The sequence below is a fragment of the Flavobacterium lacustre genome, from assembly GCF_027474525.2.
In the GTDB taxonomy this organism is placed as follows: Bacteria; Bacteroidota; Bacteroidia; order Flavobacteriales; family Flavobacteriaceae; genus Flavobacterium; species Flavobacterium lacustre.
Map to the genome: position 1 here is coordinate 3171033 of NZ_CP114882.2, position 115343 is coordinate 3286375.

General features: G+C 35.0%; 100 protein-coding genes and 1 tRNA gene (1 of these 101 only partly in view). 53 read left to right on the top strand and 48 right to left on the bottom strand.

Annotated elements, in window-relative coordinates:
- Positions 1–89: 89 nt before the first annotated feature.
- Positions 90–1316 carry a glycogen synthase gene (glgA, locus tag O6P34_RS13685; RefSeq protein WP_269685072.1) on the top strand — a complete coding sequence of 409 codons (1227 nt, stop codon included), beginning with the start codon at positions 90–92 and terminating at the stop codon, positions 1314–1316.
- A gap of 132 nt (positions 1317–1448) precedes the next feature.
- On the top strand, positions 1449–2696 hold the full coding sequence (gene pepT / locus O6P34_RS13690; protein ID WP_269685073.1) for a peptidase T: 1248 nt from the start codon (positions 1449–1451) through the stop codon (positions 2694–2696).
- Between the two features lie 72 nt (positions 2697–2768).
- Here pepT and yajC read toward each other — a convergent pair whose 3' ends face one another.
- From yajC to O6P34_RS13705, 3 genes are all read right to left on the bottom strand, one after another.
- Positions 2769–3041 carry a preprotein translocase subunit YajC gene (yajC, locus tag O6P34_RS13695; protein WP_269685074.1) on the bottom strand — a complete coding sequence of 91 codons (273 nt, stop codon included), beginning with the start codon at positions 3039–3041 and terminating at the stop codon, positions 2769–2771.
- 34 nt (positions 3042–3075) lie between these two features.
- Positions 3076–3987 carry a transcription antitermination factor NusB gene (nusB, locus tag O6P34_RS13700; RefSeq protein WP_269685075.1) on the bottom strand — a complete coding sequence of 304 codons (912 nt, stop codon included), beginning with the start codon at positions 3985–3987 and terminating at the stop codon, positions 3076–3078.
- 202 nt (positions 3988–4189) lie between these two features.
- A complete protein-coding gene (locus tag O6P34_RS13705) occupies positions 4190–5296 on the bottom strand; it encodes a Glu/Leu/Phe/Val family dehydrogenase (RefSeq protein WP_269685076.1) in 1107 nt (368 codons plus the stop codon).
- A 202-nt stretch (positions 5297–5498) separates the two neighbouring features.
- On the opposite strand from O6P34_RS13705, the gene O6P34_RS13710 reads away from it, so the two are divergent.
- From O6P34_RS13710 to O6P34_RS13740, 7 genes are all read left to right on the top strand, one after another.
- A complete protein-coding gene (locus O6P34_RS13710; RefSeq protein ID WP_269685077.1) occupies positions 5499–7277 on the top strand; it encodes an ABC transporter ATP-binding protein in 1779 nt (592 codons plus the stop codon).
- 69 nt (positions 7278–7346) lie between these two features.
- Positions 7347–7727: a PUR family DNA/RNA-binding protein gene (locus O6P34_RS13715; RefSeq protein WP_269686761.1), complete on the top strand. Its 381-nt coding sequence runs from the start codon at positions 7347–7349 to the stop codon at positions 7725–7727.
- A 107-nt stretch (positions 7728–7834) separates the two neighbouring features.
- Entirely contained in the window at positions 7835–8362 is a 528-nt protein-coding gene (locus O6P34_RS13720) for a hypothetical protein (protein ID WP_269685078.1), read from the top strand.
- A gap of 21 nt (positions 8363–8383) precedes the next feature.
- Entirely contained in the window at positions 8384–9208 is an 825-nt protein-coding gene (locus O6P34_RS13725; RefSeq protein WP_269685079.1) for an alpha/beta hydrolase, read from the top strand.
- Positions 9209–9314: 106 nt separating this feature from the next.
- Positions 9315–10112 carry a cation efflux transmembrane domain-containing protein gene (locus O6P34_RS13730; RefSeq protein ID WP_269685080.1) on the top strand — a complete coding sequence of 266 codons (798 nt, stop codon included), beginning with the start codon at positions 9315–9317 and terminating at the stop codon, positions 10110–10112.
- A 60-nt stretch (positions 10113–10172) separates the two neighbouring features.
- Positions 10173–10997 carry a sulfurtransferase gene (locus O6P34_RS13735; RefSeq protein ID WP_269685081.1) on the top strand — a complete coding sequence of 275 codons (825 nt, stop codon included), beginning with the start codon at positions 10173–10175 and terminating at the stop codon, positions 10995–10997.
- A 144-nt stretch (positions 10998–11141) separates the two neighbouring features.
- Positions 11142–11690, top strand: a complete 549-nt coding sequence (locus O6P34_RS13740; protein WP_269685082.1) for an RBBP9/YdeN family alpha/beta hydrolase — start codon at positions 11142–11144, stop codon at positions 11688–11690.
- A gap of 2 nt (positions 11691–11692) precedes the next feature.
- On the opposite strand, the gene O6P34_RS13745 is transcribed toward O6P34_RS13740, so the two are convergent.
- The gene (locus tag O6P34_RS13745; RefSeq protein WP_269685083.1) at positions 11693–12028 is read right to left on the bottom strand and encodes a tRNA-binding protein; all 336 of its coding nucleotides are present in this window, start codon (positions 12026–12028) and stop codon (positions 11693–11695) included.
- Between the two features lie 135 nt (positions 12029–12163).
- Here O6P34_RS13745 and O6P34_RS13750 point away from each other — a divergent pair, with 135 nt between their 5' ends.
- Positions 12164–12718, top strand: a complete 555-nt coding sequence (locus O6P34_RS13750) for a thioredoxin family protein (protein ID WP_269685084.1) — start codon at positions 12164–12166, stop codon at positions 12716–12718.
- A gap of 150 nt (positions 12719–12868) precedes the next feature.
- Here O6P34_RS13750 and O6P34_RS13755 read toward each other — a convergent pair whose 3' ends face one another.
- From O6P34_RS13755 to O6P34_RS13785, 7 genes are all read right to left on the bottom strand, one after another.
- A complete protein-coding gene (locus O6P34_RS13755) occupies positions 12869–13801 on the bottom strand; it encodes a peptidylprolyl isomerase (RefSeq protein ID WP_269685085.1) in 933 nt (310 codons plus the stop codon).
- Between the two features lie 254 nt (positions 13802–14055).
- Positions 14056–16188 carry a M3 family metallopeptidase gene (locus tag O6P34_RS13760; RefSeq protein WP_269685086.1) on the bottom strand — a complete coding sequence of 711 codons (2133 nt, stop codon included), beginning with the start codon at positions 16186–16188 and terminating at the stop codon, positions 14056–14058.
- A gap of 262 nt (positions 16189–16450) precedes the next feature.
- Positions 16451–17110: an NAD(P)H-binding protein gene (locus tag O6P34_RS13765; protein WP_269685087.1), complete on the bottom strand. Its 660-nt coding sequence runs from the start codon at positions 17108–17110 to the stop codon at positions 16451–16453.
- A gap of 3 nt (positions 17111–17113) precedes the next feature.
- Positions 17114–17581, bottom strand: coding sequence for a DUF1456 family protein (locus O6P34_RS13770; protein ID WP_269685088.1), 468 nt, complete (start codon positions 17579–17581; stop codon positions 17114–17116).
- 55 nt (positions 17582–17636) lie between these two features.
- Positions 17637–18668 carry an aminotransferase class I/II-fold pyridoxal phosphate-dependent enzyme gene (locus tag O6P34_RS13775; RefSeq protein ID WP_269685089.1) on the bottom strand — a complete coding sequence of 344 codons (1032 nt, stop codon included), beginning with the start codon at positions 18666–18668 and terminating at the stop codon, positions 17637–17639.
- Between the two features lie 6 nt (positions 18669–18674).
- The gene (locus O6P34_RS13780) at positions 18675–19685 is read right to left on the bottom strand and encodes a dipeptide epimerase (RefSeq protein WP_269685090.1); all 1011 of its coding nucleotides are present in this window, start codon (positions 19683–19685) and stop codon (positions 18675–18677) included.
- A gap of 52 nt (positions 19686–19737) precedes the next feature.
- Positions 19738–20550, bottom strand: a complete 813-nt coding sequence (locus O6P34_RS13785) for an alpha/beta hydrolase (RefSeq protein WP_269685091.1) — start codon at positions 20548–20550, stop codon at positions 19738–19740.
- 58 nt (positions 20551–20608) lie between these two features.
- Between O6P34_RS13785 and O6P34_RS13790 the strand changes: the two genes are divergently transcribed.
- On the top strand, positions 20609–21010 hold the full coding sequence (locus O6P34_RS13790; RefSeq protein WP_269685092.1) for an excinuclease ABC subunit B: 402 nt from the start codon (positions 20609–20611) through the stop codon (positions 21008–21010).
- Here the strand turns inward: O6P34_RS13790 and O6P34_RS13795 are convergent.
- The 9 genes from O6P34_RS13795 to trmD form a co-directional block, all read right to left on the bottom strand.
- Complete coding sequence (locus O6P34_RS13795; RefSeq protein ID WP_269685093.1) at positions 21007–22233, bottom strand: hypothetical protein; 1227 nt, start codon at positions 22231–22233, stop codon at positions 21007–21009. The genes O6P34_RS13790 and O6P34_RS13795 overlap by 4 nt on opposite strands.
- Positions 22234–22524: 291 nt before the next feature.
- Positions 22525–24516 (bottom strand): excinuclease ABC subunit UvrB, encoded by a 1992-nt coding sequence (gene uvrB / locus O6P34_RS13800; protein WP_269685094.1) that lies wholly within the window; start codon positions 24514–24516, stop codon positions 22525–22527.
- Positions 24517–24578: 62 nt separating this feature from the next.
- Positions 24579–25523: a 23S rRNA (adenine(1618)-N(6))-methyltransferase RlmF gene (gene rlmF / locus O6P34_RS13805; RefSeq protein ID WP_269686762.1), complete on the bottom strand. Its 945-nt coding sequence runs from the start codon at positions 25521–25523 to the stop codon at positions 24579–24581.
- Between the two features lie 96 nt (positions 25524–25619).
- A complete protein-coding gene (locus tag O6P34_RS13810) occupies positions 25620–26282 on the bottom strand; it encodes a thiamine diphosphokinase (protein ID WP_269685095.1) in 663 nt (220 codons plus the stop codon).
- 234 nt (positions 26283–26516) lie between these two features.
- Positions 26517–27338: a DUF4249 domain-containing protein gene (locus tag O6P34_RS13815; protein WP_269685096.1), complete on the bottom strand. Its 822-nt coding sequence runs from the start codon at positions 27336–27338 to the stop codon at positions 26517–26519.
- 5 nt (positions 27339–27343) lie between these two features.
- Positions 27344–29725 (bottom strand): TonB-dependent receptor, encoded by a 2382-nt coding sequence (locus O6P34_RS13820; protein WP_269685097.1) that lies wholly within the window; start codon positions 29723–29725, stop codon positions 27344–27346.
- A gap of 146 nt (positions 29726–29871) precedes the next feature.
- Positions 29872–32094, bottom strand: coding sequence for an NADP-dependent isocitrate dehydrogenase (locus O6P34_RS13825; RefSeq protein WP_269685098.1), 2223 nt, complete (start codon positions 32092–32094; stop codon positions 29872–29874).
- 294 nt (positions 32095–32388) lie between these two features.
- A complete protein-coding gene (gene rplS / locus O6P34_RS13830; RefSeq protein ID WP_269685099.1) occupies positions 32389–32739 on the bottom strand; it encodes a 50S ribosomal protein L19 in 351 nt (116 codons plus the stop codon).
- A 111-nt stretch (positions 32740–32850) separates the two neighbouring features.
- On the bottom strand, positions 32851–33537 hold the full coding sequence (gene trmD / locus O6P34_RS13835) for a tRNA (guanosine(37)-N1)-methyltransferase TrmD (protein ID WP_269685100.1): 687 nt from the start codon (positions 33535–33537) through the stop codon (positions 32851–32853).
- A 279-nt stretch (positions 33538–33816) separates the two neighbouring features.
- On the opposite strand from trmD, the gene O6P34_RS13840 reads away from it, so the two are divergent.
- From O6P34_RS13840 to O6P34_RS13875, 8 genes are all read left to right on the top strand, one after another.
- On the top strand, positions 33817–34629 hold the full coding sequence (locus O6P34_RS13840; protein ID WP_269685101.1) for an NIPSNAP family protein: 813 nt from the start codon (positions 33817–33819) through the stop codon (positions 34627–34629).
- Between the two features lie 255 nt (positions 34630–34884).
- Entirely contained in the window at positions 34885–37392 is a 2508-nt protein-coding gene (gene nirB, locus O6P34_RS13845) for a nitrite reductase large subunit NirB (protein WP_269685102.1), read from the top strand.
- A gap of 118 nt (positions 37393–37510) precedes the next feature.
- Positions 37511–37888 (top strand): nitrite reductase small subunit NirD, encoded by a 378-nt coding sequence (gene nirD / locus O6P34_RS13850; RefSeq protein ID WP_269685103.1) that lies wholly within the window; start codon positions 37511–37513, stop codon positions 37886–37888.
- Between the two features lie 29 nt (positions 37889–37917).
- On the top strand, positions 37918–38505 hold the full coding sequence (locus tag O6P34_RS13855) for a DUF4202 domain-containing protein (protein ID WP_269685104.1): 588 nt from the start codon (positions 37918–37920) through the stop codon (positions 38503–38505).
- A gap of 12 nt (positions 38506–38517) precedes the next feature.
- Positions 38518–40323 (top strand): ATP-binding protein, encoded by a 1806-nt coding sequence (locus O6P34_RS13860; RefSeq protein ID WP_269685105.1) that lies wholly within the window; start codon positions 38518–38520, stop codon positions 40321–40323.
- 128 nt (positions 40324–40451) lie between these two features.
- Positions 40452–41111 carry a response regulator transcription factor gene (locus tag O6P34_RS13865; RefSeq protein ID WP_269685106.1) on the top strand — a complete coding sequence of 220 codons (660 nt, stop codon included), beginning with the start codon at positions 40452–40454 and terminating at the stop codon, positions 41109–41111.
- Positions 41112–41262: 151 nt separating this feature from the next.
- Positions 41263–42753: an MFS transporter gene (locus O6P34_RS13870; RefSeq protein ID WP_269685107.1), complete on the top strand. Its 1491-nt coding sequence runs from the start codon at positions 41263–41265 to the stop codon at positions 42751–42753.
- 142 nt (positions 42754–42895) lie between these two features.
- The gene (locus tag O6P34_RS13875; protein WP_269685108.1) at positions 42896–43357 is read left to right on the top strand and encodes a DUF4265 domain-containing protein; all 462 of its coding nucleotides are present in this window, start codon (positions 42896–42898) and stop codon (positions 43355–43357) included.
- A gap of 112 nt (positions 43358–43469) precedes the next feature.
- Here the strand turns inward: O6P34_RS13875 and O6P34_RS13880 are convergent, their stop codons facing one another.
- From O6P34_RS13880 to O6P34_RS13900, 5 genes are all read right to left on the bottom strand, one after another.
- Complete coding sequence (locus O6P34_RS13880) at positions 43470–44276, bottom strand: ABC transporter ATP-binding protein (RefSeq protein WP_269685109.1); 807 nt, start codon at positions 44274–44276, stop codon at positions 43470–43472.
- 190 nt (positions 44277–44466) lie between these two features.
- On the bottom strand, positions 44467–45354 hold the full coding sequence (gene ntrB, locus O6P34_RS13885; protein ID WP_269685110.1) for a nitrate ABC transporter permease: 888 nt from the start codon (positions 45352–45354) through the stop codon (positions 44467–44469).
- An 89-nt stretch (positions 45355–45443) separates the two neighbouring features.
- Positions 45444–46673 carry a CmpA/NrtA family ABC transporter substrate-binding protein gene (locus tag O6P34_RS13890; protein WP_269685111.1) on the bottom strand — a complete coding sequence of 410 codons (1230 nt, stop codon included), beginning with the start codon at positions 46671–46673 and terminating at the stop codon, positions 45444–45446.
- Between the two features lie 28 nt (positions 46674–46701).
- Positions 46702–48153, bottom strand: a complete 1452-nt coding sequence (locus O6P34_RS13895; protein ID WP_269685112.1) for an alginate export family protein — start codon at positions 48151–48153, stop codon at positions 46702–46704.
- Positions 48154–48473: 320 nt separating this feature from the next.
- Complete coding sequence (locus O6P34_RS13900; protein ID WP_269685113.1) at positions 48474–49172, bottom strand: Crp/Fnr family transcriptional regulator; 699 nt, start codon at positions 49170–49172, stop codon at positions 48474–48476.
- 178 nt (positions 49173–49350) lie between these two features.
- Here O6P34_RS13900 and O6P34_RS13905 point away from each other — a divergent pair, with 178 nt between their 5' ends.
- From O6P34_RS13905 to katG, 4 genes are all read left to right on the top strand, one after another.
- Positions 49351–52863, top strand: a complete 3513-nt coding sequence (locus O6P34_RS13905) for a nitrate reductase (protein WP_269685114.1) — start codon at positions 49351–49353, stop codon at positions 52861–52863.
- A 77-nt stretch (positions 52864–52940) separates the two neighbouring features.
- A complete protein-coding gene (locus tag O6P34_RS13910; protein ID WP_269685115.1) occupies positions 52941–54380 on the top strand; it encodes a rubredoxin in 1440 nt (479 codons plus the stop codon).
- Between the two features lie 109 nt (positions 54381–54489).
- Positions 54490–55041, top strand: a complete 552-nt coding sequence (locus tag O6P34_RS13915; protein WP_269685116.1) for an acyl-CoA thioesterase — start codon at positions 54490–54492, stop codon at positions 55039–55041.
- A 791-nt stretch (positions 55042–55832) separates the two neighbouring features.
- Positions 55833–58049, top strand: coding sequence for a catalase/peroxidase HPI (gene katG / locus O6P34_RS13920; RefSeq protein ID WP_269685117.1), 2217 nt, complete (start codon positions 55833–55835; stop codon positions 58047–58049).
- Between the two features lie 62 nt (positions 58050–58111).
- Here the strand turns inward: katG and moaA are convergent, their stop codons facing one another.
- The 10 genes from moaA to rocD form a co-directional block, all read right to left on the bottom strand.
- Positions 58112–59119 carry a GTP 3',8-cyclase MoaA gene (gene moaA, locus O6P34_RS13925; RefSeq protein WP_269685118.1) on the bottom strand — a complete coding sequence of 336 codons (1008 nt, stop codon included), beginning with the start codon at positions 59117–59119 and terminating at the stop codon, positions 58112–58114.
- Positions 59106–60020 (bottom strand): bifunctional molybdenum cofactor biosynthesis protein MoaC/MoaB, encoded by a 915-nt coding sequence (gene moaCB / locus O6P34_RS13930; RefSeq protein WP_269685119.1) that lies wholly within the window; start codon positions 60018–60020, stop codon positions 59106–59108. Before moaCB ends, moaA begins: the two co-directional genes overlap by 14 nt.
- Before the next feature lie 125 nt (positions 60021–60145).
- A complete protein-coding gene (locus O6P34_RS13935) occupies positions 60146–60583 on the bottom strand; it encodes a molybdenum cofactor biosynthesis protein MoaE (RefSeq protein WP_269685120.1) in 438 nt (145 codons plus the stop codon).
- A 47-nt stretch (positions 60584–60630) separates the two neighbouring features.
- Positions 60631–61716, bottom strand: a complete 1086-nt coding sequence (gene moeB / locus O6P34_RS13940; RefSeq protein ID WP_269685121.1) for a HesA/MoeB/ThiF family protein — start codon at positions 61714–61716, stop codon at positions 60631–60633.
- Between the two features lie 34 nt (positions 61717–61750).
- Entirely contained in the window at positions 61751–61987 is a 237-nt protein-coding gene (locus O6P34_RS13945) for a MoaD/ThiS family protein (protein WP_269685122.1), read from the bottom strand.
- The gene (gene cobA / locus O6P34_RS13950) at positions 61984–62781 is read right to left on the bottom strand and encodes a uroporphyrinogen-III C-methyltransferase (RefSeq protein WP_269685123.1); all 798 of its coding nucleotides are present in this window, start codon (positions 62779–62781) and stop codon (positions 61984–61986) included. The genes O6P34_RS13945 and cobA overlap by 4 nt, the downstream gene beginning before the upstream one ends.
- A 5-nt stretch (positions 62782–62786) precedes the next feature.
- Positions 62787–63350 (bottom strand): molybdenum cofactor guanylyltransferase, encoded by a 564-nt coding sequence (locus O6P34_RS13955; protein WP_269685124.1) that lies wholly within the window; start codon positions 63348–63350, stop codon positions 62787–62789.
- A gap of 17 nt (positions 63351–63367) precedes the next feature.
- Complete coding sequence (locus O6P34_RS13960; RefSeq protein WP_349293438.1) at positions 63368–64117, bottom strand: sulfite exporter TauE/SafE family protein; 750 nt, start codon at positions 64115–64117, stop codon at positions 63368–63370.
- A gap of 3 nt (positions 64118–64120) precedes the next feature.
- The gene (locus O6P34_RS13965; protein ID WP_269685126.1) at positions 64121–65293 is read right to left on the bottom strand and encodes a molybdopterin molybdotransferase MoeA; all 1173 of its coding nucleotides are present in this window, start codon (positions 65291–65293) and stop codon (positions 64121–64123) included.
- A gap of 235 nt (positions 65294–65528) precedes the next feature.
- Positions 65529–66812, bottom strand: a complete 1284-nt coding sequence (gene rocD, locus O6P34_RS13970; protein ID WP_269685127.1) for an ornithine--oxo-acid transaminase — start codon at positions 66810–66812, stop codon at positions 65529–65531.
- A gap of 242 nt (positions 66813–67054) precedes the next feature.
- On the opposite strand from rocD, the gene O6P34_RS13975 reads away from it, so the two are divergent.
- The 5 genes from O6P34_RS13975 to O6P34_RS13995 all read left to right on the top strand — a co-directional run bounded on the left by O6P34_RS13975 (position 67055) and on the right by O6P34_RS13995 (position 72542).
- A complete protein-coding gene (locus tag O6P34_RS13975) occupies positions 67055–67507 on the top strand; it encodes an Lrp/AsnC family transcriptional regulator (RefSeq protein ID WP_269685128.1) in 453 nt (150 codons plus the stop codon).
- Between the two features lie 37 nt (positions 67508–67544).
- Positions 67545–68408 carry a cyanophycinase gene (locus O6P34_RS13980; protein ID WP_269685129.1) on the top strand — a complete coding sequence of 288 codons (864 nt, stop codon included), beginning with the start codon at positions 67545–67547 and terminating at the stop codon, positions 68406–68408.
- 2 nt (positions 68409–68410) lie between these two features.
- A complete protein-coding gene (locus O6P34_RS13985; RefSeq protein ID WP_269685130.1) occupies positions 68411–70612 on the top strand; it encodes a penicillin acylase family protein in 2202 nt (733 codons plus the stop codon).
- A gap of 116 nt (positions 70613–70728) precedes the next feature.
- Positions 70729–71502, top strand: a complete 774-nt coding sequence (locus tag O6P34_RS13990) for a dienelactone hydrolase family protein (RefSeq protein WP_269685131.1) — start codon at positions 70729–70731, stop codon at positions 71500–71502.
- A gap of 29 nt (positions 71503–71531) precedes the next feature.
- Entirely contained in the window at positions 71532–72542 is a 1011-nt protein-coding gene (locus O6P34_RS13995; RefSeq protein ID WP_269685132.1) for a M28 family peptidase, read from the top strand.
- A gap of 456 nt (positions 72543–72998) precedes the next feature.
- Here O6P34_RS13995 and O6P34_RS14000 read toward each other — a convergent pair.
- Positions 72999–73072 (bottom strand) — tRNA-His (locus tag O6P34_RS14000).
- A gap of 31 nt (positions 73073–73103) precedes the next feature.
- Between O6P34_RS14000 and O6P34_RS14005 the strand changes: the two genes are divergently transcribed.
- The 3 genes from O6P34_RS14005 to O6P34_RS14015 all read left to right on the top strand — a co-directional run bounded on the left by O6P34_RS14005 (position 73104) and on the right by O6P34_RS14015 (position 76981).
- Complete coding sequence (locus tag O6P34_RS14005) at positions 73104–74447, top strand: tyrosine-type recombinase/integrase (protein ID WP_269685133.1); 1344 nt, start codon at positions 73104–73106, stop codon at positions 74445–74447.
- Positions 74448–74582: 135 nt separating this feature from the next.
- Positions 74583–75959 (top strand): hypothetical protein, encoded by a 1377-nt coding sequence (locus tag O6P34_RS14010; protein ID WP_269685134.1) that lies wholly within the window; start codon positions 74583–74585, stop codon positions 75957–75959.
- Positions 75960–76348: 389 nt separating this feature from the next.
- Positions 76349–76981 (top strand): hypothetical protein, encoded by a 633-nt coding sequence (locus O6P34_RS14015; protein WP_269685135.1) that lies wholly within the window; start codon positions 76349–76351, stop codon positions 76979–76981.
- A 167-nt stretch (positions 76982–77148) separates the two neighbouring features.
- Here the strand turns inward: O6P34_RS14015 and O6P34_RS14020 are convergent, their stop codons facing one another.
- On the bottom strand, positions 77149–77394 hold the full coding sequence (locus O6P34_RS14020) for a helix-turn-helix domain-containing protein (RefSeq protein WP_269685136.1): 246 nt from the start codon (positions 77392–77394) through the stop codon (positions 77149–77151).
- 194 nt (positions 77395–77588) lie between these two features.
- Here O6P34_RS14020 and O6P34_RS14025 point away from each other — a divergent pair, with 194 nt between their 5' ends.
- From O6P34_RS14025 to O6P34_RS14040, 4 genes are all read left to right on the top strand, one after another.
- A complete protein-coding gene (locus tag O6P34_RS14025; RefSeq protein ID WP_269685137.1) occupies positions 77589–78974 on the top strand; it encodes a LamG-like jellyroll fold domain-containing protein in 1386 nt (461 codons plus the stop codon).
- Between the two features lie 4 nt (positions 78975–78978).
- On the top strand, positions 78979–79689 hold the full coding sequence (locus tag O6P34_RS14030) for a hypothetical protein (protein ID WP_269685138.1): 711 nt from the start codon (positions 78979–78981) through the stop codon (positions 79687–79689).
- A gap of 457 nt (positions 79690–80146) precedes the next feature.
- Positions 80147–80656: a hypothetical protein gene (locus O6P34_RS14035; RefSeq protein ID WP_269685139.1), complete on the top strand. Its 510-nt coding sequence runs from the start codon at positions 80147–80149 to the stop codon at positions 80654–80656.
- 47 nt (positions 80657–80703) lie between these two features.
- Positions 80704–81102, top strand: coding sequence for a hypothetical protein (locus O6P34_RS14040; RefSeq protein WP_269685140.1), 399 nt, complete (start codon positions 80704–80706; stop codon positions 81100–81102).
- Positions 81103–82211: 1109 nt separating this feature from the next.
- Here the strand turns inward: O6P34_RS14040 and bshB1 are convergent.
- The 3 genes from bshB1 to O6P34_RS14055 are packed head-to-tail and all read right to left on the bottom strand — an operon-like array spanning position 82212 to position 84483.
- Complete coding sequence (gene bshB1 / locus O6P34_RS14045) at positions 82212–82928, bottom strand: bacillithiol biosynthesis deacetylase BshB1 (protein WP_269685141.1); 717 nt, start codon at positions 82926–82928, stop codon at positions 82212–82214.
- Between the two features lie 59 nt (positions 82929–82987).
- A complete protein-coding gene (locus tag O6P34_RS14050; RefSeq protein WP_269685142.1) occupies positions 82988–84046 on the bottom strand; it encodes a chorismate-binding protein in 1059 nt (352 codons plus the stop codon).
- On the bottom strand, positions 84046–84483 hold the full coding sequence (locus O6P34_RS14055; RefSeq protein WP_269685143.1) for a PaaI family thioesterase: 438 nt from the start codon (positions 84481–84483) through the stop codon (positions 84046–84048). Before O6P34_RS14055 ends, O6P34_RS14050 begins: the two co-directional genes overlap by 1 nt.
- 138 nt (positions 84484–84621) lie before the next feature.
- Between O6P34_RS14055 and O6P34_RS14060 the strand changes: the two genes are divergently transcribed.
- The 11 genes from O6P34_RS14060 (at position 84622) to O6P34_RS14110 (ending at position 102550) form a co-directional block, all read left to right on the top strand.
- A complete protein-coding gene (locus O6P34_RS14060) occupies positions 84622–86148 on the top strand; it encodes a hypothetical protein (protein WP_269685144.1) in 1527 nt (508 codons plus the stop codon).
- Between the two features lie 86 nt (positions 86149–86234).
- Positions 86235–89906, top strand: a complete 3672-nt coding sequence (gene purL / locus O6P34_RS14065; protein WP_269685145.1) for a phosphoribosylformylglycinamidine synthase — start codon at positions 86235–86237, stop codon at positions 89904–89906.
- A gap of 148 nt (positions 89907–90054) precedes the next feature.
- A complete protein-coding gene (locus O6P34_RS14070) occupies positions 90055–92337 on the top strand; it encodes a GH92 family glycosyl hydrolase (protein WP_269685146.1) in 2283 nt (760 codons plus the stop codon).
- A gap of 20 nt (positions 92338–92357) precedes the next feature.
- Positions 92358–92783, top strand: coding sequence for a hypothetical protein (locus tag O6P34_RS14075; RefSeq protein ID WP_269685147.1), 426 nt, complete (start codon positions 92358–92360; stop codon positions 92781–92783).
- A 177-nt stretch (positions 92784–92960) separates the two neighbouring features.
- Positions 92961–94736, top strand: coding sequence for an AMP-dependent synthetase/ligase (locus tag O6P34_RS14080; RefSeq protein WP_269685148.1), 1776 nt, complete (start codon positions 92961–92963; stop codon positions 94734–94736).
- Between the two features lie 15 nt (positions 94737–94751).
- Complete coding sequence (locus O6P34_RS14085) at positions 94752–95804, top strand: proline iminopeptidase-family hydrolase (protein WP_269685149.1); 1053 nt, start codon at positions 94752–94754, stop codon at positions 95802–95804.
- Between the two features lie 468 nt (positions 95805–96272).
- Positions 96273–96764: a MarR family winged helix-turn-helix transcriptional regulator gene (locus O6P34_RS14090; protein WP_269685150.1), complete on the top strand. Its 492-nt coding sequence runs from the start codon at positions 96273–96275 to the stop codon at positions 96762–96764.
- Between the two features lie 63 nt (positions 96765–96827).
- The gene (locus O6P34_RS14095; protein WP_269685151.1) at positions 96828–99218 is read left to right on the top strand and encodes a 3-hydroxyacyl-CoA dehydrogenase/enoyl-CoA hydratase family protein; all 2391 of its coding nucleotides are present in this window, start codon (positions 96828–96830) and stop codon (positions 99216–99218) included.
- Positions 99219–99223: 5 nt separating this feature from the next.
- On the top strand, positions 99224–100405 hold the full coding sequence (locus O6P34_RS14100; RefSeq protein WP_269685152.1) for an acetyl-CoA C-acyltransferase: 1182 nt from the start codon (positions 99224–99226) through the stop codon (positions 100403–100405).
- A 151-nt stretch (positions 100406–100556) separates the two neighbouring features.
- Positions 100557–100727, top strand: coding sequence for a four helix bundle protein (locus tag O6P34_RS14105; RefSeq protein ID WP_269685153.1), 171 nt, complete (start codon positions 100557–100559; stop codon positions 100725–100727).
- 32 nt (positions 100728–100759) lie between these two features.
- Positions 100760–102550, top strand: coding sequence for an acyl-CoA dehydrogenase FadE (locus O6P34_RS14110; protein ID WP_269685154.1), 1791 nt, complete (start codon positions 100760–100762; stop codon positions 102548–102550).
- Between the two features lie 347 nt (positions 102551–102897).
- Here the strand turns inward: O6P34_RS14110 and O6P34_RS14115 are convergent, their stop codons facing one another.
- Positions 102898–103419 carry a DUF4251 domain-containing protein gene (locus O6P34_RS14115; RefSeq protein ID WP_269685155.1) on the bottom strand — a complete coding sequence of 174 codons (522 nt, stop codon included), beginning with the start codon at positions 103417–103419 and terminating at the stop codon, positions 102898–102900.
- 380 nt (positions 103420–103799) lie between these two features.
- Between O6P34_RS14115 and O6P34_RS14120 the strand changes: the two genes are divergently transcribed.
- Together O6P34_RS14120 and O6P34_RS14125 are read left to right on the top strand one after the other, a co-directional pair.
- Entirely contained in the window at positions 103800–104321 is a 522-nt protein-coding gene (locus O6P34_RS14120) for a superoxide dismutase family protein (protein ID WP_269685156.1), read from the top strand.
- A 115-nt stretch (positions 104322–104436) separates the two neighbouring features.
- Positions 104437–105639 carry an LETM1-related biofilm-associated protein gene (locus O6P34_RS14125; protein ID WP_269685157.1) on the top strand — a complete coding sequence of 401 codons (1203 nt, stop codon included), beginning with the start codon at positions 104437–104439 and terminating at the stop codon, positions 105637–105639.
- A 66-nt stretch (positions 105640–105705) separates the two neighbouring features.
- On the opposite strand, the gene can is transcribed toward O6P34_RS14125, so the two are convergent.
- From can to O6P34_RS14145, 4 genes are all read right to left on the bottom strand, one after another.
- Positions 105706–106341 (bottom strand): carbonate dehydratase, encoded by a 636-nt coding sequence (can, locus tag O6P34_RS14130; RefSeq protein WP_269685158.1) that lies wholly within the window; start codon positions 106339–106341, stop codon positions 105706–105708.
- Between the two features lie 89 nt (positions 106342–106430).
- A complete protein-coding gene (locus O6P34_RS14135) occupies positions 106431–108086 on the bottom strand; it encodes a SulP family inorganic anion transporter (protein WP_269685159.1) in 1656 nt (551 codons plus the stop codon).
- Positions 108087–108175: 89 nt separating this feature from the next.
- A complete protein-coding gene (locus O6P34_RS14140) occupies positions 108176–108421 on the bottom strand; it encodes a hypothetical protein (RefSeq protein WP_269685160.1) in 246 nt (81 codons plus the stop codon).
- Positions 108422–108589: 168 nt separating this feature from the next.
- Positions 108590–109063 (bottom strand): Dps family protein, encoded by a 474-nt coding sequence (locus O6P34_RS14145; RefSeq protein ID WP_269685161.1) that lies wholly within the window; start codon positions 109061–109063, stop codon positions 108590–108592.
- 96 nt (positions 109064–109159) lie between these two features.
- Here O6P34_RS14145 and O6P34_RS14150 point away from each other — a divergent pair, with 96 nt between their 5' ends.
- The gene (locus O6P34_RS14150; RefSeq protein ID WP_269685162.1) at positions 109160–110101 is read left to right on the top strand and encodes a LysR substrate-binding domain-containing protein; all 942 of its coding nucleotides are present in this window, start codon (positions 109160–109162) and stop codon (positions 110099–110101) included.
- Positions 110102–110134: 33 nt separating this feature from the next.
- Here O6P34_RS14150 and O6P34_RS14155 read toward each other — a convergent pair whose 3' ends face one another.
- Entirely contained in the window at positions 110135–110335 is a 201-nt protein-coding gene (locus O6P34_RS14155) for a hypothetical protein (RefSeq protein WP_269685163.1), read from the bottom strand.
- A gap of 147 nt (positions 110336–110482) precedes the next feature.
- Complete coding sequence (gene mnmC2 / locus O6P34_RS14160; RefSeq protein WP_269685164.1) at positions 110483–111145, bottom strand: tRNA (5-methylaminomethyl-2-thiouridine)(34)-methyltransferase MnmC2; 663 nt, start codon at positions 111143–111145, stop codon at positions 110483–110485.
- Between the two features lie 301 nt (positions 111146–111446).
- Between mnmC2 and O6P34_RS14165 the strand changes: the two genes are divergently transcribed.
- On the top strand, positions 111447–112514 hold the full coding sequence (locus tag O6P34_RS14165) for a branched-chain amino acid aminotransferase (protein ID WP_269685165.1): 1068 nt from the start codon (positions 111447–111449) through the stop codon (positions 112512–112514).
- An 84-nt stretch (positions 112515–112598) separates the two neighbouring features.
- Here O6P34_RS14165 and O6P34_RS14170 read toward each other — a convergent pair whose 3' ends face one another.
- Positions 112599–112988, bottom strand: coding sequence for a nucleoside triphosphate pyrophosphohydrolase family protein (locus O6P34_RS14170; protein ID WP_269685166.1), 390 nt, complete (start codon positions 112986–112988; stop codon positions 112599–112601).
- A gap of 553 nt (positions 112989–113541) precedes the next feature.
- On the opposite strand from O6P34_RS14170, the gene O6P34_RS14180 reads away from it, so the two are divergent.
- The 3 genes from O6P34_RS14180 to O6P34_RS14190 form a co-directional block, all read left to right on the top strand.
- Positions 113542–114648, top strand: coding sequence for an SRPBCC family protein (locus tag O6P34_RS14180; RefSeq protein WP_269685168.1), 1107 nt, complete (start codon positions 113542–113544; stop codon positions 114646–114648).
- Between the two features lie 64 nt (positions 114649–114712).
- Entirely contained in the window at positions 114713–115258 is a 546-nt protein-coding gene (locus O6P34_RS14185) for an RNA polymerase sigma factor (protein WP_269685169.1), read from the top strand.
- A gap of 34 nt (positions 115259–115292) precedes the next feature.
- On the top strand, positions 115293–115343 hold the 5' portion of the coding sequence (locus O6P34_RS14190; RefSeq protein ID WP_269685170.1) for a hypothetical protein. Its footprint extends 363 nt past the window's final position; the window shows 51 of its 414 coding nt (coding positions 1–51); it begins with the start codon at positions 115293–115295; its stop codon lies off the right edge, out of view.

Consider the following 115343-nt stretch of genomic DNA (forward strand, 5'->3'; position numbering starts at 1 on the left):
TTCTGTTGCTACAAAAAGTCCAATTATAGCAGGACTTTTTCAACCAAAATCGATACAAAATAACCCGTTACTAAAAACACATTCCTAAGATGAAAATAGCTCTTTTTTCCAATGAATTTCCTCCAAATATTTACGGAGGTGCCGGTGTACACATTGATTTCCTTAGTCAGGAATTATCCAAATTAGGAGACGTTGAAGTACGCTGCTTTGGAGACCAAAATGAAGATACCGCTACAATGCATGTAAAAGGCATCAATTCCTGTCTCAACACTATGGAAGACAAAGAAAATACTCACATCAAAATGTTTCATAATCTGAGTCGAAATGTAGAAATGGCACAAGCCACTCCGCAGGCTGACATCATACATTGCCATACTTGGTACACGCATTTAGCCGGAGTTTTCAGCAGAGAATTGTTGCAGGTTCCGCTTATTCTTACCACACACAGTTTAGAAACACATCGCCCTTGGAAAGTGGAGCAATTAGGAAATGGTTATTTTCTTTCCCGCTGGATTGAGGACAAAGCCTACAAATCGGCTGACGGTGTAATCGCCGTGAGCGAACAAATGAAACGAGATGTAATTGAAGCTTATGATGTTGCGCCTGAAAAAGTGACTGTGATTCATAACGGAATTGATCCTGAGTTTTACAAACCTACTTTTGACACGGCATTATTAACTGAATATGGTATCAATCCTGACATTCCGTTTGTTCTATTTGTGGGTCGCATTACTCGGCAAAAAGGGATTTCCCAACTTATAGCTGCCGCTAAATATTTTAATACCAACTGCCAAATCGTACTTTGTGCCGGCGCACCGGATACACCGGAAATTGCAGCCGAAACCGAAGCCTTAATCGCCGAATTAAAAGCGCAACGTGACGGAGTTATCTTGATTTCGGAAATGCTTCCGCGCGAAAAAATAAAAATATTGTACAGTCATGCCCGCGTCTTTGCATGTCCTTCATTGTATGAGCCGTTTGGTATTATTAATTTAGAAGCAATGGCTTGCGAAACGCCTGTTGTGGGAAGTTTAGTAGGCGGAATTCCAGAAATTATTGTTGAAGGCAGCACCGGTTATTTAATTCCGCTGCAAAGTGTTTCAAGAACCGATTTCAATCCAGCCGATCCAGAATCTTTCCAGAAAAATTTCGCTGCCAAAATAAATGTACTTTTAGAAGACGAAACTTTGGCAACCCAAATGGGAAAAGAAGGTCGAATTCGCGTATTGAAACAATTCAGTTGGGAATCTATTGCCAAAATTACTTTTGACTATTACCAAGAAGTAATTGCCCGATTTGAAAAAGAAAAAGCATAACATTCAATAAATAAATCACTTATAATTACAATAAACTACCCAAGCTTTCGAGTTGGGTAGTTTTTTTTTAATACCCAAAGCAACGCATCAAGCAACCTCAAAAATTGTTTATCTTTGTTTAAAAATAAAAAAATGCAACATATTATAGACCGATTCATCAGTTATGTAACTATTGATACGGAATCCGATTCGAATTCTGAAACTACTCCAAGTACAGCAAAACAATGGAATCTGGCTAACTTACTGGTTGAAGAGTTAAAATCCATAGGAATGCAGGATGTGACCATTGATGACAAAGCCTATATTATGGCAACTTTACCCAGCAATGTGGCTCATGAAGTTCCTACCATTGGTTTTATTTCGCATTTTGACACTTCGCCTGATTTTAGCGGAGCTAATGTAAAACCACAGATTATTCCGAATTATGATGGTAAAGACATCGTTTTGAACGCAGCACAAAACATCATTTTATCGCCTTCCTACTTTAAAGATTTGTTGCAATATAAAGGACAAACCTTGATTACAACCGACGGAACAACCTTACTTGGTGCGGATGATAAAGCCGGAATCACCGAAATTGTTACCGCCATGGAATTCCTGATTAATAATCCCGATATCAAACACGGAAAAATCAGAATCGGATTTACACCTGATGAAGAAATTGGTCGTGGTGCCCATCATTTTGATGTAGAAAAATTTGGTGCTGATTGGGCTTATACGATGGACGGCAGTCAAGTAGGCGAATTAGAATATGAAAATTTTAATGCAGCTGGAGCCAAAATTATTTTCAAAGGAAAAAGTGTTCATCCAGGCTACGCCAAAGGAAAAATGATCAATTCAATGTTGATTGCCAATACCTTTATAAATGAATTGCCTAAAAATGAAACTCCGGAAACCACAAGCCGTTATGAGGGATTTTTTCATGTTCATCATCTGACAGGAAGTATTGAAGAAACGGTTTTGGAGCTGATTATCAGAGATCACAGCAAAAGGGAATTTGAAAAACGCAAAGAGTTAATTGAAAAAATCACCCGAAAAATCAATAAGAAATTTGCGAAACAATTTGGTGGAGACATCGCAACAACCGAAATAAAAGATCAATATTACAATATGAAAGAAATGGTTTTACCGGTAAAACATATTGTAGATATTGCCGAAAAAGCAATGAAAGAACTGGGAATTAAACCTTTAATCAAACCCATTCGTGGCGGAACAGACGGTTCGCAATTGTCCTATAAAGGATTGCCGTGTCCCAATATATTTGCCGGCGGTCACAATTTTCATGGAAAATATGAATATGTTCCTGTAGAAAGCATTCAAAAAGCAGTTGAAGTCATTGTGAAAATTGCGCAATTGACTGCGATTCCTCATTCGAAATAAAAACGAATATTACCTATAACAAAAAAAATGCCCTGAAACTCAGGGCATTTTTTATCGGTTGTAAAACCGGTATTATTTTTTAGCCAAAGCTGCACTCATTTCCATAGAAATAGCAGAACGCTCCATTTTTAATTTTCCTGACATTGTTTCAACAACAACGGTTGTTTCAGCTAGTTCGGCAACTTTAGCGTGAAGACCACTTTTGGTTATGATTTTATCTCCTACTTTTAAGCTGCTTTCAAATTCTTTTTCAGATTTTGCTCTTTTTTGTTGTGGTCTAATCATGAAGAAATAGATTACCACAAACATTAATAAAAACGGTGCAAATTGAGTTAATTGTTCCATAATTTAAATTCTTATTGTTTTTGTTTATTAATTATTACATCAAACCGCGACCCGCTTTAATCATTTTTTTGTTGGCCTCCAGTTCTTTTACTAAATTGTCTAAAATTCCGTTTATAAAAATACTACTTTTTGGTGTAGAATATTCTTTGGCTACTTCTAAATATTCGTTCAAAGTAACTTTAACTGGAATTGAAGGGAATTTCAAGAATTCACAAATAGCCATTTTCAAAATGATAGTATCTATTTCTGCGATTCTTTCACTATCCCAATTGGGTGTTTTGTCATCGTATTCTTTAGCTAATTCCCGTTCGTTCAAAACTGTTTTTCTAAACAAATCTTTCACGAAGTCTTTGTCCTCATTGTCTTTGTACAACTTTGGCACTCTGAAATTATCATTTTCTCCGGATTTAATAGCTTTCAATTGCTTGATAATATGTGTATTCACAACCGGAATGTCATCTATCCAAGTCAATTTATTGTCTTCTAAATACTCGTATAATTTTTCGTTAGGAACGATTACTTCTGTAAAAAGATCTACAATAAACTGTCTGTCTTCTTCAAATTGATTCACCGAATTACTCATATAATCCGCGTAAACCTTACTCTCTTTTACAGCATTAAGTAACAGAATAATGTAATCATCGTTTAAAGTCCAATTGTCTATTTTACGGGTTTCTAAAGCAATGTTTAACGAATTATTTTCGGCAAGAATCTGGAAAATACTGTTTTTAATAAACTTTTCGTTGGGTTTGCGCTCTTGAGGAGTTGCAAGGTGTTTTTGACTTGATAAATGAAGGAATATAGTTTCCTTTTTGCAAATTTCAATCAGGGAAGAAACCATGATAAGGTATAAATCCAGAATATTATCAATACTGTAAAAAAGAAATTTTTCTTCTTTTTCCATATTGTCTGAACCGCTTTGATGCATTGCATAAATGGACTGCATGACTTTGACGCGTATGTGTCTTCTATTTACCACCTTGTAAGAACTTTTAAAAATTAGTTTGCAAAAATAAGGATTTCATCCTTTAAAATAAAACTTTAAATACTTTTAATTTTAAATTAATAAGAGGTTGCGGGCTACTGTTCTGATAAATAAATACCAACAACTGCAGCGAGCAACCTCAAATCTAAATACTACAAGCGTATTATTTCTTTTTATTCTCTATTTTTCTAAGGTCAATACGATTTTGAGCAATCGTCAATGCTGCCTGATGCGTTGTTATTCCATTGGCCACTGCAAAATCAATGATTTCTAAAGTCGTATTGTAAATATTCTCGGTTCTGCGCATGATTTCGGCTTTGTCATAATGGGCTAATTCCGCGTAAACATTGATAATTCCACCTGCATTTATCAAGAAATCCGGTGCGTAAAGTATGCCTCTTTCCTGCAAAATTGCTCCATGAATATTTTCATTTGCCAATTGATTATTCGCTGCTCCCGCAATTACTTTAGCTTTGATTTTATGTACCGTTGCATCATTTATAGTTGCTCCCATAGCACAAGGTGCGTAAATATCAACATCGGCACTGTACAAATCCTCTCCAGTAAATATTTTTGCATGGTACTTGGCTCCTACTTCATACAATCGTTCTTCATTAATATCTGTGATGGTTACAATTGCGCCTTCTTTCGCTAAATAATCAACCAACGTTTCTCCTACATGTCCAATTCCTTGAACCATTACTTTTTTACCAGCAAGAACCTCCGAACCAAACTGATGTTTAGCCGCAGCCTTCATTCCCATATAAACGCCATAAGCGGTAACAGGCGAAGGATTTCCGGAACCACCTCTTTCTTCAGAAATTCCGGTTACATATGGAGTAACATCACGAACAATATCCATGTCTTTGGTTTCCATTCCCACATCTTCGGCTGTGATGTATCTTCCGCTTAAGGAATGAACAAATTCTCCAAATTTACGCATCAATTCAGGTGTTTTCTGAGTTTTGGCATCACCAATAATAACCGCTTTTCCTCCACCAATATTCAATCCGGTGATGGCCGCTTTGTATGTCATTCCTCTAGAAAGACGCAAAACATCATTTAGCGCTTCCCATTCATTCGCATAATTATACATTCTGGTTCCGCCCAAAGCAGGTCCCATAACCGAATTATGAATACCAATAATTGCTTTTAAACCTGTATCTTTGTCGTTGCAAAATACAATTTGTTCGTGATCGTCAAATGATAACTGACCAAAAACGGGATCCATTTTTTGAAGTTCTTTTCCTGTCGTGAAAGCTGCATTCATAGTATTCTTATTTTTAGTGATAAATTATGAATTTGTCAAAAAGACAAGCCAAAAATAAACAAAAAATACGAATATCGTTATATTTTAAAATAAAATTAAGTATTCAACAAAATTAAGAACTATTTTAAAGAATTATTAATCTATTAAAAAACAACAATAATCTTATAAAAAGGATTATTTCTATACCGAATATCATAAAAAAATGAAAGAATTACGTTATTTAGACAAATACTTTATCAAATACAAATACAGTTTTTTACTGGGAATTGTTACTACCATCATTGCACAAATTTTTTCTTTGTTTACACCCAAATTAATCAGCGAATCCTTGGGCGCAATCGAACGATTTGACAAACTTTCTAGCAAAGAAAAATCATCAGAAATTGTACTCTCTTTTTTTAAAAACGAACTGATAGAGAATATTTTACTGATAGTAGGAACAACTATTGTTGCCGGATTTTTGACCTTTTTGATGCGCCAAACCTTAATTGTAATGTCGCGTCACATTGAATTTGATTTAAAAAACGAAGTGTTTCGTCAATATGAAAATCTGTCTCAAAATTTCTATAAACAAAACAGAACCGGTGATTTAATGAACCGTATCAGCGAGGATGTCTCCAAAGTAAGAATGTATGTGGGACCGGCGGTAATGTACACTATTAATACATTTATTCGGTTTGCCATAGTAATTGGTTACATGTATAATGTGTCGCCACGACTTACTTTTTACACGATTCTGCCATTGCCGATTTTATCTTATGCTATTTTCAAACTGAGTTCTGAAATCAATATTCGAAGCACCGTTTTTCAACAATATTTATCGAAAGTATCCAGCTTTTCACAAGAAATATTTTCTGGAATTCGAGTAATAAAAGCGTACTCATTAGAAAATCAACATCAAAATAACATGATTGATTTAGCCAATGAAAGCAAAAGCAAAAGCTTGAATTTAGCCAAAGTACAATCCTTATTCGGTCCTTTGATGCTTGCATTAATCGGAATCAGCAACTTAATAGTTATTTATTTTGGTGGATTGATGTATATGGACGGAACCATCAAAAGCATAGGAACTATTGCCGAATTTATCTTATATGTAAACATGTTGACTTGGCCGGTAGCTTCTTTGGGCTGGGTTTCTTCGATGGTACAAGAGGCCGAAGCTTCACAAAAACGTCTCAACGAATTCCTGAAAATAGAACCCGAAATCGTAAATAAAAATACGGAACATTCGGTTATTGAAGGTGCAATTGCTTTCAAAAATGTTAGTTATACTTATGAAGATACAAACATAAAAGCACTTCAAGATATTTCCTTTACCGTAAAAAAAGGAGAAACATTGGCCATTTTAGGAAAAACAGGCTCCGGAAAATCAACGATTTTGTCTTTGATTTCAAGACTTTATGATGTTTCAGAAGGACAGATTACTGTTGACGGCACACTGATAAAGGATTTAAACGTGTATGATTTGCGAAACAGTATTGGTATTGTGCCTCAAGATGCTTTCTTATTCTCGGACAGCATTAAAAACAACATCAAATTCGGAAAAGAAAATGCCACTAATGCAGAAGTGGAAGCTGCTGCAAAAAGCGCCGTAGTTCACGATAACATTATTGGATTCAACAAAAAATACGAAACAATTTTAGGAGAAAGAGGTATTACACTTTCGGGTGGTCAAAAACAACGCGTTTCTATTGCCAGAGCCATAATCAAAGATCCTGAGATTTTACTTTTTGACGATTGTTTATCGGCAGTTGATACGGAAACTGAAGAAGCAATTTTGAATAATTTGAATGAAATTTGCAAAAATAAAACTACTATCATTGTCAGTCACCGAATTTCATCTGCAAAAAATGCAGATAGAATCCTTATTATCGAAAACGGAAGAATTATTCAACAAGGTTCTCATAATCAATTGATAAATGAAGAAGGCTACTATGCGTCATTATATTTGAAGCAACTTTCGGAAAAAGAATTGCTATAATTGTTGTTTAATCCATATATTTTTATGATTTTTGATTGCTATTAAACAAAAAAATTGACAGAAAGGATTATGAGAGAAAATGATATGTTAGAAAAAGAAGAGATATTTTCTAAAGTTTTACGAGCTGGAAGAAGAACCTATTTCTTTGATGTGAGAGCTACCAAAGCTGACGATTACTATATTACGATTACCGAAAGTAAAAAATTTACTGAAGAAGACGGGTCGTTCCATTTCAAAAAACACAAAATTTATTTATACAAAGAAGATTTTGCTGCTTTCGCAGAAATTCTTGGAGAAATGACTTCTTACGTTTTGAACCACAAAGGCGAAGAAGTAATCTCTGAAAGACACCAAAAAGATTTCAAAAAAGAATACGCAACAGAGAAATCTGATGAAGAAATTATACCGCAAACCTCTAGTTTTACAGATATCGAATTTGATGATATTTAAACTTTAAATTAGATTTTGCAACAATTTAAAAGTCCGAAAGCCAAGTGGTTTTTGGACTTTTTTCGTATATTTAAAAAATTATATTAACCTATTTTGCCCTTATAAATATGAAGAAAACAATAGCGCTTTTGAGCACGATTTTAGCTGTAATTACAAATTCGGTCGTAGCACAAACCACACTTAAAGAACATAAAGCCGGACATGTTTTTTACGTTAGTTTACCCGATTACATGAGTAAAACAGTCGAATTAAACAGTGCCGCAGCAATACAATATAAAAGTGCCGTGAAAGATGTTTATGGTTTTATCATAGAAGATAACAAAGAGGAACTAGCCATGGCGGAATTCAACTACACTTCTATTGCGGAATTCTATGAGGACTTTATCAAAGATTTTGTTATTGATCAAGACAAAAGAGCCGTTTCAAAACCCATTTATAAACAGATTGGGAATACTAATTTTGTTGAATCGGATGTAACTTATTTTGATAAAGAAGCTGAAATTGATATTTATTATTTAGTTGGGATTGTAGAAACCAAAGAAGCATATTACAAAGTATTATCGTGGTCCAGCGCTGCAAACAAAGAACAATTCAAAGCTGATTTTCAAAAAATTATTTACAGTCTAAAAGATTAAATACAAATGAAATATTTCAAAATGAAAAAACTTTTCCTTTCTCTTTTCTTAGTTTGTTTCGGAATATTGGCTTCCGCTCAAAAAGTAGAATATACTTCAAAATTTAACATTCCGTATTATGCCGATGCCGTAAATAAAACGGATGCCTATATAAAAGAGCGTTGTGTTTTAGACATTTATTACCCAAAAAATAGTCCCGGTTTTGCAACCGTTGTTTGGTTTCATGGTGGCGGATTAACTGCTGGAGAAAAAGAACTTCCTGAAGCGCTCAAAAATCAGGGAATTGCGGTTATTTCGGTAAATTATCGTTTAGGTCCAAAAGTCATCGCACCCAAATATATTGAAGATGCCGCTGCTGCCGTAGCTTGGACTTTCAAGAACATTGAAAACTTTCAAGGGAACGCTTCATTAATTTTCGTTTCAGGGCATTCTGCAGGTGGTTATTTGGCCAGCATGATTGGCCTAGATAAAAAATGGTTAAACGCCGAAGGTATTGATGCTAATAAAATAGCCGGATTAATTCCTTTTAGCGGTCAGGCCATCACTCACTTTTTAGTTCGAAAAGAAAAAGGTATTCCTGATACGCAACCTACAATAGATGAATATGCACCGCTTTTTCATGTTCGCGCAGATGCTCCTCCTTTACTATTGATAACCGGTGATCGGGAATTAGAAATGCTGGGACGTTATGAAGAAAACGCCTATTTGATGCGCATGATGAAAATTGCAGGACATAAAGAAACCAAATTATATGAATTAGACGGTTTTGGACATAATATGACAGCACCAGCTTTCCCTTTGTTGCTAAATGAAGTGCAAAGAATTGCTAAAGAGAAAAAGAATTAATTTTCAAATTCAAACCCATTAAAGTTAAAGCCTGAAAACGAAATCGTTTCGGGCTTTTTTGTATATTTAATTCTTTGAAAAATAATGAATTATACCTTTAACCACAATGAATAAAACAACTTTTCAAATTTCTAAAATGGATTGTCCTGCCGAAGAAAACATTATAAAAATGAAGCTCAACGGGTTTACGGAAATTGCAGCCTTAGCGTTTGATATTCCAAATCGACTTGTTGTAATATACCATTCAGGAAATCATGATGAGATTCTTAAAGCGTTGGATAGTTTAGATTTTGACACTACATTTATTGCTACAGAAACTTCAAACGATGTTAATTTCAATACGAATTCAAAACAGCAAAAAAGGGTATTGCAACAGGTTTTATTCATCAATTTTTTCTTTTTTGTATTGGAACTATTAACGGGATTTTTATCCCATTCCATGGGACTTTTAGCCGACGGCCTTGATATGTTAGCAGACAGCATCGTTTACGCATTGGCCCTATTTGCGGTTGGCGGAACGGTGATGCGAAAAAACCAAATTGCAAGAGCCAGTGGTTATCTACAATTGACATTAGCGGTACTCGGTTTTATTGAAGTAATACGGCGTTTTATGGGTTTTGGAGACCTCCCAAAATTTCAAACTATGATTATTATTTCGATATTTGCATTGATTGGTAATGCTGCCTGTTTGTATTTATTACAAAAAAGCAAGAGTGACGAAAATCATATAAAAGCAAGCATGATTTTTACGTCTAATGATGTTATAGTAAATCTTGGCGTAATCCTGGCCGGAACGCTCGTTTACTTGACTCACAGTAAAATTCCGGATTTAATTGTGGGAATACTTGTTTTTATATTGGTAGGAAAAGGGGCTTTCCGAATTTTTAAACTCAGTCATAATTAATATTTCAGCCTGTTTACCAATACATAATTTTAAAACCAAAACATCAAAATTTAAAATCAAATGACAGAACCAATCGTAAGCACAGCCTGGCTTCATGCTAATTTTGAAAACCCGGAATTAATACTACTTGAGGCTGTTTTAAAAGACAATCAGTCAAATTTAAAATCCGATTTAGAAAATTTTCAGATTAAAAGCGCTCGTCTTTTCGATATAAAAAGCACGTTTAGCGACAATAGTAATCCGTTGCCCAACACACTTCCTAGCACTGAACAATTTGAAACCGAGGTAAAAAAATTGGGAATTAACAAGAACAGTACAATTGTTATTTATGATAAATTAGGCATTTACTCCAGTCCCAGAGCATGGTGGTTGTTTAAAATAATGGGACATAAAAGCGTTTTTGTTTTAGATGGAGGATTTCCAGCGTGGATAGCAGAAGGATATGCAATAGAAGAAATACCAACGAATCAAAACTATGAAACTGGAGATTTTGAAGCAAAATTCGTAACTGAATTAGTTAAAACCAAAGAACAAATAGTCGAAAATATAGCAACCAAAGAAGCCGTATTGATTGATGCTCGTGCAGAAAACAGATTCAAAGGAATTGGTGATGAACCTAGAGCCGGATTAAGAAGCGGACATATTCCCGGTTCCATAAATATCCCTTATACCAAACTAATCCGAGATGGAAAATTTTTATCCAAAGCCGAATTAATTGAAATTTTACCTGTAAGCGATAAACCATTACTATTCACCTGTGGCTCTGGAGTTACCGCCTGTATTGATTTAATTGCCTATGAATTGATTTGTAAAAATCCAAAATCAGTGTATGATGGTTCTTGGACAGAATGGGGACAACTCGAACATCTTCCAATAGAAAAATAGGTTTCAACTCCTTTTGAGGCCAATTGTCGATTGAAATTATACCTGTAAAAAGTTTAATTTTATTAAAGTAAAGTATTTTACAGAAATTCAAAATCCGCTATATTTACATTCTATTAAAGCTATCGAATTGACAAATTCATACAGATGAAACCCAAATTATTAATACTTCCCGGACTTGGAGATTCGGGTGAAAACCATTGGCAGAGTTATTGGTTAAGAAAATTTGAAAACTCCATTAAACTTGTTCAAGACAATTGGGACCAGCCCAAACGAGAAGAATGGCTGGAGAAACTCAACGAAGCTATTCTGAAACTAGATGGTCCAACCATTTTAGTAGCCCACAGTTTAGCAGTTTCGATGGTTTTGCATTGGATGTCTGCTCACACCAATTCAAATATCATTGGAGCATTATTTGTTGCTCCTGCAGATGTTGATTCACCGGAACATGCCCCAGAAGTAATTTGGAATTTTGCACCGATACCAACAATTCCATTAAATTTTCCTTCGATAGTGATTAGCAGCGAAAATGACCCTTATATTTCATTAGAAAGAGCTGAATATCTGGCTCAAAAATGGGGTAGTGATTTTATCAATATTGGTCAAAAAGGGCATATCAATTCCGAATCGAATTTAGAATATTGGGAAGAAGGTCAATTGATTTTACAACAATTAATAGACATGATTAACCGCTAAATTTAGCCTATCCGCAATCCCTTTTCTATTTTAAAATCCGGCGAAAGCAAAATAACATCCCCGGCTTCTCCCACAGCGCCAAGAACAAGACATTCACTCCAGAATTTTCCGATTTGTTTTTTGGGAAAATTAACTACAGCTACAATTTGTCGGTTGACCAAATCTTCTTTTTGATAGCGCATGGTGATTTGTGCAGATGATTTTCTGATTCCGATTTCAGTACCAAAATCAATGATGAGTTGATAGGCAGGTTTTCGGGCTTCGGGAAAATCATTGACTTCGAGAATGGTCCCTACTCTCATTTCTACTTTTTCAAATTCCGGCCAAGTAAGTTCCATAATTTTGTTTAGTATTGAAGTTGCGAATTATTTCAAAGACTAATTTAGGATTTCCTCCTTAAAAAACAATCCTTTTTCATAACTTTAAAAAGTAAACTTAAAACAAGTCGAAAGACTCCCAATACAACTATCAAAATGGCACGAACTCCCTCCAACATGATTCCGCTTGGAACCTCTGCTCCAGAATTTTATTTGAAAGACACCAATTCTGATGCATGGTTTTCTTTTTCAGATTTAAAAGGAGAAAAAGGAACTTTAGTAGTATTTATATGCAATCACTGTCCGTTTGTCCTTCATGTAATAGAAGAAATTGTAATGATTGCCAATGATTATCGCGTGCAAGGAATTGGCATTATAGCCATTTCAAGCAATGATGTAAAAAAATATCCGCAAGATGCTCCAGAGCTGATGACGGAATTCGCTTTTGAAAACAAAATGGAGTTTCCTTATTTATATGATGAAACACAAGAAGTTGCCAAAGTTTATAATGCAGCATGTACGCCTGATTTTTTTCTGTTTGACAACCAAGACAAACTGGTTTATCGCGGACAACTTGACGATAGCCGTCCCAGAAACGGAATTCCGTTAAGCGGAAATGATTTGCGAGGTGCGATTGACGGCGTGGTTTACAATCGAAGCATCAATCCGAACCAGAAGCCCAGTTTGGGTTGCTCTATCAAATGGAAATAGCTTTTGTTTTTAAGAATTACAATTCCAAATAGTTGTGCTTGTTGACTTTTGAAACTGCTTATTATAAAAAAAATCCCAAAACTCTCGTTTTGGGATTTCTATTTTTAATTCGTTTTTGCAATCTAAAAACCGATTGCTAAAAATGAAATACTATTTCACGTCCATTAATTCTACGTCAAAAATCAAAGTAGCATTTGGTGGAATTACTCCTCCAGCTCCACGAGAACCGTATCCTAAATGTGATGGAATCACGAAACGTGCTTTGTCACCAACTTGCAACAAGGCAATTCCTTCGTCCCAACCTTCGATTACCTGACCTTGACCTAATCTAAATTCGATTGGTTTTTTTCTTGGGTAAGAAGAATCAAAAACTTTTCCGTTCTCTAATGAACCTTCATAATGAACTGAAACCGTTTTTCCGCTGGCTGCTTTCTTTCCTTCACCTCTTTGGATGAATTGGTAACGCAAACCGCTTTCTGTTTTTTGAAAACCTGCAGCTAATTTTTCCATTGCTGCTTCGGCTGCTTCGCGTTCCGCTATTTCACGTTTAGCACGAGAACCTTCAAAAGTTCTGAAAGCTTCAACAGCATTCCATTTTTGAGCTTCTTCTCCAACTCTAACAATTTCTAAAGTCTCTAAAACATCCCCTTGAGCAACAGCATCAACAACATCCTGACCTTCTACAACATGTCCGAAAACAGTATGTTTATTATCTAACCAAGAAGTTGGAACGTGTGTAATATAAAATTGAGAACCATTTGATCCAGGTCCTGAATTAGCCATAGCCAAAATACCTGGTTTATCGTGTTTTAAACTTGGGTGAAATTCATCATCAAATTTATATCCAGGATCACCAGTTCCAGTTCCTAGAGGACATCCTCCTTGAATCATGAAATCAGGAATTACACGGTGAAATTTTAATCCATCATAAAATTTAGTTCCTTGTGGTTTTACTTTATTCTCAAGGTTTCCTTCGGCTAATGCCACAAAGTTCCCAACCGTTCCCGGTGTTAACTCATGCTCTAATTTTACTAAAATCGATCCTTTTGCCGTATTGAATTTAGCGTATATTCCGTTTTCCATTATTGTTTAATTTTTATTGAAGTGCAAAATTACGAAATTAATTTTAAAATGGTTATTGAGAGAATCGTTGATTTGGTTATTTCAAAAATTAGACCTAAAAAGTTTGTAAAGAATGAATCTAATTGAAAAAACACCATTAATCACGAAGCAATCCGAAACTCATTAAAAACAGAAAATCGTAACAGATTGCTGGGAATAGCACAAAAAAAATGACATCCATTACGAATGTCATTTTTTGATACTGAAGTGATTTATTATTCTTTTGCAGACAAACCTGAATTTCTCAAATACGGTTCAATTTGCATGTCATGTCCGATGAAATCTTTGAAGGCTTTGTTTAAATCTAAACTATTCCCTACCGATAAAATGTATTTTCTAAAACGTTCGCAATTGGCTCTGGTCATACCACCATTAGCCTGCATCCAATCGAAAGCATTGTAATCTAATGTTTTGGACCAAGTATAAGCGTAATACCCGGCAGAATATCCACCACTCCAAATGTGAGCAAAATAAGGCGTATGGTATCGGGTAGGAACTTCGTTAACCAACAAGCCATATTTTTGAAGCGCTTCTTTTTCGAATTCTAAAGTTGGTTTAAAATCAGATTCCTTTTCTACACTGTGCCAAGCCATATCTAAAGTTGCAGCCGCTAATAATTCGGTCACCTGATAGCCTTTATTAAAGGTTTCCGCCTTTTTTATTTTATCAATCAACTCTTGCGGAATTACTTGTTTGGTTTGGTAATGAATCGCATAATTTTTTAAAACTGTTGGATCTAAAGCTGCATGTTCATTGATTTGCGAAGGGAATTCAACATAATCTCTCGGTACCGAAGTCCCTGAAAGCGTCGTGTATTGTTGGTTCGCAAACAAACCGTGTAACGTATGTCCGAATTCATGAAAAAGTGTAATCACATCATCAAAACTGATTAATGAGGGGTTTCCGTTTACTGGTTTCGAGAAATTATATACGTTGACAATGACTGGTTTTTGTTTTAAATAATGTGATTGACTCACAAAATTACTCATCCAGGCACCGCCACTTTTATTATCTCTGGTGTAAAAATCTAAGTAATAAATCGCAATTGATTTTCCATTATTATCAAATACTTCATAGACTTTTACATCCGGATGATACACTGGTAAATCTTCACGAACTTTGAATGTGATACCATACATTTCTTTGGCAGCAAAAAATACTCCATTTTCTAAAACTGATGTAATTTCAAAATAAGGTTTTATTTGACTTTCGTCTAAATCATATTTTGCTTTACGCACCTGCTCTGAGTAAAAATTCCAATCCCAAGGTTCGAGTTGAAAACCTCCGTTTTGTGCATTTATTAAATCTTGAATTTCTTTGGCTTCCACTTTTGCTTTGGCTACTGCTGGAGCTGCAATTTTGGCTAATAAATCCATTGCAGGAGCTGGAGATTGTGCCATTTGGTCTTGTAATTTCCATTCTGCAAAACTCTTTTTCCCCATCAAATTCGCTTTTTGCAAACGTAATTTCGCCATTTTCTCTAACACTTCTCTTGTGTCACCATCATCATTTTTTTCAGCACGATACCAAGAGGATTTGTATATTTTTTCTCTCGCAGCTCTATTTTTTAAATTTTGCAACAACGGTTGTTGCGTCGTATTTAATAAGCCTATCAGATATTTTCCGTCTTTCCCTGCTTCGGTTGCTTTTGCTTTTGCAGCAGCAATTTCATCGGCACTCAAACCGTCTAAATCCGTTGCATTATCAAATAAAACCGCGCCATTTTTGCGGGCGATTAATAATTTATTTCCAAAGAGCGTTCCCAAACTGGCCAACTCTTCATTGATTTTTTTCATTTTTTCTTTATCCGCAGGCGATAAATTAGCTCCGGCTAATTCAAACTGTTGCAAATAATACTGTGTTAATTTTTGATCTTCGCCTTTCAATGCATTTAGATTTAATGCCTTGAAACGCTTGTATAATTGGCTGTTCAAATATATCTTATCATTATGTGCAGAGAAAACAGGTGCGTATTCTTCGTCAATAGCCTGCAATTTTGGATTGGTATTAGAACCCGTTAAATTATAAAAAATCCCTGTGGCTCTGGCCAAATCTACTCCACTGGTTTCTAATGCCAGTACCGTATTTTGAAACGTTGGTTTAGCTGGATTGTTGGCTATTTTTTCTATTTCTTTATCATGAACTTTTAAAGCAAAATCAAAAGCCGGTTTAAAATGCTCGTCTTTGATTAAATTAAATGGTGGTGCTTGGTACTGTAAAGTACTTTTTTGCAAAAGAGGATTTGTCATTTTAACAGCGTTAGTTTGTGCATTTATGACTTGAGTTTTTGTAGCAGCACCAAAAAAAAGCATGGTGCTCGCCAGAAGCATTTTTGGAAAAATTTGCATATTGAGGGTTTTAATTTGTATACTATAAAAGTACATGAAAAAACAATAAGACAAAACGTATTTGTAAAAAATAAATTACACACAACATTCTTACTATCAATTAAATAAAAACAAATATTATTTAATTTTAAAAGAATTCTCTATGATTGTAAAGTCAAAAAACAACTGTAAAGAGTATTTTTTTATTATGATTTTGAGAATTGAATCACACTTGTTTGAGGGCTAAAAAGTTACCCTCAAACAAAATTATACGTATGATTTTCTAGACATTTCCAATTTTCTGAATAGCATCAGATTCGATTATTTGGAAACCTTTGCAGTTGTTTTGTGCAATTGTAAAAAGGGCTTTGGCAACCATTTCACTTTCAATTGGTTTGTATTTTTTCAAGCTTCCAACAAATAAAAAAGAAGTCATTTTCATGAAAAAAGTACCTATTTTTTCTCCTAATCTAAATTCTGTGCGATTTCCTAAAAGCAACGACGGTTGTAATACAGTCACACTTTCGAACGTACATTGTTTTAGAAATGCTTCAATTTCTCCTTTTGTTTTTAAATAAAAATTAGCCGAATTGGCATCTGCGCCAAGGGAAGAAACAATCAGAAATTGTTTGATTTTATGGTGCAAAGCTATCGTTGCAAATTGTTTTGGATATTCAAAATCAACTTTTTTAAAGGCCGGTTTACTTCCTGCTTTTTTTATGGTTGTCCCAATGGTGCAAAAGAAATCGTCTCCTTTTACAAAATCTTGATAGGTTTCCGGTTTATCAAAATCAATGATGTATTGTATTAATTTCGGGTGTTGAATTCCGGCGTCTCTTTTAACGAAAGTGATTACTTTTTCGTACTCTTGACTTCCTAATAGAAGTTGCAACAATTGAGCACCAATAAGTCCTGTACTACCAATAATCAAAGCGGTTTTCAAAACTTAGGATTTTTTCTTATTCCCGTTGCTGTATCTCACTTTCTCCACCACTTGAATTTTTGGAGTTGATTTACCAGCTGCTTTTTTGAACGGCTTTTTAGCAGCAGAATTTGATTTTGATGGCTTTTGATCTCCTCTTGCTTTTTCATCGTCTTTTGGTGATGCTTTGAACTCCGCTCTTCCTGCGAATCCTTCTTTTACGGGAATTTCTGCTTTGTGTTTCGCCAAAACATCATTTGGATTTTTTGGATTTTCTTTCGTTCCGCGCAAGTGAATCACTAATCCATTTAAGAAATTACGCAATACCTGATCGCCACATTCCATGTAATTTTCATGGTCTTCGGCACGGAAAAAAGCACCTAATTCTGATTTTGAAATTCTAAAATCAACCAATTCTAATATTTCAACTATTTGATCGTCACGCAGCATTAAAGCAACGCGAAGTTTTTTCAGGATATCGTTATTTGTCATGTTTTAATTTTTTACAAAGGTACATTTAAAAAGCAATTGGGCCGTCATTTTAGATTTAGAATTGGTTTTGGTTCAAAAGGGCTATTATTTTGTCTAAATCTTCTTTCTGATGATTTGCCGTAATCACAATCCGATTTAAAACTTTGGAATCTGTTGGATATTTAAAATAGGTAACAATAATGTTATTGGCCTTAAAAACTTCATTGATTCCTTCTATTTCAGGATAAATCACAGGATAATTTGGATTGAAAACTACTGTTTCACTTGTGATTAAATGCGCTTTAATATAGTTTAAATTAGCTTTTAACTTTTGATGCTGAATGCTGTAAATAGGCGCTGCATCAGCCATAGTTTGTACAAAAGCGGCATTCATTCCTGCACTGGAAACAACAGTATCTACTTCCATCATTTGAGAAATAAACTCTGAATCACTTGCAATTACACCGCCCGTCAAACCAAAAGCTTTTCCTAAAGAAGCTACCATAATTTTTCTCTTGATGTTTGAAAGTTGAATACTTGAAAACAATCCGCAACCGTTTATTCCAAGAATTCCGAGAGAATGCGATTCGTCAATAACCAACGTAATTTCTTTATTGGAAGGAATTAATTCCAAAAAAGATAAGTCAATCGGCTGGATTTGAAAAGAGGGAACGCTGTCCGTTAAAATTGTAATTTTTTCAATAACCGAATCTAATAATCGCGGATTTAATTGGTTTCCGATGAAAAAAGGCAAACTATTTGGCGCAGTAATTGCCGGATGCACATTTGGAAAATGAAAAAAACTATTGGTTTGCTGAACCAATTTATCCATCACTAATTTTCCTGCCAACATACCCGAAGAAACCGTTAAAACTGCTTCTACCTTAAGATAATTAGCCAGAAATGTTTCTCCATTTTCATATGCATTGAGTTTAACATTAGCACTTCTGGAACTTCCGTAAGCGGTTCCCCATTGCATAATATTCTTGATGAGCAGTTGTTGAAACGCTGTATTTACAGGCAATCCTAAATAAGATGTTCCGCCAAAATACAGATACTCTTCAGCATCAACAGCAATAATTCGATCCGGAAATTGGTTAACTTTCATTTAGAATTAAAGTAAAGTTACACCCGTACCATTCAAATCTGAATAGTTGATTTTTCCATATTTTATGGTTACTCCTGTCGCTATATCTTTATCTAAAAGTAAAGCACCATCCATATCAACATAATCCAATTGAGGCAATAAATGGGCGATTGCTGAGATTCCCACAGTTGATTCCGTCATGCAGCCCACCATTGTTTTCAGTCCTAATTTTTGGGCTTCGGCAATCATTCTTCTTGCGGGAGTTAGTCCGCCACATTTTACCAATTTTACATTTACACCGTGAAAATGATTGTGACATTTAGCAACATCTTCTTCGATGATACAACTTTCGTCCGCAATGATAGGCAAAACCGAATGTTTAAACACTTCTTTATGTGCTTCCCAGTTGTCTGCTTTCATAGGTTGTTCCAAAAATTCGACTCCTAATTTTTTCAATTCAATCGCGTTTTTTATTGTTTCTTCAACACCCCAACCACAATTTGCATCAATTCTAAAAATAGCATCCGTGTGTTTTCTAAGTTCAGTTACAATGGCAATATCGTCCGGTGTTCCTAATTTAATTTTATAAATAGGCCAAGGCAATTCCTGCATTTTCGAAACCATTTTTTCGATAGAAGCGATACCAATTGTATAGTCCGTCAACGGATTTCGTTCTGTAGTATAGTTCCACAATTCGTACAATTTTTTGCCTTTTTTACGCGCATACAAATCATTGTAAGCCATATCCAAAGCACATAAAGCGAACATATCTCCCTGTAAATACGGATGCACTTTTGCCCAAAACTCTTCTGGTGTTTCGTTTGAAGTCGCTTCGATAACAGAACGGATTTTTTCTAAATCTCCCATCATCACAGGAACTGTTGTCTTGTAATACGGATTCGAAGTTGCTTCTCCAAATCCAGAAAAACCATCACTTTTTAACTCGACAATCAATGAGGGTTGTTCCTCTATTGATTCTCTTGAAATGGTAAATGTATGTTTCAATTTTAGGTTGTATGCTCTTAAAATAAGTTCCATAATCCAGTTTATTTCGGGTTGAATTTAATGTCAATATTCTTTATTTCTTGTACTAATATCCCAGCCACAAAAGCGCTTCAACAAATCCGTCCCGCCAAAGTTTCTCGTTGTGCTGCCCGCCGTTTATAATTTTTTTCTCATTCAAATTTAAACAATAACATCTTTTTGTGTTTACCAAATGCTCCATTTTGTTTAAATCGCGAACCATATCGTCATCGCCTTCTTTATCGCCGCAAAGAAAATAGATTTTCGATTTCAATTTTTTGGTACTTTCCGCTAATTCAAAAATTTCCTTTCGATTAATCCAGAAAGAAGGCGAAAAAACACCAGCTTTTCCAAATGTTTCCGGATATTTCAAAAGGGCATAAAAAGACGTTAATCCGCCAAGAGAACTTCCCATAATAATGGTATTTTTCTTATTGGGTTTCGTTCGGTATGTTTTATCAATTTGGGGTTTTAATGTTTTTACGATAAATTCTAAATAATTATCCGCTTTGCCTCCACCGTATTTTTCATTTTTAAAAGGCGTTAACTCTTCTAAACGTTTGTCATTGCCATGTTCGATTGCTACAACAATTACCTGCGCCTTTAGACTGTCTAACTTTTCATCCACATTCCATTCGCCGGAATATGCTGTTTTTGCATCAAATACATTTTGGGCATCATGCATATAAATCACGGAGAATTTATTTTTTGAATTTTCGTAATTCATAGGTACATAGACCCAGATTTTCTTGGTTGTCTGGAGTTCGGGAGCGGCAATAGAAAACGTAGAAACTTGTTGTGAAGCGGTACTTTGCTGTGCTTTACCATTAACTATTATCAGAAAAAATAAAGATAGAAATAGTATAAATTGTCGAATCATCCGTTGGTTTTTGTATTTTAATTCTAAAAATAATATTTTAGCTAAAAATAATCATTTGATGAATACTTTCGAAGAAAAAAGAAGTTTACTTTTAGAGATGATTGCCTTCTCCACAGTCGATGGACAGTTACATAAAAGGGAATATGAGTTTTTGGCAATTGTAGCTCAAGAACTAAATATTGAAGGTGCCGTTTTTAATGATTTATTCCATCAGGAACTACCAATACTCTCTATAAAATCTGAATTTCAAAGAATTCAACAATTTTATCGTTTGGCCTTATTGATGCATTCTGACGGAGTTTTACATCTTAAAGAAGCGGTTGCGATTAAGCAAATTGCAATTGATATGGGATTAAATCCATTAGCAACTAAACGCGTTCTAAAGTTGATGAAGGAATCACCAAGCGTCATTATTGATGCCGAAATTTTATTGAATGTTTTTCAGGAGCAGCACAATTAGTTTTTGAACGACATTTTTACACCAAAACCAGTCTGTAAATCCGGTGCATTATCGACTTTTATATCTTCTCTCGCATATATAAAATAAGAAAATTGCTTCACCGAATATGTGAAGATAAAATTCCAACCTTCCAGATTTTCATACAGATGAGACATTGCATGTTGCCAATGCGTTTTCACTCTTTCGCCAGTTAAAATTATATGGTCAAAATCATTCTTATTGTTGTAGGGAGTTTGAAAAGTGTAATTGATACCGTAAGAAATATAATTATTGCTTTTGAGTTTCCTTTTATAATCAAGCAACCCTTCAAAACTATACAGAACCTCTTGATTGCTTATATTTACTCTGTCGCCAAATTGTATAACTCTTTGTCGTAAAGCGCCGGCACTTAGACCAACTGTAAAAATATTTGTGTCCCTGACTACTATTTTTTTTATCAATGAAGAAGAAATTCCCACGTCTGCCACCGGATTGTACTTGGAAACATTAATTCCTAAATGCGTTCCAAAATTCAAATAGATTTTATGCTTTTTGTTCATCCCTAATTTTGGATAATAGAAATAATTCACTTCAAATCCCTGAATCCCAAAATCGCCATTCTTCATTGTTAGGCTATTGCCATTTTCATCTCTATAAAAAATATCCGCTTTGTTAAATCCGTAATGTCGTCTGGAAAACGGGTCATCACCACCGGCAATATTGCTGTGAAACCATTCTATTGATTCATCAGAAGTAAAAAATGAAAATGGATATTTCCCTTTATCCAGCGAATGCATCCGCAGGCCAAAATTAAGTTCATGACTTACAGACAAAGGCAAACTGAACGTAAATCGGTACGATCTTATAACTCCATCAGCCTTAAATTCTCTGATTTTAGCAGGAATTTCGTTGAGATTAAACACAAATTCTCTATCATGCCAAGAGAAATTTTCTGCAATTTTTTGATCGGCAGGATTTGTTAATTCATATGATTTCACATAAGGCAACATGACATTTCCACTCGAAATTTCGAACGAAAACGAGTATTTCTCTGGAGCTTTAATTTTGAAATTATGGTTTATTCTCGAAATATACATTCCAAGCGGATGTGTCGACAGAAGATTGGGTTTTATGATATCTGAGGTGTTTTCTATTTCATTTCTTATAAAATCCTCTGTTGTGGATTGCGCTGAAGCAAATGAAATAAATACTAATAAGACGAAAAAAATAAAAAAGTTTTTCATTTAACGTCATTTTAAAAGGTGAGTCAAGAAAACAATTCTCCTCAAATTTAAATAATTTCACAGGAATTAAAAAGTATTTTAATACAAAAAAAGGAATATTAAAAATTTTAATTATTTGAAAAACAGATAATTAACAAAAAATTACATTTTATTATTTAGACATACTGTATTAAAAAACAGAGCTTATGAGGCATACAATTGTATCGTTCCGATTTTAAAAAAAAATAAAAAAATGATGGATTAACAAATTGGAGATTTGTCAGTTGTTAAATATTTTTTGGGCAGTAAAAATTAAGTGAGCTGACCTTGTAATCTTTTTATGTCATCACGCAATTTAGCTGCTTGCATAAAGTCTAAATCTTTAGCCGCTTTTTCCATAGATTTGCGTTTTTCCCGTATGATTTTCTCCAATTCCGGTTTTGACATATAAGTGGTTTCCGGTTCAGCTGCGGCATTTAATGTGTGGCCTAATTCATATTCCACCAATGGATTTTTGGTAAAAGCGCTGTCGATTTTTTTATTTAATGCCTGCGGAACTTGATTGTATTTCGTGTTGTAATTGATTTGTTTGGTTCTGCGATAATTCGTGTCATCAATGGTTTTTTGCATACTATTGGTGATTTTATCTGCATACATAATCGCTTTTCCATTTAGGTTTCTCGCAGCACGCCCAATTGTTTGCGTAAGCGAACGGTGGCTTCGTAAAAATCCTTCTTTGTCAGCATCTAAAATCGCTACCAAGGAAACTTCCGGTAAATCTAATCCTTCACGCAATAAATTCACCCCAATCAAAACATCAAATAATCCCTTTCGCAAATCCTGCATAATTTCTATTCGTTCCAAAGTATCCACATCAGAATGAATGTAGCGGCAACGAATGGAAACTTTTGTCAAATATTTGGCTAATTCTTCGGCCATTCTTTTGGTCAAAGTGGTGACCAAAACCCGTTCGTCTAATTCACAACGCACTTGAATTTCTTCAATCAAATCGTCAATTTGATTTAAACTTGGTCGGATTTCAATTATTGGATCTAATAATCCTGTTGGCCGAATAACTTGTTCCACATAAACACCATCTGTTTTCTGCAATTCGTAATCGGCTGGAGTTGCCGAAACATAAATTACTTGGTTTTGCATTGCTTCGAATTCCTCGAATTTCAATGGTCGGTTGTCCATTGCTGCCGGAAGTCGGAAACCATATTCCACCAAATTTTCTTTTCGGCTTCGGTCGCCTCCGTACATGGCGTGAACCTGCGAAAGTGTTACGTGACTTTCATCAACCACCATCAAAAAGTCCTTTGGAAAATAATCCAATAAACAAAAAGGTCTTGTTCCGGCTTGTCTTCCGTCAAGGTAACGCGAATAATTTTCGATACCAGAGCAATAGCCTAATTCGCGTATCATTTCTAAATCGAAATTCGTGCGCTCTTCTAAACGTTTTGCTTCCAGATGTTTTCCTATTTCCTTGAAATAATCAACTTGTTTCACTAAATCCTGTTGAATTTCCCATATGGCACCTTGTAAAACATCTGGCGAAGTCACAAACATATTGGCCGGATAAATAGTCAGTTTTTCGAATTTTTCGATGACTTGAGCGTTTTTAACATCAAAACTTTCAATTTCTTCGATTTCATCTCCAAAGAAATGAATTCTAAAAGCATCATCCGCATAACTGGGATAAACTTCTACAATATCACCTTTTATTCTAAAATTTCCTGCGTTAAAATCAGCTTCGGTACGCGCATATAAACTTTGGACCAAACTGTGCAAAAATTTGGTTCGGGAAATCACTTGATTTTTCTCGATTGCAATCACGTTTTTCTGAAATTCAACCGGATTTCCGATACCATACAAACAGGAAACAGAAGCCACAACCAATATATCTCTACGTCCCGAAAGCAAAGAAGACGTGGTGCTCAATCGCATTTTTTCCAGTTCTTCATTGATGGATAAATCCTTCTCAATAAAAACACCAGTTACGGGCATAAATGCTTCGGGCTGATAATAATCGTAGTAAGAAACAAAATATTCTACGGCATTATTCGGAAAAAACTGTTTGAATTCAGAGTATAATTGTGCTGCAAGGGTTTTATTGTGTGCCAAAACCAATGTAGGTCTTTGCACTTCCTGAATCACATTTGCTACAGTAAATGTTTTTCCGGAACCGGTAACCCCTAATAAAGTTTGGAATTTTTCTCCATCAATAATCCCTTGAGCTAATTTTTCAATCGCTTGAGGTTGGTCGCCTTTCGGCTGGTAATCGGATACTACTTGGAAATTCATTTATTTGGATTGCTGATTGGCAAAGATACAAAGGAATTTACTAAAAAAAAGTGTTGAAAAACTTAAAACTTCCATGCTTTTTGTTGCTCCTGACTTAAGAAAGTCCAGGCTACAATTCGGCTTGATTTTTGGCCTTGAGCCATATCGATAGTTTTTATGTCAACGGCACTCACTTTGTTTAACGTCTTGTAAAGGCTGGAAAGATTCTCTTTTTTAGAAACTAAAGTTGTAAACCATAAACACTGCATCGGGTATTTAGCGCTTTCGTAAATCATTTGGGTTACAAAGCCAATTTCACCACCTTCACACCATAATTCTGCGTTTTGTCCTCCAAAATTCAATACTGGATTTTTGGTTCTGGTGTTTTCTAAATTATTAATTTTTCGGATGGACGCTTTTGTAGCTTCTTCCTTAGAATTATGAAACGGCGGATTGCAAATTGTGAACGTAAATTTATCTTCGGGAGTAAAAATATTTTTAAAGATAAAGCGACTTTCCGTTTGCGATTGCAAGCTGATTGCATCGATTAAATTAGGATTGTTCTGGATGATTTTTTTGCAATTCTGAATTGCTTTTTCATCAATATCAGTTCCTACAAAACTCCAACCATAAGCGGCATTCCCAATTATTGGATAAATACAATTGGCTCCAATACCAATATCCAATCCTTGAACTGTTTCGCCTTCGGGAATAATTCCGTTGTTGCTTGAAGCCAATAAATCAGCCAAATAATGAATATAATCTGCTCGTCCGGGAATTGGCGGACAAAGATAATTAGCCGGAATATCCCATTTTTGTATTCCAAAATGGGTGTTTAATAATGCTTTATTCAGTGCTTTTACTGCTTCGGGATTACTGAAGTCAATTGTTTTTATAGCGTGCTCGTTGATAGAAACAAATTTTTCTAGTTCAGGAGATATCGTTATTAATTGATCAAAATCATACCCAAATCTATCGAGATTTCGAGGATGTAAATTGGTCTTTTCAGTAATCGTTTTGGGTTTTATTTCTTTCATTTCGGCGCAAAGATAGTCAATCTCTTTTTGTCTAAATATAAAGTTGAATTTAATCCCAGAAAGAGTTGATAAATTCAGGTTTCAGCACTAATCCATACATTCCATCAGCAACAAATCCCCTTGATCATGCTCGATGGTTACGATACCGTCATTGGTAACATGATTGCTGCTTCCGGTTCTGTAACCGATGGTTAGAGTATCGTCCTTTAGCGGATAAAATAAATTACTGGAATGAATTCCGGTTACATGACCAATGGGAATTAATGAAATTGGTGTGTTTGCAGTGTACCATTTTTCGAACTTTTTTGGCAATAAAAACACTTTTGAATGGTCGTCGAGGATTACGATTTTTAATGTATTTCGGTATCTGGTAATATTGGTTAAATTCGTGATGGTGTGATCGGCTCTTTTTCCGGTGGCCCAAATTACATTTACGGCTGGAATTTTTCGTTCGATTAAATAATCGAATGCTTTTTCTAAATCGGTTTTATTTTGATCCGGTGTGTGAACAATTTCTATTGGATATTGTGTGGTTTGGTAAATTTCGGGGTCAAAACCTCTATCGAAATCTCCCAAAAGCACATCGACTTTTATGTCTAATTCCATGACTCTTTCGATGGCGGAATCTAACACTACTACTAATGGCGACCATTCTAATAATTGCCCTAATAATTCAGGTTGGCATGAGGCTCCGTTAGCAATGATTAAAGCGGGTTCTTGGTCGTCGCGAACAATATGGTGTGAAGACATTGTGATTTTTGATTTTATTTGAGATTTGTCGTAAAGGTATGAAAATCTGAAATAGGTTATGAGCAGATTTTGTTTGCAATTGTTGTGATTAGCCCAGATAGTAATGGAAAGCCCGGAGTGCAAAAAAATAATTTTTCTGGTCCTAAAAAAGCGACCAAAGGAAGCTCTTTTTAGGATTTAGAAAAATATTTTTTTAAGCGAGGACTTGAAATGAATAGCTGGATTAGCTTCTGATTATTGTATTGTATAGTATTTTTTTTCGACTTCACTGAGCGAAAAATACCCCAAAGGATAATTTTCAGCATCGGTGGTGTTGATTATATTTCCTCGAACGGTCGCCGGTGGAGACTGAAATGGCCCGCCACCGCTGTTTCCTGCGATACTGACCAAAACGTTCATGTAGTTGAAATAGGCTTTTGATATTCCGAAATGACTGATTTCTAAGGTGTCGCCGGGTTTTAAATCATCATTTTGTGAAATACTGAAAAATTCGTTTCCGTTGAAAAACTCATCTTCATCTACATAATAATTTGATTTAATTTGGTTGGAATACACGTATTTGTACAGATAATAATTGGGTGTATTGGCCGGATCGATGAAAAATGTCTTGATTTCGATATTTTTTCCGGTAAAACCGCCTTCGTTGTTTTGAACAATTTTTGTTATCGGCGCAACTGATTTTAGGGTTTCGGTAGCGGTATATGTATTGGTTCCGTTGTTAATTGTGAGTGTATATGTTTCATCGATAACAGGAATAAAATCGCTGCAAATGTATTCGCCAGTGCTGGAAAGTTCTACAAAATTGAAAATAGTACCAGAGCTGTTTTTGACGTAAACTGTTGCTCCGTTTACTTTTGGAATATTTGTATTGTAATAGCTGGTTGTATAGGTCAACTTTATTTTTTGATTGTTTCCTACTGTTCCTTTTTCCCAAAATATCGATGCTTCGATAACTAATTTTGGCGGTGCGGTAACTAAGTCTACTTCGACAACCTCTTCACAACTGTTGCAAAGAAAAGCGATTAGTAAAACGAAATAAGAAGCTATTTTTTTCATGATTATTAAAATTTAAAATTATAACTAACTGCTGGAACTACTCCAAAAATGGATGTTTTCACAGCTTCATTATATCCTGTATCGACGTTTTGCCTGAAATTAATTGAAGCAGCATTTTTACGATTGTACAGGTTGTAAATACTAAAAACCCACTCGCCTTTCCAGTTTCTGTCTTTGTTTTTTTCCGGTGTTAAAGTGGCTGCGATATCAAGATGATGATAGGCTGGCAATCGGTTTTCATTTCTTAATCCATAACTGGGAACGGTAATTCCTAAGTACTCATATTGCCCGGTTGGATAGGTTACGGGCTGCCCGGATTGCAACGCAAAATTAGCTCCAAAAGACCATTTTTCGTTCCATTCATACGAGCTGGTTATGGCAATATTATGCAATTTATCATAGACAGAATCGTACCATTTTCCGTTGTTTATTCCGGATTCTATTGGCGTTCTTCCCGGAGTTTGTTGTTCCGATTTTGATAACGTATAAGAAATCCAACCGTTTAAACGGCCTTCATTTTTCTTAAACATCAATTCTAATCCGTAAGAACGCAACTGCCCGTTTAATATGATTTGCTCAATTGCTTTATTGGCAATTAAATCTGCTCCATCAATATAATCCAATCTATTTTGTACTTCTTTATAATAGGTTTCGACTTCGAGAGAATAGGCTCCGTCTTTAAAATTTCGGAAATATCCCAAAGCAACTTGGTCGGCAATTTGAGGTTTGATGAACGAATCACTTGGTGTCCAAACATCTAACGGTGTTGGCGAAGAAGTATTCGAAATCAATTGTAAATACTGCACCATTCTGTTATAACTCGCTTTCACTGACTGATTGTCATTGAGTTGGTATACAAAAGAAAAACGAGGTTCCAGATTATTGAAATTCTCAATCACTTTATTTTTGGCGTAGAATTTAGTTCCTATCGGAGTCGCTTTTTCATAAATCTGCAAATCTGAATTAAAAGTTACAGGATTATTGTCTTCGTAAATATTCATCGTAGATTGGCCTAAACGGTAAAATAAACTAAAACGAAGTCCATACGAAATAGAAATTTTATTCGATATTTCCTGATCAGCATTGATGTAAACTGCGGGTTCAAAAGCGTATTTTTTATCTAATTGACCAAAATTAATTCCGGAATTTTCATCAGAAGGTTTGATGGTTCCGGGATTAAAATTGTAATAAATTCCGTTAGCACCATAATTCAATTTGAATTTGTCCGAAATGTAACTTTTAAAATCGTATTTTATATTGTAATTCTTAATTCCGGAATCCCATTTAAACCCAACAAAATCAAGGTCTAAACCGTAATAATAATCGCTGTAAATAAGCGACAGGTTCGAGAATAACTTGTCTGAAAACAAATGATTCCAACGTAAATTTAGCGTAGAATTACCATAAGTATTGGTAAAACTTTTATTTAAACTAAACACATCACGACCAAAATATCCTGACAAATACAAATTGTTATTTTCATTTAATTTGTAACTCAGTTTGGTATTCAAATCATAAAAATAAGCGGCATTGTCTTTTTGATCTTTTGACAGTTTTAAGAACAAGTGTGCATACGAACTTCGTCCTCCGATAAGAAAAGAACCTCTGTCTTTTACCAGCGGTCCTTCGGCCAAAATCCTACTGGAAATCAATCCGATTCCACCATTTACATGAAACCCTTTACTGCTGCCGTCTTTTTGATAAATATCCAAAACAGAAGAAGCCCTGCCTCCAAAACGTGCCGGAATTCCGCCTTTATATAGTTTTAAATCTTTGATTGCATCCGGATTAAAAACAGAGAAAAATCCAAAAACATGAGAGGAATTGAATATTGTTGCTTCATCCAAAAGAATCAAATTTTGATCTGCACCACCGCCACGAACATTAAATCCGGAAGCACCTTCGCCGGCATTAGTCACTCCGGGAAGCAATAAAATGGATTTGAGCACATCGACTTCTCCAAGAACAACCGGCATTTTTTTGATAGTAGAAATAGAGAGTTTGTTCACACTCATTTCAGGTTTTCGAATATCAGTTTTTGATTTATTGTCTGTAATAATCACTTCCTTCAAAGCTGTTTCACTGTCGAATAGCTTGAAATTATTTTTGGTGTTTTGATTCAAATCGACAGTTTCTTCGATACTTTGATATCCAAAATAGGAAATTTGCACCTTATAATTTCCTTTGGGTAAGGTAATGGAATAAAAACCGTATTCATTTGTGGTCACACCCGTTTTCAATTCCGGAATTATGATATTCACACCAATCAAAGTTTCATTACTGTTGGTATCTGTAATAATGCCACTAAGTGTATATTTTTCTTGGGAAAAGGAAGAAAGGCTAGAAACTAAAACAATAAATAATAGGATAATTTTCTTTGAACTCATTGTTAAATTTTTTCTATTTAAAAAAGACAAATTTCATCAAAAGAAGTATCAATTGAAGTTTAACAAACGTTAATATCTTGCTAAGATAAAAAAAGACAACCATTTCTGATTGTCTTTTATATTTAATACTTAAATTTTAAACTGAATTAAGCGATTTTAGCTAAAATAGCATTGAATGTTTGACTCGGACGCATTGCTTTGCTTGTTGCTTCCGGGTTAGGTTGATAATGACCTCCTAATGGTTGTGGTTTTCCCTGAGCACCAATTAGTTCTGCATTTATTTTATCTTCATTTGCTATAAACTCTGCTGCTATAGGTTCAAAAATAGCTTTCAAACCAGTATCTTTAGTTTGTGCTGCTAAAGCTTCGGCCCAATACATCGCTAAATAAAAATGAGAACCTCGGTTATCGATTTGTCCTAATTTACGAGCAGGAGATTTATCGTTTGCTAAGAATTTCTCTGTGGCTACATCAAGAGTTTCTGCTAAAACAATCGCTTTCGAGTTGTTTAATGTTTGCCCTAAATGTTCCAATGAAGCGCCTAAAGCTAAAAATTCACCAAGAGAATCCCAACGTAAATATCCTTCTTCAATAAATTGCTCTACGTGTTTTGGAGCTGATCCACCTGCACCAGTTTCAAACAAACCTCCACCATTCATTAACGGAACGATAGACAACATTTTAGCTGATGTTCCAACTTCTAAAATTGGAAATAAGTCGGTCAAATAATCACGCAATACGTTTCCTGTTACAGAAATAGTATCTAATCCTTTGATGATTCTTTCTAATGTAAAATTAGTAGCCTCAATAGGATTCAGGATTTGAATATCCAAACCTGTTGTATCGTGATCTTTTAAATATTTTTTTACTTTTTCGATTAATTCTCTGTCGTGCGCTCTTCCTTCGTCTAACCAGAAAACTGCCGGAGTATTTGATAAACGAGCTCTGTTTACAGCCAATTTAACCCAGTCCTGAATCGGAGCATCTTTTGCCTGACACATTCTGAAAATATCTTTTGCTTCTACAGTTTGTTCCATCAAAACAGTTCCGTTTGTATCCACAACGCGAACAATTCCGTCTGCATTCATTTGGAATGTTTTGTCATGTGAACCATATTCTTCTGCTTTTTGCGCCATCAAACCTACGTTTGGAACACTTCCCATAGTTGTTGGGTCGAAAGCACCGTGTTTTTTACAAAAATCAATAGTCGCCACATAAACTCCTGCATAACATCTGTCCGGGATAATCGCGATTGTATCTTGCCTTTTTCCTTCCTTGTTATACATTTGTCCCGAAGTACGAATCATTGCCGGCATAGAAGCATCTACAATCACATCCGAAGGAACATGAAGATTAGTAATCCCTTTATCAGAATTTACCATCGCCAATGCTGGACCGTTAGCTATCGCTTGGTCTATTGCAGCTTCTACTTCAGCTTGCATCGGGTGTCCTGCAATTTTTGCGTACACATCTCCTAAACCATTTCTGGTATCAACATTTAATTCATTGAATAAAGCGGCGTATTTTTCGAAAACATCCTTGAAATACACTTCTACTATGGCTCCAAAAATAATTGGATCCGAAACTTTCATCATCGTAGCTTTCAAGTGAACGGAAAGCAAAACGTTTTTTTCTTTGGCTTCTTTTATAGTTTTGGCCACAAAAGATTTCAAAGCGTTCAAGTTCATTACCGAACTATCAATTATTTCTCCTGCTTTTAATGGTGTGCTGGCTTTCAAAACTGTTGTTGAACCATCTTTCCCTACAAATTCAATTTTTACATCGGTAGGCGATGCTACAGTAACTGATTTTTCACTTCCGTAAAAATCACCGCTTTCCATAGCTGCAACTTGTGTTTTAGAATCAGAAGACCAAGCTCCCATTGAATGCGGGTTTGCTTTAGCGTAGTTTTTAACTGCTTTTGGTGCTCTACGATCTGAATTTCCTTCGCGTAAAACTGGATTTACAGCAGAGCCTAAAATTTTAGAATATTTAGCTTTGATGTTTTTCTCTTCGTCATTTTGCGGTTCCTCTGGAAAATCAGGTAACGCATAACCATGAGATTGTAATTCTGCAATTGCAGCTTTTAATTGTGGTACCGATGCTGAAACATTCGGTAATTTTATAATATTTGCTTCCGGAGTTGTGGCTAATGTTCCAAGTTCCAATAAAGCATCGCTGGTTTTTTGGCTTTCAGTCAAGAACTCAGGGAAGTTAGCTAAAATTCTTCCTGCAAGAGAAATATCTCTTGTTTCAATTTCAATATCTGAAGTGGCAGTGAACGCCTGGACAATAGGTAAAAATGAATAAGTTGCCAATAAAGGCGCCTCATCTGTAAGTGTGTAAAAAATTTTGGATTTATTTGACATTTTAATAAAATTGTTTTAATACTTATTTAAGGGCTACAAATGTAATAAAATCGTTTTCGTAAAATGGAATCCGCATAAGATAAGTTTTATTTTGATAGAAAAATTACGAATTTTTTGAATTTTTAGTTTCCTAAAAATCAATACTTAAATATAGAGCCTGTTTTTTATCAAAAAGAAAACGATACGGCGGAACCAATAAAGATTCACGAAAATGCTAACTACTTGAAAGCGTAAGTTTTTTCCATAAAAAAGTCCCAACAATGTCGGGACTTTTTATATAAAAAGACAGTTAGACTATCTTCTTTTGTCTTTAATTTTGGCTTTTTTACCAGTAAGTTCTCTAAAGTAGAAAATTCTAGCTCTACGAACAGCACCTTTTTTGTTGATTTCAACTTTTTGTAAAGCTGGCAAGTTTACTGGGAAGATACGCTCTACTCCAACTGCACCTGACATTTTACGAATTGTAAAAGTTTCTGTGTTACCAGAACCTCTTCTTTGAATAACAACTCCTTTAAAAAACTGAGTTCTTGTTTTTTCACCCTCTTTAATTTCGTAGAAAACTGTAATAGTGTCTCCAGCTCCAAAAACAGGGAAATCTTTTCTTGTTACGAATTCGTCTTGAACGAATTTCATTAAATCTGCCATGATAATTTTTTAATTATGGTTTTGTATTAAAGCAACATTCACGGATCTCGCCAGAGGTTGGTCTAATGTGGGCGCAAAAGTAAAAAATAATTATGAATTATAGATTATGAATTATAAATTATTTTCATCGAGCAAATCGGGACGTCTATTTTTGGTATGCTCATACGCCATATCTTCTCTCCATTTGTCAATTTTTGCAAAATGACCACTCATCAATACGTCCGGAACTTTCCATCCTTTATAATCTGCCGGGCGTGTATATATAGGTCCTGACAACAATCCGTCTTGAAAACTATCTGTCAATGCCGATGTTTCGTCACTCAAAACTCCTGGTATCAATCGAATTAAGGCATCCGACAATACTAAAGCTCCTAATTCCCCTCCACTCAACACATAATCACCAATCGAGATTTCTTTAGTGATAAAATGATCCCGAACTCTTTGATCTACTCCTTTATAATGTCCACATAAAATGATAATATTTTCATACATCGACATCGTATTGGCCATTTTTTGGTTCAAGGTTTCCCCGTCCGGTGACATGTAAATGATTTCATCGTAGGATCTTTCGCTTTTCAAATGGGTAATACACGCATCAATAGGCTGAACCGTCATCACCATTCCAGCGCCTCCACCAAACGGATAATCGTCTACACTTTTCTGTTTATTGGTGGTATAATCCCGTAAATTATGAATATGAACTTCTACAATTCCTTTGTCGATTGCACGTTTCATGATTGAAGCCTCAAACGGACTTCGCAATAATTCCGGAAGGACAGTAATAATATCTATGCGCATTTTTTAGATTCTAAGGTTCTTAGTTGCCGAGCTGCAAAGTTAGCAATATTAATTTGATGGCGTAAAGTTATTCCAAATCCTAAGAATCAGAATTAAACCTTTTTTCTTAATCCAAATAATAACCTCTCAAATACAGCTAACTAACTATTTTAGGCACAAAATGTTTATTTACCAAAGAATCTAAATATATTTACCTTCACTTTTATTTTAATTGACCGTGTTTATCCGAAAGCAAAGTCCTCTAAAATGAAAACTTTTAACCACCAAAACCATTTAAATATGAAAACAACCAAATTATTCTTTCTCCTTATTATTGTCTTTTCTATGAGCAGCTTTATAAAAAAAGAGACTGAAATTAAAACAGAGACCGAATCAATACGTTCGTCAAGAGAATTCTACCAACTCAAAACCTATCTTCTACATTCAGAGCAACAAGAACAAACTATTGACAAATACCTGAAAGAAGCCTATTTGCCGGGACTAAAAAGAATAGGAATTCAAAACATAGGCGTTTTCAAAGCAAAATCTAATGCTACCGATTCTATTAAAAAAATCATCGTCGTAATTCCGTTTACCTCCATGAAACAGTTTTTAAGTATTGACGAAAAACTGGCAAAAGACAATACGTATTTAGCCGCCGGAGCAGACTATTTAAAAGCATCATACAAACAAGCGCCTTATATCCGAATAGAATCTGTTTTATTAAATGCTTTTTCAGATCATCCGTTTTTAACTACTCCAAAACTAGAAGGTCCAAGAGCTAATCGAGTTTACGAATTAAGAAGTTACGAATCTGCAACCGAAGCCATTTACAAAAACAAAGTGGACATGTTTAATGCCGGTGGAGAAATCACACTTTTTGACCGCCTTACCTTTAATGCTGTTTTTTACGGAGAAGTTCTTTCGGGAGCCAAAATGCCTAACCTTATGTATATGACTACTTTCGAAAATCAAGAAAGTCGGGATGCGCATTGGAAATCTTTTGTAGATTCTCCAGAATGGAAAGCTCTGATTGCTATGGAAAAATACAAAAACAACATTTCCCATATCGACATTACGTTTTTATATCCAACTGATTATTCTGACTACTAATTTGGTTTTATGACAAATCTACATCCTTAAATGAGAATCCCAATTAGTATTGCTAATTGGGATTTTTTTTACTTCTTTCTTTACTAAATCACCAAAAAAAAACCTGTAATACTACTTATAAATTCCGAATCAAAACTTATTATTTAGTCCAAAATACTTATTTTATTAAAATAAAAATCTAAAAAAATAAAAAAATAAGTATTTAAATTAAGTATAAATACTTATATTTGCTCAATAATACTTAATTAATGAATTATGATTAAAGTAATAGTAGTCGGAAACGGCATGGTGGGGTACAAGTTTTGTGAAAAATTTATCACAAAAAAAGGACAGGAAGAGTATCAAATAACCGTATTTGGAGAAGAACCAAGACGCGCTTATGATCGTGTTCACTTAAGCGAATACTTTGGTGGCAAAAGCGCTGATGATCTATCATTATCAACAGCTGCTTGGTATGAAGAGAATAACATTACCTTAAATACTTCGGAATTAGTTTTAAAAATTGACAAAGAAAACAAAATCATAAGTACACATCTCCATCAAGAGTATGCGTACGACTACTTAGTTTTAGCAACAGGCTCCTCTGCTTTCGTCCCTCCTATTAAAGGAGTCGAAAAAGAAGGTGTTTTTGTATACCGAACCATCGAAGATTTGGATGCAATCATGGCTTACGCCAAAAAGATAAAACAAAATGGCGCTACCGAAGCCGCTGTTCTTGGTGGTGGATTATTAGGGCTGGAAGCTGCAAAAGCAGTATATGACTTAGGATTAAATCCACACGTAGTTGAATTTGCACCGCGATTGATGCCAAGACAATTAGACAAAGGAGCCAGCGATATGCTTCAAGCAAAAATTGAAGAACTAAATATTGGCATTCATCTCAACAAAGCCACACAATATATTGATGGTGAAGACTGCATAAAAGGGATGATGTTTGCAAATGATGAATTGTTAAAAGTAGATATGTTGGTTATTTCTGCCGGTATAAAACCCCGTGACGAACTGGCCAGAGTTTCCGGACTGGAAGTTGGAGAACGCGGCGGTGTTGTGGTAAACAATCAAATGCAAACATCAGATTCTTCTATTTATGCCATTGGTGAAGTCGCACTTTATACGGGAATGATCTATGGTTTAGTAGCACCGGGTTACGAAATGGCCGATGTTGCTGCAGAACAAATTTTACAAGGCACAAAAACGATGAGAGAAACCATCGATATGTCTACACAATTAAAATTAATTGGTGTTGAAGTAGCAAGTTTTGGAGATCCTTTCATTGAAAACGAAACCGTAACGGCCATTGTTTATGAAAATAAATTCAACGGAATTTATAAAAGAATTAATGTTACCAAAGACGGAAAAACCCTTTTAGGCGGAATATTAGTGGGTGATTCCAGCGATTATAATGCGTTGTTCCAAATTTACAGCAATGCTATGGCATTGCCCAAAAATCCGGAAGACTTGATTCTGGGTTCACGAGGCGGAGAAGCTTCTACCTTGGGAAGCGCAATAGATTTGCCCGATACTGCGATTATTTGCTCTTGCGAAAATGTTACAAAAGGCGCTATTTGTTGTTCTATTACAGATGAAACCTGCTCCAGCTTATCCGATGTAGTCAAACTTACTAAAGCCACTACAGGTTGCGGAGGTTGTAAACCTATGGTTGTTGATTTGGTAAAAGCCACTCAAAAATCAATTGGAAAAGAAGTCAAAGATGTGATTTGTGAGCATTTTAAATACAATCGTCAAGAGTTATTTGACCTTGTAAAAATCAATAAATACACCAATTATTTTGATGTATTAGACTGGCACGGTTCAGGTGATGGCTGCGAAGTTTGTAAACCCGTTATCGCTTCCATTTTCTCAAGTATTTACAATGATACTGCTAATAAACACCTGACCACACAAGATACTAATGATCGATTTTTGGCCAACATTCAAAGAAACGGAACCTACTCTGTAGTGCCAAGAATTGCCGGTGGAGAAATTACTGCCGAAAAACTAATTGCCATTGGCGAAGTAGCCAAGCAATTTAATTTATACACGAAAATTACAGGAGCACAACGTGTCGATTTATTTGGTGCTCATTTAGATGATTTACCAAAAATTTGGAAAATATTAATCGATAATGGTTTCGAAAGTGGACATGCGTACGGAAAATCACTTCGTGCCGTAAAGAGTTGCGTAGGAAATGCTTGGTGTCGTTACGGAATGGATGACAGCGCCGGTTTTGCCATTGAAATTGAAAACCGATACAAAGGAATTCGTTCTCCGCACAAACTAAAAGGAGGCGTTTCTGCTTGTATTCGCGAATGTGCCGAAGCCAGAGGAAAGGATTTTGGATTAATCGCTGTAGAAGGCGGCTGGAACTTATACATCTGCGGAAATGGTGGTGCAAATCCAAAACATGCCGTTTTATTAGCCGAAAAAATCGACAAAGCCACTTGTATTAAATACTTAGATCGCTTCTTGATGTTTTACATCCGTACGGCCGGTCCTTTGATACGAACTTCAACCTGGTTAGAAAAACTGGATGGCGGATTAGACTACTTGAAAGAAGTTGTAATTGAAGACCGTTTAGGAATTGTTAACACATTAGAAACTGAAATGCAAGGTTTAGTCGATACTTTCGAATGCGAATGGAAACAAGTGATAGAAAAACCACGATTAATGGATCGCTTCCGTCACTTTGTCAATTCAGATGAAAAAGATGACAATATTGAATTCGTTTCTTTAAGAGATCAAAAAATGCCAAAACCTTGGTAAACCCCAATAAAATCAATAAAAAAGTATTCTAAAACGTTTCCATCAACTCTGGCTTTTTCCGCAATTCCTTCGCATAAAACAGGAAAGAGCTTAGAGTAGGAAACACAAAAAGACGAACATGGAAGATATCTTAAGTCAATACGGAACAGTACATCCAAACGATGTAAAAATATGGTTCAAAGCTGGAAAAATAAGTGATTTTTCGACAAATAGAGGCGGTTGTATCAAATACAAAAACAAACAAATTGCCGTATTTAATTTCAGTCGTCGCAACCAATGGTTTGCCTGCCAAAATGCTTGTCCGCATAAAATGGAAATGGTGTTATCAAGAGGAATGCTAGGTTCGGCAGATGATATTCCAAAAATCGCCTGCCCGATGCACAAAAAAACATTTTCTCTGGTAGACGGTTCTAATTTAAATGGTGAAGACTACTCCATTGCTACTTATCCCGTAAAAATTGTGGAAGACGAAGTATTCGTTGGCTTTTTGGAATAATTATGTATCTTTGAATTTAAACTTTTCAAATGACAATGACACCATTTCAGAACGCTAGCACATGGATAAATGCCGAAAATGCACAAGATCCAAACAGCGAAATATACCAATCTAAAACCTATCCAAAAGAATTATTATATTCAAATCGAATGTATGAAAAGCTGATGGATTTTGAGCCAAATGCTTCCGAAGAAGTTCAAATTGCTTCAAAAGCGCAACACATTTGTCGATGGAAAATAACGCGAGAATCGTATCCTATGGATCGTGTGGGTTATTTAAAATGGAGAGAAGATTTGAAAAAATTTCATGCCAAAACAACAGCTGAAATTTTAGAAAAAGCAGGATATTCCGAAGAATTTATTGCAAGAGTTTCTTTTCTTATCGAAAAAAAATTGCTTAAAAAAGATACCGAAACCCAACTTTTGGAAGACGTAATCTGTTTGGTATTTCTGGAGTATTATTTAGAGCCTTTTGTACAAAAACATGATGCCGAAAAACTCAAAAATATCATTTTGAAAACATGGAATAAAATGTCTGAAAAAGGGCATCAGGAAGCTTTAAAAATAAACTTCAGCGCTACAAACTTTCAATTGATAAAAGACGCTCTTGGATTGTAATTCAACTTGGTTATGAGAAACAGCGCCGCAGCATCTGTCGATATTTCTTTCAAAAATCTAAGGCGATTGTATCTTTTTGCCTTGTTGACTATTGCTGTAACGGTACTTTTGAGCCAGCTTTTGATACAATACAATCTCAACAGTCAGTTGAGTGATTCCCGAATTATTAATATTTCGGGAAAACAAAGAATGCTGAGTCAAAAATTGATAAAGGAGATTTTAATTCTCAATTTCGTAACCGATACGACCAAAAGCAAAGAGGAAATTACCCAAATCAACAAGACCATTTCACTTTGGAAATTTAACCAAAATGTATTGGAAAACGGAAATGACAGTCTGGGTTTTCCAAAAGAAAAAAGCAAAGCACTTGCTGCATTATTTAAAGGAATCAGACCAAATTTTAAAGCTATTATTGATGCTTCGGCCCTTTTTTTAGAAAATAAAAAAACAAAAAAAGAGTCTGCCGAAAATCAAAAATTAGTGCAAATAATCCTTAAAAACGAAGCTGTTTTTCTTTCGAAAATGAACCAAATTGTTGGCGAATATGACAAAGAAGCGCTCAAAAAAGTAACCTTACAAAGCAAAACTGAATATGCAATTCTGCTATTCACCATTTTAGTTTTACTGTTAGAATTCATTTTCATCTTCAAACCAACGAACAAAAAGGTTGAAAAACTCATTTCGAAACTTTTATTCTCCGAGAAAAAAGCACTGAAACTAGCACATGATACCGAAATCATCAGTGAAATAAAGGAAAACTCCGTCAAAGAATTGAAATCACTCAATTACGCCATGGAAAACACGCTGTTGTATTGCCGCGTTGCTCCGGATGGTTCTTTGATACATATTGGTGAGAAATTCTCGAAATTGCTGCAATACAATCCGTTTCTCTCGGACAAAACTTTTTCACAAGTGCTGACTCCAATAGAAAAAGAACAGCTTACAATTGACCGAATTATTTCCGAAAGACAACGAAGCGGCTGGCAAGGCGAACTTAATATAACCAATAGAAACGGAGAATCGATTTGGCTTGATTTATCGATGGTTCCCGTGACCATCAAAAAAGAAGAATCCGAGTTATTGATTATTTGTTTTGACATCACCGAACGTAAAAAAGCAGAACGCGAAGTCGATCGACTGAACACCGAAAATGTTACCGATAAAATCAATCAACAAAAAGTAATTTCGAGCAAGATTGTCGAAAATCAGGAAAACGAACAAAATCGTATTGCCCGAGAAATCCATGATGGAATTGGCCAAATGCTAACCGGATTAAAATTTAGCCTCGAAAGCATTAATTTAGACGATAAAGAAAAATCAGCACAAAAAATTGAGTATCTGAAAAAACTGTCTTTAGACATTATAAAAGGAGTGCGAACCGCTACTTTCAACTTGATGCCACCAGAATTGAGCGATCATGGTATTGTTTCTTCTTTGGCAAAATTGACGCAGGAATTATCAAAATTGACCGGAAAAAACATTCTGTTTTACAACAAAACCAATTTTGACAAACGACTCGATTCCTTGATTGAAATCAATATTTATCGATTGACGCAAGAAGCCATAAACAACGCCATAAAATATGCGGATTCTACTCATATTATTGTGCAACTTTCGCACAGCAATAATATTTTGAGTATTACTATTGACGATAACGGAAAAGGGTTTGATGTTGTTGCCGCAGAAAAAAAGAGAAACAGCGAATCCGGAATGGGATTATTGTTCATGAAAGAACGGATTCAATACATCAACGGGCGTGTTTTTATTAACTCTATTCCAGGAGAAGGAACGCGAATCACGTTTAACATTCCCATTTAACAGATTTCAGTTTACAATCTGAATATGAAATCTGAAATCTATCTTTTTTATTTATTCAAAAAATACGTATATTAGCCCTTCATTTAGATGAATATACGTAATAAACCGATTTTAAAATTAAGTAAGTTATGAATAATACTATTCGAGTTGTTTTAGCAGATGATCACGTATTTGTTAGAGACGGAATCAAATCATTATTAGAAAACGAAGCCAATATTGAAGTGGTTGGCGAAGCCACAGATGGCTTAGAAGCACTAAAAATGGTAGAAACAACTCATCCTGATTTACTTATTTTAGACATTCGTATGCCTAATCTAACCGGAATTGAAGTCGTAGAAAAATTAAGAAGCCAAAACAATTTGGTTAAAATCGTAATGCTTTCCATGCATGAATCCGAAGAATACGTATTAAAATCAATCAAAGCCGGAGCAGATGGTTATTTGTTGAAAGGATCCAGTAAAGAAGAGTTCCTTAAAGCTTTACATACTGTCTCAAATGGAGGAAAATATTTTAGTGGTGACATCTCCTCTATTTTAATAGGACAACTTACAAATCCTACTGCAGTTCAGGAAACAAAACCAGCACAGGAAGACGAATTGATGATTACCAAACGAGAAAAAGAAATTCTAAAGCTTCTTTTATCGGGAAAAGGAAACAAAGAAATTGCAGAAGCTTTAGACATCAGCAAACGAACTGCCGAAGTACACCGTTTCAATTTGATGAAAAAATTAAAAGTCAAAAATCTGATGGAACTTTCTAATAAAGCAAATGAATTTGCTTTGTTGTAATATTTTTTGCTCCGTATTTCTGTTTCAATCATTCAAAAACTACGTAAAATCATAAAATTACGTATAAATACTTAATTATATTTAAAAAACTGCGAAAACACAGGTTTTAACTAAGTTATAATACTTATTTTCGTTAAAAAATATAAGTATTATGACAGCAACAAATTCCTTATCACAATCCCACAGAATATTATTTCTGAACACTCTGGCCTTTACGGTATGTTTCGCTTGTTGGACCTTAAACGGAGTTTTAGTAACCTACTTAGTAGATAACGGCATTTTTCATTGGAGTGTGGTTCAAGTAGGATGGCTATTAGGAATTCCTATTTTAACCGGTTCTATTATGCGTTTACCAATAGGTATTCTTACTGATAAATTTGGTGGTAAATACGTATTTTCTTTATTACTCCTCCTCTGCTCTATTCCTTTATTTTTGCTGCCTTTAGCAAACAGTTTTTTTATGTTTGCCCTTTTAAGCTTTTTGTTCGGAATGGTAGGAACCAGCTTTGCTGTTGGTATTGGCTATACTTCGATTTGGTATCCAAAAGAATGGCAAGGAAGAGCTTTGGGAATTTTCGGAATGGGAAATGCGGGCGCAGCCATTACCACTTTTTTGGCACCATCATTATTGAATCATTTTTCAATAGATGACCCACAAAATGGTTGGAAATTATTACCTATATTATATGGTTTTGCACTAGTAATTATTGGAATTTTATTCTTGATTTTTGCCAAAAATAAAAAAATAGAAAACCACACCAAAACGGTTTCTCAAATGTTACAATCGTTAAAAAGTGTGCGCGTTTGGCGCTTTGGAGCCTATTATTTCTTAGTATTTGGATGTTTCGTAGCCTATTCACAATGGTTGTTACCTAACTTCATGAATGTGTATCAAACCAGCTTAGTTATGGGCGGATTATTCGCTACTATGTTCAGTTTACCTTCGGGAGTTATCCGTGCTTTTGGCGGGTTTTTATCTGATAAATTTGGTGCGCGAAAAGTGATGTATTGGGTTTTAGGATCTTCAGTAATTTTGAGCGCATTGTTGATGGTTCCAAAAATGGACATTACCACAACCGGACCAGGTGTTTTGGCAACCAAAAAAGGTTCAATTACAATGGTTTCTGATACGAAAGTAACAATTGGCGATACTGAATTTCCGATTGTACAAAAAATAGAAAAACCAGAAGAAAACTCCATTTTTCCAACCCGAACTTCATGGCAACAAGTTGTGGTCAGTCAGAATCAGGAAGTAAAGAAAAAAGAATTGTTAGCCAAAGGAATTACGCATATCAACTTTGATGCGAATATGTGGGTGTACTTAGTTTTGGTAATTCTAATTGGTATTTCATGGGGAATTGGGAAAGCGGCCGTTTACAAACACATACCGGAATATTTCCCAACCGAAGTAGGTGTTGTAGGCGGAATGGTAGGAATGATCGGCGGATTAGGAGGTTTCTTTGGTCCAATTATATTTAGTTATTTGCTGACTTCAACCGGAATCTGGTCTAGTTCTTGGATATTTATACTTTTATTCTCTGCTATTTGTTTGATTTGGATGCACATTACCGTAACGAAAATCATGAACGAAAAGCAACCTGATTTATCTAAAGTGATGGAAAGACAATCTTCCAGAAAATAAAAAAAAGACATATTGAGAAAGCCTTTGAACACGTTCAAAGGCTTTTTTTTTTGCGTTCAATTAGACGTATATTTGATTTTTAAATCAATTCCAAATGATTCCCAAATAGCGAATCTTTAATTTGGCATTCAAAATACAGATAATGAAAGAACAAGAAACTAGTGTAAAAATACTTTTTAGATTTTTTAGCACTATTTTAAATGAATGGACCGTTGAGAATTTATGGGCTACCACTATTAACGCCGAAGAAGGATTGTACAAACTGGATAATATTCCTTTTTATGCCTCAGTTTCTTGTGGTGATATTGTGTTAGCCGAATTTGACGAAACCGAAAACAAATTGACTTATCGAGAAACGATTATACATTCCGGAAATTCAACTATCCAAGTTATTCTCAACGATAAATCTTTTGTTATAAATGATGTACGCGAATTTTTCACTAGTTTGGGTTGCGAATCAGAAAAGTTCAACGACGATTACTTTGTTATGGAAATACCTGCTACTGCAGATTATACACCAATTAGAGAGAAACTAATAGAACTGGAAGAAAACAATATCATAACGTATGCAGAACCCAATCTGTCCAAAAATCATTGGTATTAAAATAGGATTATAACTCAAAATAAATTCTTGATTGGTTATACGCATCATTAAAATCAAAATCCCCGTAATGACTATCATTACAGGGATTTAACCATAAACAAATTAAATAAAACTAACTTTTATACACCACTCCCATATCTTCAATAGAGAATTTATCGGTTAAGAGGTGTAATAATCGATCACGTAGTTCGATATATTCCGGCATTTTTACAATTTCGATTTTGTTTCTTGGTCTTGGCAAATGCACTTCTACAATTTCTCTGATTGTTGAAGCAGGACCGTCATTTAAAACCACAATTCTGTCTGATAAAAACAAGGCTTCTTCGATATCGTGGGTAATCATGATGATGGTTTTATCTCGGTTATTGAGATTCCATAATTTTAATACTTCGAGTTGCATGGAGCTTTTTGTAAAGGCATCCAAAGCGCCAAAAGGCTCATCTAACAATAAAACTCCCGGATTGATGGCAAAAGCTCTGGCAATAGCAACTCTTTGTTTCATTCCTCCTGATAATTGTCCTGGTAATTTATCTCGGTGCGAAAGTAAATTCACCATTTTTAGATTGTAATCCACGATTTCGTGTTTTTCTTTTTTCGAACAATCCATAACCGAATCAACGGCTTGAAAAATATTTTCATGAACTGACATCCAAGGCAAAAGAGAGTAGTTTTGGAAAACGATTCCTCGGTCCGGCCCAGGTCCTTTTATTGTTTTTCCGCCTAGTTCAACTGTTCCTCCTGTTGGAGTCAACATTCCGGCAATAGCGTTCATAATAGTTGATTTTCCACAACCGGAGTGACCAATAATGGAGATGATTTCTCCTTTTTTGATAGATAGATTAATATCTCTTACTGCAGTATATTTCCCTTTTGGTGTTGGAAATGATATTTCTAAATTTTTTATTTCTAAATAGCTCATGACTTTTGGGTGTTAGGTTCTGGGTGTTGGGTGTTGGGTGTTGGGTTTTTGGTGTTGGGTTGCGTGAGTGATGGCAGTGGAGCTCTTTTTTGAGCCGATTTTTTTCGGCTCAAAAAAAGCAGGAACGGACAGCACGACCCGAAGTTTTACGGAGGGTCACGCCCAAAATAAAAACTTAATGCTTTTAAAACTACGCTTTGTAAGCGACTTTATTTTCGATAAAAGTGAAGATTCGGTCGAAAAGCAATCCTACAATTCCGATGATAAGAATGGCCGAAATTACTTTTTCGAGGCTTAATGCGTTCCAGCTGTCCCAAACGAAGAACCCGATTCCTGCTCCTCCTGAAAGCATTTCGCCGGCAACAATTACCAACCAAGCTACACTGATACTCAATCGCAAACCTGTGATAATGTGTGGCAAACTGTACGGAATTAAGATTTTGGTCAAGTATCTCATTTTAGAAAAACCAAATGCTTTGGCTACGTTTTTATGGTCTTGCGGAATGGATGCTACGCCAAAAGATGTGTTAATGAGCGTGGACCACAAGGAAGTGATGAAAACAATAAATATCGTTGCGAGACCGGTATCTTTGAAAACCACTAAGCCAATTGGGAACCAAGCTAAGGGCGAAACGGGTTTTAGCAATTGTACGATTGGATAAAAAATTTGTTTGCAAATGGTGCTTGCTCCCATTAAAATTCCAACTGGAATAGCGATTAATGACCCTAATAGAAATCCTATCAATACTGTTTTTATAGAATTGAATAATTGCAATCCAATTCCTTTATCATTGGGTCCGTAATCATAAAACGGGTCGCTTAACATTTCTTTTAAAACGGTTAAAGTGGCTGTTGGAGTTGGAAGTGCATTTTGGGTATACGCGCTTAAAAGACTCCAAAATCCGCCAAAAAGCAGCAATCCTAAAGCTGCAAACAAAACAGATTTTGATTTTGCAAGGATTGTATTTAATACCAAAAGGTATTTACTATTTTCTTCGAAAAAACTTTTTCTTGTCGCTGTCGAAACATTTATTTCTTGCTCTAGTGCATCGATTGTTAGTGTGTTTTTGTCAGACATGGTATTGAAATTTAGTTTTAATTAATGTTGTTGTTTCTCTAAAACCCTCTCCAAATGAGAGGGAATAGTGGCTTTATGTTTTTATTTATTTATCGTTTAACTACTTTTAAATAAGCTGCAGGATTTGCAGGATCAAAAACGGTTTTATCCATTGTTAGAGAAAACGGTTTCATATCGTCATTCGGTACTTTTATCTTCATGCTGGCTGCCACTTCTTTGTACAAATCATCTAAGATTAATTTATCGGCAATAGCAGCATAATTAGGTGCTTCTTTTAAATATCCAAAACGTACAAACTGTGCCATCGCCCATATTGCGTGTGATTTACGAGGGAAGTTGACCATTCCGCCTTTGTGAAACAACATGTAATCGTTATCATATACTTCAACTCCTTGGTTACAACCCAAATTATAATCACCCATTAATCTGGCTTCAATTACATCAGCCGGAGCATTTACATACGGTGCTTTACCGATAATTGCTGCTGCTTTTTTACGATTGGCAGGAACATCTAACCATTTGCAGGCTTCCATTACGGCTTTCATTACTTTTACTAAATCGGCTTTTCTTTTGGCACTAAAATCTTTGTTTACTACCAATGCTTTTTCGGGATGATCTTTCCAAATATCTTGTGAAGCGACTTGTGTAAATCCGATGCCTTGCTTTACAGCAACACCACCCCAAGGCTCTCCTACGCAATAGCCATCCATATTACCCACTTTCATATTGGCTACCATTTGCGGAGGTGGAATCGTGATAATTTTTACTGCTTTTTGGTTCAAACCAGCAACTGACATCCAGTTACGCAACCATAAATCGTGTGTTCCTCCAGGAAAAGTCATTGCAAAAGTCACTTCTTTTTCGGCTTTCAATTTAGCAGCAACGACTGGTGTTACTTTATTCATTTGTTTGAAACCTACTTTCCCGCAAAAGTCATTTGAAAGTGTAATTGCTTGTCCGTTTACGTTCAACATCATCGCAATTTTCATTTCAGAACCTGCTTTTCCTCCTACTCCTGTGTAAACTGAAAAAGGCATGGAATACAAACAATGAGCGCCGTCTAATTCGCCTGTTAAGATTTTATCACGAACATTTGCCCAAGACGATTCTTTGGTCACAACAACCTCAACACCATATTTCTTGAACAATCCTAATTCTTTTGCCATCACTATTGGCGAACAATCCGTAAGTGGAATAAATCCTAATCGAACAGGATCATTTTGAGCGTTTACTGTTGTAAAAGCTGTACTTAATACGGTTAACAAAATCATCATAGATGCCGTTAAACGCTTTGCTATTTGTTTTTTTATCGTTTTCATGTTGAATGGATTTAAAAAGTAAGGGTAATTATTTTTTGGCTAAAAAGTTAGGTTTGATATTCAGCATCACATAAGCAAATTGTGGTGTTAAATCTGGTGTAGTTATGTTTTTAACCGCTGCTGATGCCATTGAATTCGTAGCTTTTATGATAGAATAACCCGCTTCGATGTTAATCATTTTGGTTAAATTGTATTTCACTAACAAGTCTAATTCCGTTCCTAAATAAGAATCTAATTTGCCACCGGCACCGTTAGACAAAGTATTTGCCGCTTCAAAAGCATGAACATCCAATAAGAAAGTCAAGTTATCTTTGGCATTGTATTTCACTTTAAAGAAATAGTTGAGTAATCCTTGTTTTCCAAAACCATTTGCAGCGTAGAAATAATCCATACTTCCCCAAAATTTATGTGGTGTTCCGTACAATGGATCAAAAAGATTGCTTTCTGAAGTGGCAGTAACCGCTTTTGTTCCATCAGTTCCTGATAAATAATCAATTCCAGGACCAACAAATAATTTTCTTCCTACTTGCAAAGTTGATGTTACAGAAGCCAGATTCGCACTTATAGAACGTCCGTCTTTGTCTTTTCCGCCTTGATGGTACACGCTTCCGGTAAGATTAATTTTTCTGGTTGGATTCGTATTAAAGTAAAAACCGGTTGTATTGCGACTCCAAACGCCTTCTCCATACACTTTGGTTGTTACAGCCGGAGTTCCAGAAGTTACGCTAGTATATTTATTGAAATCATCTTTGAAGAATAAAAATGACACATCACCAAAAGAAAATTTCTTTCCTAAATAGGCATATTGAAACGATTTGTACATTGTTCCTATTCCGTTCGTACCAGCACCATAAGCCGTTGGAACACCATTATAAACAGTTCCTGTATTCAATTCTTTATTTTGATTGAATGCAGCTCCAACATCGGCAATCCAGCCTTTATTGGCAAATTTGAAAACAATCGCATCATGACGTCTTCCTTGTTGCAACCAGTCTAAACCACCCAATACTTTTTGGTCATCATAAGAAATTTCTTGGCGACCAACTTTTAAGGATATATTTTGAATAGTGCTTGTAGTATCGGCTAACATAATCTCTCCCCAAGCTTCATGGAATAAAATTCCGTTGTTTGCTTCTGTAGTCGTTCTGTTGATAGAGGAAGCATCTTGTCCCCAAACACGCACATCCTGTAAAGAAGTATATATTTTAAAACGATATCCTGTAAATCCTATATTTAATCGCGCTCTTTGTGAAGTAAACAAACCTGCTTTATCTCCATCTTTTTGTAACGTTCCTTGACCTGCTCTTAGTTCGGTTCTTTCTCTTATTTGTCCCGTAGCGGTTAATTGTGCTTTTGCTTCGTTTTGACTTAATACCGTTAAGGCAATTCCCAAGAAAATTGATTTTGAAAGATTTACTCTTGAAATTTTCCCTTTCTTTAAACCTTGAATCCCTGCTAATGTGGTTTTAAACTTTTGCATAATCATTTGTTTTAATTAGTATACAGCAAATTTACTTAAGTACTAATACTTAGTTACTATATAAAAAACAGACCGAAATAACTTTTTAACACTAAAAATTACGGGAATAAAATAGTTTAATTTCTGCTTTTTGACATAAAATTGAAATAAACCCAACTATAACAAGGCTTTAGAAGCCTCTAAAAAGTAGTAAAAAGTACGTATAAAAGAAGTGAAATGTGAAAAGTGAAATGTGAAAAGTGAAATGTGAAAAGTGAAATGTGAGATGCGAGAAGTGAAATGTGAGAAGTGAGAAGTGAGAAGTGAAAATTTACAGACCACTACTTGTGTTCTTTGATCTCTGATTTTAATTTATCGGCATTTAGTATTCCTATTTTTTTTCCAACGGTTTTAATCAGCGATTCTTTTTTCAAACTGGAAATCACCCGTATTACCTGTTCATCAGTGGTTCCGGCGAAATCTGCAATTTCTTTTCTGGACAAATCAAGCTCAATAACGCCGTTCGTTTGCCCAAATTTTCTATGAATATATAATAATGTATCAATCACTCTTTCTCGCACATTCATTTGCGCAATCTTGCGGATATTATTTTCACTTTTGTTGAGTTCTTCGGCATAAAACAACATTAAATCAAAAGTGAATTCAGGAATAGCATGAAGTATTTCCAGCATATCTTCATTACTAAAATTACATAAAATAGTGTCTTCCAAAGCATAAGCACCAATCAAGTAGCGCTTACTGGTACCAAAACCTCTGAAACCAACCGTATCACCTTCTTTCGTTAAACGAACAATTTGTTCTCTTCCGTGAATTCCCGTTTTTACCGTTTTCACTTTTCCTTTATAAATAAAGTATAACCCTTGAATTGGCGCACCCTCAATGATAAATTGCTGCGTTTTTTTACAGGTAAAACTGCGCTTTTTATCAATATAATACTTCATTTTTTCTAAATGAATGTGTCTTTTAATGAAACAATTTTCATTTACACAGCTGGTACAAGTGGCTAATTCTGATTTCATGGCTCAAATTTATAATGGTTCCCAAAGTGATTTAGTATCCTAAATTTATTTTTACCAAAAATAGAAAATAAAATTGATTTTATACGTATTAATACGTAAAAATACTTATTTTTACACTTTCGTAAGATAGAAATAGATCCCTATACTAAGCTTTCATTATTAATAAAGAAATTCAATAATGCAAAATTCAGAAATCAAAACTACGTGTTCCTATTGTGGAGTAGGATGCGGAATCATAGTAACCAACGATGCTAAAAATGGAGTTACAGTAACCGGCGACAAAAATCATCCTGTAAATAAAGGAATGTTATGTTCTAAAGGAATGAATCTTCATTATGTAGTCAATGATACTTCTGACAGAATCTTGTATCCCGAAATGCGATGGAGCAAATCACATCCTATGGAACGCGTAAGTTGGGATACCGCATTAGACAGAGCCGCAGCCGTTTTTTCTTCCATTATAAAAAAACACGGTCCGGACAGCGTTGGGTTTTACATTTCAGGACAATGCCTCACCGAAGAATATTACCTCGTAAACAAACTCGTAAAAGGGTTTCTGAAAACCAATAATATAGATACCAACTCCCGCTTATGCATGAGCTCAGCAGTAGTGGGCTACAAAAAAACATTTGGGGAAGACTCGGTGCCAATTGCTTATGATGACATCGAACTCGCCGATACTTTCTTGATAACAGGTGCCAATCCGGCTTGGTGTCACCCTATTCTTTTCCGAAGACTGGAACAACACAAAGAGAAAAATCCAAAAGTAAAAATCATCGTTGTTGATCCCCGTAAAACCGATTCGGCTTTAGCTGCCGATTTGCATTTACAAATCATTCCGGGTACAGACATTATTTTATATCATGCTTTGGCCAAAAGACTTATCGAAAAAGGATGCGCCGATACCGATTTTATTAAAAATCACACCGAAAACTTTGATTCTTATAAAGCGTTAGTACTGTCAAGTTCTTTAGAAAAAGCGTCGAAACTTTGCGGAATTTCTGTAAACGACATCAAATTAGCCGCCGATATCATTGGGAAAGCCAAAGGATTTATTTCGCTTTGGGCTATGGGATTGAACCAAAGTGCCATTGGTGTAGACAAAAACACAGCCTTACTCAACCTTTCGTTACTTACGGGACACGTGGGAAAACCAGGCTCCGGCCCATTTTCTCTAACAGGTCAACCCAATGCTATGGGCGGACGCGAAGTGGGCGGAATGGCAAATTTATTGGCTGTTCATAAAGAATTAAATAATCCCGTTCACCGCAAAGAAGTTGCAGAGTTTTGGGGAGTTGATTCCGTTTCCGAAAAACCGGGATTAACGGCTACCGAAATGTTTGATGCTTTAGAATCCGGAAAAATGAAAGCGATTTGGGTTATTTGTACCAATCCGTTAGTGAGTTTACCTGATTCCCGAAGAGTTGAAAAAGCGTTGGCCAATGCCAAATTTGTTGTGGTTCAGGATATTTCCCATAACGCCGATACGTCAAAATTTGCCGATTTATTACTGCCGGCAGCAGGTTGGTTAGAAAAAGAAGGAACCATGACCAATTCCGAAAGACGAATTTCCTATTTGCCGAAAGGCATCAACGCACCGGGAGAAGCGCTTTCGGATGTGGAAATTTTGACTCGTTTTGCCAAAAAAATGAATTTCAGCGGTTTCAATTTTAATACCACCGAAGACATTTACAAAGAACATTGTCTGATGACCAAAGGCACAAAAATTGATATTTCTTTCTTAAACTATAATCGTCTAAAAAACGAAGGCACGTTTCAATGGCCTGTTCCAGATTATGGACATCCCGGAACACCGCGTTTATTTACAGACCGAAAATTTTATACGCCTTCGCAAAAAGCGATTTTCAATATTCCGACGGCTATTGAAAATACGTCGCAACAACCCAATGATCAGTTCCCGTTTATCCTGACAACAGGACGCATTCGAGATCAATGGCATACGATGACTAAAACGGGTAAAGTATCCCGATTGATGACACATATCCCAAGTCCGATGCTCGAAATCAATCCGATTGATGCCTACAAATCAGGTATCGAAAACGGAGATATTGTTGTGGTAACCAGCAAAAACGGAACCGTTCGGGTAAAAGCAAAAGTTTCAGACAGCATTCGCGAAGGAGTTGTTTTCTTGCCGATGCACTGGGGGAAACAACTGGAAAACGATTTGAACCGAACCAATAATTTAACGAATACCATTGTAGATCCCGTTTCGAAAGAACCGGACTTTAAATACACGACTGTTGCGGTAACCAAATACGTAAAACCTTTTGAAAAAATTGCCGTTGTGGGCGCTGGTGCAGCCGCTTTCCGATTCATTCAAAACTACAGGGAAATCAATACTTCGGATGAAATTATTGTTTTTTCGAATGAAGAAAATCCATTTTACAACCGCGTTTTATTGCCGGAATATGTAACGGCAGAACTTTCTTGGGAACAACTTTTGAAAATAAAAGAAGATTCCTTGAGCAAGCTGAATATCACCATGAAATCTGGTGTTTCTATTGATAACGTCAATACAAAAGAAAATACAATACTGGATAGTCAAGGAGTTCTTCACACTTTCGACTCGCTAATATTAGCAACCGGAAGTCGCCCTTTTGTACCCGAAAATGCACAACTGCATCTACCGGGACGTTTCACCATCAGAAAAAAAGAAGATGCAGACCGATTGAAAAACTATCTCGACAATACGAATTTAGCGCCCGAAGAGCAACATGTTGTCATTGTGGGCGGTGGATTATTAGGATTAGAATTGGCTGCAGCCTTAAAACATAAAAAAGTAAAAATTACCATTATTCAAAGGGCTTCCCGATTAATGGAACGTCAATTAGACCGAATTTCGAGTAAATTATTGGCTGAGGAAGTACAACTTCGGGACATTCAGATTTATTTTGATAATGAAGTCAGTACGGTTTTTGAAACCGACAATTCAAACGAAATTGAAATTGCACTGAAAAGCGGTCGAATTATCACTGCCAATGCGATTGTGTACACCATTGGAACCATTCCGAATATAGAAATAGCAAAAGAATCCGGAATTTCCTGTGGTCGTGGCGTAAAAGTGAATCAATATTTACAATCTTCAGTTCCTAATGTATTTGCTATTGGTGAAATTGCCGAATTCAACAATCAGTTATTCGGAATCACATCGGCAGCCGAGGAACAAGCGGATGTTTTGGCTAATTTTATGGCCGGCGACATCAGCAGTTTCTATAAAGGTTCGGTTTTAATGAATATCCTGAAACTTGAAGACATCAATTTATGCAGTATTGGCGAAATTGAAATTCCGGAGAATGATGATTCGTATGAAGAAATTGTATTTTCAGATTTAGGAAAACGCTATTACAAAAAATGTATAGTCAAGAACGATTTGTTGGTTGGCGCTATTTTGATGGGCGATAAAAATGAGTTTGCCGAATTCAAAACCATGATTGAAAGCAAAATCGAATTGTCCGACAAACGAAATACGTTGTTAAGAGGAAGTTCAAATGCCAAACCCGTTTTAGGAAAACTGGTTTGCTCTTGCAGCCAAGTAGGAAGCGGAAATATTGAAGAAGCCATAAAAGGCGGTGTGACCAATTTTACTGAACTATGCAAAACAACCGGCGCGGGATTAGGTTGCGGAAGTTGTAAAACCGAAGTAAAAGAAATTTTAGCCAAAATTAAATAATAGTGTTCTGTAATTAGTGTTCCGTTTACAGCTCGTAACGTAACACTAATTACTGAATACTGAACACTAAAATACATATGGAATTAACACGATTAATAGTAAAAGGAGGCGTGATTTCACCGGGAGAATTACGTGAAATTGCCAATATGGCTTTGGAACAAGGATTAGACACCATCTCTTTTGGTTCCAGACAAGATATTATTTTCCCGAAAGGGTTTAGCGCTGTTGACAAGCAAAACATAGGAAAAAATCATTTCGTTCATCCGAATGAAAAAAGTGGAAATAACATTGTTTCATCGTATGTTTCTACCGATATTTTTAGAAATACACCTTGGCTTACCGGAAATAAATTCCTGTATATTTTAGAGCAATTTAAAGAACAGCCAAAACTAAAAGTTAATATCACCGACCCAAATCAACAGTTAGTTCCTTTGTTTACGGGCCATATCAACTTTATAGCTTCGCACCATGAAGATTACTGGTTTGTGTACATCCGTTTGCCAAAATGGGACAAAATGGAGATGTATCCTGTCCTGATTTACAGCTGGAACATTGCCGAAGTATATTATGCCATCGAGAAAATAGTAGACGAAGAACCGGATTCTGCCGATATGATTTTTCAATTGGTCAGCGATGCAATAGACACTAATAATCGCACGATTGACAAACCACTCAACATTCTTTTTTACCCTTTTCCGTATTACGAAGGCATGAACCGATTAGGAATTGATCAATATTGGCTGGGATTGTATTGGCGAAATAATTTATACGATTTAGAGTTTCTCAAAGAAATGTGCGACTTGTGTTTTGATTGCAAAATTGGTAAAATTTGTATCACACCTTGGAAATCTTTCATCGTAAAAGGAATCCCAAAAGACCGAAAACTGGATTGGGAAAAATTCCTGGGTAAAAAAGGAATTAATGTTCGTCATTCGTTATTAGAACTCAATTGGCATTTGCCGGTTGCGATGGAATGGGCCTTGAATCTCAAAACTTTTCTGGTTCGAACGCTGGATCAATTTGACATTAGCACCTACGGACTCACTTTTGGTTTATCCGAATACAACCGCGAAGGACATTATTTCACTTCGATTGTGGTTGAAAAAAATGACACTCCAAAAGATTTGGAATCCATCAAAATCAGGGCGACTTATAATGTTTTGTATGCCAAAAATTTTGATCCCAATACCAAAGAATATATAGTTCATACCCAAGATGTTGACAAACTGGAACTCCCAAATATCCTGATTGAATTGAGTCGAAAATATTTTGGAGAACTAGGAAATGCTGTTACCGAAATAAGTGCTTCTGCAACCAAAAAAGAGAAAACAATCGAAGAAGTTCATCAATGTCCTGAATGCCTCACAATATACAATCCAACCTACGGCGATGCCATTCAAGGAATTGAAAAAGGAGTTTTGTTCCAAAATTTACCGGAAGATTATTGTTGTTCTCTATGTGAATCTCCAAAAATTAATTTCATAGCATTAACAGGCGAAAAATTAGATATTTTATAAAAGTTCAAAAGCCATGATAGAATTAACCACTAATTATTTTAATAATTAGTGTAATTCTTGTCGAAAACTACTCAAAAAAAACGCTTGTTAGCACCAAAACAATTACAATATGAATACAGGTTATAAAACGGTATCTTCCTCTTATGTTACTATTTCTGAGTTAATGCTGCCTTCACATACTAATTTCAGTGGCAAAATACACGGCGGTTATATCTTATCATTACTCGATCAAATCGCTTTTGCCTGCGCCTCAAAATTTTCCGGTAATTATTGCGTAACTGCTTCGGTAGATACGGTAAATTTCTTAAAACCTATTGAAGTGGGTGAATTGGTTACAATGAAAGCCAGCGTCAATTACGCGGGAACCAGCTCCATGATTGTAGGCATTCGTGTAGAATCTGAAAACATTCAGACCGGAACAATAAAACATTGCAATTCGTCTTATTTTACTATGGTTTCCAAAGATAAAGAAGGAAAAAACTCCCCTGTTCCCGGATTGATTCTGACCAATCTAAAAGAAGTTAGCCGGTTCCAAAACGGATTAAAACAAATTGCCATGAAAAAAGAAAAAGAATACCAAAGAAGTATTGCCACTTTTGGGTCTATTGAGAATATTCTGAGTATCAATCAGTATAACGTTAAAGTCGAATTACAACAATAATTACCGAGGTTCCTAATCTTAATTGAAATCTTATTCTTTTTATATCTAAAGCAATTTTAGCCTCCTAAAACCTAAAGAAAACAATTCACGCTGACTAATTCTTGATATAGTATAGCGCTGACTTTCTAATAAAACTTCCCAAATACCTTTCCTTTTTATTGCTATCCGGACAAAAATCTACTTTACTTGGTTGTTACAACCAATTTAGTTGGTTAAGACAACCAAGTAAGTTGGTTATTATACCTAACTTAGTTGGTTAAGACAACCAAGTGAGTTGGTTCTTATACCTAATTTTATTGGTTAAGACAACCAAGTAAGTTGGTTCTTATACCTAACTTAGTTGGTTATAACAACCAAGTAAGTTGGTCCTTATACTTAATTTAGTTGGTTATAACAACCAAGTAAATTGTATTTTAGAACCAAAACAACCAAAATTCTCCTCAGAATTAATTTTCAAAATAATAAAGGGTTTAACATTCCTCCCTTTTACTTCTCTTTCATGGGATAAAAAATACCTTTAAAAGGGATTTAAACCAGAAAATCACTCTACATAAACCGCAGCCAAATTCATTTTTTCAGGTTAATGATTGATTATCAAACTAAAACTTGTAATTTTGAAAGTAACTTACTGATATTCAAATCATAAAATTGATTTTAGACTATTCATTTTTCATAAAATAATGGAAAAACGAACTCGTACTATAATTTTTATCTATTGAAAATTTATTTACAATAACTAAACAACAACTACATTAGCATAGAAATTTTAATCTTAAAAAATCAATATAATCATGGAAAATAATAATTCAAATACATCCGAAAGTAAGTGTCCATTCTCTGGAGGTGCTTCCAAACAAACTGCGGGCTCGGGAACCAGAAATAATGACTGGTGGCCCAATCAATTAAAATTAAACATCCTGCGTCAACACTCGTCCCTGTCTAATCCGATGGGAGAGCATTTTGATTATGCAGAAGAATTTAAAAGTCTTGATTTTAATGCTTTGAAGAAAGATATTTTTGATTTAATGACAACATCACAAGACTGGTGGCCGGCTGATTATGGTCATTACGGACCATTCTTTATCCGTATGGCGTGGCACAGTGCAGGAACGTATCGTATTGCTGATGGTCGTGGTGGCGCCGGTTTTGGTACACAACGATTTGCTCCGCTGAACAGTTGGCCTGATAATGTAAACCTGGATAAAGCCCGTTTGCTATTATGGCCAATCAAACAAAAATATGGCAAGAAAATTTCATGGGCCGATTTAATGATTCTCAGCGGTACTTGTGCCTTAGAGTCAATGGGATTAAAGCCTTTTGGTTTTGCCGGCGGACGTGCTGATGTTTGGGAACCTGCAGAAGACATTTATTGGGGTTCAGAAGGAAAATGGCTGGACGACAAGCGCTATACTGGTGACCGCCAATTAGAAAATCCGCTAGCTGCCGTTCAAATGGGACTTATCTATGTGAATCCTGAGGGACCAAACGGAAATCCTGATCCGTTAGCATCCGCTCGAGATATTCGGGAAACTTTTGCCCGTATGGCGATGAATGACGAAGAGACAGTTGCGCTTATTGCCGGCGGACACACCTTTGGGAAAACCCATGGTGCTGCCGATCCAAATCAATATGTAGGTCCGGAACCTGCAGGCGCTTCTATTGAGGAGCAAGGTTTGGGATGGAAAAACACATTCGGTACCGGAAATGGCGAAGACACTATTTCGAGCGGTCTTGAGGGGGCATGGACCACCACACCTACCAAGTGGAGCAACAACTATTTCGAAAATCTGTTTGGATTCGAATGGGAATTAACAAAAAGTCCGGCGGGTGCCCATCAATGGCAACCAAAAAACGGAGCAGGTGCCTGCACAGTTCCAGATGCTCATAATCCATCAAAAAGTCATGCCCCGTTTATGCTTACCAGCGACATCGCTTTGAGAGTAGATCCTATTTATGAACCTATTTCAAGACATTTCTTTGAAAATCCAGATGTATTTGCAGATGCATTTGCTAGAGCGTGGTTCAAATTAACACACCGTGACATGGGCCCAATAGCGCGTTATCTAGGTCCGGAAGTCCCTACAGAAGAACTAATCTGGCAAGACCCTATTCCGGCTGCAACCTACCCAATCATAGACGATACTGATATTGCGGCATTGAAAACGACCCTACTAGATTCAGGATTATCGGTTTCCGAAATGGTTGCTACCGCTTGGGCATCGGCTTCAACATTCCGTGGCTCTGATAAACGTGGTGGTGCAAACGGCGCCCGCATTCAATTAGCACCTCAAAAAGATTGGGCAGTCAATAACCCAACTCAATTAGCAAAAGTTTTAGATACACTTCGTAACATACAAGCCGCTTTCAACAGTGCTCAGTCTAACGGGAAACAAGTTTCATTAGCCGATTTAATCGTTTTGGCTGGAAGTGTTGGAATTGAAAAAGCCACAGCTGCTGCTGGACAAAAAGTGAAAGTTCCCTTTTCAGCAGGAAGAGCCGATACAACACAAGAACAAACAGATGTCGAATCATTTGCGGTCTTGGAGCCAGAAGCAGACGGTTTTCGTAACTACATGAAAACCCAATATACAGTATCTGCAGAGGAAATGTTGGTTGACAAAGCCCAATTATTGACACTAACAACGCCCGAAATGACAGCACTTGTTGGTGGTCTGCGTGTGCTTAACACCAACTTTTATCACTCTCAAAATGGTGTTTTCACGAAACGTCCTGAGGTTCTTACGAACGATTTCTTCGTAAACCTGTTGGATTTAAATACCACTTGGAAAGCAGCTTCAAATGCACAAGATGTATTTGAAGGTCGTGATCGTAAGACTGGCGAATTGAAATGGACCGGAACTCGTGTGGATCTTATTTTTGGTTCAAACTCAGAACTGAGAGCACTTGCTGAAGTATACGGAAGCGCCGATTCTCAAGAAAAATTCACAAGAGACTTTGTCGCTGCATGGAACAAAGTTATGAACTTAGACCGTTTCGACTTAGTCTAATTGCAGACATATTCATAATACTAAAAAGGTGGTCTTAACGGGCTACCTTTTTTTGTTTTAATTTAACCGCCAATCGCAATCATGCTGCGGTTATCTTGATGCAAAGCAGGATTGTTTACCTGCTCGATAGTCGTCATTCCTGCACGTACTTTCTTTTTGTTTTTAATGGCAAAAGCAATCAAGTTTTCTATCGCTTCGCCATTTCTGAAAGCCGTCAGTAAATCTGTTTCGGAGTTGGAGAACAGACAGTTTTTAAATTTCCCATTGGCCGTAAGGCGAATTCTGTTGCAACCGTCACAAAAAGGATTGGTTATCGAACTGATAATCCCAAAACTTCCCGAGTAGTTTTTTATTTTGAATTCCCTTGCGGTGAAGTTTGTATCGTCTTCTAATTTCTCTACATCCGATTCCGAGAAATGATGTTGCACCTGATCCAGAATCTCCTTTTGAGAAACCATTTTTCTCTTGTCCCACTCATTTCCTGCAAAAGGCATAAATTCTATAAACCGGATCGAAATGGGTAAAAATTGGGTGAGTTTGATAAAATCAATGATTTCATCCTCATTAAACCCTTTAATCAAAACCACATTGACTTTGATTTTAAAATCATTGTTCAACAACAAATGCAGATTATCAATTACACTCTGAAACTGGTTTCTAAGCGTAATCGAATGGAATTTTGAAGCCACCAAAGTATCTAAACTCAAGTTGATTTTTTTGACGTTAAATTGCTTTAAAACGTCTATGTGTTTGTTAATCAGAATTCCGTTTGTAGTAATGGAAATCTCTGTTTTGAGTGTCGCCAGTTTGGCTATGATTTCAGGAAAATCTTTTCTTAATAGCGGTTCTCCGCCGGTCAATCTTATTTTATCAACACCATTATTGACGAATGTTTGAGCGATGGCGTGAATTTCGTCAGCCGTCATCAAGCTCGCTTTTGGACTTAATACAATTCCATCAGCAGGCATGCAATAGGTACAACGCAAATTGCATTTCTCAATTAAGGAAATACGCAAATAGTTGTGTTTACGTCCAAAATTATCCGTTAAAACAGCATTATTTGGTGTCATGATTATTGCCTTTTAAAATATGAAAAACATGCAGCACATGAGGAAATATCGCATCCATAGATTCCTTTGCGCCATTGGTTGAACCCGGCAAAGCCAATACCAACGAATTCCCTAAAGTTCCCGCCACGGTTCTGGAAAGCATGGAATACGGCATGCGCTGTTGCCCATAATTGCGTATGGCTTCCTCGATTCCCGGAATTCTGGTTTCTAATAACGGTTCCAATGCCTGAGGTGTAACATCTCTTGGTGAAAGCCCGGTTCCTCCCGTAAAAATAATCAATTGATTTTCTTTGGCGAAAGCTTTAGTGCACTCTTGAATCACATCCATTTCATCTGGAATGATTTCGTAATGCGTTGTTTCGACTCCGCTAATTTCCAGCTTTTCGACAATTATTTTACCCGAACGATCTTGTTTGTCTCCTGCAAAAATAGAATCGGAACAAACGAAAACCGCCGCTTTAATAGCCGATGGAAATCTATTTTTGAAAGACGATTTCCCGCCTTCTTTATTGATTAATTTTATCGTTGAAATCTCGATGTTTTTGTCAATTGGTTTCAGCATATCATACATCGTAAGCGCTACAATGGAAGCACCGTGCATCGCCTCGACCTCTACTCCGGTTTTATAAACCGTTTTCACGTTAAAAATAATGTCAATGCTCAATTCGTTGATTTCGTATGCTACTGATGTAAATTCAATTGGAATCGGATGGCAATCAGGAATCGATAAATGCGTATTTTTCACCGCAAACAACCCGGCAGTTTTTGCCATTTCCAATACGTTTCCTTTCGGAACCAAATTATTTACAACGGCATCAATAGTTTCTTGTTTGCTGACTATAACTGTTGCTTGCGCTGTTGCGGTACGGAGCGTACTTATTTTATGTGTGATATCAACCATTTTTATGTGTCTAAAGTTTTAAAGTCTAAAGTTGCAAAGTCAGCTTCTTGAAACGATAAAACCGTTATTTTAATTCGTTTGGATTATTTTATTTATAATATTCAAAAAGACTTTCGACTTTATGACTACAAACTATTTTTCTTCCAGGTAAAAGTACTATTTTCAAAGATTTCTTTGCCAAAAATAGGAACTTCTGTTTTAATCCAATTCACAATCGTTTCTGTTGCTTCATACACTTGCTTTCTTCTGGTTGCCGAAACAAAGACAAACAAACAGATTTCACCCGCTTTGACTTCACCCAAACTGTGATAAATATGCATACAAATCAAATCGAATTGGGCAAATGCTCTTTCTCTAATGGCGTCCATCGCCTCATTTGCCATTTCTTCGTAAGCGGTATATTCAATTGCCGAAACTTTATTTCCTTCTATTTCATCAGCTCTGACCTGACCCAAAAAAATATTGTGTGCACCAATGGTCATTTTCGATTGGTGTTTGGCAATAGACCGCCCTATAAATTCCGAAGAAATTGGTCCTTGAATGAAAACAGTTTTCTTACTCATAATTTTATTTAATTTATACCTACAAGGTAAAAAACCTTTCAGGAGAATTAATCCTGCAAAGTCTCCAAGACTTTGTAGGTATCTATTTTATCTAATGCCATAGCTCCTCCGGCAATACTTTTGACATTCCTGAAATTATTATTCCTAAGAATTTCAGCCGCCTTTTTACTTCTGATTCCGGATTGACAAAAAACAAATACTGTTGCATTGGTCTCTAATTGTCGGTATTCTTTTTCTAAAGTATCCAATGGAATTTGAATGGTGTTTACAATTGTAATTTTGGGATATTCATCGAAATTTCGAACATCCAGAAATACAACTTCCGGATGATGCATTTGTTCCAAAGCGGTAACAGCTGTAATCTCGAAAACAGTGTTTTCAGAAACAGCATACTTCTTTTCGAAAGTAGATTCATCCATAGTAGGAGCATCTGATTTGCTAAATTCGAACATTTGTTGCTCATTATTCAACATATTATACACCAGCAATTTACCATGCATCACCTCTCCTATTTCTAAAACTATTTTCAAAACTTCATTTGCCTGAAACATTCCTATTATCCCCACTGATATCCCCATTACTCCGGCATCATTACAGTTGCCAACTTGTACTGATTCTTCTGGAAAAAGACAACGGTACGTCGGTCCGTTTTTATAATTAAAAACAGAAACCTGCCCTTGAAATTTATAAACAGAACCATAAACAAAAGGTTTATTAGTAACGTAACACGCATCATTAATCAAGTATTTAGTATTCAGATTATCGGTAGCATCAACCATAATATCGTACTGACTGAACAACGAAATCGCATTTTTGGAATCTAATTTTTCAGTGATTGCATTTATTTTTATCGAAGGATTTAATGCCAAAGCCATTGCTTTTGCCTCAAGCACTTTACTCTTCCCTACCGCACTATTTTTGTAAATCACCTGCCGTTGTAAATTGGTCACTTCAATTCTATCATCGTCAATAATCCCAATCTCACCAATTCCGGCTGCAGCCAAATAGGGTAAAACAGCCGCTCCTAATCCGCCCGCACCAATGATTAAAACTTTGGCTTGTTGGAGTTTTTGTTGGCCAATTGTACCTACTTCAGGAAGAATAATTTGTCGGTTGTATCGTGTTGTTTCCATAAATTTAATCTTTTATAATTCCCTTTTAGGAGTTTTATCCTCCGGCAAACGGTGGTAAAAGCGCAATGATATCATTACTTTTCAATCTGTAATCTGTTGCGTCTTGTAGCATTTTCTGATTTACCGCTACACTAAAAGACAATTGTCCCAGTTGGTATTTTTGTTCTAATGCCAACAATAAATCGCTCAAAGGCAGGTCTGAAAAAGAAAATTCTTCTCCCTGACTTTTTGTTCTTTCGGCTATAGCGCCAAAATATTTTACTAAAATCATATCGCTATATCTAAATTTTGAAAAATAAACTCATCGTCTAAATTCTCCTCTTGGAAATAAGCCGTTAATTTTGAAGCATTTTGCACCACTTCACCAATTACAATAATTGCAGGAGAAGAAAGTTGGTGCTCTTGAACTAATGCAGCAATCGAACTTATGGTTCCAACTACTTTTTTCTGGCTATCTTTTGTTCCGTTCTGAATGATGGCAACAGGCAAATCATCGGTTCTGTTGTTTTGATAAATCGAAATAATTTCGTCCAATTTATTCATTCCCATCAAAATAACCACCGTAGCTGAAGATTGTGATGCCAAAGCCACATCTTTAGACAATTTATGATCCGAAGTAGTTCCGGTAATGACCCAGAAACTTTCAGCAACTCTTCTTTGCGTCAAACTGATTCCATTAGATGCAGGAACGCCTAAAGCCGATGAAATTCCGGGAACAATTGCGGTTTCCAAATCAAATTTTTCGGCAAATTCTATCTCTTCACTTCCTCTTCCAAAAACAAATGGATCACCGCCTTTCAATCGAACAACATGACCAAAACGCTTTGCCATCGACACAATCAATTCATTAATTTGATCCTGACTGTAAGCGTGACAACCAAAACGCTTGCCCACAAAAATGATTTCAGCATGAGTAGCATATTGCAATAATTCTTCATTTACAAGCGCATCATACAAAACTACATCGGCACTTCCCAGTGCTTTGATGGCTTTTAAAGTAATCAACTCTACATCTCCGGGACCTGCCCCAACGATTGTCAACTTTGGTGTATTTGAATTTTTCATTTTAACTAAGATAAATTGGTATTCAATTCGTTTAACTCGGCAACAGAATTTATATTTTTAAACAGATGTCTTTTGGCATCCAAAATCGGAATCAATTGGTGTTTTATATTTGAAATAAAACACATCATTTTTAACTCATTGGCATCAATTGCCTTTTTTAAAACAGCTAATATATTTTTCGAATATATTCCTATCAAAGGATGAATCCGATTCGTGTCTTCAAAAACAGAAACATCAAAATCTACAGTATGCTTTTCGATTAATTCTTGTAACATTTCGGTTGAAATTAATGGAATGTCACAACTCAAAATCAAATTTATTTCAGAATCTGAATGAACCAGCGCCGAATAAATTCCGCCCAAAGGGCCTTTATCAACAACTACATCCTTTATTTTTTTGTAGGCTAAATAATCGTAATCATTTGTATTTGTAACCAATTGAATGTTATTTGATATTGGCAAAACCGCTTCAATAATATGCTCAATAAAAGGTTTGTTTTGGTATAAAACCAATCCTTTCTCCGACTGCATTCGGCTGCTTTTCCCTCCACAAAGAATCGATACTTGCATACTTTCTAATGTATTGATTAAACAATCAACTTCACGCTCGCTAATAAAATTACGATTGCCAAAACATATTTTAAAACCTTATTCGAAAAATAACCACTGCCGTAATAAGCACCTAACATTCCTCCGAAAACTGCTATTGGCACTAAATAAAAACTTTCTGTTGGAAACGTTTTGTCTTCCATAAAATAACCCGAAAGTCCCGCTACGGAATTGACAAAAATAAACAAACTTGAAATTGCAGCTGTTTCTTTTAACGTTGCCCAACCCAATAACAACAAAATTGGACTCAGGATAATGCCGCCGCCAATGCCCAACATTCCTGATAATAATCCAATTCCAAAACCGATTCCCATCGCAATCGGAATATTAATTTTTACACTTTCTTTTTCTTTAGAATTAAAAAAACCAAACAATCGCAAGGCCGCCAGAATCAATACAATTCCTAACAATATTTTGTAAAAACTATTTTCTAACGGAATCATTCCGCCAATAAAAGCAGCCGGTACCGAAGTTATCGCAAAAGGATAAAACAACTTGAGTTTGAAAAAATCTTTTTTATAATAAAAGAAAAAAGAAATTCCAGAAACAAACAAATTCAACAACAAAGCCGAAGGTTTCATCACCGAAATTGGAAATGCAAAAATCGCCATCAACGCTAAATATCCCGATGCACCGCCGTGTCCCACGCTGGAATACAAAAATGCAACCACCGTCAATAACAGGCTGAATACAATCAAAAAATCGTTATTTAAAAGTGTCATCTGCATCTGTCAATTAATTGGTATAACTAGTACTTCCTGATTTTTTTCAATAGTTATCGAATCAAAAGGCAAACAAATTAAGCCATTCGCTTTCGCAAAAGTGTTTAACATAGCCGAACTTTGACTCTCTAAAACCGTGACTTTTTCATCATCAAAAAACGCTTTCAAAAACAATGTTTTTCCTGATGTATTCTCAAATTGGGTAGTTATTTTTCGGGTGATTTTTGACAAATGAATAGTTTCAAAACCCATACTTATTTTGAGTGCAGGATATACATACACATAAAAACCTGTCAATGTTGACGCAGGATTTCCAGGCAAAGCAAAAACTATTTTTTTATCTTTTTTTCCAAAAAACAAAGGTTTTCCAGGCTTCTGATTAATTTTATAAAATAACTCTTCTACTCCATTTGACAAAAGTGCTTCTTTTACAAAATCATAATCACCTACCGAAATTCCACCGGAAACAAGCACCACATCAAAGTCAGAAAGACACTCTTTTACAGCTTTTTTAGTCGCTTTCAAATTATCTTTAACCCTGATTATTTTTACTTTTTTGATTCCAATTCCTTTCAAAGCAGCTTCCAGCATAACAGAATTACTTTCGTAAATCTTCCCTTTTGGCAGTTGCTTTCCGGGTTTTACCAGCTCATTTCCGGTAACTAAAACTGCTATTTTTGGCTTGGCATATACCGTGATTTCTGTTATTCCCAAACAAGCAAGAAAACCAATGGCCGCAGGATTAATAAGAGTATTTTTTGGTAGGACGAGTTCGTTTTCTTTGATTTGCTCACCTTCATTTCTAACATTTGCAAATCGAGAAGGCATTTTAGTGATTGCTAATGCATCACCGGTTCTTGAAGTGTGCTCTTGCATCACAACCGTATCTAAATGATCCGGAACAAAAGCGCCGGTAAATATCCGAATAGCTTCGTTTTTAGCCAGTTCTATGTTCGAAAAATCGCCTGCTTGTGAGGTACTAACCACATCTAAATGCTGTAATTCACTGTGCAAAAAAGCGTAACCATCCATGGCTGATTGACGAAAAGGCGGCATATTCATTGGCGAATAAATGGCTTCCGCCAAAATAAAACCAAGTGATTTAGACACTTTAATTTTTCTAATGGGCATCTTGCAACTATTCTTTGCAACAACAGATAAGGCTTCTTCGACTTGTATCATAGTACTATCTAATAAAACTAAGTAAAAATACTTATTGCAAATATAAGTAAAATTACTAGGTAACATTCATAATTAACTATAATTACATGCAAAATGAATTTAGAGAGATTTATGCCCGTTTTATTTATGAAAAAAGAACAAAGCAGCTTTCAAATATGAAAAATGTGCAAAAAAGAAATCCCAAAATCTAATAAAAGACGTTGGGATTCGTAGGCTAAATTAAAGTAAAGCTATTTTATTCAAACTCGCTCAATGCTTTTTCGATGATGCCAAGACATTCCTGTATTTGAGTTTCGGTGATTACTAATGGCGGAGCCAATCGGATTTTATTCCCGTGTGTTGGTTTTGCCAATAAGCCATAATCTCTGAATTTCAAACAAATATCCCAAGCTAAATCCGAATCTTCTCCACAATTAATCACAATCGCATTCAGCAATCCTTTTCCTCGAACCAAAGTAATCAAAGGGTTTCTGGAAGCAATATCATTTAATCCTTTGCGCAAAATAACGCCCAAACGTTCCGCATTTTGTGCTAAATTTTCGTCTTTAACCACTTCAAGTGCTGCAATGGCAACAGCTGCTGCAACGGGGTTTCCACCAAATGTAGAACCATGTTGCCCCGGTTTGATGACATTCATTATTTCGTTATTGGCCAAAACTGCCGAAACTGGATATACTCCACCAGAAATCGCTTTTCCTAAAATAAGGATATCCGGTTTTACTTCAGGTTTGTTTTCGCATCCTTTTTCGCAAGAACAATTTCCACAAGTCGCTAATAATCGTCCTGTTCTAGCAATTCCAGTTTGTACCTCATCAGCAATAAATAAAGCGTTATGCTCCGCACAAAGGGCTTTGGCTTTGGCCAAATAATCATCGGCTGGAACATAAACCCCAGCTTCTCCTTGAATAGGTTCTACTAGAAATCCGGCAATATTTTTGGTTGATTTCAACACAGCCGACAACGCTTCGATATCATCATAAGGAATTTTTATAAATCCTGCAGTAAACGGTCCAAAACTTTTACGCGCACTCTCATCATTAGAAAAGGAAATAATAGTAGTGGTTCGCCCGTGAAAATTATTTTCACAAACAATAATTTGTGCTTCATTTTCAGGAATACCTTTTACTTCATACGCCCATTTTCTACATAATTTAAGGGCGGTTTCTACCGCTTCGGCACCAGTATTCATGGGTAATACTTTATCAAAACCAAAATAATTGGTTACATATTCTTCGTAAACGCCCAATTGATCGTTATAAAAAGCACGTGAAGTTAAAGTCAGTGTTTGCGCTTGTTTTACCATTGCTCCAATAATTTTTGGATGACAATGTCCTTGATTTACGGCAGAATACGCAGATAGAAAATCATAGTATTTTTTCCCGTCAACATCCCAAACATAAACGCCTTCACCTCGCTCTAAAACTACGGGCAAAGGATGGTAATTGTGCGCTCCGTATTGATTTTCTTTAGCAATTAAAGCTTCCGATTTTGAGGAAAGGATTTGTTCTGTAGGTGTCATGGTGATTCTTTTTTTTAAATCTTAAAGTGCAAAAGTACTGAAAATATTTTATTTTAACACGAATATCAACTATTTTGACTTTTAAAAAACAATATATTAAAAATTATTCTTTAATTTGTTTAAAAATAAGTCATTTTGTAATTTTAGTTGTTCGGTTTTTAAAGCTATTTTTAATTTGAACAAAAAACAATTACTTTTATACTTGCTCAAAAAAGTGATTTTAACTTAAAAACAACCGAAAAATGGATGCTTTAGACGAATTCGATATCAATATTATAAAAGAATTAGAAAAAGACGGAAGAATGGCTTACTCTGCCATAGCCACTAATTTGAAAATATCAAATACGATGGTGCATCAACGCATTAACCGATTAACCGAACAAGGAATTCTCGCCGGAATAAGACCCATTATAAACGAAAAGAAAATAGGATACGATTGGGCTTCTTTCACCGGAATAACCTTAAATAAAGATCCCGATTCAATACAAGTAATCGAAGCCTTAAAAAACATTCCCGAAATCACAGAATGTTACTATGTTACAGGTTCTTTCACGCTTTATATAAAAATAATTGCCAAAAATCATGAACACATGAGGAAGATTCTTTACGAAAAAATCGACAACATTCCCGGAATTGCCAAAACTGATTCTATCATAGAATTAGGTTGTGCATTTAAACGCAACGTAACATTATAAACTTAAAATCTGAAAATAACCCCTAAAATAAAAACGAATGAAAATCACTGTTCTTCTCCCAAAAAATTATTTTAAAATCATACTTATTTTCGTTCTCTTTTTATTCTCTACCAGCATTCAAGCGCAAAATCCAAAAGGGAAATTATTTATCATTGGTGGTGGTAATCGCTCGGATGCCTTGATGACACAGCTAATAAGCATTTCTGATTTAGAGAAAAAGGATTTTGTAGTCGTCCTGCCCATGTCAAGCGAAGAACCGGACAGCGCGTATATTTATTTCAAAGAGCAGTTTCAAAAACTGACGCCGCATCCTATTATTATGATGAATTTTGATAAAAATACAGCCAATAATAAAACCTTAACCGACTCACTACAAAAAGCAAAACTTATCTTCATTAGTGGCGGCGATCAAACCCGATTTATGAATGTGGTATACAACACACCAATTTATACCGCCATTCACAAAGCCTATCAAAACGGAAGTACGATTGCCGGAACAAGTGCCGGAGCTGCTGTAATGTCTGAAAAAATGATTACCGGAAATCAAAAATTAGAAAAAGAATATTCTGGAACTTTTGACAACATCCGATACGACAATTTAGAAACCACCGAAGGTTTAGGACTAATCACAAACGCCATCATCGACCAACATTTCTTAAAAAGAAGCCGTTACAACCGCTTGATTTCAGCAATGGTCGAATTCCCCAATCTTACCGGAATTGGTATTGACGAAAGTACCGCCATTATTGTTCACAACAACGAAATTGAAGTGGCCGGTGAAAGCGAAGTTATTGTCCTTAAAAATCCAAAAGGAGTTCAAAAAACTAAAAACAACTTGATTTCCATAAAAGGTCTTGATATGAGTATTTACAATGCAGGACAAAAATTTAAAGTGAAATAAAAATGACTGCTAACAAGTACGGTATTCAATTAAGCATACTGTTTTTATGCATTGGTTTGCAGGCTTTCGCCCAAAAAACACCAACTGCCGAAAACAAAAGACTCGAAAAACAAGCCCAAAGAGTAACTATTATTCGAGACAATTGGGGCATTGCACATGTGTATGGCAAAACCGATGCCGATGCCGTTTTTGGGATGCTTTACGCACAATGTGAAGATGATTTTCAACGGGTGGAAATGAACTATATTGACAAACTGGGTCGTCTTGCAGAAATAAAAGGACAATCGGTTTTATACAATGATTTAGAAACCCGATTACTGATTGATGCGGACGAAGCTAAAGCCGATTATAAAAAAGCGGCTCCTTGGTTGAAAAAATTATTAAACAGTTATGCCGACGGAATTAACTATTATTTACACAAACATCCGGAAGTAAAACCGGCGTTACTGACTCATTTTGAACCTTGGTTCCCGCTGTTGTGGACCGACGGAAGCATTGGAGCCATTAGCACTGCAGATCTTTCTACGGCCGAATTGAAAGCTTTTTATTCCGGAAATTCAGATAAAGTAGCGTTTATCGAAAGAGAAAAAATAGTAGAAACCGGTTCCAACGGATTTGCAATAGCGCCTTCAAAATCCGCATCCGGAAATGCACTTTTATATATTAATCCACACACTACATTTTATTTCAGACCCGAAATACAAGTCAGCAGCGAAGAAGGACTCAACGCTTATGGTGCGGTAACTTGGGGACAATTTTTCATATACCAAGGATTTAACGATAATTGTGGCTGGATGCACACCTCAAATAATGTAGATGTTGCTGATATGTATGCCGAAAAAATCAGTACTAAAAACAACAAACTTTATTACGAATACGAAGCCCAATTACGTCCTGTTACGGAAAAAAAAATTACCATTAATTATCTGGAAAACGGAAAACTAATCGCTAAAGAATTCAAAACCTATTTCACCCATCACGGTCCTATAATGGCACAACGAGATGGAAAATGGATTAGTTTAAAATCGAATAATCGTTCGATGAACAGTTTGGTTCAAAGTTGGGTCAGAACAAAGTCTAAAGATTTTGAAGCCTACAAAAAAGCAATGGATCTCAAAGCAAACACATCAAACAATACTGTTTATGCAGACAGCAAAGGAAATATTGCTTATTGGCACGGGAATTTTATACCCATTAGAGATAAAAACCTGAATTGGTCTAAAGTGGTTGATGGCACCACCGCCACAACTGAATGGAAAGGATTACACGACGTTTCCCAAATGGTTCATCTATACAATCCTACTAACGGCTGGCTTCAAAATTGCAATTCTACCCCTTATTCTGTTGCAGGGGAAAACAGTCCAAAAGAAGAAAATTACCTTCCCTACATGGCACCAGATGGCGAAAATTTCAGAGGAATAAATGCCGTTCGGATTTTTAGCCAAGGAAATCAATACACATTAGACAAAATTATTGCCGACGGATACAACTCTAAATTGTCCGCTTTTGAAATCTTAATTCCAACCTTAATTACTGCTTTTGAAAATAATTTAAAATCAGAAAATCCATCTTACAAAGATTTATCGGAACCAATTACTGTTTTGAAAAACTGGGATTATTATGCCAATGCAAATTCTGTTGCTACAACATTAGCTAACGAATGGGCATTTAAATTGGATCCTGTTCTCCAAAGAGTTTATATTGACGAAGGCGAATTAGACCAAGTCGAGAACACCAAATTATTTGCAAAAAATGCTACGCAGGAACAATTGCTGCCTCAACTTCAGATGGTAATCAATGAATTGAAAACTAAATTTGGAACCTGGCAAATTCCATGGGGAGACCTGAACAGGTTCCAACGTGCATCGGGAGACATTGACCTTGATTATAATGATGCTGCGGAAAGTTTACCAATAGGAAATACTTCGGTACTTTGGGGTTGTTTGCCTGCTTTCAAAAGTTCGTACCAAAAGGACACCAAAAAAAGATACGGATACAGTGGCAATAGCTTTATATGTGCCGTAGAATTTGGACCTAAAATAAAAGCTAAATCACTGTTAGCAGGAGGAAACAGCGGAGATCCAAAATCGAAACATTTTAACGATCAGGCCGAAATGTACCAAAAAGGACAATTCAAAGACGTGCTTTTTTATAAGGAAGACGTTCAAAAAAATGCCGAACGTACCTATCACCCTGGAGAATAATCCGCAACAGGAACGAATAAACATCTGAAAATCAAACACAAAAACCTTGAAAGTAAATTCTTTTGAGGTTTTTTTATAACAAAATAATTAAGATATTTGTTAAAAATAACAAACCCATGAAAAAAATACATTATTTCCTGTTGAGCCTTTTGGTACAAACTACCTTTTCATTTGCACAGCTTAAACCGGTGCAATACCATGATGGCAGCCAAGTATTACATGGTTTTCAAGCAAATCCTGCTAAGAAAAGTATTCAAAAACCGGGAATATTAATCCTTCCGGCTTGGTTGGGAATTGACAAACATTCTAAAGACACTGCGCTACAATTAGCCAATTTAGGATACTACGCTTTTGTAGCTGATATTTATGGAGAAGGAAATTATCCAAAAGATTATTCGGAAGCAGGTAAAATGGCCGGCTCTTATAAAAAGGATTATACTGCCTATCAAAAGCGAATCACATTGGCGCTAAACCAATTGATAAAAGCAGGTGCCAATCCGGATAATATAGTAGTTATTGGCTATTGTTTTGGCGGAACAGGAGCTTTGGAAGCCGCTCGTGGACATTTAAATTTTAAAGGTGTCGTATCTTTTCACGGAGGTTTAGCAAAAGACGCAACAAGACCTGCAGAACCTATAACTGCTAAAGTTTTAGTGTGTCATGGTGCAGATGACCCTTTTGAATCTAAAGAAGAAATCGCTGCTTTTCAACAAGAAATGCGCGATACAAAATCGGATTGGCAAATGATTTATTATGCCAATGCGGTACACTCTTTCACCAATCCCGAAGCAGGTACTGATAATTCTAAAGGAGCAGCTTACAATGAAAAAGCAGCAAAACGCTCTTTCGAACATTTGAAAGTTTTCCTGAATGAAGTTTTAAAAAAATAAAATACAAATACCAACCCTAAACCTATAAAATGAAGAAAATACTATTTCTATTTGTTGCCCTCACCGTAATTTCCTGCTCCACTCAAAAAAGAGGTGTTGCCGCTGTTGAACCTACAAAATACATGAATACCATAACTGCCGAAGATTTAAAAACCCATCTTTATATTGTCGCTTCAGATGAAATGGAAGGTCGTGAAACCGGTTCTGCTGGTCAGAAAAAAGCAGGTCAATATCTTATCAAACAATACGAGAAAAACAATGTTCCGTTTCCTAAAGGTGCGACCAATTATTACCAACCCATTCCTGCAGCCTATTTAAACAAAAAATATGGCGAAAAACTAGGCGATTCAGAGAATATCTGGGCATTTATTGAAGGCTCAGAAAAACCAAATGAAATCCTTATTATTTCGGCTCATTACGACCACGTTGGAATTAAAGACGGTGAAGTCTATAACGGTGCCGATGATGATGGCTCAGGAACTGTCGCTTTATTAGAAATTGCCCAAGCTTTTGAAATTGCCAAAAAAGAAGGTCACGGTCCAAAACGTTCGATTCTGTTTCTTCATGTAACTGGAGAAGAACATGGTTTACATGGTTCCCGATTCTATTCTGAAAATCCTTTATTTCCATTGGCGAACACTATAACCGATATTAATATTGATATGATAGGACGTCGCGACGAAGCCCATGCAGGAAGTAATAATTATGTATATGTGATTGGTGCTAACCGTCTATCAACTGATTTAGATAATATTTGTACTATCGCAAATGCAAAATACACCAATTTAGATTTAGATTATAAGTTCAATGATCCAAAAGACCCAAACCGATTCTACGAGCGTTCCGACCATTATAATTTTGCCAAAAACGGAATACCATCAGTATTCTTTTTCAATGGTGTCCATGCAGATTACCACAAAAAAACAGATGAAGTTGATAAAATAGAATTTGATGCTTTAACTAAGAGAACCCAGTTTGCCTTTGTAACTGCCTGGGAATTGGCAAACCGAACAGAAAGACCTATTGTAGATAAGAAATAACATCTATTAGAAACTATAAAAAAGAGCCTTGAAAATCCTTCAAGGCTCTTTTTTAGTTTAGCTCCTAATGAAGTTTCCCCAAATAAAAACTACTACCATTCTCTGGATACTCAAGGATATTGCCATGTAAATTCACGATTCTCCTATGCATTTTGCGATTCTCCTATGCGCATTTAAGATATTGCCATGCACATTCTCGATTCTCCTATACAACTTTACGATATTGCTATGCACATTCGCGATTCTCCTATGCGCATTTAAGATATTGCCATGCAACTTTACGATTCTCCTATGCGCATTTAGGATATTGCCATGCAAATTCCCATTCCTTAAATGATCTAATGCTTAAAATACCCAACAAATCTTATATCCCCTATAGGATTCTAAACTTTGAAAACAAACGAAACTTAAACCCACAAAAAAAGCCTCGAATTTCTTCGAGGCTTTTGCCTTTTGGGTGGATGACCGGGTTCGAACCGGCGACCCTCGGTACCACAAACCGATGCTCTAACCAGCTGAGCTACAACCACCATTTGCTTAGCGGTTGCAAATATAGAACAAATGTTTGCTTTTGCAAAGAATTTTAAAAAAAATTTACTGCAAAATTACATCAAATCTCCTAAACTATTGACTGCCAAATATCTTTCTACCGTAAAACCTTCAGCATATTATATAGCAATCAATAGCACTAAATTATCAGTATTGAAAATAAGGGAAAATCGAGTAATTATTTACAAAAATTTTATAGGTGAAAATTTAGAAAAAAGAGTGCTTTTTTTACGAGTGTCACAAAAGTGTCACAACATGAGTTATGAATTTAAAAATTTGAAAAAAGTTAAGCTTGTCAACGGTAGAGTTGGAATATCCTTCTTCTATGATAACAAGAGGTATCGTTATTTTAATGGGAAAGCAATTGACGCCAATTTTCAACCAAACACCTGTAAAGAGAATCTAAAGGACAAACAGCTTGAATTGATGTTACAAGCTTTCTCTGAAAAATTAGAGAAAGGATGGCGTCCTAAAAAGGAAATCAAACCAAAAATGATTAAACCGATTGACATTAATCTCTATGAAGCTATCACATTAGCTTTTGAACAAAAAAAGAAAATGGAATACAGCCTTCGTTATAAAAAAGACTTAACCTCTGCCTACAACAAAATCATAGAATACTTAATCTTAAAAGATTACAAAAGACTTTTGTTGAGTGAATTTGATGTGAGTATAATAAAAGATTTGCTAAATCATATTAGTTCGTCCAAACGAGTACAGTTAAATTATAAACAAAACTATTCCTCCTTATTGACGGAATACTTTGAAAAGTACAAATTAACCAATCCATTCCGGATTATCAAATTAGTCAAACAAGAAGAAGTACTACACAAGCCTATCAAAGATATAAAATTAGTATTTGAAGAATTAAGAGTTACAAATACGAACTTACATATTTGCTGTTTATTAGCATATGGATGTTTATTACGACCACATAGAGAAATTAGAAATTTAAAATGGGGAGATTTTAATGATGATTGTTCTTTCATAAGTCTTTCAGGCGCTCAAAACAAAGGCAAAAAAAATAGAATTGTTCCAATTCCTAAATTTGTGCAACAACATCTTAAAAAAAGAAACGAAAAACATAATATCTTTACTGATTCACTCCAAGTATACAATGAAGATTACTTTAAAACATTGTGGGGTAGATATAAAAAAGAATCTGCGTTGATTAAAGAACATAATACCCTTTACAGCTTTAGGCATACAGGAGCTATAAATGTTTATGAAAAGACTGGCAGTTTAAGCAAACTACAGCAGGTCATGGGACACCGTAGTCTAAACACATCTCTAACCTATTTAAGAGGCTTAGGAGTAAAACAATTGACTGTGGAAGATATGCCAGAGCTAATGTAAAAATAAAACTCATCTTCAATACTGATTTACTTGATGCAAAGCATAAGGACATAATTTCTTAAATTAGAAGCCCTGACAACTATTGTTGGGGCTAAATAAAAATAACTAATTTTGTTAGAACTAAATTCTAACACGATGAATCACTTGTATTGGAGAATACCGAGTTCAATTGACCTAGAAAGTCTCTTGGATAAATATCCGCCTAAGTTTAAAAGACCATACAAGATTGATTACTTCTACTATTTTATCGAGTTGTTATGCGATATGATGGAATACAATGATTTAGATGGTAATGGTGGTTACGTCAATCTCAATGCCCAACTAATGCAAAGCATCGTTCATAACTACAACGAATATTTGGACTACCTCTTGGAGCATAGAGTAATAAGAACAGATAAAAAATACATTCCTGGTGCTAAGTCCATGGGATATGTTCTTAACAAGCTAAATTATGATGCTGAAATAAAACAAATAGCAGTCAAATCCAGCGTGGTAAGAAAGAATAGGGCTAAGAAAAATAGAGCTTTAGGGCAAGAAATGAAAGCAACATGCACCAAGCACTCCTATTTGACAAAATGGTTCAATGAGAAGCTTCAAATTGATGCTGAAGGAGCTTATGCAAAGATTGAAGAACTGTTTCCCGAACTAACAGGTGCTATTAGAGGTGTTCGTAAAGGAAGGGCTAGTAGAGCAACTAAGAAATACTCGGCTAAATTAGCTGTTCAGAAGTTTGCAGCTGGGAATTTCTACTATAAGTTAGATGAAAACGTTGGACGATTCCATTCTAACCTAACCAACATCAAAAAGGAACTCAGAAACTTCATTACATACGACGGGAAGCCACTAGTTAACATTGACATCAAGAACTCTCAACCGTTATTAAGTACAATATTACTTGAGCCATCATTCTATGCTCTACAAAAAAAACCGCGATACATTAATATACATCAATTACCATCCTCCTTTAATTTACTAACAAATAATAATAAACATACCTACACAGATACTATCATTATGTTAGTAAAAGTTCTGCAATCATCTGATATAAAAGAATTTAATATTTATTCTTCAATAGCAAAGTCAGGTGATTTTTACCAGCAACTATCGAAGATAATGTATCCCAAGAGACCATTTGAAAAGGCAGAAATGAAAAAACTAACATACACAGTGTTCTTTTCAAATAATAGATCGATACAAGGTATGCATTATGCTTCTAAACGTGATTTTAGAAGAATATTTCCAGATATTTACAAAATATTCAGTGTAATAAAAAGAAAGAACCACAGAGCACTATCACATATTTTACAACGAATTGAAAGTGAAATAATGATTCAAAAAGCTTGTAAAAGAATCTCAATAGAACAACCAACTCTTCCAATTTTTACTATTCACGATAGTATTCTTACTACAGATGGTAATCAAGATTATGTTGAAAAAGTGATAATAGAGGAAGCGTTTAAATTAACTGGTTTGAAAGTTTCCCTTGGAAAAGAAATATTAAACCAAAAATAAATTGTGTGCGTGAAGTTGAAGTAGAATACACAACACCCCCTAAACCATCCTTTTTAACTAAAAACTAAATCCGGAAGCTATAATAGTAATATGGCATTAAGTTGGTTATTTCGGGTATTTACAGCAAATCATTTAAAAAATTATTTTCCAAAATTTTTAACCAGTTTGGTTATTTTGGTCTGTACGTGATAACGAAGACTCCTTCCTATAACAACCCCCTGGTGTAATTTTTACCTCCGATAGTACCCCAAAGTAAAAGTTTTTTTTAAATTATTTTACTCAAATGAGGAAAACCGTAAAGTATCTAATATTCAAATTTAGATTTTTGTTTTTAAATTAAAAGGGAAGCCGAAAACTATAAAGAGTAGGCAAATTAAATATTATTTAAAATGAAAAAATCATTATTTTTTAGCTTATTATTATGTTTTACTTTAACTAGTTACTCACAAAAACAAATTTTTGAAAGCTCAAACTTACTTACAGAAATTAAATTACACAAAACAGTGGCAATTATACCATTTGAAGTTAAATTGACATACAGAAAGCAACCAAAAAACTTTAGTGCAGAAGCAAATAGAAATCAAGAAATTTCTATGTCTAAATCAATTCAATCAAGCATGTATACTTTTTTATTAAGAAAAAGAGAAGACTATTCAGTTTCATTTCAAGACGTTGATAGAACAAATATTTTATTGAAAAAAGCTGGAATTGCAGATAAATTAGATGAATATACTAAAGATGAAATTGCTAAAATTTTAGGGGTTGACTCAATAATAAGTGGTGTTTTTGAAAATGAACAATCTAAATCTGAGGCTGGAGCGATTGCTTCTGCAATTTTATTTGGAGGGCTAGGAGGAAAAACTGGATCAGGTTCATTAACTATGGCAATTAATAATGGTCCAAACGGTGAATTATTATGGAGGTTTTTCAAAACAATGGATGATGGAATTGCTACTTCAACTGATGATATAGTTGAAAAAATGATGCGAAAAGTTTCTAGAAATTTTCCATATCAAAAATAAGTACTATAAATTTTCTATCAAAAATATAAATGAAGGGGCTTTTAAGCCTCTTTGTTTATATTTTATTTTAAAATTTCTTAAATTATAATGATTAAATATATTTTTTATTCTATTATGGAAATCAATAAGGCTATTATTTATTTCTCTCCCCCGATAATCTCCTCTTGTTATTGCTCAAGATGATTAAATAAGTCGGAAACTTTTACTCCTAATGATTTAGTTATTTTGAGCATCGTAGAGACTTTCATTTCTTGTTTACCCTTAATGTACTTCCTAAGGTTCTCAACATCTATATCAGCATCGTGTGCCACCTCTCTCGTCTTTAAATTTTTCTCTTTAATAATCTCTAAAATACGCTTACCAAGAAGCAAGATCTCTTGATCCATTTCTGACTTTCTTACTCTTTTTTCCATACTGGAAAATTACTTTCAACCGATTTAAATTATATGATTGCATAAGCCTGATTGTTTACAACCGTTTATTGTTTTATATTTGTCAAAAAAAAGTTTACCCAAATGAGGAAAACCGTAAAGTAATAAAAATTAGACTTTTTATGTTTGTCATTCGGAATAATTTAAATAAGCATATTTATAAAAACAAAAATTTTATGAAAAAAATTATTACAATATTACTATTAATAGGATTGATTTATTCTTGCTCTACCAATACTGATTCTAATGGAAATTCTACAACATCAGTTGTACCAGTAGCCCCATCCAATTTAACTGTAACTCTTGCTTCTACAACTCAAATTAATCTTTCTTGGACAGACAACTCCACCAATGAAACAGGATTTAAGATTGAGCGTAAAACAGGCATAGGAACTTATGCTGTTGTTGGAAGCTCAGTAACCGACATCACAACTTATAACGATACTAGTATATCGCCTGGTACAACTTATACTTACAGAGTATATTCAAATAATTCAGTTGGTAATTCACTAACTTATTCTAATGAGTTCACTATAACTACAACAAGCATAATAAATCTTCCTAAATTAACTTCAACAGCTTTATCATTAATTACTAGTTCAACTGCTGTTTCAGGAGGTGTTATTTCTAATGATGGAGGAGCTTTAATAACAGCAAGAGGAGTTTGTTGGAGTACAAATACTAATCCTACTATTTCTTTGTCTACAAAAACAACCGATGGTACTGGAGCAGGTTTATTTACCAGTAATATAAAAGAACTTACAGCCAACACTACTTTTTACGTGAGGGCTTATGCAACAAATAGTGCTGGAACTGCTTATGGTAATGAATTAACATTATTAACTCAAATACCTGATATTATTTCTGGCTTAGTTGCATATTATCCTTTTACGGGTAATTCAAATGATATTAGTGGTAATGCTAATAATGGTATTGTAACAAATGCAACGTTAACAAATGACAGATTCGGGAATTCAAATAAAGCATATTCATTTAATGGTTCTAGTAGTTATATAACAGTCCCTAATTCCAGTAGCCTTTCTGCTTCAACTTATCAATTGACAATTAGTGCTTGGGTAAAAATAAATCAATTCACTGGTAGTCCCAATAAAGCCGCATCTATAATTGATAAATCAGCTAGCACATCTGGTGACTGGGGGTTATTTTATCAAGATTTTGATGCTAATACTTTAGTTGAAAATATAAGATATGGGGGGTATTTAAGATATAATAATACTATATTGTCACAAGGTCTTCATACTAGTTCGGTGGCTTCATCAAATCATTGGGTGCATTTAGTTCTTACTGTAGATGGTAATTTAGGTACTAATTATTACATCAATGGTATTAATGAAAGTGCTGTTGGTAGTGGTGGTAACAATTTTTCTTTATGGCCAAATAGTGCTAATATGTTCATAGGTAAATCCGGCACCGTTAGTGGTAATTATTATAATTTTTTAGGGAGTAACTATAATTATTTCAATGGTGTTATAGATGATGTAAGAATTTATAATAGAGCACTAAATTCAAATGAAGTTAATTACTTATTCAATCAAAATTAATATTATGAAAAAAATTATCTGTTTATCAAGCATTATATTTCTAATGTTACAATCTTGTTCTTCTGAAAGCGATTCAAGTAATCCACTTATTCAAGGAAAATTAAAAAAAATTACTAGTTCTAATTACAGTATAAATTACAATTATGATGCAAATGGAAGTTTAATTAGTTATGACGAAGCACTGGGTTCTAACATTACTACAAAACATACTTTTATAAGAGACAGTAATGGTAAAATAACAAGTTACACTTACAATAATATTCAAAATAGTCCTATAACAATAACAACAAATTATACACGTGATAGTAATAATAAGGTAGTATCAAGCGTTACAAAATATTCAGGAGCATCCAATCCAGATGAAACTAGAACATATGTTTACATAGGAAATTTAACAACTCAAATAAATATTTCAGACGGTAGTAAAGATAGATATACTTTTGATAGCAATGGAAATCTTATAAAGATGGAAAACTTAGCTGTGAATTCAAATCAATGGAAAACATTTACAACAATGACATATGACAATATGAAAAATCCTATAGAATATGAAGATATTAATCCAATGGGAAACATTTTTATGTGCAATAATAATATAATCTCAAACACTAATGCTAATGGTATACAATCTAAAACTTCTTATACCTATAATAATCAAAACGTGCCTATAAGTTCATTATTTCAAGGAATTCAAGTTAATTACTATTATAATTAAAAAGTGTCTAATCGAAAATTTAATTTTAGTATTTTTTATGTCTGTACATACTAAAGTTTTCGTTCTTGGTATTGCATTTTCTGCACTAACAACATCTATTCCTCTTATTTTCTAGCAAATAAAAACATCTGTAAACCTCTTTTATAGAAAATATACCAAATTTTTGATAATAATTTTTCTTTATTAATTGGTACTTAAAAAAAATAGAGCAGAATGCAGCAATACTGATAAGAAACTTGATCATCCTATAAAATATAATCCAAAATAATGATTATAAATGTTTTTCAAAAATATATTATGAAAAATAAAGTAGTAATATTTATAGTTTTTACGTGTTTATTAATTTTAAATAGCTTTAAAATTAATAAGATTCATGCGATGGAATGGGTAAATAATATTCGATAAATCTAATTAGGTTGTGGATATAACCTTTTAATAAATAAAATGAAAAAAAATTATGAAAAATATTAAAAAAATTGTTTGGTTTTTTATATTATTATCATCATTAGTTTCAAATGCTCAGAAAAATAAAAAAGTACCACAAAAGAAAAAAAACACATGCACTACATTTGTGTACAATTTAACTACAGATAAAAGTACTATTAGAGACATTTGCTTTTTTGTTGAAATTGAAAGTCATTTCGATATGAATAGTGTTGGGAGAAAGTGGGAAAAAAAATATGATTATTGGAAATTTAATGTTACCACATATGACAATGAAAAATTAAAGAAGTCAAATTTTAATGTGTCATTTTATATTTATGAGGATAACTCAGAATTTACACAATACCATTGTATTTATGAGAATCATGAAATTAAAGCTTTAATTTATGATAAGACTAAAGGTTTATGGGAAATTCTTGTTCTTCAAAATGAGGAATACAAGATATTGAGTTCATATTCTGGCTATCATTATACAAATGCTTTTAATATTAAAACAAGAACTTTAAATGATGGAGGTTATTAATTTAAAAAATATCTCATTGATCATAAAATTACAATAATAAAATATTTATGAAAAAAATAATTTTTACAGGTTTATTCCTCCTTACAACTTTTAGTTATTCTCAATTTAATCAATATGTTCCTCAACTTCCTATTAATACAATGAAGAATGTTGGAATTTCTAGACAAAAGATTTATGACCAAAGATATACTTGGATACAATCAAGAATAAGTGGTTTAATTGATGCAATTAATGATAACGTGAATGAAGATAATTTCCCTAGTTTAAACAATGAAGAAACAAGAAAATGGCTCAAAGCGGAATTAAATAAATACGTAAATTCATATGATCTTAGAAGTAGTGATTTTGCAGATAATTATCAATTCCAAAATATTGTTAATAATTTAAATAAAATTGAAATTAATATAGCGAAAAGATATGATTATCTTGTAGAGCATGAAGAATGACCCTTAATTGTAAATAAAAATATTGAAATTTAAAGTCTGTACACTAATTTATGAATAATCCTTTAGTTTTTGTTATAGCAATCAAGCGGTCTCATTCCAATCGTTTGCTTTGTTCCGCTGGGCTGTTCCAGTCGCTTGAAAAAAGCTCCGTTCCACAGACCACTTGAACCCAAAAAAAGAGCAGCTAAGAAAAATAGCAGCTCTTTTTTTGTTTTCTGCGTTCCCAGTCTTCACACGCACTCTCAATACATTCGTCAGGGCTAACAATCCAACATACAGCTTCATTCCGTTTCTCTACATTCAGCAGTATTATTGTCTTTCGCCCTTTATTGTTTCAGCGGTTGCTCTTATGACTAGCTATTGGGGTTTGCTCCGTTAGCACTTTGCATTAAATCAAGGAACGCTTCGCTATCTTTAATTATTTCCCCAACGTTTCACGCTACTATCCCTTCTTTCCACTTCGCAAAAGCTACGTTTCACTCTCGGTCTAGTGTAGCTAGTCATTTGCCGCAACACCGCCTCATCGCTCCTCATAAAAAATTCCATAAAAATTCCATTTTTTACTGCGGTGCTTGGGGGTGTTAACCTTATCGAGAACATTTTCTAGAACAAAAAAAATACAGCAAATTTAGAGTTCATTCTTCACTTTCAGTCAGTCATTCTTCCTTCCATTCTCGTTCATCATTTCCTCAATTTGTACAGCTTTCTTTTTTTCTCTTTTTTCTTTGGATAAAATTATATGATCTAAAACACAAATGATCTTTGCATCAAAAAATCTAATTAAAATAAGTTAAAATTAAAAGTGTCAAAAAAGTGTCAAAAAACAGTAATATTTAAGAGTTATTTAATTAAATTTGAAATTATTAATCAGACATCTTTTAAATAAATACACGTTCTTCTAAATCATTGTAAGTCAATAGAAATTAGAATTTTGAGCATAAAAAAAGCCCTTTTAGAAAAGGACTATAAGGAAAATATATTTTTAAAATCGCGGTACCACAAACCGATGCTCTAACCAGCTGAGCTACAACCACCATTTGCTTAGCGGTTGCAAATATAGAACAAATGTTTGCTTTTGCAAAGAATTTTAAAAAAAATTTACTGCAAAATTACATCAAATCTCCTAAACTATTGACTGCCAAATATCTTTCTACCGTAAAACCTTCCGCATGTTCCAGTCCGGCTAACCTACCTAAATCTCTGGAACGGTAATTCAGACTTTCCAAGAAGTTTTTACTCGTTATCGGAGATTCCGGTTCTTTAGAATTGGCATCATAAAACTGAGAACGATACGCCAAGATAGCTTCGGTTTTTTTCGCAATGAAACCATCAATATTAACTACAAAATCCGGTTCTATATTTTTCCATTGTATATAATGGTAGACTAATTTAGGTCTCCAAGCGGTTTGTTGCGTTCCATCCAATGTTGTTTCAATCTTCATCAAACCAGACAAAAAACAAGCATCAGAAACTAATTTACTTCCTTTTCCATGATCAATATGTCGATCATCAATCGCATTACACAACACTATTTCAGGTTGGTATTTACGAATCATTTTTATGATTTCTAATTGGTGCTTTTCATCATTTACAAAAAAACCGTCACGCATATCCAGATTTTCACGAACAGAAACTCCCAAAATATTGGCAGCGGCATTAGCCTCCTGATTTCTAATTTCAGCCGAACCTCGTGTTCCTAATTCTCCTCGTGTTAAATCAACAATACCAACTGTTTTACCTAATGAGATTTCTTTTAAAATAGTTCCGGCACAACCCAATTCTACATCATCCGGATGGGCTCCAAAAGCGAGTATATCTAATTTCATCTGTTTATTTTGTTTAATTTTCTCGTTTAAAATTTCTTGAATATCGCACCTCATTCCGGCTACAATACTTTCTTCATCGTTACCGATTTGTTGCTGCTTTCCTCCCATTCTTTTTCCGGAATACTATCTTTTGTGATTCCGCAACCCATGTATAATAAAGCTTCATTTTCAACAATCTGCATACAGCGCAAATTTACAAACAAATCAGAACTCTGTGTCTCATTTGTCAAACTACTATTCAATTCACCCAAAAAACCGGTATAAAAAGTTCTGTCATACTTTTCATTTTCTAAAATAAAAGCCTTTGAATCTTCTTTTGGCAAACCACAAACGGCGGGAGTGGGGTGCAATAAAGAAACCACTTGTTGCAAACTTAAACCCAAATTAAAAACACCCGAAATATCCGTTTTTATATGCCAGATACTTCCTGCCTGAATACTGTAAGGCTCAGAAACTAAAACATCCGAAGCTACATTTTTCAACTTGTTCACAATATAATCGGTCACAAACTGCTGCTCTTCTTTTTCTTTTTGTTTCCAAATAACAGCACTGGAATCATTCGCTTTCTGTGTTCCGGCTAAAGCAATTGTTTCAAAAACCGAATCGTTTGCTTTCAATAATTGCTCCGGAGTTGCACCCAACCAAGTTCCCAGCTTTGGATGAAAAAAACAATACACAAAAGTAGTCGGATACAATTGAACCAGTTTTTCAAAAGTCCTTTCCAAATCGAAATCTACTAAATCAACCGTTTCTTTTCGGGATAAAACAACTTTCTTGAATTCCTGATTTTTGATGCCCTGAATTCCTTTTGCAACCAGATTCTCAAACTCTTTTTTTTCTGATTCATCAGCAACAGGAACTTCTTTTTCCGGAAAGGAAAACTCTTTTTTATCCCAAACAAAGCGCATTATTTCCGATTGATTTTCAGGAATTATATACGTCTGATTTCCATCAAAAGAAGCAAAAACAAATCCTTTTTCGGTATAATCTTCGACTTTATATACAGTATCATTTTGCTGAAAAAGTCCAATTATTTCTTCTGAATTGGGCTTACAATACAAAACGAAGGGAAGTTGTTGTGCCAATTGATTTTGGACTTTAGCTTCAATTATTTTCATTATTTATCTTCTGATTTTCTTCTAGGCAAAACCATATTTGTCAATTTGCAAAGGGAAATTAAACTATCTCGTTCATCAACAATTCGGATTTCCCAAAGATGAATACTTCTCCCTTTGTGAACTATTCTTGCAGTTGCTGTTACCATTCCGTCGCGTTTTGATTTCAAATGATTGGCAGATATTTCAATACCGCGAACTTCACTGTGTTCGTGATTAACATACAACATCGATGCTGCGCTGCCTACACTTTCGGCCAAAGCCACAGATGCACCTCCGTGTAATAATCCCATCGGCTGATGCACGGACGGATTCACGGGCATAGTGGCTACTAAATAATCTTCGCCCGCATCAATATAAGTAATATTTAGTGTTTGCATCAAGGTGTTTTTTGAAACCTGATTGCAATATTCCAAGATTTTTTCTTTGTCGAATGTCATGTTTTTTACTTTAAAAATGTAAATTTAAAGAAAAGATGAGTTAGAAAACAGCAAAACAAATGTTATTATAAGACCAAAATCTTAATTCGCTATTATTCAAATTAGTTTTTTCCTATTTTTACAAAAAATCTATCAAAAATGCGCTCCATCACTTTACTGTTTTTCGCAGGATTATTATTAACTTTTTGCTCTTGCCGTAGTGATTTTGAGACCGAAGCAAACACAGGCGATTTAGCATTTTCAAAAGATACCGTTTATTTAGATACGGTTTTCACCAATATTGGTTCGAGTACATACAAACTAAAAGTTTACAATCACAGTAAAAATGATATCAATATCCCAACTATTCAATTAGGAAAAGGATTGAATTCAAAATACAGAATGACCGTTGATGGAATGCAGGGAACAGATGGAAAAATTTTCAATAATGTAACGCTTTTGGCCAAAGACAGCTTGTACATTTTCATAGAAACTACAGCCAATATCACAGATGCCAATCCAACCGATTTTTTATACACCGACGAAATACAGTTTGACAGCGGAAATAATCTTCAAAAAGTAGCATTGGTAACCTTAATTCAAGATGCCGTTTTCCTTTATCCAAAACGTTTTGAAGATGGAACCACCGAAACACTTCCCATTGGAGACGAAGCAATAAATGGTTTTTATTTGGACGAAAATGACGCTGTAAATGGGAATGAACTTCAATTTACCAATCAAAAACCATATGTGATTTATGGTTACGCAGCCGTTCCTTCCGGAAAAACAGTCACTTTTGATGCTGGCGCAAGAGTGCATTTTCATGCCAATTCTGGACTTATTGTGGCTAACAATGCTTCGATTCAGGTAAATGGCAGCGCCTCTACAACAGAGAAACTCGAAAACGAAGTCATTTTTGAAGGCGATCGATTAGAACCTGATTTTGCAGATGTACCCGGACAATGGGGAACAATCTGGTTAACGGATGGCAGCACCAATAATAATTTGAATCACTTAACCATAAAAAATGCAACCATTGGTTTACTAATCCAAAACAATGACGGCACGACAGTAAACCTGAAAAACACACGAATTTACAACAGTACCAATTATGGAATACTGGCACAAACAGCAAAAATCAAAGGCGAAAACATAGTCATAAACGATGCCGGTTTGGCTGGTTTAGCCTGTTCTTACGGCGGTGATTACTCGTTTACTCATTGTACATTCAACAATAACTGGTCCAGTTCCAATCAAGTAGCCGTTTCGATTAGCAATTACCTAACAGGAGCGATTCCCGAAGTAAAAGACTTAACTGCAGCAACATTCAATAATTGTATTATTTATGGTTCCTACTCGAATGAGATGATTTTGAATAAGAAAACAGGAGCTGCTTTTGAATACCAATTCAATAATTGTTTGCTAAAATTTGACAACGCATCCAATTCTTTTACCACAAATCCTGATTATCAATTCAACACGGATGCAGCGCATTACAACGCTATTCTTTTAAACAAAAGCCCAAAATTCCTAAACGTAAATCAAAATAAATTGAATATTGACGCTAGTTCTCCCGCTTTCGCAAAAGGGGATTCGGCGTATACTATTCCGTTAGATATTATCGGAAATACGCGAACTTTACCGCCAGATTTAGGCGCATATCAGAGTATGCCGTTTCCGGAATAATTTTTTAAAAAGACTTTTCTTCACGTACTTGTGCGTACTATTTATTTAAACTAAATTTGCATCGCAATACAACAAACTAAACAACGATGATCCATTTCTTTGAAAACCAAAGCAAAACTGTTTTTGCAGTACAAACGCAAAACGAAATTTCGGCTCAAGACATTTCAAAACTTAACTGGCTTTTTGCCAATTCAAATAAAATAGAAAAATCCGTATTGACGGATTTTTTTGTTGGTCCTCGCGCCACCATGATTACGCCTTGGAGCACTAACGCTGTGGAAATCACCCAAAATATGGGAATTTCAGGTATCATTCGAATTGAAGAATTTTACCACGCAACAGCTGATTTTACTGATTTTGACCCAATGCTTTCGCAAAAGTACAGCGAATTAAATCAAGATATTTTTACAATCAATGTACTTCCGGAAGCGATTCTGAACATTGAAGACATTGCAGCTTACAACAAATCCGAAGGTTTATCTTTAAGTCCTGAAGAAGTAGAATACTTAGATAATTTAGCCACTAAATTAGACCGAAAACTAACCGATTCTGAAATATTTGCTTTCTCTCAAGCGAATTCAGAACACTGTCGTCACAAAATTTTCAACGGAACTTTTGTTATTGACGGTACAGAAAAAGAATCTTCTTTATTTAAATTAATCAAGAAAACATCTCAGGAAAATCCAAACGATATTGTTTCGGCATACAAAGACAATGTAGCTTTTGTAAAAGGACCAAGAGTGCAACAATTTGCTCCAAAAACTGCCGACAAACCTGATTTTTATGAAATAAAAGAATTTGATTCGGTTATTTCTTTAAAAGCAGAAACACATAATTTCCCAACCACTGTAGAACCTTTCAACGGAGCTGCAACTGGTTCAGGGGGAGAAATTCGTGACCGTTTGGCTGGTGGACAAGGTTCTTTGCCATTAGCAGGAACAGCCGTTTACATGACTTCTTACTCCAGATTAAAGCCCATCGACCCCGCTCAGGGTGACAGACCTTGGGAAGATGCAGTTCAAGAAAGAAAATGGTTGTATCAAACACCAATGGATATTTTAATAAAAGCCTCTAACGGAGCTTCTGATTTTGGAAATAAATTTGGACAACCTTTAATCACAGGTTCGCTTCTTACTTTTGAACACGAAGAAAACAACCGCAAAATTGGTTATGATAAAGTAATCATGCAAGCGGGTGGAATTGGTTATGGAAAATTAGATCAAGCTATCAAACACAAACCACAAGAAGGCGACAAAATTGTTATTCTTGGTGGAGAAAATTATAGAATCGGAATGGGAGGCGCTGCTGTTTCATCTGCAGACACAGGCGCTTTTGGTTCAGGAATTGAATTAAATGCTGTGCAACGTTCGAATCCGGAAATGCAAAAACGTGCTGCCAATGCCATTCGTGGTTTAGTAGAAAGTGACAATAATCCAATTGTTTCGATTCACGATCACGGAGCAGGTGGACACTTAAACTGTCTTTCTGAACTTGTGGAAGAAACTGGAGGTTTAATTGATTTAGACAAATTGCCTGTGGGTGATCCTACCCTTTCGGCAAAAGAAATTATTGGTAACGAATCGCAAGAAAGAATGGGATTGGTTATTGGTAAAAAAGATATCGATGTTTTACAACGCATTGCCGACAGAGAACGTGCTCCAATGTACCAAGTTGGTGATGTAACCGGAGACCACCGTTTTACTTTCGAATCAAAAACAACCGGTGCAAAACCAATGGATTATGCTTTGGAAGATTTCTTTGGAAGTTCTCCAAAAACAGTAATGACAGACAAGACTATCGATTACAACTATGGTGCTTTAGACTATAGTGTAAAAAATATATCTACTTATTTAGAACAAGTACTGCAATTAGAAGCAGTGGCTTGTAAAGACTGGTTAACCAATAAAGTGGACCGTTGTGTAGGTGGAAAAGTAGCCAAACAACAATGTGCCGGACCTTTACAATTGCCTTTGAATAATTGTGGTGTAATGGCGTTAGATTATTTAGGAAAAGAAGGAATTGCAACTTCTATAGGTCACGCTCCTATTTCGGCCTTGATTGATCCGGTTGCAGGAAGCAGAAATGCAATTGCTGAATCATTATCAAACATTGTTTGGGCTCCAATAAAAGACGGATTGGGCGGCATTTCATTATCAGCAAACTGGATGTGGGCTTGTAAAAACGAAGGTGAAGATGCTCGTTTATACGCTGCTGTTGAAGGTTGTTCAGACTTTGCTATCGAATTAGGAATCAATATCCCAACAGGAAAAGATTCACTTTCGATGAAACAAAAATATCCTAACGATGAAGTAATTGCACCGGGAACGGTAATTATTTCAGCTGGTGGAAACTGTACTGATATTCGAAAAGTAGTAGAACCTGTTTTACAAAGAGACGGTGGTTCTATTTATTATATCAATTTGTCACAAGACGACTTTAAATTAGGCGGTTCTTCGTTTGCACAAATTCTGAATACTATTGGAAATGAAACGCCAACTATTAAAGATGCTGCTTTTTTCAAAAAAGCCTTCAACACCATTCAGGAATTAATTGCAGGAGACAATATTCTTGCCGGACATGATATTGGAAGTGGTGGTTTGATTACTACTTTATTAGAAATGTGTTTTGCAGATGTAAATTTGGGTGCTAAAATAGATTTCTCAGTTTTTGAAGAAAAAGACATTATCAAATATCTTTTTGCCGAAAACATTGCAATTGTATTCCAAGCCAAAGATGATGCAACAGTAGAGAATACATTAAATAAAAATGGCGTTGCTTTCTACAAATTAGGAACAGTAACTACAGAGGCGACTTTAAACTTTGGACCTTGTCAATTAGACATTGCCAAATACAGAGATATCTGGTTTAAAACTTCTTTCTTGTTAGATCAAAAACAAGCCAAAAACGGAACAGCAAAAGCGCGTTTTGATAATTATAAGAATCAAGCTTTAAACTATACTTTCCCTGCCCATTTTACAGGAAAGGCACCAGTTATCGACAATTCAAAACCAAGACCAAAAGCTGCCATTATCCGTGAAAAAGGAAGTAATTCGGAACGCGAAATGGCCAATGCAATGTACTTAGCAGGATTTGATGTAAAAGATGTTCACATGACCGATTTGATTTCGGGACGTGAAAATCTGGAAGATATTCAGTTTATCGGTGCTGTTGGAGGATTTTCCAATTCAGATGTTTTGGGTTCTGCCAAAGGTTGGGCAGGAGCCTTTTTGTACAATGAAAAAGCAAAAACAGCTTTAGATAATTTCTTCAAAAGAGAAGATACGCTATCTGTTGGAATTTGTAATGGTTGTCAATTGTTGATGGAATTAGAGAAAATCAATCCAGAGCATGAAGTACACGGAAAAATGTTGCATAACGACAGTCATAAACACGAAAGTATTTTTACATCGGTGACGATTCAAGAAAACAAATCGGTGATGTTATCTACATTAGCAGGAAGTACTTTGGGAGTTTGGGTTTCGCATGGTGAAGGAAAATTTAATTTGCCAATGGGAGAAGAAAACTACAACATCGTTGGAAAATATGGTTACGACAGTTATCCTGCTAATCCTAATGGTTCTGATTATAACACAGCCATGTTATGCGATACAACGGGAAGACATTTAGTTATGATGCCGCACATTGAGCGTTCTACGTTTCAATGGAACTGGGCACATTATCCAAAAGACAGAAACGATGAAGTTTCGCCTTGGCATGAAGCTTTTGTCAATGCCAAAAAATGGATTGATAAAAAATAATTTCGTTGATTTACTATATATAAAGCGTTCCTGAAAAGGAGCGCTTTTTTATATACTAATAGTTGCTCAAAAAAATAGGATTCCATAGATTTGGAAAAGAATCCCATATTTAAAAAAAACGCCTTCAATTCACCCAAGAAAACAGACTATGAAAAACACATTTCTTTTCTCCTTATTGTTCATTTCATTTTTTACACAAGCACAACAAAATTTAATTCAATATGTAAAACCAATTATAGGAACAGAGAAAATGGGGCACACCTACCCTGGCGCTACAGTTCCTTTTGGTGCAGTACAATTAAGCCCTGAAACAGACACCATCTCTTATGAAATCAACGGAAAATACAATGGTGATGTCTATAAATATTGTGCCGGTTACAAATACGAAGACAAAACCATTGTTGGTTTTAGCCACACACATTTAAGCGGAACAGGTCATTCCGATTTAGGGGATTTTTTAATCATGCCAACTCAAGGAAAGCTACAATTGAATCCTGGAACAGCTACCAATCCAAAAAGCGGTTACCGCTCCACTTATTCACATGCTAATGAAGTGGCAGAAGCTGGTTATTACAAAGTAAAACTGAACGATGATAACATTCTGGCTGAAATGACCGCCACCACTCGAGTGGGAATGCATCAATATACGTTTCCAAAATCGGATGAAAGTCATATTATACTGGACTTGATGGCGGGAATTTATAATTACGACGAGAAAGATGTATGGACTTTTGTACGGGTTGTCAACGATACTTTAATTACAGGTTACCGTCAAACCAATGGTTGGGCTAGAACAAGAACGGTGTATTTTGCTATGTCATTTTCTAAACCATTTACTCAATACGGTCAAAAAAATTATGATGACAAACAAGCATATAGAGGTTTTTGGAGAAAATTCGATCAAACAAAAAATTTTCCTGAAATAGCAGGAAAAAAAATAAGAATGTATTTTGATTTCAAAACGGAAGAAGCCGAAAAAATCAAAATAAAATTTGCATTATCCTCAGTAAGCCAGGAAAATGCATTAGAAAACATGCAGGCTGAAATCAAAGATTGGGATTTTGAAAAAGTAAAAGCACAAGCACAAACCTCTTGGAACAAAGAATTGAATAAAATAGCCATTACGGCATCAGATGATACAAAGGTTAATTTCTATACCGCAATGTATCATACGTTCATCAACCCAACGGTATATACTGATGTAAATGGAGCATACAAAGGACTGGATCAAGGCATACATAAAGCAAATGGGTTTACGAATTATAGTACGTTTTCGTTATGGGACACTTACAGAGCCTTGCATCCTTTTTTCAACATTATACAACCGTCCAGAAATAACGATATGGTCAAATCGATGATGGCACATTATGATCAAAGTGCTTTGCATATGTTGCCTATTTGGTCTCATTATTCCAATGACAATTGGTGCATGAGTGGATATCACAGTGTATCTGTTATTGCAGATGCCATCATAAAAGGAGTTTTTAATGGTGATGAAAACCAAGCGCTAGAAGCCTGCATTACAACAGCAAATCAACGCAATTATGAAGGCATAGGCCATTATATAGATTTGGGTTATATTCCTGCGGAAAAAAGTGGGGTTTCTGTTTCGAATACCTTAGAATATGCTTATGATGATTGGTGTATTGCACAAATTGCCAAAAAACTAAATAAGACAGCTGTATATAATGAATTTCTAAAGCGTTCTGAAAATTGGAAAAACAATTACAACGCAACTACAGGATTCATGCAGCCCAAAATGGCCGATGGAACTTTTAAAAAGGAATTTGACTCTATGAGTACGGAAGGACAAGGATTTATTGAAGGAAACAGTTGGAACTACAGCTTTTTTGCACCCCAAGATCCTGCCACTTTAATAATTAAGATGGGTGGTAAAAAAACATTTGCAAACCGTTTGGATAAATTATTCAGTATGCATTTACCAGATTCTTTTTTTCAACATACCGAAGACATCACAAGAGAAGGAATAATAGGTGGTTACGTACATGGAAACGAACCGGCACATCATGTTGCTTATCTATACAATTGGGCAGGACAACCTTGGAAAACACAAGCACAAGTTCGAAAGATTCTTGATATGCAATACAAACCAACTCCAGATGGCTTGGGCGGGAATGACGATTGTGGCCAAATGAGTGCTTGGTATATCTTCACCTCTCTAGGATTTTATCCTGTGGCTCCGGGCTCTGATGAATACTCAATTGGATCTCCTCTAGTGGACAATGCAACGCTAACTTTGGAAAACGGAAACCAATTTAAGGTGAATGTCATCAATCAAAGTGCACAAAATGTATACGTTCAAAAAGTACAATTAAACGGAAAAACCATTACTGATTTTATTTTAAAACATAAAGCGATTACGGATGGATCAACACTCACCTTTTATATGGGTGCAAAGCCTAAGAAATAATAACAACACCTATTCAAAAAATGACAAAGTCAACGAACCTGTTTATCGCAATATTAATGCTGTTCGTAAGTCCGACTTTTGCACAAAAAGTTGAAAAAATAATTACCGAAAGTGGTGCGCATTACATCACTACAGCTATCGATTATCCCATAACAGGAACCTACCTTTTGAATGGAGAAGCAGAACCTTTGGCGCAATTAAATCCTGATGGTACCGGCATTTTTCAGCAGGCAGATTTATCTAAAATCAACATGGATTGGGGAATTGAATGCTTCGAAAATGGAGCGCCCAAGTATCAAAAAGGATTTAATTATGCTGTCTACTCACTTTGGTATAAAGACAAAGCGAAATCAGATGCAAATTGGACGTATGTTCACTTATCCATCCATTTTCAAAAAAAGAAAATGTTCATTTTAGGTGATCGAAGCAAAGATTACATAGATTAATTAGTACAAATCAACAAAAACAAATTTCAACTCTAAATCAACGGGTTAAACACTGTTTTAAGAAAACGATTTCGTTAAATTTGATAATTCCAATTTATTTTTCCTAATTAATTATTTAAAAACAAAAAATATACTATTTTTTTATTTAATTTGCGAATCAATTCAATATTTTGATTAATGACTTCAATAACCAGACTCTTTGATTTTCCTTATTATCAGCAAGATAAATACATTTCAATTCCAGATGCATTAGTTACGAAGCAAAATGGAGTTTGGGTAAAAACTTCTACCGAAGAATACATTTCAAAAGCGAATGCCGTTTCGAGAGCACTCTTGAGAATGGGAGTTAAAAAAGACGATAAAATTGCCATCATTTCGACTAATAATCGAACCGAATGGAACATTATGGATATAGGAGTTTTACAAACCGGATCGCAAACCATTCCTATTTATCCAACTATTTCTGAAGACGATTATGAATATATACTGAATCATTCCGGAGCTATTTATTGTTTTGTTTCCGATATCGAAGTACTTAGAAAAATAAATTTAATCCGAAATAAAATTCCTAATGTACTGGAAGTCTATTCGTTTAATGCAATAGAAGGTTGCAAAAACTGGGTTGAATTACTAAAAATTGGCGAGGACGAAACCAATCAGTATTTGGTTGAAGAACAAAAAAACAAGGTACAAACAGAAGATTTAGCGACTATCATTTATACTTCGGGAACAACAGGAAAACCAAAAGGTGTAATGCTTTCGCATCGAAATATTGTTTCCAATGTACTGAACAGTGCGCCACGAATTCCTTTTGAAGCCGGTAAAAGTAGAGCCTTAAGTTTCCTTCCTATTTGCCATATTTTTGAAAGAATGATTCTGTATTTATACCAATATTATGGTGTATCGGTTTATTTTGGAGAATCAATCGATAAAATAAGTGATAATATCAAAGAAGTTAAACCAACAGTAATAACTGCTGTGCCAAGGCTTCTTGAAAAAGTATATGACAAGATTTACGCTAAAGGAACTGAATTAACAGGCATCAAAAAGAAATTGTTCTTTTGGGCTATTGATTTAGGATTGCGATATGAACCCTATGGCGCTAATGGCGTTTGGTATGAGTTGCAACTTAAACTTGCCCGAAAATTAATTTTCAGTAAATGGAAAGAAGGTTTAGGAGGCAATTTAGATTTAATGGTTTCCGGAAGCGCCGCTTTACAAACCCGATTAGCGCGCGTTTTTGCAGCAGCAGAAATTCCCGTGATGGAAGGATACGGTTTGACCGAAACATCCCCTGTGATTTCAGTCAATGATATGAGAAACAAAGGATTCAAAGTAGGGACAGTAGGAAAAGTAATTGATGGAGTTTCGGTAAAAATTGCCGAAGATGGAGAGATTTTATGTAAAGGCCCAAACATTATGATGGGCTATTACAAAGACGAAAAATTAACCAGTGAAGTAATTATAGACGACTATTTTCATACAGGTGATATTGGCGAGATTGACGCCGAAGGTTTCCTTAGAATTACTGACCGTAAAAAAGAAATGTTCAAGACTTCAGGAGGAAAATATATTGCTCCACAACTAATTGAGAATACGATGAAACAATCTCGTTTTATCGAACAAATTATGGTAATTGGTGACGGTCAAAAAATGCCGGCCGCTTTCATACAACCTAATTTTGATTTTGTAAAAGAATGGGCGAAGATTCACAAAATAGAAATTGGAACCACCAACGAAGAAATTACAGCAGACCCAAAAGTTATTGCCCGTATTCAGGAAGAAATTAACAGACTGAATGACAAATTTGGAAATTGGGAAAAAATAAAACGTTTCGAATTAACAGCAGACATTTGGTCTATTGAAGGCGGACACCTTACTCCTACACTTAAACTCAAACGAAAAATTGTGATGGAAAAATATATTGATTTGTTCCACAAAATTTACAACTAAAAAAGTACCTGCATCATGAAACTAAAAATCATAATTTGTTCTTTACTGACACTCCTTTTATTTTCGAACTGTAAAAAGGAAAATAAGACCGATACTACAAAAGCAAATTATTTAGATTTTTCAAAACGGGACGATCAGTTTACAGGAGGAATTAAAATGATTCCGATTACTACGCCTCATGGTACATTTAAAGTCTGGACAAAAAGAGTTGGTAACAATCCAACGATAAAAGTATTGCTTTTGCATGGTGGTCCGGGCGTAACGCATGAATTATACGAATGTTTTGACGGTTATTTTCCAAATGAAAGTATCGAATATATATATTACGACCAATTAGGTTCTTATTACAGCGATCAACCGGAAGACAACAGACTTTGGACCAATGAGCGCTTTGTAGAAGAAGTAGAACAAGTGCGAATCGCTTTGGGCTGTGACAGTTCTAATTTTTATGTTTTGGGACAATCCTGGGGTGGAATTTTGGCAATGGAATATGCCTTAAAATACCAAAAAAACTTAAAAGGCCTTATCATATCAAATATGATGGCCAGCATTCCTGAATATAATAAATATGCCCAAACTGTTTTAGGTCCTCAAATGGATCCGAAAATCCTCAAACAAATTCAGGAAATAGAAAAAAATAATGATTTTAGTAATCCAAAATACAATGAATTACTAATGAAATATTATTACACGGAACACATTCTGAGAAAACCACTTGAAGAATGGCCAGAAGCAGTCAACAGATGTTTCAAACACATCAACCCAAATGTGTATGTTTTTATGCAAGGTCACAGCGAATTTGGTATAACCGGAAATGCTTCCCTAAAAAACTGGGATGTAAAGAACCGACTTAAAACCCTAACCATTCCAACATTAGTAATAGGTGCCAAATACGACACCATGGATCCGGAACACATGAAATGGATTGCCAATGAAGTACAAAACGGACGCTTTTTGCTTTGTCCTAACGGAAGCCACCTTTCCCAATATGATGACCAGAAAGTTTATTTCAAAGGGTTGATTCAGTTCTTGAGAGATGTTGACGGCGGGACGTTTGTAAAGTCATAAAAGAATACTACTAAGAAATAACCGCATCAGAAACGGCTCAGTCTAAAGGCGAAATAGCTTATTCACTTTTCATGCATTATCCATACACCATCTATGCCTTATCTACGCATCATCTATACACTATGATCCGTTGTAAAACAGCTATAGTCCTCTTTTTTATATATCCCATTTCCCTACTTCAAAATAGTATATTAATCCGTAAATGAATTCAAATGGAAGTGACATACCGCTTCGAAGTTTTTATTAAGGTCTATGCGTTATAAAATAATATAACAAAACGGAGTCATTTACAGAGAAAACAATCCTAGGAACACTTCTTATTTTTAGAGGTGTTTTCTTATTTTTGCTATAAAAAAATAAGTATAATTAAAAAATAATCCTAAATAATTTAAAATAATCCGTATAATTTTAAAATACTATGCCTGCATAGTATTTTTTTTATTATATTTGAAATCGATATAGTTAGATATGAAAGACAAAACAATAGATTATATACTAAGAGCTACTTGGCAAGCCGTATCCAGAATGTACAATGAAGAAGCGGCAAAATATGATGGCTCAATGGCTACAGGATTTGCTTTGCTGAGTATTGACAAGGAAGAAGGCACTCCGTCAACGGCTTTAGGACCGAGAATGGGAATGGAAGCCACCAGCTTGACCCGCACCCTGAAATCAATGGAAGATAGAGGTCTAATTATTCGAAAAAAGAATCCATATGACGGTCGTGGTGTTTTGATTTTTCTGACACCTCTTGGAAAAGAAAAAAGAGATCTTTCTAAAAAAACAGTCTTAAAATTTAATGAAACCATACGTCAACATGTTTCAGAAGAAAAACTGAATCATTTTATGGAAGTTGCCGAAACTATAAATGAATTAATTCAAGAAAAAAACATATTCAATCACACGAGCGCCAGCGAACCGGCAGACCAAACAGAAAACAGTACTGAAGACATCGCCTAGATTTAAAATCATTTAAAAAAATAGCGGTCTCTAATCCAATAAAAAAACAAATATTAACTAAGTATGAAACGCACAATTAAAAAAGTTGCAGTAATCGGATCCGGAATTATGGGTTCAGGCATTGCTTGCCATTTTGCCAATATTGGAGTGGAAGTTTTACTCTTGGATATTGCCCCCAGAGAACTCACCGAGGCCGAAGCCAAAAAAGGACTTACACTGGAAAGTAAAATTGTAAGAAACCGTTTGGTCAATGAACATTTGGCTAATTCCCTGAAATCGAAACCCTCCCCTATTTACAATCAAAAATTTGCAAATAGAATTACAACCGGAAATACCACCGATGACATGGCAAAAATTGCTACTGTTGATTGGATTATTGAGGTTGTGGTGGAGCGTTTAGATATTAAAAAATTAGTTTTTGAACAAATCGAAAAATTCAGAAAACCGGGAACTTTAGTTACCTCTAACACTTCCGGAATTCCAATTCACTTTATGAGTGAAGGAAGAAGCGACGATTTTCAAAAGCATTTTTGCGGGACACACTTTTTTAACCCTGCGCGTTATTTAAAATTATTCGAAATCATTCCTGGTCCACAAACTTCTACAGAGGTTTTAGATTTCCTAACTGATTATGGTTCAAAATTCTTAGGAAAAACTTCGGTCGTGGCCAAAGATACTCCAGCATTTATTGGGAACCGAATCGGGATTTACGGAATTCAGAGTTTATTTCATTTGGTAAAAGAATTGGGTTTAACGATTGAAGAAGTGGATAAATTGACTGGTCCAGTTATTGGAAGACCAAAATCAGCTACTTTCAGAACAGTTGATGTTGTTGGATTGGATACTTTGGTACACGTTGCCAACGGAATCTACGAAAACTGCCCAAATGACGAGCAACACGACTTGTTCAAACTACCGGATTTTGTCAACAAAATGATGGAAAACAAATGGTTGGGTAGTAAAACAGGCCAAGGTTTTTATAAAAAAGTAGACAAAGATATTTTGTCTTTGGATTTAGATACGTTAGAATACCGTCCGGCTAAAAGAGCTTCTTTCGCCACTTTAGAATTGACCAAAACCATTGATAAACCGATTAATCGTTTCAAAGTTTTGGTAAAAGGAAAAGACAAAGCGGGAGAGTTTTACCGAAAAAGTTTTGCGGGAATGTTCGCTTATGTTTCCAACAGAATTCCAGAAATCTCAGACGAATTATATAAAATTGACGATGCAATGAAAGCCGGTTTCGGATGGGAAAATGGTCCATTCGAAATTTGGGATGCCATTGGTGTCGAAAAAGGAATTGAAATCATGAAAGCAGAAGGTCTTGAACCAGCTGCTTGGGTTACTGAAATGTTAGCTTCGGGAAGTTCTAGTTTTTATTCTATTAAAGAAGGTGCTACTTATTTCTACAATATCCCTACAAAATCACAAACTAAAGTTCCTGGTCAGGATGCCTTTATTATCCTGAACAACATTCGCGAAAGCAAAAAAGTGTGGAGCAATAGCGGTGCGATTATACAAGACTTAGGAGACGGAATTTTGAATTTAGAATTCCAATCTAAAATGAATACGATTGGTGGAGATGTTTTACAAGCTATCAACAAAGCGATTGATTTATCCGAGGCAGCATACCAAGGATTAGTTATTGGAAATCAAGCAGCTAACTTCTCTGTTGGAGCTAATATCGGAATGATTTTCATGATGGCAGTCGAGCAAGAATACGATGAGTTGAATATGGCTATCAAAATGTTCCAGGACACGATGATGCGCGTACGTTACTCCGGAATTCCGGTTGTAGTTGCACCTCACGGAATGACTTTTGGCGGTGGATGCGAAATGAGTTTACATGCCGATAAAGTAGTTGCTGCAGCGGAAACCTACATGGGATTAGTGGAATTTGGTGTTGGTGTAATTCCAGGTGGTGGCGGATCGAAAGAAATGACCTTACGTGCCTCCGATTTATTCCACAAAAATGATGTAGAATTGAATGTACTTCAAGAATATTTCTTGACAATTGCTATGGCAAAAGTGTCTACTTCAGGACATGAAGCCTTTGATACAGGACTTTTACAACACGGAAAAGATATTATTGTCGTGAACAAAGACCGTCAGATTGCTGAAGCGAAGAAACATGCTTTACTGATGGCCGAAGCCGGTTACACCCAACCAATTCGCAGAAGCGATGTGAAAGTTCTTGGAAAACAAGCTTTAGGAATGTTCTTAGTAGGAACTGACCAAATGCAAGCCGGAAAATACATCTCGGAACACGACAAAAAAATCGCTAACAAACTAGCATATGTTATGGCTGGTGGTGATTTATCTGAACCAACATTAGTAACGGAACAATATTTATTGGATCTAGAACGTGAAGCTTTCTTGTCATTGTGTACAGAAAGAAAAACATTGGAGAGAATCCAATTTATGTTAACCAAAGGGAAACCTCTAAGAAACTAAAAAAAATGAAAACAGCCTATATAGTTAAAGCATACAGAACAGCCGTGGGAAAAGCCCCAAAAGGCGTGTTTAGATTCAAACGCCCTGATGAGTTGGCAGCAGAAACCATTCAATTTATGATGAATGAGTTGCCTGATTTTGACAAAACGCGTATTGATGATGTGATGGTAGGAAACGCAATGCCAGAAGCAGAACAAGGTCTGAATGTAGGGCGATTAATTTCCTTAATGGGATTAAAAGTTGAAGATGTTCCAGGTGTAACTGTAAACCGTTATTGCGCGTCAGGATTAGAAACTATCGGCATGGCTACTGCCAAAATCCAGTCGGGAATGGCTGATTGTATTATAGCCGGTGGCGCTGAAAGCATGAGTTTTATTCCGATGGGAGGCTACAAACCAACTCCGGATTATGCTGTTGCAAAAGCGGGTAACGAAGATTACTATTGGGGAATGGGACTTACTGCAGAAGCCGTTGCCAAACAATATAAAGTATCCCGAGAAGATCAAGATGAGTTTGCGTATCAATCGCATATGAAAGCCTTAAAAGCACAAGCCGAAGGCAAATTTGACAAACAAATTGTGCCCATTACTATCGAACAAACATTCGTCAATGAAAATGGTAAAAAAGAAACTAAATCGTATATCGTAAACAAAGATGAAGGACCAAGAGCCGGAACTTCTGTAGCAGCATTGGCCGGTTTAAGACCTGTTTTTGCCGCCGACGGAAGTGTAACGGCAGGAAATTCTTCCCAAATGAGTGATGGAGCTGCTTTCGTTTTGATTATGAGCGAAGCAATGGTAAAAGAGTTAAATCTGGAACCAATAGCCCGTTTGATCAACTTCGCTTCGGCTGGAGTAGAGCCCCGAATTATGGGAATTGGACCAGTAAAAGCAATTCCAAAAGCCTTAAAACAAGCAGGATTGCAATTAAAAGATATTGATTTAGTCGAATTGAATGAAGCATTTGCCTCTCAATCTTTGGCTGTGATCAGGGAATTAGGACTGAATCCGGATATCGTGAATGTGAATGGTGGAGCCATTGCATTAGGTCATCCGCTGGGTTGTACCGGAGCTAAACTTTCTGTTCAACTGTTCGACGAAATGAAACGCAGAGGAAATAAATACGGAATTGTAAGTATGTGTGTGGGAACCGGACAAGGAAGTGCAGGAATTTATGAGGTACTTTAAATTTTGAGATGTGAAAAGTGAAGAGTGAGATGTGAAGAGTGAGAAGTGAAGAGTGAAAAGTGAGATGTGAAAATGAATAGATGTTCCGTTTCTAAGCCATCAAATATTGCAGAAAGTTCAAATAGAGAGGATTAATATTTTTTAGTATTATATGAATATCTATTTATGCCCCTCATTCGAATTACAAACTCAATTGTTAATTGCTTGTCAAAATGATTACTTATCCAAAGAAAAAACAAACGAAATAGAAAATAAAATAATTGAATTTCAAAAGATGACAATAGGATTCATAAGTAAGTTAGACCATAATCTTTCTTCTTGATTCTTTTTCTCTTTTATCTAAAAAACAAAGTCATGAGCGACAAAACAAGAGGTGGTCAATTCATCGTAAAAGAAACAAAATGTGAAGATGTCTTCACACCAGAAGATTTCAATGAAGAGCAGTTAATGATGCGTGACTCTGTAAAGGAGTTTGTAGACAAAGAATTATGGGCACACAAAGATCGATTTGAAAAGAAAGATTATGCCTATACAGAAGAAACTATGCGTAAAGCTGGAGAGTTGGGACTTTTAGGAGTTGCTGTTCCAGAAGCTTATGGTGGACTTGGTATGGGATTCGTTTCGACCATGTTGGTTTGTGATTATATTTCGGGAGCAACGGGTTCATTCTCAACAGCTTTTGGAGCGCATACCGGAATTGGAACCATGCCGATTACTTTATATGGAACAGAGGAACAAAAACAAAAATATGTTCCAAAATTAGCTTCAGGCGAATGGTTTGGTGCGTATTGTTTGACCGAACCAGGCGCAGGATCTGATGCTAACTCTGGAAAAACAAAAGCCGTTTTATCTGAAGATGGAACACATTACAAAATTACAGGACAAAAAATGTGGATTTCGAATGCCGGATTTTGTTCTTTGTTTATCGTTTTTGCCCGTATTGGTGATGATAAAAACATTACCGGTTTTATTTTAGAAAACACTCCAGATAATGGAATTTCGATGGGTGAAGAAGAGCACAAATTAGGAATTCGAGCTTCCTCAACACGTCAGGTTTTCTTTAACGACACTAAAGTTCCGGTCGAAAACATGCTTTCCGAAAGAGGAAACGGTTTCAAAATTGCTATGAACGCTTTGAATGTCGGACGTATCAAATTGGCTGCTGCCTGCTTAGATGCGCAACGAAGAGTTACTACCGGAGGTATCAAATATGCCAATGAAAGAATTCAATTTAACACCGCTATTTCTCAGTTTGGGGCAATCCGTTATAAATTAGCCGAGATGGCCACCAGCTGTTATGCCGGAGAAAGTGCTTCTTACAGAGCCGCAAAAGATATTGAAGACCGAATTATAGCCCGTGAAGCAGAAGGTGCTTCACATCAGGAAGCCGAATTAAAAGGGGTTGAAGAATATGCAATAGAATGTTCCATTCTAAAAGTAGCAGTTTCTGAAGATGTACAGAATTGTTCTGATGAAGGAATCCAGATTTTTGGAGGAATGGGATTCTCCGAAGACACCCCGATGGAAAGTGCTTGGAGAGATGCCCGAATTGCCCGAATTTATGAAGGTACAAATGAAATTAACAGAATGCTTTCGGTTGGAATGTTAATCAAAAAAGCCATGAAAGGACATGTTGATTTATTGGGACCTGCGTCGAAAGTACAAGAAGAATTAATGGGAATTCCATCATTTGACATTCCCGATTATTCTGAATTATTTGCTGAAGAAAAAGAAATGATCAGCAAATTGAAAAAAGCATTCCTGATGGTTGCCGGTGGTGCCGTTCAAAAATACGGTCCTGATTTAGACGGTCACCAACAATTATTGATGGCCGCTTCTGATATTTTGATTGAAATTTATATGGCTGAATCAACTATTTTAAGAACAGAAAAATTAGCTAAAAAAGAAGGCGAAGCAAAAGTACAAGAGCAAATTGCCATGGCTAAATTATACTTATACAAAGCAGTAGATATTGTCACTCAAAAAGGAAAAGAAAGTGTTATTTCTTTTGCTGATGGTGATGAACAACGCATGATGTTGATGGGTTTACGTCGTTTTACAAAATATACGAATATGCCCAACATTGTAGGTTTAAGAGAAATAATCACCACTAAATTAGTAGCCGAAAACCAATACTGTTTCTAAACAGCTACGCCGTTTTTGATGCTCTTTATTCATTTAAAAAGCCGTTTTGTTCTCAGACAAAACGGCTTTTTTAATTTACACAAAATATATTTATTGGCTAATTTACCTGTAATTATTTTTCCTTCCCTATTCAGTTAAATTCGTTTATTTTTTATGTTACTGCTTTTCATTACTTAAAGTACAGATATGAATTACTTCTTACTCCATTTTGGATGATTGCATCAAATAAAAACAGTTTATTTTAAACTTCACTTCTCTTAGATTTACTAAATGAAAAGAAATTATAATATATCCAATAAAGCTTTAGTTCCCAAAAAACGTCCAAGGGAATTCTGTTGTTTAAAATTCTATTGCTCTGGCTTTTTCTCCGGCATAAAAATTTCACCGTTATACGATATCGTGCTGCGGTTGTTACTTATTATAGAAAGCGTTGCACTACCTTCAAAATAGACTGAAAGTGACAATCTATACACATCATTTATACCTTTTACGACAGCATTTATCAGATACTGTTTTTTGTCTTTTTTAATTGTAAACTCTTGGGGCTTGCCTTCAAATTTTAATCCACCGTCACCACCATATCCAATACCGCTGAAAGCTCTGCCGAAAAAAGGCATTTCGCTCTTAATAAAATCAGGACTAAATTTGACATAATTGGGATTTGTTGTCAAATCAATTGTTCTGAATCCTTGAGGCAAAGCATTTCTTGCTACAAAAACAAAATCCTTAGAATCAACCAGAATGGCCGTTTGTTTTTGCTTTTCAATCTTTTTTTCTTCTCTTATTTGCTTCCTTGTTTTTTCTTGAGCAAAACCAATGGTTACCAACCCAAAAAGAAATAATCCAAAAACCACTTTTTTTGTGTTCATATTGTCTAATTTTTAAAATAATAAAGAAAACTGTTTCAATTCAAATCGATTATATATCGCTTATATTTTTTTATCAAAATAGATCAACACGATATCCCCCATCATAAAATTCAAGGTCTTTCCGCCTTCTGAAATGAAGTATGAATCTGTTTTTTATAACGTTGTTTTTTAAATAATTAGCGAAATAACTAAAGTAAAAATACTGAATTTAATAATAGCCCCACTTATTTTATAGTTCCATTTTATATTTTAACAAATCCATTTAGTTGTGCATTTGATTGTAATCATTAACAGTTAAGCAAAACAGATTTAAGACAACTTTAAATAAAACCTATTTTTTTTATGTGTAATTTTATAAGATAATTAATAAAAATCAAATCATGAAGAAAATAATCCTTGCAGCTTCCCTTTTTATAGCCATTGCCATTGGGTGTAAAACCAATACTGGTGATTCAAAAAAATTGAATATCATTTTTGAACCCAAAAGCAACAGTACCGTTTCAGGAACAGCCACTTTTGTAGAAAAAAACGGAAAAGTAACTTTTGTGGCCACACTAGCCGGACTAAAACCCGGAATTCATGCCATTCATATACATGAAAAATCAGATTGTACCGCTGCCGATGGAAGTTCTGCAGGAGGACATTGGAATCCTACTTTTAAAAACCACGGAAAATGGGGTGTTGGCGAGTATCACAAAGGAGATATCGGAAACTTTGTTGCCGATGAAAAAGGAAACGGAACCATCACTTTAACAACCGATGAATGGTGTATTGGATGTGGAGATGCATCGAAAGATATTTTAGGAAAAGGATTAATTGTGCATCAAGGTGCAGATGATTTTGTTTCACAACCAGCAGGAAATGCCGGAGCAAGAGTAGCTTGTTCTGCTATAATTAAATAAGATTTCTTTTTTTGAAAAAAAACCGTCTTGTTTGAAAAGCAAGACGGTTTTTTTAATTTTAATTTAATATCAAAACCATAAAAAAACATAGCTTTGCAGCTTCAAATTATAGTTAATGATTAACCCATCTACATCCGGCTGGATAGATAAATTTTTTTATAAACAAAAATTTTCAGAACAAACCGTAGCTGAAACCGCTGAATCTTTCTACAATAAAGTAAGAGATACCGGTTTTATTTACGGGCATATCATTTCGTTTGAAACTCAAAATGCAATTCCTACTAAAGGTTGGTTTAAAGAAGAAATTTCAAAGGTAGCCTTGTTAAATACTTTATTTGGTGTTTTTGTGGTAACCAAAAAAGAATTTGATTCTGAAAAATTTATTTCTGAAGCTGTTGCTTTTTACAATCAAATGAATCCACAGGGTTTTAATTTGTTTAAAAAAATACTTCCAAAAAACAATTCCTCGCTCACTTTAGAAAAGATTATTGATGAACGCGTACAAACAAACGACAGCATCATCAGCAAAAACTTTTCGCATCTGGTAACGAATGCATTATTGTTTATGGATGTTCTTGCTTTTCGCCAATATTTAATTCACGGAGCAATTCCAGAAAAATACCTGAAAAAATTTGAAGAAACGATAGTTAATATTGTGACCTTGGCTTTACGAATCAAGTCTAATAAAACCCAATATGACGATTTGTTAATTAAACTTTTTGAAGCTTCTATTCGATACAGTAAATTCTCGAAAGATTCAATCCAGAATTTCGACAGTCTTCAATTGGACTATTTCACTAACGAATTGGAAAAAAAATATTTGATAGACATTGCCGGAATGGCATTGTGGAGTGATGGTATAATTGAGAATAACGAGGCTTATTTTTTGCATCAATTAGCTGAAAAGCTTAAAATTTCGGATGATTTTGTAACGTTAAGTATTGAGCATACCAATGCTTTTATCACAAAACATAAAAAGGAGATTCCTTATTTTAATTATTCTAATCCGGTAAAACATTTTTACGATCAAACGACTCAAAGTGTCGTGACTCTTATTTCCCGAAATAAAAATCGATTAGTTAAAGAAATCATTCAAAGCAAAGAGTTGATGCTTTTACTTGCTTATTCCACCCGAAGGGATTTAGACGAAAAAGAAAAGAAAAAGGTAAAAAAACAATTGTTAGACATTTGTAAAACAGTTCCTTCGCTGACCATTTTTTTACTTCCCGGAGGTAGTTTATTATTGCCTATTTTGATTAAGTTTATCCCAACATTACTGCCATCGGCTTTTAATGAAAATCTTGATAATGACGATTAACCTCGGCTATTAAAATAAAAAAACTGCTCTAAGGCAGTTTTTTTATTTGTAATTATGTGATTTCGATTAGAATTTCAACTGATACACTTCATCTAAATCTTTGTTAGAACTAATATTTACTTCTAAATCGGTAACAAATCCGGAGTTTAATCCATATGCCCAACCGTGTAAAGTTAATTCTTGTCCGTTTTTCCAAGCAGACTGAACAATAGATGTTTTGGCTAAATCAAAAACTTGTTCTTTCACATTGATTTCTACAAAAGCATTAAAACGATCCGTTTCATTCTCTATTGAATCTAAATATACTTGATGCAAACGATACACATCTTTTATGTGACGAATCCAGTTGTCAATAATTCCTATTGAATCATTTCCCATCGCCGCTTTAATACCTCCACAGCCATAATGACCACAAACCAGTACATGCTTCACTTTCAAAACATTTACCGCATAATCCAGAACGCTCAACATATTCATGTCAGAGTGTACCACCATATTGGCAATGTTTCTGTGAACGAAAACTTCACCCGGTTTTGCCCCTACAATTTCATTTGCAGGCACCCTGCTGTCCGAACAACCTATCCATAATAGAGGCGGTGTTTGCCCTTTGGCTAAATCCTGAAAATAATTGGGATCACTCGCTAACGATGTTTCAACCCATTTTTTATTATTATCTAATATTTTTTTATAAAAATCGTCCATAACTATCTGTTTTATTTGACTCGTAAAATTAACTATTCTGTGATGTAAAGAAACTGATTAAAATCTTCTAAAAATAATCTGTTGTCACTTTATTCCGGAAAAATCTCTTGTTTTATCTCTTTTTTGACCATCACTCTTTTTGCAAAATCATAATGATGCTCAATTGTAACGTGGTTTTGTCCCTCGGTACTATTCTCTAATCGGTACTCTTTTTTAAATCCTTTCAGTTTCACCTTGATATTTTCATCTTTGGCTCTGGTCGCTTTAAATTCACGGATTAAATCTAAAATATCGTGTGCTATATACACCGTATCATGTGCATTGATAATCACTCTGGAATTCTCCGGAATCTCATTTAATGTCAATTTAATAGCCGATTTATTCAAGAAAGAAACTTCTTGCGCTAAGTCGATATGAATCACATCTCCATCCACATATTCTTCTTTTCTAAAACTATAAGCTCTTTTAAGATTTCCTCTTAGAATAAAAATAATACTAATTATGATTCCCAAAGCTACTCCTTTTAGCAAATCCAGAAATACAACCGCCAATAAAGTCACTATAAAAGGAATAAACTGGTACTTTCCGTTGTCCCAAAAATGCTTGAATGTCGCCGGTTTAGCTAATTTATATCCTACTAAAATCAGAATAGCGGCTAAGGTTGCCAATGGAATTTTATTTAAAATAAACGGAATCGTCAATACACTTACTAATAGTAATACGCCGTGAATGATGGTTGACATTTTAGATTTAGCCCCCGCATTATTATTTGCCGAAGAGCGAACTACAACAGATGTCATGGGCAATCCTCCCAAAAGTGAGCTCACAATATTTCCTATTCCTTGCGCTTTCAGCTCCACATTAGTATCCGTATAACGCTTGTGAACATCCATTCTGTCTGATGCTTCAATACACAATAATGTCTCAATAGAAGCTACAATAGCAATTGTTAACCCTACAATCCAAACTTGTGGATTCGTTATTCCCGAAAAATTTGGAGTTACAATAATTTGCTTGAATTCCTCTAAAGTTGTAGGTACGGGTAAAGAAACCAAATGCTCTTTCATTATCGCCAATGAACTTCCTGATACCACAAAAATTTCATTCAAAACCACTCCAATAACTACTGCTACCAATGCCCCAGGAACTAATTTTAATTTTTTCAAAAAAGTTATTTTATCCCAGACAATCAGGATTGCTATGGAAACAAAACTAATAATTATAGAACCTAATTGAATGTGATTTAAAACCCCAAATAATGTTGAAAAGGTGTTGTTTCCATCCGCTTGCGCAAAAGCCATGTCGCCTTCAAAATCACTATCATAACCAAATGCGTGTGGCAATTGTTTTAAAATGATAATGATTCCGATACCTGCCAACATTCCTTCGATAACATTGGTTGGAAAATAATTTGAGATGCTTCCCGCTTTTATAAATCCTAAAGCTAATTGAATTAATCCCGCAATAAAAACAGCTGTCAGGAAGACATCAAAAGCCCCTAAGTCCGTAATTGCCGTTAAAATAATTGCCGTTAAACCTGCTGCCGGCCCCGAAACGCTTATGTGCGATTTGCTCAAATATCCTACCACTATTCCGCCTATAATCCCTGAAATAATACCCGAAAACAACGGAGCACCCGAAGCCATTGCAATACCTAAACATAAGGGAAGCGCCACCAGAAAAACCACTAAACCAGACGCAAAATCGGATTTAAGGTTAGCAAAAAGATTGATTTTTTTTGTCATAATACCTTACTAAAAATTGAATACAAAGATTTTTTCCACATTGAAAAATGCAAAAAAGTTAATTTCAAATTATTGAAATTACTGCTGTATTAAACTTGGTCAGGCGGAGGTATAAATATAGAGGCTGCTACATTATCATGTTTTGATAAATTATCTGATAAAATAACATTTGAAGACGTTTCAAAGAAAGTAATAGTCTCCATTTCAGCATCAAAGCATAAAAAGGCTTTGAATTGTTTGTGTACATTTTCTTCTTCAGAAACACTATAAAAAATAGAAGTATCGGCGCTTTTTTCTATCACACAAACTATTGTTGGTGCTAATAGAAAAATCATGAATATGAATAAAAATATTTGAGCCGTTTTTTTCATTGCGACAAAAGTAGAATTTAGTTTGTGAAAAAAAGTTGCTTTACGGTAAATTTAAAAAAAAATTAACATCCACAAAAAAGCCAAAACAACTATAGTTATCATGGCTTTTTTCTAAATTAAGATCTATTATAATTATTCTTCTAACCAAGCTTGCATCATCCAAATGGTTTTTTCTTGTTCAGAAATAAAATCACTCATCATTGAGTTCGTTCCTTCATCATTAATTTCAGAAGATTTAGTCAGTATTGCTCTTTCGATTTTCAATAAACTAGATAAAGAATCCACAATTAAATGAATTGCTTTTTCATCATTTGAAATGTTTTTTCCAACAGTCAATTGATTGAATTTAATATAATCTTCAAATGTATGTAATGGTCTTCCGCCCAATGTCAGGACACTCTCAGCAATCAAGTCAATTTTTAGCTGGGAATCATTGTATAACTCTTCAAATTTAACATGTAAATCAAAGAAACGTTTCCCACGAATATTCCAATGAATCCCTCTTAAATTTTGATAATAAACCTGAAAATTGGAGAGTAAAATATTTAACTCCACTATAATTAATTCTGATTCTTTTACGGGTAATCCTAAAATATTAGTTTTCATATTTTCTATTTTTAACAAATTTAAGTAAGAAATAAGCAGTTTGTACTATAAATTAAATTGATTGTTTTTATATTTGCATCAACATTTACTATAAATATGACTATCACCCAATTAAAATACGTTTTGGCTGTCGCTGAACATAAAAACTTTACGCTTGCTGCCGAAAAATGCTTTGTGACACAACCTACATTAAGCATGCAAATTCAAAAAATTGAAGAAGAATTGAGTATTCAGATTTTTGACAGAACCAAAAAACCAATCCAACTTACGGACATTGGTCAAAAAATAGTAACACAAGCTAAAAACATCGTTAATGAAGCTGATAGAATTCAAGACATTGTAGAACAGCAAAAAGGATTTATAGGCGGTGAATTCAGACTGGGAATCATCCCAACCATTATGCCTACGTTACTGCCCATGTTTTTAAATAATTTCATCAAAAAATATCCTAAAGTAAAACTCATCATTGAAGAGTTGAACACCGAAGAGATTATTACAAAACTCAACAACGGTCATCTTGATGCCGCTATAGCTGCAACTCCTTTGATGGAAGATAAGATAAAAGAAATCGTATTATACTTTGAACCTTTTGTCGCTTATATTCCGGAGAGTCATCATAATTTTCAAAAAGAAGAAATTGAAGTTTCTGATTTGAACATTGACGATATTCTTTTGTTACAAGACGGCCATTGTTTCCGTGACGGTATTTTAAATTTATGTAAAAACACCAGCCGTAATGAATTCAATCATTTTCAAATAGAGAGCGGCAGTTTTGAGACTTTAATAAAATTAGCCGATGAAGGTTTAGGAACAACGCTCCTTCCCTACTTGCATACGCTGGATTTAAAAGAATCTGACAAAGTAAAACTGCGTCATTTTAAGGAACCAAAACCGGCGAGAGAAGTCAGTTTGATTTTCCCAAAAAGCGAATTAAAAATACAAATCATTGACGCCTTAAGAAGTACCATTGCCGGTGTTATAAAAGGAGCCATTGTTTTTCAGAATGTGCAAATTATAAGTCCAATTCAAAAGAAATAAAAAAAGGAACCTCAATTGAGGTTCCTTTTTTTATTATTGGTGATTTACAATAAGCAAACATTGTTTTAGTTCTGGTTTCTCGATAGTGAATTTCAATAACCATTCTCGTAATTGCTCCATTTCATATGGCAACAAGGTTCTGATGGCTTTTTCTAATTCTTTGCAAAAAAGTATCGGATCAAAACTTACTCTTTCTAGAATAGATTTTGTGTAATCAAACATTATTTTAGACATAATAAATTAAGATTTTAAAGGTTATTTGCTTTTTTAACGTGTTGTAAAAGTACCTTTTTTATACATATCGGCTAAAACATTTAACGAAGTTTTTGGTTTTTTATTACATCCGAATCTGTTTTTTTTCAAATTTAAAACGCTCCTAAACTACCCCTTACTCGCCCTGAACATTTCTCTTTTACCAGGCGGTCCTGCTAGTTTTTCAACTGTAAAACCTACCTCTATCATGCTTCGTTTCACTACTCCACGGGCGGCATATGTGACTAATTTGCCTTTTGGTTTAAGGGCATCATACATTTTTTGAAAAATAGCGGTACTCCATAATTCGGGTTGTACTCTGTAACCAAAAGCATCAAAATAAATCAGGTCAAATTTTTCAACATCTTCAATTTGGTCAAAAAACTGTTTCCTTTTTGTCAACTCAAAATCAGGGTTCAACAGCATTTTTTCATCCCAATTGCTTTCGTGCATTTTTTCGAAAATTTGAATTTCATTTCCGGCATTCAATTCCGCTACGTAATTCATCGCAAGCACTTCTGCAGCAGAAACCGGATATGCTTCAACCCCGACATAATTAATCGTTTGATTTAATTTTTTAGCTTCCAAAAAAGTGATAAACGCATTCAAACCGGTTCCAAATCCAATTTCAAGGATTGAAACTGATTGATTTTCGAACAAGGAAAGTCCATTTTTTATAAAAACATGTTGTGCTTCCTGAATTGCGCCGTGTTTAGAATGGTAACATTCATCCCATTCCTTGAGATGAATAGTCGTTGAGCCGTCCAGCGTTTGAATTATTTCTCTTTCCAAAGTGATTTCTTGAAATTATTTGTTCTTAGATGTCCTGTTTTTATGGTCAAATTTAGTCAAAACAAAACCGTTTCGTTTCAAAAAATCTATATTTTTTATATAATTCATATAAATTGACACAAATCTTTTTCATTTTTTTGAGAATAAATAAATCACAGTTAAATGCTATAAATAATGTTGTTTTGACAAGGTTTTTGCTGATTTTTATTTAATTTTGTAATCATTAAAATAAATCCATTACAAACCAATGTTTTAAGCTGATGCTTATTACTAAAAATATCATAAAAAACAATTCTTTATCATGAGTGCAACTCAAACAAACAAAATTGAGATTATAAAAGCGGCTACTACAAAAATAAATGAAGTAGATTTTGAACACTTAAGTTTTGGTTCCGTTTTTACAGACCATTTATTCGAATGTGATTTTAAAGATGGGGAATGGCAAAAACCGGTCATTAAGCCGTATGCACCTTTTTTATTAGACCCATCAACCAGAGTTTTTCATTACGGTCAAGCCATTTTTGAAGGAATGAAAGCCTACAAAGATGGTAACAATGATATTTGGCTTTTCAGACCTGATGAAAACTATAAACGTTTTAATAATTCTGCCGTACGATTGGCTATGCCGGAAGTTCCAGAAGAAGTATTTATGAATGGTCTAAATCAATTATTGAAATTAGACGAAGCATGGATTAAAAAAGGAAAAGGAAACGCGATGTATATCAGACCTTTTATGATTGCAACAAGTACCGGTGTGATTGCTAATCCTTCGGACGACTATAAATTCATGATTATTTTATCTCCTGTGACTTCATACTATTCCGGTGAAGTGAAAGTACTTATTGCGGAACATTTCAGTAGAGCTGCAAATGGAGGAATTGGAGCTGCAAAAGCGGCAGGCAATTATGCTGCGCAGTTTTACCCAACCAGTTTAGCGAATAAAGAAGGATTCCAACAAGTAATCTGGACTGATGATGCTACGCATACAAAACTAGAGGAAGCTGGTACCATGAATGTATTTTTCAGAATAAATGATACTTTGTTAACCGCACCTGTAAGTGAACGAATTCTTGACGGTGTTACCCGAAAAACGCTTATCGATTTAGCGAAAAGCGAAGGTATAGCTGTAGATGTTCGTCCAGTTTTAGTATCGGAACTTGTTGAAGCGTCTAAAAACGGAACTTTGAAAGAAATTTTCGGAGCAGGAACCGCTGCGGTTGTAAGTCCAATCTCTGGATATTCGTATCAAGATGTTTATTATGAATTACCAAAAATTGAAAATTCAGTAGCCATACAATTGAAAGATAAATTAACCAATATTCAAAACAAACTGGCAGAAGATACTTTCGGCTGGACCGTTAAAGTATAGTTTTTAGATTTCAGATTTAAAAAAAGCGATTTTCAATATGAAAATCGCTTTTTTTATTTTTTGCAGATCGAAATTTAAAACCTGTTATTTTCCTCCCAGTATTTTTGAGAAATCGGGTTTAAAATAATTTGGTCCTTTCATCACTTTCCCATCTTCCCGATAAATTGGATTTCCGTCTTCCCCGAGTTTACTCATATTACTGCGTTGAATTTCGTCGAAAACTTCTTCAATTTTATGTTGTAATCCGTGTTCAATGATTGTTCCGCACAGAATATACATCATGTCTCCCAAAGCATCGGCAATTTCTACTAAATCTTTATTCTGAACAGCTTCCAGATATTCTTCATTTTCTTCCTTCATTAAATTATAACGAAGGATGTTTTTAGTTTCCCCCAAATCAGCAATTGGAGTTTCTTTATGTCCTATGTTGAATGCCGTATGAAATTCTTTAACCGCGCTAATTTGTTTTTGCATATTTTTATTTAATTAAATGAAACGGAAAATTAGTAACTTTTGGTTCACAATTAACTAAATTTGCAAAAAAAATTTACACTATGTTTAGTCAAGGACAATTACTATTTGCTGCCTGTTTTTTTGTTGCTTTTGTCATAGCCATGATTTTTGCCTATAGAAAAGACGCATCATTACACCAAATTTTTTACAAAGGAAACTATAAAATACTAATCGGTTTTGGATTATTTATTGGACTTCTTTTCCTTATAAAAATATTTTTTAAACGTTAATTTTTATATCGAAGATAAAAAGTGCCCGCTTAACTGCGGGATTTTTATTTATAAAATACTGTTTTTCAATTCTATAAAAACTGTACATTTATTTTTTTGTTGTAATTCATTCTTAAAAATTATCTTGTTGCATCAGATTCCTTTTGACATTGAACCTTCTTTCAACTCGGTTTTTATTTTCATTCTCCCAAATCTTATAAATTATCATTTTTTTAATTTTTTAATAGTTACTGTAGCATATTAATAAAATTTCTAACTTTACAACTGAAAACAAATCACTTATCATGAGAATTTTAAAATATATCTTTCTTTTACTTCTACTTACTTTAGTTTCATTGTCGGTTTTTGTGGCTACACAGAAAGGCAATTTTACTGTTGAAAGGAGTAAAATAATCAATTCCCCTAAGTCAGCCGTGTTTAGTTATGTGAATGATTACAGAAATTGGGAAGATTTTGGATCTTGGATGACTGATGACGCTGAAATGAAAGTAGTTTATCCTCAAAAAACAATTGGAGTTGGTGCTTCCTATACTTGGGAGGGAAAAGACGGTGCCGGAGAAATGAAAACCGTTTTTGTAAAAGAGAATGACAGTATTGCTCAAAAAATGGATTATGACGGAACCGTTTCTGATGTTTTTTGGAGTTTCAAAGATACTTTAGGAGGCACAAAAGTTACTTGGAAAACCATCGGAAAAATGAGTTTTGCTTTCAAAATTTATACCGCGTTAAACGGAGGCGTTAATAAGATTATAGGCCGAATGTATGAAAACAGTTTGGCTAATTTAGACAAAACTTTAGACTATGAAACCAATACATATACTGTAAAAGTAAATGGTCTGGTCAGAAAACTAGAGACAAATTATTTAAAACAAACGTTCACCAGTACTATTTCGAATGTTATCAAAAATACGCGAATTATTTTTCCAAAAATCATCACTTTTTGTGCCCAAAATAATATTGAATTGAACGGAAAACCTTTTGTTATTTATCACACTTATGATTTAGAACAGGATTTAACCAAAATATCGTTTTGTGTACCTATAAAACAACCTATTTTTACCAGTGAAGGAAGTGACATTTTATCCGGTAAATTAGAATCTTTTGTTGCTGTTAAAACCACCTTGACCGGTGATTACTCACATACTAAAAAAGCATTGGATAAGACGATTCAATACATGACTGAAAAACATATTACTCCAGACCCTAAATTTTCGCATCTTGAAATTTATACAATTGGAAAAAACGAAATAAAAAATGCTTCAAAATGGGTTACCGAAATTTATTATCCCGAAAAACCTAAAGCAGCAACTCCAAAACCCGTAGTAAATACGCCAAAAGAAACCACTGTTGCTTCACCAAAAATAGAGCAAGAGATTCCATCCGAATTTTAATCTTTTTTTAAAAGCTGATTAAACCTATTTAATAAATTCCATTCTAACTATATAAATAACAGTTTTGCAGGAAGAGCAGGAATTTATTCAGGAATTATTGAATCCTAAAACGCAAAATGAAGCGTTTCAAAAACTCTTGTCGGTATATCAAAAACCGTTATACAATCACATTCGGAATATTGTTTTGAATCACGATGATGCGGATGATGTGTTGCAAAATACATTTATAAAAGTATTTCAGTATCTAAAAAGTTTCAAAGGAGAAAGCAAACTTTTTTCGTGGATGTATCGCATTGCGACTAATGAAGCACTTACTTTTTTGAATCAAAAAGCAAAAGTTAATGGTGTTTCAACAGCAGCTTTACAAAACAAAACTATTGATAATTTGCAGGCCGATGTTTTTTTTGACGGAAATGAAATTCAGTTGAAATTACAAAAAGCCATCGCAAATCTGCCCGAAAAACAACAATTGGTTTTTAAAATGAAATATTTTGAAGAACTCAAATACGAAGAAATATCGGAAATTCTGGGTACATCAGTTGGTGCTTTGAAAGCTTCTTATCATCATGCTGTAAAAAAAATAGAAACTTTTGTAACAACTGCTGGTTAAACCTTTTTTATAAAACGAAGTCTAAACGATAGTTATGAAAACATTTAAATTAGAAAACGAACCTAAAATTGAATCCGGATTTAAA

What these genes read in the sequence shown, in the direction of transcription:
- O6P34_RS14150 (WP_269685162.1), top strand. Translation starts at nt 109,160, where the DNA reads ATGACTATCACCCAATTAAAATACGTTTTGGCTGTCGCTGAACATAAA.
- O6P34_RS13990 (WP_269685131.1), top strand. Translation starts at nt 70,729, where the DNA reads ATGAAAAAAATACATTATTTCCTGTTGAGCCTTTTGGTACAAACTACC.
- O6P34_RS14035 (WP_269685139.1), top strand. Translation starts at nt 80,147, where the DNA reads ATGAAAAATATTAAAAAAATTGTTTGGTTTTTTATATTATTATCATCA.
- O6P34_RS13755 (WP_269685085.1), bottom strand. Translation starts at nt 13,801, where the DNA reads ATGGAAAACGGAATATACGCTAAATTCAATACGGCAAAAGGATCGATT.
- O6P34_RS14030 (WP_269685138.1), top strand. Translation starts at nt 78,979, where the DNA reads ATGAAAAAAATTATCTGTTTATCAAGCATTATATTTCTAATGTTACAA.
- O6P34_RS13980 (WP_269685129.1), top strand. Translation starts at nt 67,545, where the DNA reads ATGAAAATCACTGTTCTTCTCCCAAAAAATTATTTTAAAATCATACTT.
- O6P34_RS14060 (WP_269685144.1), top strand. Translation starts at nt 84,622, where the DNA reads ATGCGCTCCATCACTTTACTGTTTTTCGCAGGATTATTATTAACTTTT.
- O6P34_RS13895 (WP_269685112.1), bottom strand. Translation starts at nt 48,153, where the DNA reads ATGCAAAAGTTTAAAACCACATTAGCAGGGATTCAAGGTTTAAAGAAA.
- O6P34_RS13820 (WP_269685097.1), bottom strand. Translation starts at nt 29,725, where the DNA reads ATGAGTTCAAAGAAAATTATCCTATTATTTATTGTTTTAGTTTCTAGC.
- O6P34_RS13855 (WP_269685104.1), top strand. Translation starts at nt 37,918, where the DNA reads ATGACAATGACACCATTTCAGAACGCTAGCACATGGATAAATGCCGAA.
- O6P34_RS13955 (WP_269685124.1), bottom strand. Translation starts at nt 63,350, where the DNA reads ATGCAAGTATCGATTCTTTGTGGAGGGAAAAGCAGCCGAATGCAGTCG.
- ntrB (WP_269685110.1), bottom strand. Translation starts at nt 45,354, where the DNA reads ATGTCTGACAAAAACACACTAACAATCGATGCACTAGAGCAAGAAATA.
- O6P34_RS14145 (WP_269685161.1), bottom strand. Translation starts at nt 109,063, where the DNA reads ATGAAAACTAATATTTTAGGATTACCCGTAAAAGAATCAGAATTAATT.
- O6P34_RS13705 (WP_269685076.1), bottom strand. Translation starts at nt 5,296, where the DNA reads ATGAATGCAGCTTTCACGACAGGAAAAGAACTTCAAAAAATGGATCCC.
- rplS (WP_269685099.1), bottom strand. Translation starts at nt 32,739, where the DNA reads ATGGCAGATTTAATGAAATTCGTTCAAGACGAATTCGTAACAAGAAAA.
- O6P34_RS13720 (WP_269685078.1), top strand. Translation starts at nt 7,835, where the DNA reads ATGAAGAAAACAATAGCGCTTTTGAGCACGATTTTAGCTGTAATTACA.
- rocD (WP_269685127.1), bottom strand. Translation starts at nt 66,812, where the DNA reads ATGACACCTACAGAACAAATCCTTTCCTCAAAATCGGAAGCTTTAATT.
- O6P34_RS14055 (WP_269685143.1), bottom strand. Translation starts at nt 84,483, where the DNA reads ATGACATTCGACAAAGAAAAAATCTTGGAATATTGCAATCAGGTTTCA.
- O6P34_RS14105 (WP_269685153.1), top strand. Translation starts at nt 100,557, where the DNA reads ATGAATATCTATTTATGCCCCTCATTCGAATTACAAACTCAATTGTTA.
- O6P34_RS13785 (WP_269685091.1), bottom strand. Translation starts at nt 20,550, where the DNA reads ATGATTCGACAATTTATACTATTTCTATCTTTATTTTTTCTGATAATA.
- O6P34_RS14040 (WP_269685140.1), top strand. Translation starts at nt 80,704, where the DNA reads ATGAAAAAAATAATTTTTACAGGTTTATTCCTCCTTACAACTTTTAGT.
- O6P34_RS14170 (WP_269685166.1), bottom strand. Translation starts at nt 112,988, where the DNA reads ATGCAAAAACAAATTAGCGCGGTTAAAGAATTTCATACGGCATTCAAC.
- O6P34_RS13710 (WP_269685077.1), top strand. Translation starts at nt 5,499, where the DNA reads ATGAAAGAATTACGTTATTTAGACAAATACTTTATCAAATACAAATAC.
- O6P34_RS13815 (WP_269685096.1), bottom strand. Translation starts at nt 27,338, where the DNA reads ATGAAAAAAATAGCTTCTTATTTCGTTTTACTAATCGCTTTTCTTTGC.
- trmD (WP_269685100.1), bottom strand. Translation starts at nt 33,537, where the DNA reads ATGCGCATAGATATTATTACTGTCCTTCCGGAATTATTGCGAAGTCCG.
- O6P34_RS13760 (WP_269685086.1), bottom strand. Translation starts at nt 16,188, where the DNA reads ATGCAAATTTTTCCAAAAATGCTTCTGGCGAGCACCATGCTTTTTTTT.
- O6P34_RS13995 (WP_269685132.1), top strand. Translation starts at nt 71,532, where the DNA reads ATGAAGAAAATACTATTTCTATTTGTTGCCCTCACCGTAATTTCCTGC.
- O6P34_RS13775 (WP_269685089.1), bottom strand. Translation starts at nt 18,668, where the DNA reads ATGAAAGTTAACCAATTTCCGGATCGAATTATTGCTGTTGATGCTGAA.
- O6P34_RS13795 (WP_269685093.1), bottom strand. Translation starts at nt 22,233, where the DNA reads ATGAAAAACTTTTTTATTTTTTTCGTCTTATTAGTATTTATTTCATTT.
- O6P34_RS13985 (WP_269685130.1), top strand. Translation starts at nt 68,411, where the DNA reads ATGACTGCTAACAAGTACGGTATTCAATTAAGCATACTGTTTTTATGC.
- O6P34_RS13890 (WP_269685111.1), bottom strand. Translation starts at nt 46,673, where the DNA reads ATGAAAACGATAAAAAAACAAATAGCAAAGCGTTTAACGGCATCTATG.
- O6P34_RS14125 (WP_269685157.1), top strand. Translation starts at nt 104,437, where the DNA reads ATGATTAACCCATCTACATCCGGCTGGATAGATAAATTTTTTTATAAA.
- O6P34_RS14180 (WP_269685168.1), top strand. Translation starts at nt 113,542, where the DNA reads ATGAGAATTTTAAAATATATCTTTCTTTTACTTCTACTTACTTTAGTT.
- O6P34_RS13935 (WP_269685120.1), bottom strand. Translation starts at nt 60,583, where the DNA reads ATGAGTAAGAAAACTGTTTTCATTCAAGGACCAATTTCTTCGGAATTT.
- O6P34_RS13910 (WP_269685115.1), top strand. Translation starts at nt 52,941, where the DNA reads ATGGAATTAACACGATTAATAGTAAAAGGAGGCGTGATTTCACCGGGA.
- O6P34_RS13715 (WP_269686761.1), top strand. Translation starts at nt 7,347, where the DNA reads ATGAGAGAAAATGATATGTTAGAAAAAGAAGAGATATTTTCTAAAGTT.
- O6P34_RS13780 (WP_269685090.1), bottom strand. Translation starts at nt 19,685, where the DNA reads ATGGAACTTATTTTAAGAGCATACAACCTAAAATTGAAACATACATTT.
- O6P34_RS14075 (WP_269685147.1), top strand. Translation starts at nt 92,358, where the DNA reads ATGACAAAGTCAACGAACCTGTTTATCGCAATATTAATGCTGTTCGTA.
- O6P34_RS14115 (WP_269685155.1), bottom strand. Translation starts at nt 103,419, where the DNA reads ATGAACACAAAAAAAGTGGTTTTTGGATTATTTCTTTTTGGGTTGGTA.
- can (WP_269685158.1), bottom strand. Translation starts at nt 106,341, where the DNA reads ATGGACGATTTTTATAAAAAAATATTAGATAATAATAAAAAATGGGTT.
- O6P34_RS13915 (WP_269685116.1), top strand. Translation starts at nt 54,490, where the DNA reads ATGAATACAGGTTATAAAACGGTATCTTCCTCTTATGTTACTATTTCT.
- O6P34_RS14010 (WP_269685134.1), top strand. Translation starts at nt 74,583, where the DNA reads ATGAATCACTTGTATTGGAGAATACCGAGTTCAATTGACCTAGAAAGT.
- pepT (WP_269685073.1), top strand. Translation starts at nt 1,449, where the DNA reads ATGCAACATATTATAGACCGATTCATCAGTTATGTAACTATTGATACG.
- O6P34_RS14025 (WP_269685137.1), top strand. Translation starts at nt 77,589, where the DNA reads ATGAAAAAAATTATTACAATATTACTATTAATAGGATTGATTTATTCT.
- O6P34_RS13870 (WP_269685107.1), top strand. Translation starts at nt 41,263, where the DNA reads ATGACAGCAACAAATTCCTTATCACAATCCCACAGAATATTATTTCTG.
- O6P34_RS13880 (WP_269685109.1), bottom strand. Translation starts at nt 44,276, where the DNA reads ATGAGCTATTTAGAAATAAAAAATTTAGAAATATCATTTCCAACACCA.
- O6P34_RS14110 (WP_269685154.1), top strand. Translation starts at nt 100,760, where the DNA reads ATGAGCGACAAAACAAGAGGTGGTCAATTCATCGTAAAAGAAACAAAA.
- moeB (WP_269685121.1), bottom strand. Translation starts at nt 61,716, where the DNA reads ATGGAAACAACACGATACAACCGACAAATTATTCTTCCTGAAGTAGGT.
- cobA (WP_269685123.1), bottom strand. Translation starts at nt 62,781, where the DNA reads ATGAAAAATTCAAATACACCAAAGTTGACAATCGTTGGGGCAGGTCCC.
- O6P34_RS14070 (WP_269685146.1), top strand. Translation starts at nt 90,055, where the DNA reads ATGAAAAACACATTTCTTTTCTCCTTATTGTTCATTTCATTTTTTACA.
- O6P34_RS13725 (WP_269685079.1), top strand. Translation starts at nt 8,384, where the DNA reads ATGAAAAAACTTTTCCTTTCTCTTTTCTTAGTTTGTTTCGGAATATTG.
- O6P34_RS13960 (WP_349293438.1), bottom strand. Translation starts at nt 64,117, where the DNA reads ATGCAGATGACACTTTTAAATAACGATTTTTTGATTGTATTCAGCCTG.
- O6P34_RS14120 (WP_269685156.1), top strand. Translation starts at nt 103,800, where the DNA reads ATGAAGAAAATAATCCTTGCAGCTTCCCTTTTTATAGCCATTGCCATT.
- O6P34_RS13905 (WP_269685114.1), top strand. Translation starts at nt 49,351, where the DNA reads ATGCAAAATTCAGAAATCAAAACTACGTGTTCCTATTGTGGAGTAGGA.
- bshB1 (WP_269685141.1), bottom strand. Translation starts at nt 82,928, where the DNA reads ATGAAATTAGATATACTCGCTTTTGGAGCCCATCCGGATGATGTAGAA.
- nirD (WP_269685103.1), top strand. Translation starts at nt 37,511, where the DNA reads ATGGAAGATATCTTAAGTCAATACGGAACAGTACATCCAAACGATGTA.
- O6P34_RS13770 (WP_269685088.1), bottom strand. Translation starts at nt 17,581, where the DNA reads ATGACAAATAACGATATCCTGAAAAAACTTCGCGTTGCTTTAATGCTG.
- O6P34_RS14020 (WP_269685136.1), bottom strand. Translation starts at nt 77,394, where the DNA reads ATGGAAAAAAGAGTAAGAAAGTCAGAAATGGATCAAGAGATCTTGCTT.
- nirB (WP_269685102.1), top strand. Translation starts at nt 34,885, where the DNA reads ATGATTAAAGTAATAGTAGTCGGAAACGGCATGGTGGGGTACAAGTTT.
- O6P34_RS14100 (WP_269685152.1), top strand. Translation starts at nt 99,224, where the DNA reads ATGAAAACAGCCTATATAGTTAAAGCATACAGAACAGCCGTGGGAAAA.
- nusB (WP_269685075.1), bottom strand. Translation starts at nt 3,987, where the DNA reads ATGCAGTCCATTTATGCAATGCATCAAAGCGGTTCAGACAATATGGAA.
- glgA (WP_269685072.1), top strand. Translation starts at nt 90, where the DNA reads ATGAAAATAGCTCTTTTTTCCAATGAATTTCCTCCAAATATTTACGGA.
- O6P34_RS13750 (WP_269685084.1), top strand. Translation starts at nt 12,164, where the DNA reads ATGGCACGAACTCCCTCCAACATGATTCCGCTTGGAACCTCTGCTCCA.
- O6P34_RS13860 (WP_269685105.1), top strand. Translation starts at nt 38,518, where the DNA reads ATGAGAAACAGCGCCGCAGCATCTGTCGATATTTCTTTCAAAAATCTA.
- katG (WP_269685117.1), top strand. Translation starts at nt 55,833, where the DNA reads ATGGAAAATAATAATTCAAATACATCCGAAAGTAAGTGTCCATTCTCT.
- O6P34_RS14095 (WP_269685151.1), top strand. Translation starts at nt 96,828, where the DNA reads ATGAAACGCACAATTAAAAAAGTTGCAGTAATCGGATCCGGAATTATG.
- O6P34_RS14015 (WP_269685135.1), top strand. Translation starts at nt 76,349, where the DNA reads ATGAAAAAATCATTATTTTTTAGCTTATTATTATGTTTTACTTTAACT.
- O6P34_RS13900 (WP_269685113.1), bottom strand. Translation starts at nt 49,172, where the DNA reads ATGAAATCAGAATTAGCCACTTGTACCAGCTGTGTAAATGAAAATTGT.
- O6P34_RS13975 (WP_269685128.1), top strand. Translation starts at nt 67,055, where the DNA reads ATGGATGCTTTAGACGAATTCGATATCAATATTATAAAAGAATTAGAA.
- O6P34_RS13825 (WP_269685098.1), bottom strand. Translation starts at nt 32,094, where the DNA reads ATGTCAAATAAATCCAAAATTTTTTACACACTTACAGATGAGGCGCCT.
- O6P34_RS14050 (WP_269685142.1), bottom strand. Translation starts at nt 84,046, where the DNA reads ATGAAAATAATTGAAGCTAAAGTCCAAAATCAATTGGCACAACAACTT.
- O6P34_RS14080 (WP_269685148.1), top strand. Translation starts at nt 92,961, where the DNA reads ATGACTTCAATAACCAGACTCTTTGATTTTCCTTATTATCAGCAAGAT.
- O6P34_RS13790 (WP_269685092.1), top strand. Translation starts at nt 20,609, where the DNA reads ATGAATACTTTCGAAGAAAAAAGAAGTTTACTTTTAGAGATGATTGCC.
- O6P34_RS13965 (WP_269685126.1), bottom strand. Translation starts at nt 65,293, where the DNA reads ATGATACAAGTCGAAGAAGCCTTATCTGTTGTTGCAAAGAATAGTTGC.
- O6P34_RS13875 (WP_269685108.1), top strand. Translation starts at nt 42,896, where the DNA reads ATGAAAGAACAAGAAACTAGTGTAAAAATACTTTTTAGATTTTTTAGC.
- uvrB (WP_269685094.1), bottom strand. Translation starts at nt 24,516, where the DNA reads ATGAATTTCCAAGTAGTATCCGATTACCAGCCGAAAGGCGACCAACCT.
- O6P34_RS13745 (WP_269685083.1), bottom strand. Translation starts at nt 12,028, where the DNA reads ATGGAACTTACTTGGCCGGAATTTGAAAAAGTAGAAATGAGAGTAGGG.
- O6P34_RS14135 (WP_269685159.1), bottom strand. Translation starts at nt 108,086, where the DNA reads ATGACAAAAAAAATCAATCTTTTTGCTAACCTTAAATCCGATTTTGCG.
- O6P34_RS14005 (WP_269685133.1), top strand. Translation starts at nt 73,104, where the DNA reads ATGTTTGCTTTTGCAAAGAATTTTAAAAAAAATTTACTGCAAAATTAC.
- O6P34_RS13810 (WP_269685095.1), bottom strand. Translation starts at nt 26,282, where the DNA reads ATGTCTTCACACCATATTGTTCGCGACGACCAAGAACCCGCTTTAATC.
- O6P34_RS14085 (WP_269685149.1), top strand. Translation starts at nt 94,752, where the DNA reads ATGAAACTAAAAATCATAATTTGTTCTTTACTGACACTCCTTTTATTT.
- O6P34_RS14090 (WP_269685150.1), top strand. Translation starts at nt 96,273, where the DNA reads ATGAAAGACAAAACAATAGATTATATACTAAGAGCTACTTGGCAAGCC.
- O6P34_RS14165 (WP_269685165.1), top strand. Translation starts at nt 111,447, where the DNA reads ATGAGTGCAACTCAAACAAACAAAATTGAGATTATAAAAGCGGCTACT.
- purL (WP_269685145.1), top strand. Translation starts at nt 86,235, where the DNA reads ATGATCCATTTCTTTGAAAACCAAAGCAAAACTGTTTTTGCAGTACAA.
- moaA (WP_269685118.1), bottom strand. Translation starts at nt 59,119, where the DNA reads ATGACACCAAATAATGCTGTTTTAACGGATAATTTTGGACGTAAACAC.
- O6P34_RS14140 (WP_269685160.1), bottom strand. Translation starts at nt 108,421, where the DNA reads ATGATTTTTCTATTAGCACCAACAATAGTTTGTGTGATAGAAAAAAGC.
- O6P34_RS13735 (WP_269685081.1), top strand. Translation starts at nt 10,173, where the DNA reads ATGACAGAACCAATCGTAAGCACAGCCTGGCTTCATGCTAATTTTGAA.
- O6P34_RS14155 (WP_269685163.1), bottom strand. Translation starts at nt 110,335, where the DNA reads ATGTCTAAAATAATGTTTGATTACACAAAATCTATTCTAGAAAGAGTA.
- O6P34_RS13945 (WP_269685122.1), bottom strand. Translation starts at nt 61,987, where the DNA reads ATGATTTTAGTAAAATATTTTGGCGCTATAGCCGAAAGAACAAAAAGT.
- O6P34_RS13730 (WP_269685080.1), top strand. Translation starts at nt 9,315, where the DNA reads ATGAATAAAACAACTTTTCAAATTTCTAAAATGGATTGTCCTGCCGAA.
- O6P34_RS13840 (WP_269685101.1), top strand. Translation starts at nt 33,817, where the DNA reads ATGAAAACAACCAAATTATTCTTTCTCCTTATTATTGTCTTTTCTATG.
- O6P34_RS13740 (WP_269685082.1), top strand. Translation starts at nt 11,142, where the DNA reads ATGAAACCCAAATTATTAATACTTCCCGGACTTGGAGATTCGGGTGAA.
- moaCB (WP_269685119.1), bottom strand. Translation starts at nt 60,020, where the DNA reads ATGGTTGATATCACACATAAAATAAGTACGCTCCGTACCGCAACAGCG.
- yajC (WP_269685074.1), bottom strand. Translation starts at nt 3,041, where the DNA reads ATGGAACAATTAACTCAATTTGCACCGTTTTTATTAATGTTTGTGGTA.
- O6P34_RS13865 (WP_269685106.1), top strand. Translation starts at nt 40,452, where the DNA reads ATGAATAATACTATTCGAGTTGTTTTAGCAGATGATCACGTATTTGTT.